General features: G+C 69.2%; 80 protein-coding genes, 1 tRNA gene and 4 pseudogenes. 31 read left to right on the top strand and 54 right to left on the bottom strand.

Annotation, left to right across the window (positions count from 1 at the left end; all coding sequences use genetic code 11):
- The 4 genes from PUT80_RS28725 to PUT80_RS28710 form a co-directional block, all read left to right on the top strand.
- The coding region (locus PUT80_RS28725) for an orotidine 5'-phosphate decarboxylase / HUMPS family protein (RefSeq protein ID WP_275294076.1) at window positions 1–458 on the top strand (458 nt) is incomplete at its 5' end.
- 35 nt (window positions 459–493) lie between these two features.
- Complete coding sequence (locus PUT80_RS28720) at window positions 494–763, top strand: hypothetical protein (protein ID WP_037818437.1); 270 nt, start codon at window positions 494–496, stop codon at window positions 761–763.
- A 40-nt stretch (window positions 764–803) separates the two neighbouring features.
- Entirely contained in the window at window positions 804–1,418 is a 615-nt protein-coding gene (locus PUT80_RS28715) for a GPR1/FUN34/YaaH family transporter (protein WP_037818438.1), read from the top strand.
- Between the two features lie 61 nt (window positions 1,419–1,479).
- Window positions 1,480–2,682: an FAD-dependent oxidoreductase gene (locus PUT80_RS28710; protein WP_275294075.1), complete on the top strand. Its 1,203-nt coding sequence runs from the start codon at window positions 1,480–1,482 to the stop codon at window positions 2,680–2,682.
- A gap of 46 nt (window positions 2,683–2,728) precedes the next feature.
- Here PUT80_RS28710 and PUT80_RS28705 read toward each other — a convergent pair whose 3' ends face one another.
- Both PUT80_RS28705 and PUT80_RS28700 read right to left on the bottom strand, forming a co-directional pair.
- Entirely contained in the window at window positions 2,729–3,358 is a 630-nt protein-coding gene (locus PUT80_RS28705) for an MBL fold metallo-hydrolase (protein WP_275294074.1), read from the bottom strand.
- The gene (locus tag PUT80_RS28700) at window positions 3,355–4,440 is read right to left on the bottom strand and encodes an S-(hydroxymethyl)mycothiol dehydrogenase (protein WP_037818441.1); all 1,086 of its coding nucleotides are present in this window, start codon (window positions 4,438–4,440) and stop codon (window positions 3,355–3,357) included. Before PUT80_RS28700 ends, PUT80_RS28705 begins: the two co-directional genes overlap by 4 nt.
- 148 nt (window positions 4,441–4,588) lie before the next feature.
- Here PUT80_RS28700 and PUT80_RS28695 point away from each other — a divergent pair, with 148 nt between their 5' ends.
- Window positions 4,589–5,842 (top strand): response regulator transcription factor, encoded by a 1,254-nt coding sequence (locus PUT80_RS28695; RefSeq protein ID WP_275294073.1) that lies wholly within the window; start codon window positions 4,589–4,591, stop codon window positions 5,840–5,842.
- A gap of 533 nt (window positions 5,843–6,375) precedes the next feature.
- On the opposite strand, the gene PUT80_RS28690 is transcribed toward PUT80_RS28695, so the two are convergent.
- Window positions 6,376–6,449, bottom strand: a tRNA-Ile gene (locus tag PUT80_RS28690).
- A gap of 156 nt (window positions 6,450–6,605) precedes the next feature.
- On the opposite strand from PUT80_RS28690, the gene PUT80_RS28685 reads away from it, so the two are divergent.
- Window positions 6,606–6,866: a hypothetical protein gene (locus PUT80_RS28685; RefSeq protein ID WP_275294072.1), complete on the top strand. Its 261-nt coding sequence runs from the start codon at window positions 6,606–6,608 to the stop codon at window positions 6,864–6,866.
- A gap of 17 nt (window positions 6,867–6,883) precedes the next feature.
- Here PUT80_RS28685 and PUT80_RS28680 read toward each other — a convergent pair whose 3' ends face one another.
- Window positions 6,884–7,474 (bottom strand): TetR/AcrR family transcriptional regulator, encoded by a 591-nt coding sequence (locus PUT80_RS28680; protein ID WP_275294071.1) that lies wholly within the window; start codon window positions 7,472–7,474, stop codon window positions 6,884–6,886.
- Between the two features lie 45 nt (window positions 7,475–7,519).
- On the opposite strand from PUT80_RS28680, the gene PUT80_RS28675 reads away from it, so the two are divergent.
- A complete protein-coding gene (locus tag PUT80_RS28675) occupies window positions 7,520–7,969 on the top strand; it encodes an SRPBCC family protein (RefSeq protein ID WP_275294070.1) in 450 nt (149 codons plus the stop codon).
- Between the two features lie 42 nt (window positions 7,970–8,011).
- Here PUT80_RS28675 and infA read toward each other — a convergent pair whose 3' ends face one another.
- The 3 genes from infA to PUT80_RS28660 form a co-directional block, all read right to left on the bottom strand.
- Entirely contained in the window at window positions 8,012–8,233 is a 222-nt protein-coding gene (infA, locus tag PUT80_RS28670) for a translation initiation factor IF-1 (RefSeq protein WP_037818449.1), read from the bottom strand.
- Entirely contained in the window at window positions 8,223–9,014 is a 792-nt protein-coding gene (locus PUT80_RS28665) for a GNAT family N-acetyltransferase (RefSeq protein WP_275294069.1), read from the bottom strand. Before PUT80_RS28665 ends, infA begins: the two co-directional genes overlap by 11 nt.
- Window positions 9,015–9,204: 190 nt before the next feature.
- Entirely contained in the window at window positions 9,205–9,339 is a 135-nt protein-coding gene (locus PUT80_RS28660; protein ID WP_275294068.1) for a hypothetical protein, read from the bottom strand.
- A gap of 36 nt (window positions 9,340–9,375) precedes the next feature.
- On the opposite strand from PUT80_RS28660, the gene soxR reads away from it, so the two are divergent.
- Complete coding sequence (soxR, locus tag PUT80_RS28655; protein WP_037818450.1) at window positions 9,376–9,837, top strand: redox-sensitive transcriptional activator SoxR; 462 nt, start codon at window positions 9,376–9,378, stop codon at window positions 9,835–9,837.
- 73 nt (window positions 9,838–9,910) lie between these two features.
- Here soxR and PUT80_RS28650 read toward each other — a convergent pair whose 3' ends face one another.
- Complete coding sequence (locus tag PUT80_RS28650; RefSeq protein WP_275294067.1) at window positions 9,911–12,163, bottom strand: ATP-binding cassette domain-containing protein; 2,253 nt, start codon at window positions 12,161–12,163, stop codon at window positions 9,911–9,913.
- A gap of 639 nt (window positions 12,164–12,802) precedes the next feature.
- Between PUT80_RS28650 and PUT80_RS28645 the strand changes: the two genes are divergently transcribed.
- Window positions 12,803–13,918 (top strand): aldo/keto reductase, encoded by a 1,116-nt coding sequence (locus tag PUT80_RS28645; RefSeq protein ID WP_275294066.1) that lies wholly within the window; start codon window positions 12,803–12,805, stop codon window positions 13,916–13,918.
- A 1,371-nt stretch (window positions 13,919–15,289) separates the two neighbouring features.
- A complete protein-coding gene (helR, locus tag PUT80_RS28640; RefSeq protein WP_275294065.1) occupies window positions 15,290–17,461 on the top strand; it encodes an RNA polymerase recycling motor ATPase HelR in 2,172 nt (723 codons plus the stop codon).
- A gap of 4 nt (window positions 17,462–17,465) precedes the next feature.
- Here the strand turns inward: helR and PUT80_RS28635 are convergent, their stop codons facing one another.
- Window positions 17,466–18,431 carry an Lrp/AsnC family transcriptional regulator gene (locus PUT80_RS28635; protein ID WP_043834206.1) on the bottom strand — a complete coding sequence of 322 codons (966 nt, stop codon included), beginning with the start codon at window positions 18,429–18,431 and terminating at the stop codon, window positions 17,466–17,468.
- A gap of 110 nt (window positions 18,432–18,541) precedes the next feature.
- On the opposite strand from PUT80_RS28635, the gene PUT80_RS28630 reads away from it, so the two are divergent.
- Window positions 18,542–19,954, top strand: a complete 1,413-nt coding sequence (locus PUT80_RS28630) for an amidase (protein ID WP_275294064.1) — start codon at window positions 18,542–18,544, stop codon at window positions 19,952–19,954.
- A 38-nt stretch (window positions 19,955–19,992) separates the two neighbouring features.
- Here the strand turns inward: PUT80_RS28630 and PUT80_RS28625 are convergent, their stop codons facing one another.
- Window positions 19,993–23,118 carry a BTAD domain-containing putative transcriptional regulator gene (locus PUT80_RS28625; RefSeq protein WP_275294063.1) on the bottom strand — a complete coding sequence of 1,042 codons (3,126 nt, stop codon included), beginning with the start codon at window positions 23,116–23,118 and terminating at the stop codon, window positions 19,993–19,995.
- Window positions 23,119–23,213: 95 nt separating this feature from the next.
- Here PUT80_RS28625 and PUT80_RS28620 point away from each other — a divergent pair, with 95 nt between their 5' ends.
- From PUT80_RS28620 to PUT80_RS28610, 3 genes are all read left to right on the top strand, one after another.
- A complete protein-coding gene (locus tag PUT80_RS28620) occupies window positions 23,214–24,080 on the top strand; it encodes an NAD(P)-binding domain-containing protein (protein ID WP_275294062.1) in 867 nt (288 codons plus the stop codon).
- A gap of 11 nt (window positions 24,081–24,091) precedes the next feature.
- Window positions 24,092–24,946, top strand: coding sequence for an NAD(P)-binding domain-containing protein (locus PUT80_RS28615; RefSeq protein WP_275294061.1), 855 nt, complete (start codon window positions 24,092–24,094; stop codon window positions 24,944–24,946).
- Window positions 24,947–25,259: 313 nt separating this feature from the next.
- A complete protein-coding gene (locus tag PUT80_RS28610) occupies window positions 25,260–27,416 on the top strand; it encodes a hypothetical protein (protein ID WP_275294060.1) in 2,157 nt (718 codons plus the stop codon).
- Here PUT80_RS28610 and PUT80_RS28605 read toward each other — a convergent pair.
- On the bottom strand, window positions 27,355–27,951 hold the full coding sequence (locus tag PUT80_RS28605; protein WP_275294059.1) for a gamma carbonic anhydrase family protein: 597 nt from the start codon (window positions 27,949–27,951) through the stop codon (window positions 27,355–27,357). The genes PUT80_RS28610 and PUT80_RS28605 overlap by 62 nt on opposite strands.
- A gap of 78 nt (window positions 27,952–28,029) precedes the next feature.
- Here PUT80_RS28605 and PUT80_RS28600 point away from each other — a divergent pair, with 78 nt between their 5' ends.
- Window positions 28,030–28,680, top strand: coding sequence for an alpha/beta fold hydrolase (locus tag PUT80_RS28600; RefSeq protein WP_037818460.1), 651 nt, complete (start codon window positions 28,030–28,032; stop codon window positions 28,678–28,680).
- A gap of 9 nt (window positions 28,681–28,689) precedes the next feature.
- Here the strand turns inward: PUT80_RS28600 and PUT80_RS28595 are convergent, their stop codons facing one another.
- The 14 genes from PUT80_RS28595 to PUT80_RS28530 all read right to left on the bottom strand — a co-directional run bounded on the left by PUT80_RS28595 (window position 28,690) and on the right by PUT80_RS28530 (window position 38,438).
- Entirely contained in the window at window positions 28,690–30,762 is a 2,073-nt protein-coding gene (locus tag PUT80_RS28595; protein ID WP_037818462.1) for a xanthine dehydrogenase family protein molybdopterin-binding subunit, read from the bottom strand.
- Entirely contained in the window at window positions 30,759–31,763 is a 1,005-nt protein-coding gene (locus PUT80_RS28590) for a xanthine dehydrogenase family protein subunit M (protein WP_275294058.1), read from the bottom strand. Before PUT80_RS28590 ends, PUT80_RS28595 begins: the two co-directional genes overlap by 4 nt.
- Window positions 31,760–32,311: a 2Fe-2S iron-sulfur cluster-binding protein gene (locus PUT80_RS28585; RefSeq protein ID WP_275294057.1), complete on the bottom strand. Its 552-nt coding sequence runs from the start codon at window positions 32,309–32,311 to the stop codon at window positions 31,760–31,762. The genes PUT80_RS28590 and PUT80_RS28585 overlap by 4 nt, the downstream gene beginning before the upstream one ends.
- A 100-nt stretch (window positions 32,312–32,411) precedes the next feature.
- Window positions 32,412–32,696 carry a gas vesicle protein K gene (locus PUT80_RS28580; RefSeq protein ID WP_037818464.1) on the bottom strand — a complete coding sequence of 95 codons (285 nt, stop codon included), beginning with the start codon at window positions 32,694–32,696 and terminating at the stop codon, window positions 32,412–32,414.
- 11 nt (window positions 32,697–32,707) lie between these two features.
- Window positions 32,708–32,920: a gas vesicle protein gene (locus tag PUT80_RS28575; RefSeq protein ID WP_051172506.1), complete on the bottom strand. Its 213-nt coding sequence runs from the start codon at window positions 32,918–32,920 to the stop codon at window positions 32,708–32,710.
- On the bottom strand, window positions 32,887–33,621 hold the full coding sequence (locus PUT80_RS28570) for a GvpL/GvpF family gas vesicle protein (protein ID WP_275294056.1): 735 nt from the start codon (window positions 33,619–33,621) through the stop codon (window positions 32,887–32,889). Before PUT80_RS28570 ends, PUT80_RS28575 begins: the two co-directional genes overlap by 34 nt.
- Entirely contained in the window at window positions 33,618–33,956 is a 339-nt protein-coding gene (locus PUT80_RS28565; protein WP_037818467.1) for a gas vesicle protein, read from the bottom strand. Before PUT80_RS28565 ends, PUT80_RS28570 begins: the two co-directional genes overlap by 4 nt.
- 14 nt (window positions 33,957–33,970) lie before the next feature.
- Window positions 33,971–34,990, bottom strand: a complete 1,020-nt coding sequence (locus PUT80_RS28560; protein WP_275294055.1) for an SRPBCC family protein — start codon at window positions 34,988–34,990, stop codon at window positions 33,971–33,973.
- Window positions 34,983–35,555 carry a hypothetical protein gene (locus tag PUT80_RS28555; protein WP_275294054.1) on the bottom strand — a complete coding sequence of 191 codons (573 nt, stop codon included), beginning with the start codon at window positions 35,553–35,555 and terminating at the stop codon, window positions 34,983–34,985. Before PUT80_RS28555 ends, PUT80_RS28560 begins: the two co-directional genes overlap by 8 nt.
- A gap of 13 nt (window positions 35,556–35,568) precedes the next feature.
- Entirely contained in the window at window positions 35,569–35,805 is a 237-nt protein-coding gene (locus PUT80_RS28550; RefSeq protein WP_275294053.1) for a gas vesicle protein GvpG, read from the bottom strand.
- Window positions 35,805–36,533 (bottom strand): GvpL/GvpF family gas vesicle protein, encoded by a 729-nt coding sequence (locus PUT80_RS28545; protein ID WP_275294052.1) that lies wholly within the window; start codon window positions 36,531–36,533, stop codon window positions 35,805–35,807. Before PUT80_RS28545 ends, PUT80_RS28550 begins: the two co-directional genes overlap by 1 nt.
- Complete coding sequence (locus tag PUT80_RS28540) at window positions 36,530–36,973, bottom strand: gas vesicle structural protein GvpA (protein ID WP_107051192.1); 444 nt, start codon at window positions 36,971–36,973, stop codon at window positions 36,530–36,532. Before PUT80_RS28540 ends, PUT80_RS28545 begins: the two co-directional genes overlap by 4 nt.
- A gap of 18 nt (window positions 36,974–36,991) precedes the next feature.
- Window positions 36,992–37,258 (bottom strand): gas vesicle protein, encoded by a 267-nt coding sequence (locus tag PUT80_RS28535; protein ID WP_037818560.1) that lies wholly within the window; start codon window positions 37,256–37,258, stop codon window positions 36,992–36,994.
- 265 nt (window positions 37,259–37,523) lie between these two features.
- Window positions 37,524–38,438: a hypothetical protein gene (locus PUT80_RS28530; RefSeq protein WP_037818474.1), complete on the bottom strand. Its 915-nt coding sequence runs from the start codon at window positions 38,436–38,438 to the stop codon at window positions 37,524–37,526.
- Window positions 38,439–38,625: 187 nt separating this feature from the next.
- Between PUT80_RS28530 and PUT80_RS28525 the strand changes: the two genes are divergently transcribed.
- Window positions 38,626–39,369, top strand: a complete 744-nt coding sequence (locus PUT80_RS28525; protein ID WP_134667925.1) for a trypsin-like serine protease — start codon at window positions 38,626–38,628, stop codon at window positions 39,367–39,369.
- A 102-nt stretch (window positions 39,370–39,471) separates the two neighbouring features.
- On the opposite strand, the gene ligD (PUT80_RS28520) is transcribed toward PUT80_RS28525, so the two are convergent.
- The 3 genes and pseudogenes from ligD (PUT80_RS28520) to PUT80_RS28510 form a co-directional block, all read right to left on the bottom strand.
- Complete coding sequence (gene ligD, locus PUT80_RS28520) at window positions 39,472–40,335, bottom strand: non-homologous end-joining DNA ligase (RefSeq protein ID WP_275294078.1); 864 nt, start codon at window positions 40,333–40,335, stop codon at window positions 39,472–39,474.
- Window positions 40,332–41,276: a non-homologous end-joining DNA ligase gene (gene ligD / locus PUT80_RS28515; protein ID WP_134734073.1), complete on the bottom strand. Its 945-nt coding sequence runs from the start codon at window positions 41,274–41,276 to the stop codon at window positions 40,332–40,334. The genes ligD (PUT80_RS28520) and ligD (PUT80_RS28515) overlap by 4 nt, the downstream gene beginning before the upstream one ends.
- Before the next feature lie 145 nt (window positions 41,277–41,421).
- Window positions 41,422–41,832 (bottom strand): annotated as a pseudogene (locus tag PUT80_RS28510) (DNA polymerase ligase N-terminal domain-containing protein); the annotation flags it as partial.
- A gap of 143 nt (window positions 41,833–41,975) precedes the next feature.
- Here PUT80_RS28510 and PUT80_RS28505 point away from each other — a divergent pair.
- The 3 genes from PUT80_RS28505 (at window position 41,976) to PUT80_RS28495 (ending at window position 46,636) form a co-directional block, all read left to right on the top strand.
- The gene (locus tag PUT80_RS28505; protein ID WP_134734072.1) at window positions 41,976–44,462 is read left to right on the top strand and encodes an ATP-dependent Clp protease ATP-binding subunit; all 2,487 of its coding nucleotides are present in this window, start codon (window positions 41,976–41,978) and stop codon (window positions 44,460–44,462) included.
- 1 nt (window position 44,463) lies between these two features.
- On the top strand, window positions 44,464–45,720 hold the full coding sequence (locus tag PUT80_RS28500; protein WP_037818480.1) for a cation:proton antiporter: 1,257 nt from the start codon (window positions 44,464–44,466) through the stop codon (window positions 45,718–45,720).
- 574 nt (window positions 45,721–46,294) lie between these two features.
- Window positions 46,295–46,636 carry a hypothetical protein gene (locus PUT80_RS28495; protein ID WP_037818481.1) on the top strand — a complete coding sequence of 114 codons (342 nt, stop codon included), beginning with the start codon at window positions 46,295–46,297 and terminating at the stop codon, window positions 46,634–46,636.
- A gap of 60 nt (window positions 46,637–46,696) precedes the next feature.
- On the opposite strand, the gene PUT80_RS28490 is transcribed toward PUT80_RS28495, so the two are convergent.
- The gene (locus PUT80_RS28490; protein ID WP_275294051.1) at window positions 46,697–47,638 is read right to left on the bottom strand and encodes a glycoside hydrolase family 43 protein; all 942 of its coding nucleotides are present in this window, start codon (window positions 47,636–47,638) and stop codon (window positions 46,697–46,699) included.
- A gap of 358 nt (window positions 47,639–47,996) precedes the next feature.
- Here PUT80_RS28490 and PUT80_RS28485 point away from each other — a divergent pair, with 358 nt between their 5' ends.
- The 3 genes from PUT80_RS28485 to PUT80_RS28475 all read left to right on the top strand — a co-directional run bounded on the left by PUT80_RS28485 (window position 47,997) and on the right by PUT80_RS28475 (window position 50,497).
- On the top strand, window positions 47,997–48,752 hold the full coding sequence (locus tag PUT80_RS28485) for a hypothetical protein (protein WP_275294050.1): 756 nt from the start codon (window positions 47,997–47,999) through the stop codon (window positions 48,750–48,752).
- Window positions 48,753–49,426: 674 nt separating this feature from the next.
- Window positions 49,427–49,771, top strand: coding sequence for a hypothetical protein (locus PUT80_RS28480; protein ID WP_037818484.1), 345 nt, complete (start codon window positions 49,427–49,429; stop codon window positions 49,769–49,771).
- A 369-nt stretch (window positions 49,772–50,140) separates the two neighbouring features.
- Window positions 50,141–50,497, top strand: a complete 357-nt coding sequence (locus PUT80_RS28475) for a hypothetical protein (protein ID WP_275294049.1) — start codon at window positions 50,141–50,143, stop codon at window positions 50,495–50,497.
- A 622-nt stretch (window positions 50,498–51,119) separates the two neighbouring features.
- On the opposite strand, the gene PUT80_RS28470 is transcribed toward PUT80_RS28475, so the two are convergent.
- From PUT80_RS28470 to PUT80_RS28460, 3 genes are all read right to left on the bottom strand, one after another.
- Window positions 51,120–51,452: a WGxxGxxG family protein gene (locus PUT80_RS28470; protein WP_275294048.1), complete on the bottom strand. Its 333-nt coding sequence runs from the start codon at window positions 51,450–51,452 to the stop codon at window positions 51,120–51,122.
- 1,114 nt (window positions 51,453–52,566) lie between these two features.
- Window positions 52,567–53,163 carry a bifunctional DNA primase/polymerase gene (locus PUT80_RS28465; RefSeq protein WP_275294047.1) on the bottom strand — a complete coding sequence of 199 codons (597 nt, stop codon included), beginning with the start codon at window positions 53,161–53,163 and terminating at the stop codon, window positions 52,567–52,569.
- Between the two features lie 290 nt (window positions 53,164–53,453).
- Window positions 53,454–54,803 carry a GGDEF domain-containing protein gene (locus PUT80_RS28460; RefSeq protein ID WP_275294046.1) on the bottom strand — a complete coding sequence of 450 codons (1,350 nt, stop codon included), beginning with the start codon at window positions 54,801–54,803 and terminating at the stop codon, window positions 53,454–53,456.
- A gap of 101 nt (window positions 54,804–54,904) precedes the next feature.
- Here PUT80_RS28460 and PUT80_RS28455 point away from each other — a divergent pair, with 101 nt between their 5' ends.
- On the top strand, window positions 54,905–55,033 hold the full coding sequence (locus PUT80_RS28455; protein WP_255443806.1) for a hypothetical protein: 129 nt from the start codon (window positions 54,905–54,907) through the stop codon (window positions 55,031–55,033).
- Between the two features lie 4 nt (window positions 55,034–55,037).
- On the opposite strand, the gene PUT80_RS28450 is transcribed toward PUT80_RS28455, so the two are convergent.
- On the bottom strand, window positions 55,038–56,246 hold the full coding sequence (locus PUT80_RS28450; protein ID WP_275294045.1) for an MFS transporter: 1,209 nt from the start codon (window positions 56,244–56,246) through the stop codon (window positions 55,038–55,040).
- 138 nt (window positions 56,247–56,384) lie between these two features.
- Here PUT80_RS28450 and PUT80_RS28445 point away from each other — a divergent pair, with 138 nt between their 5' ends.
- Complete coding sequence (locus PUT80_RS28445) at window positions 56,385–56,798, top strand: hypothetical protein (RefSeq protein ID WP_275294044.1); 414 nt, start codon at window positions 56,385–56,387, stop codon at window positions 56,796–56,798.
- Window positions 56,799–56,929: 131 nt separating this feature from the next.
- Here PUT80_RS28445 and murJ read toward each other — a convergent pair whose 3' ends face one another.
- The 3 genes and pseudogenes from murJ to PUT80_RS28430 all read right to left on the bottom strand — a co-directional run bounded on the left by murJ (window position 56,930) and on the right by PUT80_RS28430 (window position 60,357).
- The gene (gene murJ, locus PUT80_RS28440) at window positions 56,930–58,753 is read right to left on the bottom strand and encodes a murein biosynthesis integral membrane protein MurJ (RefSeq protein WP_275294077.1); all 1,824 of its coding nucleotides are present in this window, start codon (window positions 58,751–58,753) and stop codon (window positions 56,930–56,932) included.
- Between the two features lie 258 nt (window positions 58,754–59,011).
- A pseudogene (locus PUT80_RS28435) lies at window positions 59,012–59,440 on the bottom strand (LysR substrate-binding domain-containing protein); the annotation flags it as partial.
- Window positions 59,441–59,643: 203 nt separating this feature from the next.
- Window positions 59,644–60,357 carry a hypothetical protein gene (locus PUT80_RS28430; protein ID WP_275294043.1) on the bottom strand — a complete coding sequence of 238 codons (714 nt, stop codon included), beginning with the start codon at window positions 60,355–60,357 and terminating at the stop codon, window positions 59,644–59,646.
- Between the two features lie 249 nt (window positions 60,358–60,606).
- On the opposite strand from PUT80_RS28430, the gene PUT80_RS28425 reads away from it, so the two are divergent.
- Window positions 60,607–60,819, top strand: coding sequence for a hypothetical protein (locus tag PUT80_RS28425; protein WP_275294042.1), 213 nt, complete (start codon window positions 60,607–60,609; stop codon window positions 60,817–60,819).
- Window positions 60,820–60,882: 63 nt separating this feature from the next.
- Here the strand turns inward: PUT80_RS28425 and PUT80_RS28420 are convergent, their stop codons facing one another.
- From PUT80_RS28420 to PUT80_RS28405, 4 genes are all read right to left on the bottom strand, one after another.
- Window positions 60,883–61,173: a DUF4235 domain-containing protein gene (locus tag PUT80_RS28420; RefSeq protein WP_037818566.1), complete on the bottom strand. Its 291-nt coding sequence runs from the start codon at window positions 61,171–61,173 to the stop codon at window positions 60,883–60,885.
- A gap of 73 nt (window positions 61,174–61,246) precedes the next feature.
- On the bottom strand, window positions 61,247–61,720 hold the full coding sequence (locus tag PUT80_RS28415) for an NUDIX domain-containing protein (protein ID WP_275294041.1): 474 nt from the start codon (window positions 61,718–61,720) through the stop codon (window positions 61,247–61,249).
- Window positions 61,717–62,556: an alpha/beta hydrolase gene (locus PUT80_RS28410; RefSeq protein ID WP_275294040.1), complete on the bottom strand. Its 840-nt coding sequence runs from the start codon at window positions 62,554–62,556 to the stop codon at window positions 61,717–61,719. The genes PUT80_RS28415 and PUT80_RS28410 overlap by 4 nt, the downstream gene beginning before the upstream one ends.
- 23 nt (window positions 62,557–62,579) lie before the next feature.
- Window positions 62,580–63,062 carry a nuclear transport factor 2 family protein gene (locus PUT80_RS28405; protein WP_275294039.1) on the bottom strand — a complete coding sequence of 161 codons (483 nt, stop codon included), beginning with the start codon at window positions 63,060–63,062 and terminating at the stop codon, window positions 62,580–62,582.
- A 125-nt stretch (window positions 63,063–63,187) separates the two neighbouring features.
- Here PUT80_RS28405 and PUT80_RS28400 point away from each other — a divergent pair, with 125 nt between their 5' ends.
- Together PUT80_RS28400 and PUT80_RS28395 are read left to right on the top strand one after the other, a co-directional pair.
- A complete protein-coding gene (locus tag PUT80_RS28400) occupies window positions 63,188–63,820 on the top strand; it encodes a TetR/AcrR family transcriptional regulator (protein WP_275294038.1) in 633 nt (210 codons plus the stop codon).
- A 93-nt stretch (window positions 63,821–63,913) separates the two neighbouring features.
- On the top strand, window positions 63,914–64,783 hold the full coding sequence (locus tag PUT80_RS28395) for a class II glutamine amidotransferase (RefSeq protein WP_275294037.1): 870 nt from the start codon (window positions 63,914–63,916) through the stop codon (window positions 64,781–64,783).
- A 19-nt stretch (window positions 64,784–64,802) separates the two neighbouring features.
- On the opposite strand, the gene narI is transcribed toward PUT80_RS28395, so the two are convergent.
- The 6 genes and pseudogenes from narI to PUT80_RS28365 form a co-directional block, all read right to left on the bottom strand.
- Window positions 64,803–65,540 (bottom strand): respiratory nitrate reductase subunit gamma, encoded by a 738-nt coding sequence (gene narI, locus PUT80_RS28390; RefSeq protein ID WP_275294036.1) that lies wholly within the window; start codon window positions 65,538–65,540, stop codon window positions 64,803–64,805.
- A complete protein-coding gene (narJ, locus tag PUT80_RS28385; RefSeq protein WP_275294035.1) occupies window positions 65,537–66,085 on the bottom strand; it encodes a nitrate reductase molybdenum cofactor assembly chaperone in 549 nt (182 codons plus the stop codon). The genes narI and narJ overlap by 4 nt, the downstream gene beginning before the upstream one ends.
- Window positions 66,086–66,138: 53 nt before the next feature.
- Entirely contained in the window at window positions 66,139–67,713 is a 1,575-nt protein-coding gene (narH, locus tag PUT80_RS28380; protein WP_037818513.1) for a nitrate reductase subunit beta, read from the bottom strand.
- Entirely contained in the window at window positions 67,713–71,384 is a 3,672-nt protein-coding gene (locus tag PUT80_RS28375) for a nitrate reductase subunit alpha (RefSeq protein WP_275294034.1), read from the bottom strand. The genes narH and PUT80_RS28375 overlap by 1 nt, the downstream gene beginning before the upstream one ends.
- A gap of 425 nt (window positions 71,385–71,809) precedes the next feature.
- Window positions 71,810–72,304 (bottom strand): SRPBCC family protein, encoded by a 495-nt coding sequence (locus PUT80_RS28370; RefSeq protein WP_275294033.1) that lies wholly within the window; start codon window positions 72,302–72,304, stop codon window positions 71,810–71,812.
- Window positions 72,305–72,537: 233 nt separating this feature from the next.
- A pseudogene (locus PUT80_RS28365) lies at window positions 72,538–73,514 on the bottom strand (YafY family protein).
- 63 nt (window positions 73,515–73,577) lie between these two features.
- On the opposite strand from PUT80_RS28365, the gene PUT80_RS28360 reads away from it, so the two are divergent.
- The 4 genes from PUT80_RS28360 to PUT80_RS28345 all read left to right on the top strand — a co-directional run bounded on the left by PUT80_RS28360 (window position 73,578) and on the right by PUT80_RS28345 (window position 78,035).
- Entirely contained in the window at window positions 73,578–74,543 is a 966-nt protein-coding gene (locus tag PUT80_RS28360) for a hypothetical protein (protein WP_158714561.1), read from the top strand.
- Window positions 74,534–75,115, top strand: a complete 582-nt coding sequence (locus PUT80_RS28355) for a hypothetical protein (protein WP_158714562.1) — start codon at window positions 74,534–74,536, stop codon at window positions 75,113–75,115. Before PUT80_RS28360 ends, PUT80_RS28355 begins: the two co-directional genes overlap by 10 nt.
- A gap of 672 nt (window positions 75,116–75,787) precedes the next feature.
- Window positions 75,788–77,284 carry an alpha-L-fucosidase gene (locus PUT80_RS28350; RefSeq protein WP_051729576.1) on the top strand — a complete coding sequence of 499 codons (1,497 nt, stop codon included), beginning with the start codon at window positions 75,788–75,790 and terminating at the stop codon, window positions 77,282–77,284.
- A 133-nt stretch (window positions 77,285–77,417) separates the two neighbouring features.
- A complete protein-coding gene (locus PUT80_RS28345) occupies window positions 77,418–78,035 on the top strand; it encodes an isochorismatase family cysteine hydrolase (RefSeq protein WP_037818529.1) in 618 nt (205 codons plus the stop codon).
- Window positions 78,036–78,119: 84 nt separating this feature from the next.
- Here PUT80_RS28345 and PUT80_RS28340 read toward each other — a convergent pair whose 3' ends face one another.
- From PUT80_RS28340 to PUT80_RS28305, 8 genes and pseudogenes are all read right to left on the bottom strand, one after another.
- Window positions 78,120–78,839, bottom strand: a complete 720-nt coding sequence (locus PUT80_RS28340; RefSeq protein ID WP_037818531.1) for an MgtC/SapB family protein — start codon at window positions 78,837–78,839, stop codon at window positions 78,120–78,122.
- A 1,222-nt stretch (window positions 78,840–80,061) separates the two neighbouring features.
- Window positions 80,062–81,495 (bottom strand): annotated as a pseudogene (locus PUT80_RS28335) (M1 family metallopeptidase); the annotation flags it as partial.
- A gap of 90 nt (window positions 81,496–81,585) precedes the next feature.
- On the bottom strand, window positions 81,586–82,713 hold the full coding sequence (locus PUT80_RS28330) for a hypothetical protein (RefSeq protein WP_037818532.1): 1,128 nt from the start codon (window positions 82,711–82,713) through the stop codon (window positions 81,586–81,588).
- Between the two features lie 292 nt (window positions 82,714–83,005).
- Entirely contained in the window at window positions 83,006–83,995 is a 990-nt protein-coding gene (locus PUT80_RS28325; RefSeq protein ID WP_275294032.1) for a hypothetical protein, read from the bottom strand.
- A gap of 515 nt (window positions 83,996–84,510) precedes the next feature.
- Entirely contained in the window at window positions 84,511–87,435 is a 2,925-nt protein-coding gene (locus PUT80_RS28320; RefSeq protein ID WP_078870717.1) for a penicillin acylase family protein, read from the bottom strand.
- Window positions 87,436–87,760: 325 nt separating this feature from the next.
- Window positions 87,761–89,476 (bottom strand): hypothetical protein, encoded by a 1,716-nt coding sequence (locus PUT80_RS28315; RefSeq protein WP_275294031.1) that lies wholly within the window; start codon window positions 89,474–89,476, stop codon window positions 87,761–87,763.
- Window positions 89,477–89,906: 430 nt separating this feature from the next.
- Entirely contained in the window at window positions 89,907–90,275 is a 369-nt protein-coding gene (locus PUT80_RS28310; RefSeq protein ID WP_037818537.1) for a hypothetical protein, read from the bottom strand.
- 126 nt (window positions 90,276–90,401) lie between these two features.
- On the bottom strand, window positions 90,402–90,604 hold a 203-nt coding region (locus PUT80_RS28305), incomplete at its 5' end, for a D-arabinono-1,4-lactone oxidase (protein ID WP_275294030.1).

Here is a 90,604-nt window from a genome sequence, read left to right as displayed (position 1 = left end):
TCGCGGATTTGAAGACGGCGGACGCGGGGGAGCTGGAGGCGACGCTGGCGTTCGAGGCGGGGGCGGATCTGGTGACGGTGATGGGGGCGGCGGACGACGACACGGTGCGGGGTGCGGTGGCGGCGGGGCGCAAGTACGGGAAGGAGGTGGTGGCGGACATGATTTCGGTGACCGAGGGCCGGGTGGCGCGGATCCGGGAGGTGGCGAAGCTGGGGGTGTCGTTCGTGGAGATCCACGCGGGTTTGGACGAGCAGGCGCGTCCGGGGTATTCGATCGAGGCGTTGCTGGCCGACGGGCGGGAGGCGGGGGTGGCGTTCTCGATCGCGGGCGGGGTGAAGGCCGCGACGATCGGGTTGGTGAAGGAGGCGGGCGCGGCGGTGGCGGTGGTCGGGGGCGGGATCTACAACGCGCCCGATCCCGCCGCCGCGGCCCGCGAACTCCGCCGCCTCACCGCCTGACCACACCCGCCCGATCGGAACAGAAGGGAGTCGGCGTGGAAGTCCAGAACCCCGCCGCGGGCAGCACTTACGGCTCGTTGCTGCTGCAGGCCGCCGGAGTGCTGCGGCTGCGCTACGTGGAATGCCGTCGGGACACCAGCTTGTCCCCGGAGGCGGCGGTCGAACTCGCGACCGTCTTCGAGGCGCTCGCCCAAGGCGAGCCCGCGTTCGACCAGATCGACCCGAAAGAAGCGATCGCACTGGCGAACCGGCTGATCGACGACGACCATCCGGAGCTTTCCCGCCTGTGGCCCACGACCCGGTAACCCGTCCGCGGATCATTCGCAACTCAACGAGGAGTACACGATGACGACTGCCGAAGCCACCGAAGCGCCCGCACGCACCATTCCCGAGGGCGATCCCGCTCTGATCGGCGTGCCGACCTTCATCGTCGGCGCCACCGCGCTCGGCCTGGTGCTGACCGGCTACGTCCCGGCCGGCGCCGTCGGGGCCTCGATCGCGATCATCCTGCCCGCCACCGGCCTCGGCCAGCTTGTCGCCGCGGTATGGGCCGCCGCACAGGGCCAGAGCGCCGTAGCCTCCGTGTTCGGCATCTTCGCCGGATTCTGGCTCAGCTACGCGGTGCTGGTGCTCGGCCTGACCCACAACTGGTTCGGCATCCCCGCCGACGCCGCGGTGTCCACCCAGGGGCTGTTCCTGACCGCCTGGCTGGTCATGATCGTCCTGCTGACACTGGCCAGCCTGCGCCTGCCCGCCGCGTTCACCCTTCTCTTCGCGCTGATCGACCTCGCGCTCGCACTCGTGCTGTTCGGCACCGTGAACGGCTCCGCGAGCCTCACCGCCGTGGGCGGATATGTCGTCTTCGCGTTCACCGCGGTCGGGGTGTACCTCTTCCTCGGCGCGATGTCCGCGGCGACGGGCGGCCGTTCGCTGCCGCTGGGCCGGCCAGTACTGAGCTGACCTGGGACGGGGCGGCCGCCCGGCCGCCCCGTTTTCGCGTGTACCGCAAAGGAGTTGATCTGTGACCTCGCCGACCTTCGTCGTCATCGGAGCCGGACTGGCTGGGGCAAAAGGGGCGGAAGCGTTACGGGACAAGGGGTTCGACGGCCGGATAGTCCTGGTCGGAGACGAGGAGCACCTGCCCTACGAACGGCCGGCGCTGTCGAAAGACTATCTGGCGGGCAACGTCTCCCGCGACAGCCTGTACGTCCACGACGCGACCTGGTACGCCGAACAGCGCATCGAGCTGCGCCCCGGAGTCCGCGCGACCGGCATCGACCGGGCGGCGCACCAGGTGCGGCTTTCCGACGGCACCGGCCTCGACTACGCGAAACTGCTTCTGGCCACCGGTGCCAGCGCACGCACGCTCCCCGGCGCCAACGGGGTCCGCTACCTGCGCCGCCTCGAAGATTCCGATTGGCTCAAGGGTTTGTTCACGACCGCGAGCAGCCTGGTCGTGCTCGGCGCCGGCTGGATCGGGCTGGAGACCGCGGCCGCCGCCCGCCGCGCAGGGCTCGACGTGACCGTTGTGGAAGCGCTCCCCCAGCCGCTGCTGCTCGCGCTCGGCCCCGAAGTCGCCGCGGTCTTCGCCGAATCGCACCTGCGGCACGGGGTCGATCTGCACCTCGGCGTCCAGGTCGACCGGGTCGAGCGAGGCAAGCGCGTCAAGCTCGCCGACGGCACCGTCCTCGAGGCCGACGCGGTCGTCGCGGGGATCGGCGCTCAGCCCAACACCGGCATCGCGCGCGCCTGCGGGCTGCGAGCCGGCAACGGCGTGCTGGTGGACGCGAGCCTGCGCACCAGCGACCCGGACATCTTCGCCGCCGGGGACGTCGCCAACGCCTACCATCCGCACCTGGGCCGCCACGTGCGCGTCGAGCACTGGGCGAACGCGCTCAACCAGCCCGCGGTCGCCGCCGCGGGCATGCTCGGCAAGAACGACGTCTACGACGAACTGCCGTACTTCTACACCGACCAATACGACCTGGGCATGGAGTTCCTCGGCACGATCGACGGCTACGACCGCGTCGTGTTCCGCGGCGACGTGCCCGGCCGCGAGTTCATCGCTTTCTGGCTCAAGGACAACCGGGTCGTCGCCGGGATGAACGTCAACATCTGGGAAGTCACTGAGCCGGTCAAAGCGCTCATCCGCTCCCGCCGCCCGATCGACCCGGACCGCCTCGCCGACCCCGGGGCGCCGCTCGACCGCCTCGCGGCCCCCTGAGGACAGCGGAAGGCCGGGCCTTCACCGGCCCGGCCTTCCGCTGTCCTCAGTGCCCGCGGGCGATCCAGTCCGACAAGTGCGGCGCCTCGTCGCCGATCGTGGTGGCGTCGCCGTGTCCGGTGTGCACCTTCGTGGCGGCGGGAAGTTCGAGCAGCCTGTCCCGGATCGACGAGACGATCGTCGGGAAGTCCGAAAAGGACCGTCCGGTGGCCCCCGGACCGCCGGAGAACAAGGTGTCGCCCGAGAACAACGCGCCTGCCTCGGGCAAGTACAGGCACACCGAGCCGGGCGAATGCCCCGGAGTGTGGACGACCCGCAGCTCCGTGCCCGCGACCGCGATCCGTTCTCCGTCCCGCACCGGCCAGAACTTCTCGTCCGGGTGCGTCATCTCCCACAGCTCCTGGTCGCCGGGGTGCAGCAGCACCGGCGCGTGGAGGTTCGCGGCGAGCGCCGGTGCGACGGTGACGTGGTCGTTGTGCCCGTGCGTGCACACCACGGCGACGACGTTCCGGCCGTCGACCGCGTCGGTGATCGCCTTCTCGTCGTGAGCGGCGTCCACGATCACGACCTCTTCGTCGTCGCCGATCAGCCAGATGTTGTTGTCCACCTCCCAGCTTCCGCCGTCGAGCTCGAAAACCCCCGAGGTGACGACACGCTCGATGCGCGGCCCGCTCACCAGACCACCACCGAGCGCAGCACGTCGCCGGCGTGCATCGCGTGGAACGCCTTCTCGACGTCGGCGAGCCCGATGCGTTCGGAGACGAACTTCTCGAGCGGGAGCCGGCCCTGCCGGTGCAGATCGATCAGCATCGGGAAGTCCCGCTCCGGCAGGCAGTCGCCGTACCAGGACGACTTCAGCGCCCCGCCGCGGGAGAAGAAGTCGATCAGCGGCATCTCCAGCCGCAGGTCCGGCGTGGGCACGCCGACCAGCACGACCGTGCCGGCGAGGTCGCGGGCGTAGAACGCTTGCCGCCACGTCTCCGGGCGGCCGACCGCGTCGATGACGACGTCCGCGCCGAATCCGCCGGTGAGTTCCCGCACCGCCGCGACCGTGTCGGTTTCCGACGCGTTGACGACGTGCGTGGCGCCGAGGTCGCGGGCCCATTCGAGCTTCCGCTCGTCCCGGTCCACCGCGATGATCGTGGTCGCTCCCGCGAGCCGGGCCCCCGCGATCGCCGCGTCCCCGACTCCCCCGCAGCCGATCACCGCGACCGAGTCGCCGCGGCCGACCGCGCCGGTGTTCACCGCGGCGCCGAGGCCCGCCATCACGCCGCAGCCCAGCAGACCCGCCACCGCCGGGTCCGCCGACGAGTCGACCTTGGTGCACTGTCCGGCGTGCACGAGCGTCTTGTCGGCGAACGCGCCGATGCCCAGCGCGGGGGTCAGCTCGGTGCCGTCGGCGAGCGTCATCCGCTGGGCCGCGTTGAACGTGTCGAAGCAATACTGCGGGCGGCCGCGCTTGCAGGCCCGGCACTGACCGCAGACCGCGCGCCAGTTCAGGACGACGAAATCGCCCGGCCGCACGGAGTCGACCCCGGCGCCGACGCTTTCCACCGTGCCCGCCGCCTCGTGCCCGAGGAGGAACGGGAACTCGTCGTTGATCCCGCCTTCGCGATAGGTCAGGTCGGTATGGCAGACCCCGCAGGCCGCCACCGCGACGACGACCTCGCCCGGTCCCGGATCCGGGATCACGATGTCCGCCAGCTCCACCGGACTTCCCTGCGAACGGGCGATCACCCCGCGTACCTGCTGTGGCATTCTTTCTTCCTTCGTGCCGAGCGACAAGCCATGCGCCAGAGCGCATACCGCTCCGACGGTAGTGCCGCGCCGAGCCGCCGCGACCCCGTCGTCCGGCGAGGAATTCCTGGTCTTCCGGCCAGGCGCCCGGGAGGTTACCCTGAGCCGGATGCCCGCCGACTCCACCGCCGCCGACCTGCCGGGGCTGCGCGACGTCGTCGACGGCCCGCTGCACGACATCGCCGGGCGGTTCTCCCGCTACCTCGCCGAGACCTGGCCGCACCGCGCGCTCGTGATCTTCACCCGGGAGTGCACCGGCAGGCCCCGCAAAGTCGCCGGCGACCCGGAGACGACGGGCAAGATCACGATCCCCGAGCTCGAGGCGCTGAAGGCAGCCGTGCTGCCCGGCTCCGCGACGAGGACGACCGCGCAGCTCGGCGGCGCGGCGCGGCCGGTGTGGTCCGTGCACGACCCCGTCGGCACCCTGCTGGTGCTGATCCCCCGGACGGCGCGGAAGCCGGTGCCGCACCCGGTGCTGCTCGCCGAACTTTTCGGGATCGTCGCGACGTCCATCCGGCAGCAAGTCACGCAAGCGAGCCCGGATTACCTCACCGAGTCCCGTGCGGCGTCGAGCGAACGCGCGCGCACGATCGTCGAAATGGCTGCGACACAGGAAAGAACCCTCGTCACGGTCCTGAACGCGCTGCGGTCGGCCAAGCTGGACGCCGAGGGCGCCCGAGCCGCCGCCACCGACGCCGCCTCTGCCGCGCTGGTGGCCCTGCGGTCGGCCCACAAAACCGATCTCGCGCTGTCCGAAGAGCCAGTGCACACCGCCTTCGCCCGGCTGCGCCGGGAAGTACGGCAGGTTCTGCGCCACCACGACGCCGAACTGGAGTTCGTGGAGCCGCGGCCCGACACGCGTCCGCTGTGCGGAGAACTCGCACCCGCCGCACGAGCCATGACCTGCACAGCGGTCCTGGCGTTCACCGCCCAGCCGACGTTGACCCGACTGCGCGTCGCGTGGTCCTGCGACGACTCTTCGCTGCGGCTGGACATCCGCGACCACGAGTCCGGACGCCTCGACGTCGATGCGCTGCACCTCCAGCTCGACGGACGCGCGAAGGCACTCGGCGGCGCCGTCGAGGTCGACGCGGTGTCGGGCTGGGGAAGCCGGGTATCGATCGTCCTCCCCCGCTCCCTCACGCGGGACAGCACGGAAACCACCGGCCTCTCGCGACTCAACCGCCGCGAGCTGGAAGTCCTGCGGCACCTTGCACAAGGACTGCGGAACAAGGCAATCGCCGAACGGCTCGACATCACGGAGAGCACTGTGAAGTTCCACGTGGCGAATGTCTTGAAGAAGCTGGAGATCGGCTCGCGCGGGGAGGCCGCGGTTCTGGCGCTGAACGCCGGGATCGCGTGAACGCGTTCCTCGTTGCCGCAAGACCGTCAGCCACTCGTGAAAGTTCTGCGCCCCGGCCACACCACAGCCCTGCGCGCAGGCGGCTCCGCAAATCTATTCTTTTTTCGGTACCCGGCGGCGAATTCAGTTCAGAACCGCCCGACCGGCCAGCGGATTGCCCGGAACGTGCGGCACCTCCATTTCGCGGAACGGCGATACCAGACAATCTCTCCCACGTCGCCGGTGCGGCAATTCGGCGGTTGGCGGAGATGTCCGAAATACCAGTCCAGCTCCCGGCGCCCAATCTCGGGAGCCACCATTGCGATGTCTTCGTCGTCGAGGCAGTTGACCCGCATGGGCACGCTGTCGAGGTAGGCGTCAATCGCGGAGTCGGCGCCGTTCTTCGCCCTCAGATGCGTTCTCCAGTCCGGGACGAGCTCCCGGATGTCATCCGAGCACCCCGACGGGCGCCTCAACAGCGGTCAGGGAATCAGTCGTGCATTGGAGCTCGTTCCTGTTTCCGCAGGTCAAACCCTATATAAAGGGAGGCAGAGTGGGCCGGGTCGGGCTCGAACCGACGGCCAAGGGATTATGAGTCCCCTGCTCTAACCAACTGAGCTACCGGCCCCTGGGTTCGCTTCCGCAGGTCGATCCCCCCAGTTCACGTCAACTTAGCACAGGCCCCGCGCGGGCCGGGGGCGTAGGCCGATCGGGTCGAGACCGCTCGCGGGGGCCTCGGGGTCGCCTAGATTGCTGGGGGTCGGGTCCCGAGAGGAGAACCGCCATGCGCAACCTGGGACGGGTTCCGCTCGCGCTGCTCGACGCGCTCGCTGCCGGGCTCGGGCTGGGTTATCTCGCCCGCGACTATCGCGACGCGCTGATCTCGCACGGGCCGGTGGCGTCGATCGCCGCGGTCGTCGGGATTGCGGTAATCGTGGCGGCATTTCGGGGATACCGCGTGCTTCGCAGTGCGAACACGCGCCTGGAAGCGATAATCGCGGACGAGTTGTCCCGGCGTAAGCCGTCGCCTCGGCCGCGGCGATGATAGGCCGCGAGGGGAAATTACCTGCCCAGTTCGACAATGGCGGCGTACAGGCCGGGCGCGAGAGCGTCGGCTAGACCGCCGGGCGGGACTGTTTCGCGCAGAAGGTGCAGCCAGGCGAAAACCGAACCGAGCAGCATCGAGTGCACGACTGACATCTCAGGGTGCCGGGCCAGTTCGCCGCGGGCGATCGCGCGGTCGAGCACTTCGGTCAGGTAAGCCCGTTCTCGCACCAAAAACAACTCGCCCAGCCGGGCGGTGGGTGCGTCTTCGGCGCGGAGGTCGGCGAGCAGGCCAGGCAAGGCGTTGCGTACTTGCGGTCCGTCCAAAGCGGACTGAATGTCGGCGAGAACGCCTGCTACATCGCCGCGCAAGGTGCCGGTGTCGGGTGGTGCCGCGAGGGCGTCGTCGTGCACGACCGCGGCGAAGACGAGTTCCGCCTTGGACTTCCAGCGCCGGTAGAGCGCCGCCTTGCCGACGCCGGCGCGCGCGGCGATCGCGTCGACCGTGCATCGCTGGTAGCCGACTTCCTCCAGCAGCTCGTTGACCGCGGCTCGCACCGCCGCGTCGATCCCCTGCTCCCGCGGCCGTCCGCGCCGGTTGTGCGTCATGGAGCACAGTTTACGAGACTGCCAGTTCCGTATATGTTCGGGGGCATGACCTGGGACAAAACCTCCACCCGCACCCTCGCCGTCGACCCGGCCGCGCTGTGGGACGTCCTCGCCGACGTCGAGAACTGGCCGCGCTGGGACCCGGACGTCGCGCGCGTCGTCCTGCACGGGCCGGTCGCGACAGGATCGACCGGATTCCTTTACCCCAGCGGCGGATTCCGCGGCGGCGTGCACGCGAAAATCGCGAAGGACTTCACCTTCACGAGCTGGCGGCCCGGCCACGAGTACACGCTCTGCCAGCCGGTTCCGCTCGGGACGATGGACCTCCGGCTGAGCGTCGCGGCCGTCCCCGGCGGGGCCGAGCTGACCCAGCGCATCGTCCTGGACACGCCGCTGCGCGCGGTCATGGTGCGGATCATCGGTGCCGACATCGTGGCGAACTTCGGCCGGAAATGCGACGCGCTGACCCGGCTCGCCGCCGCGAAAACGGGCTGACCGCCCTTGCGGTCCCGGCGGGAACCGCAAGGGCGGACCGGACTAGTTCCGGTACCGGAACAGGATCCGGCCCCGGTCGAGGTCGTACGGACTCAGCTCCACCAAAACCCGGTCGAACGGGACGATCTTGATGAAGTTCTTCCTGATCTTGCCGCTGATGTGGGCCAGCACGTGGTGCCCGTTCGCCAGCTCGACGGTGAACCGGGCGTCGCGCAGGCACTCGACCACGGTTCCCTCGACTTCGATCCCGCCCTTACCGGCCATTGCGCATCAACTCCACCGTGCTGTTCGCCCGCCGCGCGCCGATACCCTCGAACAGCGCCGTCGCCGCTTCGTTGGCCTCATTCACTTCGGCGGAGGCCGTCGGGATTCCCGCTCGGTGCAGGACGCCGAGCGTGTTCAGCAGCAACCCGCGTGCGATGCCGCGGCGTTGCCGATCCGCGCGGACGGCGATAAGCCCGATCCGGGGCAGGCGCGTCAACTGAACCACCCGGAGCAGACCCACATACTCGCCGTCCTCGACAGCGACGGCGTACTTCGACGGATCCACAATCGTGTCGTCAGCCGGTCGAGGCAGCACCTCGGCCGGCATCTCCGACCAGCCCACGCTCGCCTCGACCTCGGCGCGGACGACGCGGTCGAGCTCGCGCAGCGGACCCTCGTCGGCGGATCCTGCGGGCACGACCGTGACGCCCGGCGGCAGCACGACCGGCCCGGTGACGTGCGGATCCGTGGGCACGACGTACTCCCACTCGCGCCGCCGGACCGTCAGCCCGGCCCGTTGCCAGCCGTCGAGCAGTTCGCGGTCGGTCTCGTCGACCACGGTGTGGAGCGGGTCCGGCAGCGCGGCCAGCATCTCGCGGGCCAGCTGGTCGAAAACTGAGCGATGCCAGGCGTCGACGCTGAGGAAGACCCGTCCGTCGGGCCGGGTGGTGGCTTCGGCGCGACCGGCCAGCCTGCCTTCGTCCAACGCCTGCCAGAGTCCCGGTTCGACCCGGGTGATGCTCACCGCGGGTTCGCCCGCGGTGAAACGCACAGTGTCCATGATGGTCACCTTTCGGATTGCCTTTGCTCAAGGCGCTCCTGGCAACCCCTACGTCAGTCGCCCGACCGTGACGACACGGGGAGCACCCACATCGAAACAGCGTTCATGGGGCTCACCTCCTGGCGTCGAGTCACGGTCGGGCGAACCATAACCGCGCGCTACGGACCTCGTCCACCGAATTAAATTCTCCTCAGCCGATCCGCAGCACCACCTTGCCGCGACCGTGTCCGGCGGCGCGGCCCATGCTCAGGGTCGCAATCGGCACAAAATTCCCTTCCCGCGCAATCGCCGCCTTCCGCCCGGCGGTGCTTACAGTGGACTTCATCAAGCGGACTTGAGGTCAAGCACGGAAAGGGCTGCCATGCCCCAGATCACGCGCGAGGTCGTCTGGCTGAAGCCGGGACAGATCGCCGAACGCGCCGGTGTGAGCGTCCCGACGCTGCACTACTACGAGAGCCGCGGACTCATCGCGAGCAGGCGCACGAGCGGCAACCGGCGCGAGTACCGGCGCGACACGCTGCGCATGATCGCCTTCATCCGGACCGCGCAGCGCGTCGGCGTGTCGCTGGAGGAGATCAAGGACGCGCTCGCCGAACTGCCGGACCGGCGCATCCCCACCAAACGCGACTGGGCGCGCATCTCCCGCCGCTGGCACGACCGCCTCACCGAGCGGATCGAGGAGCTCACCGCGCTGCGCGACCGGTTCTCCGACTGCATCGGCTGCGGGTGCCTGTCGCTGAAATCCTGTCCGTACTCGAATCCGGACGACGTTCTCGGGCAGGGCGGGACCGGGGCGCGCCGGTTCCCTGGCTTCGGGTCGTGAGGGCCACCCTGGGGGAATCTGATTCCCTCAGGGTGGCCCTCACGGACGGAACCGGAGGGCAGCGCGGGTCGGCTTAACCGCTGAGCGCGGCCCGGAAGTAGCGTCCGGTCGCGCCGTCGTGCTCGGCGAGCCCCTTCGGCGTGCCGGTGTAGAGCACCTGGCCGCCGTTCTCGCCCGCGCCGGGGCCGAGGTCGAGCACCCAGTCCGCCGCCGCGACGACGTGCAGCGAATGCTCGACCACGACGAGCGTCCGGCCCTCGTCGACGAGCCGGTCCAGCAGCGCCACCATCCGCGTGGTGTCGCTGGGATGCAGGCCCGCGGTGGGTTCGTCGACGAGCAGATCGTCGCTGGTCGAGTCGAGCTGGCGGGCGAGCTTCAGCCGTTGCCGCTCACCGCCGGAGAGCGTGTCGAGCGTGCGGCCGCTCGCGAGGTGCCCGAGGCCCAGTTCGCCGAGCAGCGCAGCCAGCCGGACCACGTCCGGATGCGGCACGTATCGCGCCAGCGCCGACACCGGCGTGCCCAGCACTTCGAGCACCGTTCGTCCGTCGAGCCGCGTTTCCAGTGCCTCGGCGCGGAATCCGGTCGCGTTGCACTCCTCGCACGGCGTGTCGACGTCCTCCAGGAACGCCAGATCGGTCCGCCGCACGCCGGTGCCGCGGCAGGCCGGGCACCCGCCCTGCGACCGCGGGTTGAACAGCTTCGGCGATTCGCCGCTCACCTCGGCGAACGCGCGCTGCACCGGATCGGCGAGCCCGAGCCAGGTGCCGACCGTCGACCGGCTCGTCGCGACGATCTGGCTCTGGTCGACGACCGTGAACCGCGGATGCCGCTCGGCGAGTTCGCCCGCCAGCGTCGACTTCCCGGACCCCGCCACCCCGGTGATCACCGTGAGCACGCCTGTCGGGACGTCGACGTCGATGTCGCGCAGGGTGTGCCGATTCAGCCCGCGCAACGGCAGCCAGCCGGCGGGTTCCCGCAGCGTGTCCTTGATCCGGACGCCGGTGCGCAACGCGCGCGCGGTTGTCGTGTCCGCCTTCCGCAGCTTCGCCGGCGGCCCGTGGAACACCACGCGTCCGCCCGCTTCCCCGGCTCCCGGGCCGAGGTCGATCACATGGTCCGCGGCGACCATCACCGCTTCGTGGTGGTCCACCACCAGCACTGTGTTGCCGTGATCACGCAGCCGCCGTAGTACGTCAACGAGGGACGCGACGTCGGCCGGATGCAGCCCGTCGGTCGGTTCGTCCAGGACGTAGGTGAGGTCGGTGAGGCTCGATCCCAAGTGCCGCACCAGTTTCAGCCGCTGCGATTCGCCGCCGGAGAGCGTCGGCGTCGCGCGGTAGCAGTGCAGATGCCCGAGGCCGAGCGTGATCATCGATTCCAGCCGCAGCCGCAACGCCGCCACCAGCGGCCGCGCCCACTCGTGGTCCAGTCCGGCGCAGAATTCCAGCAGCCCCGCCGCGTCGCGGTAGCCGAGGTCCACAATGGACACCCCGTTGATCAGGCTCTCCCGCGCGGCCGGAGCGAGCCTGCTGCCGTCGCACTCCGGACACGGCCGCTGCCGGGTCACGTCGGCGAGGGCCGCCCGCACCGCCGGACCCATCTTGGCCTCGCGTTCCACGAGCAGCCGCCGGATCCGCGGCACCATCGACTGGTACTTCGCGCTGGCCGGGAAGCGCGGCAACGGATTCGGCGGCTTCTGCGTCGGGCCGTGCAGCAGGAACTGCACCAGTTCCTCAGGCCATTCCCGCAACGGCAGATCGTTGTCGAAGAATCCCGAGTAGACATAGCGCTTCCAGATCCAGCTGCCGACCGCGAAACTCGGGAAGACCATCGCCCCGTCGTTGAGCGACCGGCCGCGGTCGATCATCCGCTCGCCGTCGATGTCGGTGACCGTGCCGAGCCCCGCGCAAGCCGGGCACATGCCGGACGGGTCGTTGAACGAGTAGGCGGGCGAGTACCCGGCGGACGGTTCGCCCAAGCGGGAGAACAACATCCGCAGCATGGTCCACACCTCGGTGGCGGTGCCGACCGTGGATCGCGAATTCGTCCCGAGCGGCCGCTGATCCACCACGACGACGGTCGTCAAGCCGCTCAGCGAACTGGCCTCGGGAGCCGGATCGTGCGGCAGTTTCGTGCGGACGAAAGCGGGCATCGTCGAGTACAACTGCCGCCGCGACTCGGCGGCCAGCGTCGCGAACGCGAGCGACGACTTGCCGGACCCGGAAACGCCGGTGACCGCGACCAGCTGGTGCTTGGGGATGTCCACGTCCACGTCGGCCAGGTTGTGAGTGCGCACACCGCGGAGGCTGATCATGTTCGACGGCATGTCTCGCAGCCTACGTCCTGGGGAGGGGTGCGGCGGGGCGGGTGGAGGTGGGGGTGCTTCGCTCAGGGAAGGGCTCGGCGATGTGGGGCCGGGCCATCGACAAACAGCATCGCGCGAGGCAGGTTGGGCGATGTTCGTTCGGAGCGCGCTCGACCGGGCGAAGCGAGCTGAGCCTTCGCACGGCGGATTTCCGCGGGCGGGGTGGGCGGTGCTCGTTTAGGGAAGCGCTTATCGAGGCGTGCCAGGCATTCGCCATCCGTGCGGGTGCTCGTTCGAGGAAATACCTGGCGGGCAAGAGAAGCGAGGTCTCGGGACTGGATTATTCGGGCCGGAACATTCGGTCTGGAGTTCGCGGTCGCCGGTGGTTCCTTCGCCGGTGCGGTGGTTCTGATGTGCGTCGCGATCAGCTCGGGACAGAGCACCGTCGCCGGTCGTGGCTCCAGGTCGAGTGGTCCGCGCAACTCCTCGACCACGATCACTCCCCCAACCGGCATCGGCTGGCGCCTGCGGGTCGCACCGCGCTTCCCCTGCGTCGGCCGTCCTGAAGCTTGGACTTGCTGGTCCATTTTTCCGAAGGCACCCTGGCCGAGCCAGGCGGGCACGGCCCGCGCGTGTTTCGGGAACGGAGTGAGGACCCCGATGTCTCTTGACCAGTATTACCTGCTCGGCCGGTCCGGATTGCGGGTCAGCAGGCTCGCGCTCGGCACGATGAACTTCGGCGTCGACGGGTTTCACGCCGCTTACGGGAAGTCCGAGGAGGAGGAGGCGCGGCCGATCTTCCGCAAGTACGTCGAGGAGGGCGGCAACTTCGTCGACACCGCGGACTTCTACACCGCGGGCGAGAGCGAGCGGCTGCTCGGCAAGTTCATCGCCGAGACGGGGAACCGGGATCGGCTCGTGCTGGCGTCGAAGTTCACCAACAGCGTCGACCCGGGCGATCCCAACGCGGGCGGCAACGGGCGCAAGCACATGATCCGGTCGGTGGAGGCGTCGCTGCGCCGGCTCGGCACCGACTATCTCGACCTGTTCCTGCTGCACACGTGGGATCGGATCACGCCGGTCGAGGAGGTGCTGCGCACGTTCGACGACCTGGTGCGGGCGGGGAAGATCCGGTACGCCGGGCTGTCGGACGTGCCTGCCTGGTACGCGAGCCGCGCGCAGACTCTCGCCGACGCGCATTCGCTGCCGCCGATGATCAGTCTGCAGCTGCAGTATTCGCTGGTCGAGCGGACGATCGAAACGGAACACGTCCCGGCGGGGCTGGAGCTGGGCTTGGGAATCACCGCGTGGAGCCCGCTCGGCAGCGGGTTCCTGAGCGGGAAGTACCGCAGCTCGTCGAACGGCCTGAGCGGCGAGGGCCGCTTGACCGGCGAGGGCGCCGTGGCGGCCGGGACCTGGACCGCGCAGCAGTGGGAACTGCTGAAGACGCTCGAGACAGTCGCGGACGAGCTGAACGTGACGATGGCGCAGGTCGCGATCAACTGGGTGGCGACGCAGCCCGGCATCGCGTCGGCGATTGTTGGGGCGAGCAGTGCGGAGCAGCTGGACGCGACGATGCACGCGCTCGACTTCACCCTGCCCGCCGACCTGCGCGACGCCCTGGACCGCGCGAGCGAGGTGCCGCCTGCCGGGCCGTACCGGATGTTCACGCCGGACTACCAGTCGTGGCTGATCAACCCCGGCGCGAAGGTGGGCGACAAACCGGAGGGGTATCGGCCGGTGGTACGGAACTGGGCCTCGCCGACGCAGGCGTGAACCGCGCGGGATTCCGCGCTGCAAGAAATGTTTCCCCCGCCCTTTTCAAGATATAGCGCACCCCGGGGCTTGCCGCAAGCCCCGGGGGATGCCGCAGAATCGCTGCTCGACCATGAGAATCCGGCTGTCGGGAGCGAGTGTGGGATCGGTGTGGGCACGATCGGGCTTTGAGACGTGCGGGGATGTCCTGCCGCCGAGAATCCGTCTGGCGCGGCTGCCGAGAGCGCATGCGCGCGACTCGGCGCGACCGCCGCCGTCCGGTCGGTTTCGGCTGGCTGATTGTGCTCGGCCGAACCGTTCGCCGTCGCCGAATCGGGCCGGTGCCGGGAACGGGGCCCTTGCTTTGCCGCCGCTGCAACGCCTGGGGCACGAAGGCGCGCGGAATTGGGTGCGCGCTCGCGCCTGGGTGCCCTCCACGGCACAGCTCGGGGATTCGGCTCAGCCTTCGACGCTCAACCTGCCGCCCTGTGACCGCCGCGTGCGAGGGCGCTCAGGGATGCCAACTGGCCACACGTGCGGCTGGAGCGCACGCCTCGGGCAGCGTCGTCGCGCCGAGCGAGACCGTCACCCACAGGTGGAATCGCCGCCTGGGCGAGGTCGTCGCGCCGGGCCGAATGGCCGCGGCAGGAGAACGCACGTCTTCGCGCTGAGCGAAGCCGTCACCGCAGGTGGAAACCGGCCCCTGGGCAAGGTCGCCACGCCGGGTCGACGTGCCGCGTCAAGCGAACGCGTGTCGTCGCGCCGAGCAAAGCCGTCACCGCAGGTGGAAACCGGCCCCTGGGCAAGGTCGCCACGCCGGGTCGACGTGCCGCGTCAAGCGAACGCGCGTCGTCGCGCCGAGCGAGACCGTCACCGCAGGTGAAACCGCTGCCTGGGCAAGGTCGCCACGCCGGAACCGAATGGCCGCGTCAGGCAAAGGCGCGGGTCGTTCGTGCGGATCGGGCTTCGAGCCGGGTCTAATCCCCGGGCTGCGGACCGAGGCCCCGGCTCTGGCTGGTGCGCCCGGCCCATCCGGCGAACCTGGCCGCCGAACTCGGATCGGGCAGCGCGGCTCCGCCAGCACAGGCCTACCGCCACGAGGCCGCTCACCCGCCAGCACAAGCCCGCCAGCACAAGCCCGCCAGCACAAGCCCGCCAGCACAAGCCCGCCAGCACAAGCCCGCCAGCACAAGCCCGCCAGCACAGACCCACCGATCCAACCCGCTCCACCCAGCCCGGACCGCTCAGCTCACCACGCGAGAAAACCGCGGCAAAACACCAGTCCGCCTGCCCACTTGACAGAAGGTGGACAATAAAAAATCGACGCGTCTTCACCAAGCAATCAGAAGTTCACGCCGAATGTAGATTCAGAATAACAGCAGCGAGGGGCACTTGTCAACTCAGGGGTACGAAGAAGAACTGCGGTCCGAACAGGACTACGTCGCCGGGCTGTATCGGCGGCTCGACGGGGAGCGCAGGAGGGCCAAGGAGCGCTACACCGCTGCCCTCAAACGAAACGACGAGGCGCCGGGCGAGCGGGATGTCGAAGTGCGCGCGCTCACTCGCGAAACGCGGCGGCTTTCGGTTGCCGACTCCGGGTTGTGTTTCGGGCGGCTCGACACCGTCGAAGGCGACCATTCTTACATCGGCCGGATCGGGCTTTTCGACGAGGACGACGAGTACAAACCCGTTCTTCTCGACTGGCGCGCGCCGGCGTCGAGCGCGTTTTACACCGCTACCGCCGCGACGCCCGAGGGCATGCGGCGACGGCGGCAATTCCACACGCGCGGGCGGCAGATCACCTCGTTCACCGACGAGGTCTTCGGCCGGCCCGGCAGCGGCGAGGAGAACGACGCCCTGCTCGCGGCGGTCAACGCGCCCCGTGGGGAAGGGATGCGGGACATCGTCGCGACGATCCAGGCCGAGCAGGACCGCATCATCCGGCTCGACCATCCCGGCGTCCTGGTCATCGAGGGAGGGCCGGGAACCGGGAAAACCGTCGTGGCGCTCCACCGCGTCGCGTATCTGCTGTACACGCAGCGCGAGCGGATGGAGCGCCACGGCGTCCTCGTCCTCGGGCCGAATCCCTCGTTCCTGAACCACATCGGGCGCGTGCTGCCGTCGCTCGGCGAGTCCGACGTGGTGTTCACCACCCCGGGCAGTCTCCTCCCGGGGCTGCACGCGCACGCCGAGGACGAGCCGGAAGTCGCACGGTTCAAGGGGTCTCTGCGGATGCTCGACGTCCTCCGCGCAGCGGTCGCGGACCGGCAGGAGCTGCCCGCCGAACCCGTGCTGATCGAGCTCCGCGACACCACCGTCCGGATCGACGCGGCGACCGCCGAGTGGGCTCGCGACGAGGCACGGCAGAGCGGGCGGCCGCACAACGAGGCGCGGGCGGTGTTCGTCGAGATCGTCACGTACGTGCTCACCGAACGCGCCATGTCGCGCATCGGGCGCGGTTGGCTCACCCGCGACGACAAGGAGGAATGGGAGGACCTCCGTTCCACGCTCGTCAACGAACTCCTCGCCGACCCCGCATTCGTCAAGGCGATCGACCGCCTCTGGCCGATTCTGACCCCGGAAAGCCTGCTGACCACGCTGTACTCCTCCCCCACCCGGCTCAAGGCGGCCGGTGCCGACCCGGCATTGCTGCGCGAGCCGGGCGAGCCCTGGACGGTGTCGGACGTCCCGCTCCTGGACGAGTTGATCGACCTCCTCGGCAAGGCTCCGGACCGCGCGAAACAGCAGGAGGACGCCGCCGAGCGCGAGGCGGAGGCCGAGTACGCGGCCGGCGTGCTCGACATCATGCGGCTCGACCGCGAGGAGATGGACGAGGACATCGGCCTGTCCGCGGAGCACCTGCTCTACGACACCGATCTGGCCGAGCGGTTCGTCGAGCACGACACCCGCGACCTCGCCGAACGCGCCGCGGCGGACCGGGACTGGACCTACCGGCACGTCGTGGTCGACGAGGCGCAGGAACTGTCCGAAATGGACTGGCGGGCGCTGATGCGGCGGTGCCCGAGCCGGTCGTTCACCGTCGTCGGCGACCTGGCGCAGCGGCGGTCGGCGGCGGGTGCGCTCGACTGGGGCACGATGCTGGATCCGTACGTCCCGGGCCGCTGGGCCTACCGTTCGCTCACCGTCAACTACCGCACCCCGGCGGAAATCATGGCCGTCGCGGCGGCGGTGCTGGCCGAGTTCGCGCCGGGGGCCGAGCCGCCGGAATCGGTGCGCGCGTGCGGGGTCCGGCCGTGGTCGAGGAAGGTCTCCGACGACGAATTGCCCGCCGCGGTCGAGGAATTCGTCCGCGCCGAGGCGGGCCGGGAAGGGACGAGCGTCGTGATCGGGCCGCCCGACGTGCCGGGCGCGGTGGCGGCGTCGGAGACGAAGGGGCTGGAGTACGACGCTGTGCTGCTCGTGGACCCGGACCGGATTCTCGAGGACGGACCGCGCGGCGCGGCTGAGCTGTACGTCGCGCTGACCCGGGCGACCCAGCGGCTCGGCGTGCTGCACCGCGGCGCGTTGCCGCCGGTGCTGAACGGACTGGAGGAACGGGGCTAACCGGTCAGGAGCGCAGTTCGGGCGCGAGGACGCTGCTGCGTTTCAACGCCTTCAGCACCACCCCGGTATGCACCGAATCCGCCTGCCGGGACCAGCCGGAACTGCCGACGAACTCGTGCAACGCGGCGATGTCGGGCAAGGTGACGTCAGCGAGCAGCTGATACTCGCCCGTCATCGCCGCCGCGTAGCGCACGTACGGCGAGCCCAGCAGGGCGCGGCCGATGTCGTCGACGTCGTGCGGGCGGCAGCGGATCCACAGCAGCGCCTCGACCGGCAGCCCGAGCACGGCCGGTTCCACCACCGCCCGGATGAACACCTTTTCCTCCCGCCGCAACGCTTCCAGCCGGCGGCGGACGGTCGATTCCGAGATCCCGGCGGCACGGGCGAGTTCCTCGTGCGTGCGCCGGCCGTCCTCGCGCAACGCGCGCACGATGGCGCGTTCGTCGCTGCTGAAGTCCACGCCGTCCGGCTGCCGGGGCTGCGGAGTCGGCTGCGGCAGCGACGAGATCGCCTCCGTCTCGGCCGGGCTCAGCAGCCCGGGCTGCCATTCGTGGATGGTGCGGTAGTACCGCGTGACGGTATCGGCCGTCAGATCGAGCAGGCCGGGGATTGCCGCCATCTCGTCGAACATGAAGGTCGGCAGCCGGTTGCGGTCGCAGAAGACCTCGGCGACCAGTTCGCCCTGTCCGGTGATCAGGTAGCAGAAGCTCGTCTCCGGCCGTCCCGCGAGCGCGGTGCCCGCGGGACGGCCGAGCCCGGCCCGGCAGCGGCCGCGCACCAGCAGCGGCACGCCGTGCGGCGAAACGGCGACAACCGTCACGACGCCGGTGCGCAGCAGGTGTGTCCCGCGCCGGGCCACCGTGCGCTCCGGCGCGTCCAGCACCTCGGCGATCCGCCGCCAGGACGCGCGGCCGTCGACTTGCAGCGCGCCGGCGATCCGGCGGTCGAGCGGGTCCAGCCGTGCGGTCATCAGCCAATACTGTGGCTGATTCCGTCATTTGTCGAGCAAGTCTTGTCCGACCCCAGCACCACGCGCGAAGCTGACGTCGCGAACGGACACCGGGGTCAGGAAGGAAACCAGTGAGCGCTGAGGAGATCTGCTACTTGCCCGCCCGCGAACTGGCCCGGCGGCTGCGCGTCCGCGAGCTGTCCGCCCGCGAGGTGCTGCAGGCCCATCTCGACCGGATCGAGCAGGTCAACCCGCAGATCAACGCCATCGTCACGCTCACCGCCGAGCGCGCGCTGAGCGAGGCCGCGGCCGCCGACGAACGTCTCGCACGCGGCGAGGAGGTCGGTCCGCTGCACGGGATTCCGGTGGCGCACAAGGACACGCACGACGTCGCCGGGGTCCGCACCACCTACGGTTCCCCCATTTTCGCCGACCACGTCCCCGACAGCGACACGCTCGTCGTCGAGCGGATCCGGAACGCGGGCGCGATCACGCTCGGCAAAACGAACGCGCCGGAGTTCGGGGCCGGTTCGCACACGATGAATCCGGTTTTCGGAGCCACGCGCAACCCGTACCGGCGCGAGCTGTCCGCGGGCGGCAGCAGCGGCGGGGCGGCGGCCGCACTGGCCGCGGGTCTGCACCCGCTCGCCGAGGGCAGCGACATGGGCGGTTCACTGCGCAATCCGGCGTCGTTCTGCAACGTCGTCGGCCTGCGTCCGTCGCCCGGCCGGGTGCCGACTTGGCCCGCGACGCTGCCCTGGGAGGCGCTGGGCGTGCAGGGGCCGATGGGCCGGACGGTCGCCGACGTCGCGCTGCTGCTGTCGGTGATCGCCGGGTACGACGAGCGCAACCCGATCGCGCTCGACCAGCCCGCCGCGCCGTTCGCCGGATCGCTCGACGCCGACCTCGCCGGGCTGCGCGTGGCGTGGTCGCCGGACCTGGGCGGGCTGCCGGTCGACCCGGCGGTCACCGCCGTGCTGGAACCGGCGGTGCGGGTGTTCGCCGAACTCGGCTGCCGCGTCGAACCGGCCTGCCCGGACCTCGCCGTGGCCGACGAGGTGTTCCGCACCCTGCGCGGCTGGCTCTTCCACACCGGGTTCAGCGGTCTGCTCGAAGAGCATCCGGACAAGATGAAGCAGACGCTCGCCGACAACATCGCTTTCGGCGCAACGCTTTCCGGTGCCGACATCGCCCGCGCGCAGACGCGGCAGCTGCAGCTCATCACCGGGATGCGCGAGTTCTTCACGCAGTACGACCTGCTCCTCGCGCCGGTGAGCCAGGTGCCGCCGTTCCCGGTGGAGTGGGAGTACCCGGAAGTCGTTGCCGGGCAACCGATGCACGACTATCTGGAGTGGATGCGCTCGGCGTACTCGATCTCGGCGACCGGGTGCCCGGCGCTGTCGGTGCCCGCGGGGTTCACCGAGGACGGACGTCCGGTGGGGCTGCAGATCATCGCGCCGCTGCGGGGCGAGCTAGGACTGTTGCGGGCCGCGCACGCTTTCGAGCAGGCGACCGGGCACGGGAACCGGCGGCCCGTCTTCTGAGCCGCGAGCCGAGGTCCGTGAAGGACTCCTTCCGGGAATCAGATTCCCTCAAGGAGTCCTTCACGGACCGCAGGCAGCGCTTCCCGTTCGCCGCCTGCGCGGAACTCGGCCGCGAATTCTGCCGCGCCGAGGACCTCGCTCGCGCGGGCGGTGATCCGGTCGACGTCAGTGCGCTCCGCGGCAGGCAGCGGTGCGCCGATCCCAGCGCGGGAAGCTGCGGCCGCGCCCAGCAAACGTGCGGCTTCGCGGGCTGCTCCGGTCAGTGCGTGTGCGCCCGCCAACCCTTCCAGCGCCAACGCGATCGCTCGCGGATCGCCGGTCCGGTGCGCGATCTCGTACCCTTCCTGCTGCCGTCGCAACGCCGTCTCCGCATCTCCGCGCAATTCGGCGACGAAACCGAGTTCCGCGAGAATCAACGTGTTCCCCGGCTCGAAATCGACCTGCTTGTTCCACTCGAGCAGCGTCCGCAAATGCTGTTCAGCGAGATCGAGGTCGCCCTCGCGCCGGGCGCCGAGGGCCAGTCCGGTCAGCGCATACATCTCCCCCGGCGTGAAGCCGTGCTCCGCGGCGACCGCGCGAGCCCGGTCATGCAGTTCGCGAGCGGCGACGTAGTCCTTGCGCAGCAGCGCAATCCGGCCTAGCCACGACAGCTGGTACGACGCTTCCGGCCACAAGCCCAGTTCCTCGGCGATCTGCAATCCTTCGATGTGGACCGCTTCAGCGCGCGCGTAATTCCCGGCAAGGGAACTGAGTGCACCGTGTGCGAAGTTCGCCTGCAGCTGACCCCATTTGTCGCCGATTTCGGCGAACAACTCCGCGCAGCGATCGGCGTAACGCCACGCTCCCGCGATATCGCCTCTCGACAGGGCCTGGCTCGCGTGGTCGCCGCTGGCCGCCGCGATCCCCCACCGGTCGCCGGTCGCTTCGAAGGCGGCGAGTGCCTCCAGGGTCAGCGGTTCCGCGCCGGGCAGATCGGCCACTGTGGACAGTGCGTAGCCGATGAACCACTTGGCCCGAGGGCTCGTCGGCAGATCGGCCACGGGACGCCAGTCCGGCCGGTCGCCAGCGAGGATGCCGAGTGCGGTGAGCGTCGCCTGTGCTTCCACGCGCAGGTCCTCGTCGCCGCCGGGCAAACCGAGGGCGGCGCGCAGGGAGCGCATCGCCTCGGCCATCCGGCCGCGCAGGAATCGGTACCACGCCAGCCGGTTCGCCAAGCGCAACGCGTCGTCGGCGCTCCCCCAACCGGCCAGATTCTCCGCTGCGGCACGGAGATTCGGCAGGTCCACGTCGAGGCGCTGCAGCCAGCGCCGTTGGTCGCGGGCGCGGAGACCGGCGTCCGCGGTACCGGCGAACTCGACGTAGTACTCCGCGTGCCGACGCCGCGTCTTCTCGACCTCACCGGCGTCGCGCAGCCGTTCCAGGCCGTACACTGCCACCGACTCAAGCAGCCGGTACCGCGCGTTCGCGGGCACGACGAGCGAGCGGTCGACAAGCTTCGCCAGCAGACCCAGCACCTCGCCTTCTTCGACGCCGTCGCCCGCGCAGACCGCCTCGGCCGCGTCCAGCGAGCAATCCTCGGTGTGCACCGACAACCGTTGCAGCACAAGGCGTTCCGGCTCGCTTAGGAGTTCCCAGCTCCAGTCGATCATCGCGCGCAGAGTCTGCTGCCGGGCGGGCACACCCCGGCGAGTGGTGTCCAGCAGACGGAACCGATCGTCCAGGCGGCGCAGCAACTCCGGTACACCCAACGCGCGCACACGGGTCGCGGCGAGTTCGAGCGCCAGCGGCAATCCGTCCAGTTTCCGGCAAATCTCGGCGACCGCCTCCGCGTCGGCACTGTCCACAGTGTACCCAGTGTCGGCGACCCGTGCGGTGAACAGCTGTGCGGCGCTGTCGTGATCCAGCGGGGGCACCGGGAACTGCGTCTCCCCGGCGAGCCCGAGCGGTTCCCGGCTGGTGGCGAGGATGCGCAGTCCGGGTGCGGCCGCCAGCAGCCGTGCAACGGTCGCGGCGACCGGCTCGATCAGCTGTTCGCAGTTGTCCAGGACGATCAGGGTTTCCTTGCCGCGCAAGGACTCGGCCAGCCGTTGCACCGGATCCGCCTGCACGGGCGCCGCCGCGTCCCGGATGCCCAGCGTCGCCGCGATCGCTTCCACTACCCACTCGATCGGCGGGCACTGGCTGAGCGCGCATTCGTGCCGGTCCATGCCAGTCAGCTCCACAAGCCACGCGCCCGCGGCGAAGTCGCCGCCGAGCCGGTGCGCGGTCTCCAAAGCGAGCCGGGTCTTGCCGACGCCGCCGGGTCCGGTGAGCGTCACCAGCCGGGATTCGCGGACGAGCGTGCTGACCGCCTTGGTCGCGGCGGTCCGGCCGACCAGTTCGGTGAGCGGCACCGGAAGCTGCGGGACGACGGCGGTCAGAATCGGGTCCTGCGCCAGGATCGACCGGTGCAGCGCGGTCAGTTCGGGGCCGGGATCGAGGCCTAGCTCGTCCGCGAGACGGCGGCGGAGTTCGTCGTAGGAGGCCAGCGCCTCGCTCTGCCGACCCGCCGCATACAGCGCGCGCATCTGGAGAGCACGCAGCCGTTCGCGCAACGGATGCTGCCGGACGAGGTCGGCAAGTTCCGCGGTCAGCGCGGTATGTTCGCCAAGCGCGAGCCGCGCGTCGGCGAGGTTTTCTTGCGCGACAAGGCGATCCTCTTCCAGCCGCTGGATGATCGGCTGCGCAAAGGCTTCGTCGGCGAACTCGGTGAGCGTCGGGCCTCGCCACAATGCCAGCGCTTCGGTGAGCAGCTCGGCCTTCGATCGCGGGTCTTCCGCCGTGTTCGCCGCTGCGGTCAACGCCCGGAAGCGTCCGACGTCCACGGCTTCCGGTTCGGTCCGCAGGACGTAACCGGGGGCCTGGAACACCAGCGCGCCGCCCGACCCCGGTTCGGCGCGTTCGAGCGCACGGCGCAGCTGCGAGACCTTCGTCTGCAGGGTGTTGACCGGCTTGCCGGGCAGCTGGTCGCGCCACAGGTCGTCGGCCAGCCGGTCCGCCGACACCGGAGCGCCCTCGTGCACGAGCAGGACCGCAAGCAGGGTCCGGACCTTGGCCTCGGGCACCCGCACCGGCCGGCCGTCGTCGCTGCTCACGGCCAAGGGCCCCAGGATGCCGAATCGCACGGATCCACCGTAACCGCATCCGTGCGCGGACCCCCAGCGAACCGTGCGCGGGCCTCGGCACCGTGGTCGGCAGATCAACGAACTGGAGGGACGACATGTCCGGGAATGCGACCTCGGCGACCGTGCTGGGGCTCGGTGCGATGGGCAGCGCGCTGGCCGGTGCGCTGCTCGAAGCGGGACGGCCGGTGACGGTCTGGAACCGCTCTGCGGACAAGACGAAGCCGCTGGTGGAGCGGGGTGCGGTGGCGGCGGGGTCGGCCGCCGAGGCGGTCGCGGCGAGCGAGCTGGTGATCGTCTGCCTGCTGGACGACGCGTCGGTGCGCGAGGTGCTCAAGACGGCCTCGCTGGCGGGCCGGACGGTGGTGAATCTGACCAACGGCACCCCTCGCCAGGCCCGTGAACTGGCCGAATGGGTCGAGGAGCAGGGTGGGATGTTCCTCGACGGCGGCATCATGGCGGTTCCGCCGATGATCGGGCGGTCGGGCGCGTTCGTGTTCTACAGCGGGCCCCAGGACGTGTTCGACACGCATCGCGCGGCGTTCGACGCGTTCGGCGGCAGCAACTACGTCGGCGAGGACCCGGGGCTGGCGGCGTTGCACGATCTCGCGCTGCTGTCGGGGATGTATGGCCAGTTCACTGGCGTCTTGCAGGCTTACGCGCTGATCCGCAGCGAAGGGCTTTCGGCGGTCGAATTCGCGCCATTGCTGAGCGGATGGCTGACCGCGATGGGCAGCTTCGTCCAGCACGCTGCGGTGGAGGTCGACAGCGGCGACTACACCCAGAACGTCGTCTCGAACCTGGGGATGCAGGCCGCCGCGTTCGAAAACCTGCCCATCGCCGCCGCTGACCAGGGCGTCAGCTCCGAACTGCTCGCGCCGCTGCACCAGCTGCTCCTGCGCCGGGCCGCCGACGGCCACGGCGCGGAAAACCTGACGAGCGTCATCGAACTGCTTAAGAAGTAAGGAGAACTCGGGTGAGTGTGACAGTGATCGGCCTCGGCCCGATGGGCCAGGCCATGGTGCGGTCCTACCTGGCAGCGGGCCACGAGGTGACGGTGTGGAACCGCACCGCGAGCCGCGCCGACGACGTGGTGGCCGCTGGCGCGAAGCGCGCGGGAACGGTCGCGGAGGCGCTGGCCGCGAACGAATTGGTAATCCTCAGTCTCACTGATTATCAGGCGATGTACGACATTCTCGCGCCGACCGAGGACGCGCTGCGCGGAAAGACCGTGGTGAACCTCAGCTCGGACACGCCGGAGCGCACCCGGGTAGCCGCGGAATGGCTGGCCGCGCGCGGCGCGGAGATGATCGCCGGCGGGATCATGGTGCCCGCGCAGGTCGTCGGCACCGAGGGTGCGTTCGTGTTCTACAGCGGCGCGCAGCCGACGTTCGAGCGGATCGAACCGGCCCTGCGCGTCATCGGACGGCCGGACTACCGGGGCGCGGATCCGGGCCTGGCGCAGCTGTACTACCAGTCGTTGCTGGATCTTTTCCTCACGACGCTGTCGGCGTTCCTGCACTCCGCCGCGCTCGTCGGCACCGCCGGGGTGTCGGCCGCGACGCTGGTGCCGTACGCGAACGAGCTGCTGACGTTGGTGCAGACGTCGCTGGACGAGGCGGCGAAGAACGTCGACAGCGGCAGCCACCCCGGTGACGAGGCGAACGCCAAGATGATGGGCGCGACGGCCGACCACATCCTCGCCGCGAGCCGGGACGCGGGCATCGACGTGGCCCTGCCCGCCGCGGTCAAGGAGCACTACGACCGCGCGATCGCCGCCGGGCACGGCCGGGACAGCTGGACCAGCCTGTTCGAGGTGATCCGCGGCTGAGCGCCCGCGGTCTGGGAAGCCGCCCGGGTCGAACGCGGGAGGACCGGCTGACCAGCCTGGTGAGGCGGACGCGGGCGCGGCTGCTGTGCGCATTGGCGGCGGAGTCCTCTGCTGCGGCGTTGGCCGCGCGGCTGGGAGTTTCCCCTGCTGCGGTGCAACATACGAAGACGTTGCGGACGGCGGGGTTGATCACGACTACCCGGGCGGGGTGGGGGTGCATCATTCGCTCACACCGTTGGGGAGGGCGTTTCTCGAGCCGCGGCAACTCCGGCGTGCCCAAAGGATTCTCCTGTTCGTAACAGGGAATGCGCCGATGTCGATCACACCCTCGGCCGGGCTGGGGTCCCGGCCCGGAACGGGGTGGACGGTGTTCTCTGGTCTCGACGAAATCGACTGGGCGGGAATGAAGCACGCGTACGGGCCGGCGACCGATGTCCCGGACCTGCTCCGGGGGCTTGTTTCGCCCGACCCGGTGGTGCGGGAGCGGGCGCTGGACGGCATGGAGGGCGCGGTCCACCACCAGCTCGACGTGTACGACTGCACGGTGGCCGCGCTGCCGTTCCTGCTGGAAGCCGCGGCGACGCCGGGGTTGCCCGGCCGCGCCGGGGTCCTGGGGCTGGTCGCCAGCATCGGCGGCGTGGGGTGGGAAGTGCCGAGCACCGGCCCCGCGGCGGAGGCGGCCCGGACGCTCACGGCGGCGGGTCCGGGTCTGCTGAGCTTGCTGGAGGACCCCGATCGCGAGGTGCGCCGGGCGGTCGCCGGGGCGCTGCCCGGCTGCCTCGACGATCTGGCGCTAGTGACCTCCGCGGTACTGGCCCGGCTGCCGGTCGAGTCCGACGCCGAGGTTCAGGTCGCGCTCGTCGAATCGGCGGGCATGCTGGGCACGGGCGGGGAGATCAGTGCCGCGTTGGAGTCGATGGCCGTCGGCGCGCAGTCAGCCCGGGTTCGGGTCGCTGCGCTGACCGAACGCGTCCGCATCGGGCCCGCGCAAGTGCCAGCGGGGGTCGTCACCGCACTCACCGCGGCGGTGGAGGCTGCCTATGCTGAGGAACCGCCGCCGCCGCGACCGGATCCGGTCAGCACCGAAACCTTGCGCGGCATGCTTCATCAGCGTGGGCTGAGCGACGGGAACAGCGAGCCGGCGCCGCATCTAGACCGCCTCGTCACGGACGTCAGCTGGGCGTTCGGCGACCGGGTTGCCGCGCGCTCCGCATTCATCGCGGCGCAGTTACGCGCCGCGAACTGGGCGCAGCGCTACCACGCTGTCTTTGCCGCCCAGACGCTGCTGTTCGGCTGGCGAGGCGACCACAGCGAACTGGTCTCCCTGATCGGCGACCAGCTGGACGACTCGCCGCCGAGGCTGCGCATGCAGGCCGCCACCACGTTGTCGATCATCGGCGAACTCGCCGCTCCGGCCGCGGACGCGCTCGTGGCCTGCATCGAATCGGCTCCCCGCACCGGTGAGTACACCCCGGCCGGTTCCCTGGCGTGGACAGTGCCGAACCCGTACAACGGCGGCGGCGACGTTGGCCCGCTCATCCGCGCGCTGTGCCACAGCGGCGACAGCCGGGCTTTGCCAGTGCTGAGGTGGCTGCTCGAACAGGATCCGGTGCCGAATCACCTCAATGGGCATATCGCCGGTCTGGGATCGCAGGCCGCGGAACTGGTTCCGCTGATCCGGCAGCGCCTGCGAGATCTCGGCGCCAACGACGACCAAGCCCGGGAAACCCTGTGCCGCTCCTTGGCAGAGATCGGGCCCGCCGCGGCCGAAGCAGCACCGGAGGTCCTGGCCGCGCTGGAATCCAATCCGGCACAGGCCGCCTCCATCCTGACCAGGATCGGCGCCGGCGCCGAGGCCGTTCCGCTGCTGCGACCACTGCTCAAGAACCCGGACAACGGAACCGCGGCCAGTGCCGCGACGGCGCTGTGGCAACTGGACAAGGACTCCGAGACCGCACTGCCAGTCATCCTTCGGGCGTTGCGCGAGGGCGACAACTCCACAGCCAGTGCGGCCGCGGTAGGCGTGCGGAACCTGGGCCCAGCCGCCGCAGCGACGATTCCGGCGTTGCGCGCGCTGCTCGATCGTGTCGACGAATACGGATGGCTGCACCAGAACGCCGCGACCGCGTTGTGGCGGATCACCGGCGATCCCGAGCCTGTGGTCGCCGTCCTGCAGTCGGTCTGGACGCGCAGCCGTCGCCGCTGGCCCGGTATCGCGCGAGACCTCACCGAACTCGGGTCTGCGGCTGCCCCTGCCGCGCCGTTGCTGCGAGAGGCGCTCGCGTCGCCGCGCCGCTATCTCGTCGAACGGGTCGCCAAATCCGATGACGGCTTGGCCAATGACATCGACATCGTTGGTGACGAAGCCTTTCAGCGCGATGCCCGCACGGTGCTGGCGTCGATCGACGTCATTCGTCGAGAAGACGATCGTCGTGATGGGAGCCGTAAAACTCGGCTTGGCGGCGCATGAGTTCGCGCATCGGAGTGCCTCTCGGCGTTCCGTAGACAGTGCCCGGGAAATCCAGGGTGCGCTGCAGTTCCCACAGCTCGTCGTGCCGGTCCGGGGAGAACAGTTCGGCCGGGTCCCCCGCGGCGATCCAGCCGATGGGAAGCACCGTGCCGGGTTCGAGACGGGAGTTGACGTGCAGCACGCTGTTGATCCGCAGCTCGGACCCGGCTCCGGCGACTGAACCCGGGAACAGCGAGGCACCGGTCGCGACGAACACCTCGTCCTCGATCACGGCTCCGTTGACGTGGGCGTGCGGCCCGATCAGCACCGCGTCCCCAAGCTTCGCGGGCTGCGCGGACCGGCCGCGGACCAGGGCGTTCTCCATGACCACTACGTCCGAACCGGTGCGGACCTCCCCGTCTTCCGCGGTCAGCACCGCGCCGTGCAGGATTCGGGCTCGTTCGCCGAGGACGACTGCGCCGCACAGCACCGCGGTCGGGGCGACGTACGCCGACTCCGGGACCACCGGGCGTTGTCCTCGATGTTCGATCAGCATCGGTCCACGCTAACCCGCCGTCCGTTTGGCCGTCGCCCTGCCGGGATATCCGGTTCCGGACGCTGGCAGGAGGAAGCCATGACGGAACCGTTCGCGGTCGGCGCCGGGACGTCGTCGGCCGAGGGTGAGTTGACTGTGCCCGCCGATGCTGCCGGGGTGGTGGTTTTCGCGCACGGCTCGGGCAGTTCGCGGCACAGCCCGCGCAACCAGGCGGTCGCCCGGACCCTGCAGGACCACCGGTACGCGACGCTGCTGTTCGACCTGCTCAGCCAGGAAGAGCACGACCGGCAGCGCTTCGACATCGGGCTGCTGCGGGACCGGTTGCTGCGCGCGCTGGACGAGCTCAGCCAGCATCCCGCGGCGGGCGGATTGCCGGTGGGGCTGTTCGGGGCCAGCACGGGAGCCGCCGCGGCGTTGAGCGCGGCGGCGAGCCGGCCGGACGTCGTGCGGGCGGTGGTTTCCCGCGGCGGCAGGCCGGATCTGGCCGAGGACGTCTTGGCGGAGGTGCGTTGCCCGGTGCTGCTGATCGTCGGGGGCAACGACGACACCGTGCGCAGGCTGAACAAGGCGGCTGCGGCCCAGTTGCCGGGCGACCGGGAGCTCGTGGTGGTGCCGGGGGCGGGGCACCTGTTCGAGGAGCCCGGCGCGTTGGAGCAGGTCGCCGACGCAGCCGCCGCGTGGTTCGACCGGCATCTTCCGGACGGCGGCGACCACGCCTTCGCCCTGTGACGCCGTTGCTCAGGGCAGTCCCGGCAGGAGCTTGTCGAGCGTGATCGGCAGGTCCCGCACCCGAACCCCCGTCGCGTGATGGACCGCGTTGGCGATCGCCGCCGCGGTCCCGACGATGCCGATTTCGCCAATTCCCTTGCTACCCATGGGATTGAGGTGCGGATCGGTTTCGTCGAGCCAGTCCGCGCGCAGGTCTTCCACGTCCGCGTTGGTCGCGATGTGGTACTCGGCGAGGTCGTGGTTGACGACATGCCCGAACCGCGGGTCGAGGACGCTGTTTTCGTGCAGCGCCATCGACAGGCCCATGACCATGCCGCCGAGCAGCTGCGAGCGCGCGGTGACCGGGTTGACGATCCGGCCGACCGCGAACGTGCCGTGCAGCCGCGACACCCGGACTTCGCCCGTGTCGGCGTCGACGCGCGCCTCGGCGAACTGTGCTCCGAACCCGTATGTCGAGTATTTCTTGTCGTCCGGGTTCTTCGGGGTGTCGGCCTGTGCCTCGTCGCCATCGCCGGGGTCCGAGCCGTATTTGTCGCGGAACGCCTCCGCGGCCGCGACCACTGCGGAACCCCACGACGCGGTTCCGGTCGACCCGCCGGCCACCGTGGCTTTGGGAAGATCGGTGTCGCCGATCCGGATGTCGACGGAATCGACGGGCACGTCCAGTGCGTCCGCCGCGATCTGCGGCAGGATCGTCCACGCGCCCGTCCCCAGGTCGGCCGCGCCGATTTCGACGGTATAGCGGCCATTCTCGTATCGGATCGTCGCGCTCGATCCGGGCATCCGCTTCGCGGGGTACACCGAAGCCGCGACGCCGCTGCCGACCAGCCATCGCCCGTCTCGGCGGCCACGCGTCCGGGAGTCCCAGCCGAAGCGTTCGGCTCCGGTGCGCAGGCATTCGACCAGGTGCCGGCTCGAGAAGGGGAGGCCGGTTTCGGGATCCTTCTCCGGTTCGTTGCGCACCCGCAGGTCGATCGGATCGACACCGAGCGCTTCGGCGAGTTCGTCCATCGCCACTTCCGGGCCGAACATGCCCGGGCACTCCCCCGGCGCGCGCATCCACGACGGCACCGGCACGTCGAGCCGCGCGAGCCGGTGACTGGTGGCCCGGTTCCGCGCGGCGTACATCATCCGCGCGGGGGCCGCGGTCTGCTCGGCGAACTCCTTGATCCGCGAGGTCTGCTCGACGACGGCCATGTCGAGCGACTCCAGCCGTCCGTCGCGGTCGGCGCCGAGCCGGACCCGCTGGATCGTCGGCGTGCGGTAGCCGGCCAGGCTGAACATCTGCTGCCGGGTCAGCGCGAGCTTCACCGGACGGCCCGGCACAGTCCGGGCGGCCAGCGCGGCGAGCACGACGTTGGCGTGCGGCATCCCCTTCGAGCCGAAACCGCCGCCGATGTAAGGGCAGATCACCCGGACGCGCTCGGCGGGCAGGCCGAAAGTCTTCGCCACAGTGGACCGTACCGAGTGGACGCTCTGGGTCGAGTCCCACAGCGTCAGCACGCCGTCGTCCCACAAGGCCGTCGTTGTGTGCGGTTCGAGCGGGTTGTTGTGGTACATCGCCGTGGTGTAGGTCTGGTCCACAGTCACGGCGGACGCGGTCTCGAGGTCGCCCTCGCTCGTGTCGGTCGCGAAGCTCGGGTTGACCTTGTCCGGCTGGTACAGGTCGGGATCGTCGGCCTTGAGCTCAGCGACGAAGGGATCGGTCTCGTATTCGACGTCGACGAGTTCCGCCGCGTGCCGTGCGGTTTCGGAAGACTCAGCCAAGACGAGCCCGATCACCCTGCCGCGAAACGGTATTTCGCAATCCTGCAGCACCGCGAGTTCCGCGTCGTCGGTGTCGGCGAGCCGCTCGGCGGTGAAGGGAGTGATCAACGCGCGGACACCGTCGAGGGCTTCCGCTTCGACGCCGCTGATCCGCAGGCAACGACCGCGGGCGATGGCCGCTTGAATCGGATGGCAGTACAGCGGTGCTTCGGCGGGGTGTTCGTAGGCATACGGCGCGGTTCCGGTGACCTTCGCCGGACCGTCGCGGCGGGTGAGCCCGCGTCCGATCGCCCGGGGTTCGAGCAGTCCGGTCATCGGTCGCGCTCCTCGGTGGTCAGGTCGCGCAGCACCGCGATCAGGGTGCGGGCGGCGAGCGGGATCTTGAACGCGTTCCCTCCGTCGAGGCCGTCCAACGCCGTGGCGTCCGCGAGCTCGGCATCGGCTGCCGCGCGGAAGACATCCGCACTGGGCCGGTTGCCGCGCAGGACTTCCTCTGCCCGCTCAGCGCGCCACGGTTTGTGCGCTACGCCGCCGAAAGCCAGCCGCACGTCTTCGATAACGCCGTCTGAAATGGACAGTCCAACTGCGACAGAGACGAGCGCGAAGGCGTAGGAGGCCCGGTCGCGCACCTTGCGGTAGGTCGAACGACGCGACCAGGAAGTGGCGGGCAGCGTGATGTCGGTGATCAGTTCGCCGTGTTCGAGGACGGTGTCGCGTTCCGGGTGCTCACCGGGGAGGCGGTGCAGGTCCGCGAAGGGCAGCGTCCGCTCTCCGGACGGGCCGAGCACGTGGACGCGCGCGTCGAGCATCGTCATCGCCACTGCCATGTCGGAGGGATGCGTCGCGACGCACTGTTCGGACGCGCCGAGGATCGCGTGATGGCGCGTGTAGCCGCCGAGGGCCGAGCAGCCGGAGCCGGGTGAACGCTTGTTGCACGGGGTCGTGACGTCCTGGAAGTAGACGCATCGGGTGCGCTGCAACGGGTTCCCGCCGACGGTGGCCATGTTCCGCAGCTGCGGCGACGCTCCGGACAGCAGCGCTTCGGCCAGCACTGGATACCGTTCCCGGACCCGCCGGTCGGCCGCGAGGTCGCTGTTGCGGACGCCCGCGCCGATCACCAGTTCGCCGTCGTTCTCGCGGATCTCGGTCGACATCAAGCCGGTCACGTCGACGATGCGCTCCGGGCGGGCCACCCCCAGTTTCAGGTGGTCGACGAGATTGGTGCCGCCGGCGAGGAACATCGCGGACGGTTCGGCCGCCACTGCCCGCACCGCCTCGGCCGTCGTCGCCGGTTTGCCGTACGCGAAGGGCTTCATCGCTGCTCTCCCGCCTCGCGGATCGCCGCGACGATCCCGGCGTAGGCACCGCAACGGCAGAGGTTTCCGCTCATCCGCTCGGAGATTTCCTCGTCAGTCCATTGCGGAGTGTCGGCCACCGACTTGGTGACGTAGCTCGGCGCGCCGTCGCCGAACTCGGCCAGCAACCCGGCCGCGGAACAGATCTGGCCGGGCGTGCAGTAGCCGCATTGGAACCCGTCATGGTCCACAAACGACTGTTGCAGCGAATGCAGCTCACCGTCCTCGGCCAGGCCAGCGGCGGTGGTCACCTCGGTGCCGTCGCAGGTGAGCGCGAGGGTCAGGCACGACAGGACTCGGCGGCCGTCGAGCAGAACCGTGCAGGCCCCGCATTGGCCGTGGTCGCAGCCCTTCTTGGCGCTGTAGTTGCCGATCTGCTCCCGCAGCAGATCCAGGAGGGTGCGGCGCGGGTCCACGGCGAGCCGGTGCTCGGTCCCGTCGACGCGCAGCGCGATCGTCCGGACCGCACTGGCGGTTTCCGGGATGGGTTCCGTCTCGGCCGGTCGCATACCGCCGCCATACCCGCTCACCCCGCGCCCAAACCTCTGCCTGGTCGAGGGCAGGTTGTCGGCTCCCTTGCCGCCGTGGACCGCGACCGCACGAACTCGCTCACAACAGCGTCCCCAACGGGCCGAGGTCGAGGTTCAAATCCGCGGCGGAAAGGTCGTACCGGTCCCGGAGTTCGGTCAGCCGTTCTTCCAGCAACATGAGGGTCAGGCCGAGGCGTTCCTCCTGCGCCTCGGTCAGCCCGCCCTCCTCGACGCGGCGCAGGGCCTGGCGTTCCATCAGCTGCCGGAGCAGTTCGATGATCGTCAGAACCAGCTTCATCAGGTCGCGTTCCACCGTGTCCGCGTCGGTTTCGAGGCGGGTGGCCAGCGCGTCGGCCTTGGGCATCGGCCCTCCTTTCACCAGGGCGCCGGGCAGTCTTCGCGGACCGAGGTGATCAGCGCGCGCAGGGAGATGTGCACCAGATCGACCTCGGCGACCGACAGCACCAGGTCGCCGGTGAGCACCACGCCCCCGGCGAGCAGCCGGTCCAGCAGGTCGACCAGGGCGAGCCGGTCGGTTTCCTCGACCGCGCCCGTCACGAGATCCCCGCGAAGGAGTACGGGGCCCACGGGCCGGTGACCTCGACCTCGACTCCGGCGACCTCCGATTGCCGCAGGTCCGCGAGCCGCTCCAGGAAGCGTTCGCGGCCGGCGTCGGGGACCAGGCAGGCCAGGTTGAGGATGTTGCGGTCGGCGCGGCCGGTGAGGGCGGGGTCCTGGGTGCGGTGCCGGTGGAGGTCCGCGGACAGCTCCGCGAGTTCCCGCTCGATTCGCTCGGCGACCGCGAGCGCCTCGTTCGTCCGGGTGTCCCGCGCTTGGCGTTGGCGGAGTCGTTGCCGCAAGTAGGACCGTCCGTCGGCGGGCGCTTCGGCAGCGGGCTCTTCGGCAGCGCGGAGCGAGGCGAAGACTTTCACGCCCCATTCGGCGTGGTCCCGGACCCGGCGCAACGCTTCCGAGAATTGCGCGGAATGCTCGGTGAGCATTTCCCGGACCCGGCCCTCGTCGCGGTAGATCGTCGCCATCCGCAGCGGCAGCACGCTCGTCCGACGGCTCGCCTCGTCCACGACGGCGTTGTGCGCTCGGGCGATTTCCTCCAGCCACGGAAGGTGCTGCAAGGACGCTTCGTCGAACCCTTCGTCCGGGGCCGGGCTGGCCAGCGCGGTCAGCCCGGCCTCGGAAAAGGCGGAAACCGGCTGCTCGCGGAGCCCGGTGATACCCTCCGCCGGGTTTTCCGCGGCGAATTCCGTGACTGCGTAGCAATACCAGCTCATTGTTCCGCTCGCTCTCCCCGCGCGAGTTCGAGTTGCGCGCGCAGTCGTTCGTTCTCCTCGAGCAGATCCTTGCGCTGCGAGCCCGAAGACAGGGACGGGTCGTGCTCCCACCAGTCGATGCCCATTTCCTTGGCCCGCTCGACCGACGCGACCAGCAACCGCACCTTGATGGTCAGCAGCTCGATGTCGAGCAGGTTGACCTGGATGTCCCCGGCGATCACGATGCCCTTGTCCAGCACCCGTTCCAGGATGTCGGCGAGGTTCGCGCCGCCGCCGGAACCGCCCGGGCGGGACACGGCGGCCGGTCTCCCGGCGGCCAGGCTGGACTCGCTCATCTGCTGCCTCCTCGTCACCGCGCCGCGACGGCGCGGCGGCCCCGAGGACGTTCGTCCTCGGGTTCGTCGTCTTCCTCTTCGTCTTCCTCGTCGAGGTCGTCCTCGTCTTCCTCGGGAAGGTCTTCGTCCTCGGGCTCGTCGTCGCGGTCCTCTTCCTCGCGCGGTTCGTCCTCGCCGCCGTCCTCGCCCTCGTCGTCCCGCACCTGCTCCGGGGAGCGCACGACCTCGCCGTCGCGGATCTCGCCGCGCCAGCCGTCGCCCGAGGCCTCCCCCGCCATCGTGATGAACCGGCGGAAGTGCTTGAGGTCCAGCCGCGCCCGGCGACCCTGCGCGCGCCAGATGTTGCCGGTCTTCTCGAACAGCCCGGCCGGGTAGTACTCGATGACCAGCAGGACCTTCGTCAGGCTCGGGGCGAGTTCGTGGAAGGTCACGACGCCCTTGATCGTGCCCTTGGCCCCGTCGGTGGTCCACGCGATCCGCTCGTCGGGGATCTGTTCGGTGATCGTGGCCTTCATCGACCGATTCGACCAGAAGATCTTGAACCGCCACTGCGACGTCGTGTCGTCGGTCTGCTCGGCGCTCGTGACGCCCTTGGCGAAACTGCTGAACTTCTGGAATTCGGTCCACTGGTCGTACGCCTCGCGGACCGGCACGCCGATGTCGATGTCCTCGATGATGTTGATGATCTTCTTGCCGCCGGACCCTTTGCCGCGCTTGCCGAACAGCCCCGACACCGAGTTCTTGAGAGCGGTGCCACCGGCCTCGACGGCCGCCCGCACCGGGGATCTCCCTTCGGCGATCTTCTCGCCCGCGCTGAACAATCCCTTCAGCGAGCCGCTGCCGCCCGCGTCGACCAGCCGCCGGGACGCCTCGCCCAGTTTGCTGCCCGCCGAGGACATCACCTGTTCGGCCTTCGCCTGCGCGTATTCCTCACCGGCATGCAGCAGTTGTTCCGTCGCAGGGTTGCGCGAGGCCAGTTCCCGAAGCTTCGCCAGGGGACCGAGTTCGTCGTTGTCAGAACGGGATTCAGCCACGGTTCACCCCCGAGGTGCCCGAGGAGCGCTTCTGCGTACGGCCGCCCGAGGACGTCCGTTTCCGCGAAGTCGAACTCGACGAACTGCCGGACGACTTGCGCGACCCTTGCGTCGCACGCGGTTTCGCCGGACGTTTGCGCGCACGGGGCCGGGTTTCGCTTTCTTCCGCACCGCCGTCCTCGTTGTCGTCGGCGTCTTCCGGCTCCTGATCGTCCGAGTCGTCGCGACCGCTGACCGCCGCCGGCAGACCAGCGGCCTTGTCCCGCAGGGTGTCGGTGTGCTCTTGCAGCGAACTGGCCAGCCGCCCCGCCTGGTGGGTCAGGATGTCCGCGGCCAGGGTCTTGCCCGCGCCCAGCACCTCGTCCCGCACCTGATCGCGGACCCCGGCCAGTTCGGGCGACGAAGCCAGCTCGCGCGTGACGTCCGACAGCAGCTTCTTCGGGTCCAGGTTCAGCTTCCGCCCGACGAGCCAGGCGCCCATGGTGATGGCCAGTTTGGCTTTCTTCCGTCTCCCGAGCACGTAACCGCCGACCACGGCGGCCGCGACCTTCATTCCCGGTGTCATCTGTTCGCTCCGTTCATCCGGCAACCCCCCGGTCGAATTCTTCGAGCAGATCGAGTATTTCGTCTTCTCTGCGGTCGAACTCCTCTTCGGTGATCCCGCCGTCCACCAGTTCCTTTTCCAGCGCAACGAGCTCCCGTTGCAGCTGTGCGATCTGCTCCTGCTCGGCGGCGTCGACGACCTGCCCGGTCACCCAGACCACGCCCCGCACCGGCGCCAGCGGAAGCAGGAGAATCTCGCCGAGCAGTCCCACTATTCGTCCTCGGTAAAGCTGTACGGAGGCAGCGGTCCTTGTGCGCGAACCTCCGCCACTTCCTCGACCAGGGTCGTCAACCGCTGCACCGCGTCCTGGAATTCCGCCAATTTCTGCTGCGGCACCAGGAACGAGCAGTTGAAAAAGCATCCGTCGACCCGCGGTCCCGGAGCATGCTCGGACGCCAGCGGAAGCAGGTAGCTCAGCACCGCGTTGGCGTCCTCGCCTTCGCGCTCCTCCAGCCGTCCGGCGACCAGTTCGCCGAACCGCACCTGCTCCGCCTGCCCGCGACCGGCGTCCTCCCGCAAGGTCGCGGCCAAGTTCCGGATTTCCTCGTCCCCGGCGAGAATCTGGCCGAGTACGGCCTCTTCCCGGTGCGAGACTTTGACGTTCATCTCCACGTGTCCGCGGACGCGTTGCAGCGCAGCCGTGTACACCTCGGCTTTCGCCGCGATCTCCTCCGCGACAGCGGTGTCGTCGTCCGCGACGACACCGAAGCGCATCGGCAGCGTCGGCCCCTTTTCGCACAATGCCTGCAAGATCTCTTGGTGGGCAAGAAGATCCCTGCGCTTCGCCCGCAGTTCACCCTCGACATCGCCGACCACCGCACGGAGTTCGTCTCCGGCCGCCAGCACCCGAGCGGGCGACGGCGACGGCCCGACGCCGCGCAGATCGCCCACCTCCGCGGGATGATCGGCGAACGTGATGCCGTACAGATAAGTGCTCATTCGCTCGACCTCGCACTGCTGCGCCGGCTGCGAGCGCGCGGGCGTTCTTCGGGCTCTTCGTCCTTCTCGTCCTTGTCGCTGGACTTCTGGAACTGCTCGGCGAACGTCTCGACCGCACCGGTCAACGCGCCTTTGGACTTCCCCTTGGCGCCTTTCTCGGTCACCTCGCCCAGCAAGTCGGGCAGCGTCGTGGCACTCGAAGCACGGGTGAGATCCAGCCGGTTGCACGCTTCGGCGAACCGCAGATAAGTGTCCACACTGGCCACGACGATCCGTGCGTCCACAGTGAGCAATTCGATGCCCACCAGCGAAACCCGCACGAACGCGTCGATCACGAGACCCTTGTCCAGGATCAGTTCGAGGATGTCGTAGAGGTTTCCGGTGCCCGGCCCGCGTTGCAGCTGGCCGTTCTGGCCCTGCCGTCCGGTCGCCATGGTCATGAAATCGCCTTCCCTTCTTCACGCGTCGATCTGGCCGCGCGCGTACTTCCGGACCTGCTCGTAGCCGAGGAAGCCGCCCTGTGCGTCGACCCGCACGCAGTACGTGGCCATCAGGCTGGTGGTGTCCGGAACCCGTTCCAGCTCAAGCACTTCGACCAGCAGCTTCCATCCGTCGCCGTCCCGGGTGAACGCCGACACGGATTCGATGTCCTTTTCGGTCAGCTCCTCGAACACCGCACGCGCGTCGCGCATGAGCCCGGCGGGCGACCGGCTGTTTTCAGCCATCACGCCTCCGGCCGTCGTCGCGTCCACTCTCGTCAGGCCGATGAAACATGTGGAGTCGGCTACCCCGGGTGCTCCGGCCAAAACTGCCTACTCGCCAGGAACATCGAAATTGCGCCGAACAGCGCAGCGCCGCCCACCAGTCAGCGCAGAATCGAACGCTCAGTAGCGGACCGCGCGCGAAGCGCTCTGTTCCCAACGGAAAGCACTGTCTGTCCAAGAAGGACAAACCGCGGCCGTCCGCAGTGGATCGCGGACGGTCACGAAATCACCACCGCCACCGCATTCCGTGAATTCCGGCCCCCTGCCCGGTCCGGATCACGTGCGCGGGCACGCCGGGCCGCAGCCGGACCTCCGCGGTCTCCTGCTCCGGCCCGGACGGCGAGTCCTGCCGGTAGGCCACGCATTCGGCGGGCAGCGCCGCGGGATCGAAATGCACTTCCAGCAGGTGTTCCGCGATCGGCAGCCGGAACCGCCGGTCGTAGCGCGAATCCGGTTCCTCGTCGCGGAACGCGAACCGGTACTCGACGATCCCCGTCTCGCCTGGCGCCAGCGGATGGTCGAGGACGAGTTCCGTCACCGAGAACGCCTGTTCCGGCGTCGTCCGCACGACGCCGGGCCGGCAGTACCGCGCAGACACCAGCGCCGGCGACTGCCCGGGTGTGAACCCGCGCAGCGCGACGATGCGCACGAACGCCGGTTCGTCCAGCGCCCGCAGCACTTCCCGCACGTGAAGACCGCGCATCCGTCCCACGGCGTCGACGTGCAGGGTTTCGTGCACGCTGACCGATTCCGGCGAAGAGTCCTCGAACGAGTTCAGCACCATCGGAAGCAGGCTGCGGTTCTCCCACAACCGGTCCCAGCGCGCCGCGCGCGGGGCCGGGGCGCCGGTGCGCGGCCGGTCCAGCAGCGCGCGCAGCGTCCCCGGCGGGACGTCCAGGACCGGCTCGAGCAAAGCCAGTGCCCGCAACGATTCCGGCCGTTCCGGACGGCTGCGCCCGGTGCGCCAGGAGCTGAGCGTGGTCGTGCTGACCGGTACGCCCGAGGCCGCGAGCCGTTCGCGCAGCCGCGCCAGCCCGAGGCCGCTGCGCTCGATCGCCAGCGTCAGGGCGCGTTCGAAGGGCCCCTCGGCCAGTGCCTTGGCCAGCCGCTCCCCGCCCGGAGCCGGGGCGAACAACCGCATTTCGCCTCTCCTGGAAAAAACGGACCGGTCGAGACGGATTCTCGGCATCCGTTCACCGGTTGGCAACCCGCCGAAAGTCGCGTCGCCGCCGCTTGCCCGCTACCGGCGGTTCGGCGGATTCCGCCGCCCGGCCGCGCTGCTTACGTTCGGAAGCGTCCCCCATCGGAAACTGTCCCCAAGGAGCGACATGCGCGCACTCACCCGGGCCCTCGCCGTGCTGACCGGTTCCTGCGCGGTGCTCGGCGCGTTCGCCGTGACCCCCGCGTCCGCGAGCCCCGCGGCGCCCGCCGCCCAGCCGTCGATCATCGGCGGCAGCACCGCGCAGAACCCCGGCTACATCACGCGCTTCAACGGCCACGCGAACGGCTACACCTTCTTCTGCACCAGCACCCTGATCGGCAGCCGCTGGGTCCTCACCGCGAAGCACTGCATGTACGACAACAACGGACAGCGCCTCACCGACATCGACCTGTACATCGGTTCCAACAGCGCCAGCGGCGGCGTGCACGCCAAGGCCGCCTCCACCTACGTCTACTCCGGCGGCGACCTGGCGCTGATCAAACTGAACACCGACGGCGGCAGCACGTACGCCCGCCTCGCCAGCAGCTCCGACGACGCGCAGGAAGGCGACAGCGCCACCGTGTACGGCTGGGGCGCGACGCAGAGCACCGACGAGGGCCACCACCAGTCGAGCGTGCTGAAGAAGGCCGAGGTGACGATCTCGAACACCCAGGACAGCGACAACTCCGGCGGACCGGCCATCACGGCGAGCACCCCGAACGGCGCGGTGGCGGGCGGCGACTCGGGCGGCCCGATGGTCGACGGCGGGATCCAGGTCGGGGTGTGCTCCACCAGCGACCGCTCCAGCGTCACCACCTACGGCAGCGTGGCCGCCGGGCGGGACTGGATTCAGCAGGTCTCCGGGGTCTGATCGCCGCGGGCCCTGGTGCACGTCGTCCGTGAAGGGCTCCTTGAAGGAATCTGATTCCCCCAAGGAGTCCTTCACGGACAGCCCGGTGGCGGGAAAGGCGGGTCAGCTGAGCTTTTCCAGCGCCTTCTCCGCTGATCCGGCGTCCTTCTCCATTCCGCGCCACGGGTCGTCCTTGCGCGCCAGCCGCCGGTGCAGTTTGTCCGGGCCCCAGCCGTTCGGCTCGGCCTTGCCGAGTTCCGTCCAGTCCAGCGGGGTCGCCGACGCCGCGCCGGGGCGGGCGCGCAGGGAGTACGGGGCCACGAACGTCTGGGCGTAGCCGTTGCGGTTCGCGTCCACGAAGACGCGGTCGCCGCGCCGGTCCTTGCGCTGGGCGGTGGTCAGGTGCTCCGGGTCGGCCGCGGCGATGCGGTCCGCCAAGGCTCGGGAGAGTTCCAGGACCACGTCCGTGGTCGCCGTGGCGTCGAGGGGCGCCACGACGTGGAAGCCGCGTCCGCCGGTGGCCTGGAGGTACGCGGCGAGACCGGCGTCGGCGTAGTGGTCGCGGATGCGGCGGGCTGCGGTGCGCAGGTCGGCGACGTCGGTGCCGTCCGGCGGGTCCAGATCGAGCACCAGCAGGTCCGGCCTCTCCGGAGCGTCCACAGTAGACAGCCAGACGTGGAACTCCACCGTGCCCTGGTCCGCCAGGTACAGCAGGGAATCCTCGTCGTCGCACACGACGTACTCGTCGGTCCCGCCGCCCCGGCGCGGCACGCGTTCGGTGCGCAGCCACGACGGGAAGTGCTCGCCCGGATGCTTCTGGAACCACCCCTCGGACTCGATGCCGTCCGGGTACCGCCGCAGCGTGAGGGGGCGGCCGCGCAGGTGCGGCAGCATCGCGGGCGCGACCGTGCGGTAATGCTCGACGACGTCGCCCTTGGTGAGACCGTCGGCGGGGTAGAAAACCTTGTCAGGATGGGAAATCTTCACGGGTGCTCCCGGATCACGTCGGACGGCTTCTTGTCCTCGCGCAGGCCGGTGAACCTCGGGTGCCGCAACCGGCCGTCGCGGGTCCACTCGGAGAACCCGATCTGGGCGACCAGCTCGGGCCGCACCCAGCGCGCACCCGGCTCTCGCACCGGATCGGCGAACGGCGAACCGTCCGTTTCGCGCCGGACCAGTTCGGCGTGCAGCGAGGTCAACAGCCGGTGGTCGAACCCGGTGCCGACTTTGCCCGCGTACCGCAGCCGCCCCTTCTCGTGGTAGCCCAGCAGCAGCGCGCCGAAACCGATGCGGCTGCCCTGCGGGGCGGTGAACCCGCCGATCACCATCTCCTGCCCCTGCTGGCACTTGAACTTCAGCCAGTCCGGCGAGCGGCCGTGGTGGTACGGCGCGTCGGCGCGTTTCGCGATCACGCCCTCCCAGCCGCGGCGGCACGCCTCCTCGAAGTACTTCTCGCCCTCGGTGTTGCGGTGCGAGGACAGGCGGAGCGGGTCTTTGAAGGTGAAGGCGTCGCGCAGGATCGACTTGCGCTCGCGCAGGGGAAGCGGCGTGGTGTCCTGCTCGTCGTAGTACAGGAGGTCGAAGAGGTAGTAGTACACGCGCACGCCGGTCGCGCGGGCGCGCTCCGGATCGGTCAGGTGGATGCGCGGCTGGAGCGCGGCGAAACTGGTCTGGTCCCCGTCGAACGCGACGATCTCCCCGTCCGCGACGAATCGCGGTCCGCCTTGCGCGGCAAGGGCTTCCACGATCTCGGGGTACGCGTTGTCCATCACCTTGCGGTTGCGGGAGTACAGCGTGGGCGTGCCGCCGTCGCGCACGCAGATCGCGCGTACGCCGTCGAGCTTGCGCTCGTAGATCCAGTCCTCGTCGGAAAAGCGGCGGTCGGTGAGGGTGGCGAGGGTCGGCTCGCGCCAGCCAGGACCAGTCATTCGAGGTCCCGGTTGGTGCGTCCGGTGAGCACGGATTCGAGCTGGGTCTTCGCGGGTTTGCGGCGGCGGTCGGCGCCCTCGTCGTCCTTTCGATCAGCAGCCACTGCTCCTGGCCGGAAGAGTCGCGGCGGATCAGGGAGAAGGCGCCCTTCAGCTTCTCGCCGTGCAGGCAGACCTTGAGATGGCCGTCTTCGAGGGCTTGGTCGGCCGGGTCGTCGGTGAGCACGTCGAACGGGCCGGTGTCCCACACGATCACGGTGCCGCCGCCATACTCCTCGGCGGGAATGGTGCCCTCGAACCGGGCGTAGTCGAGCGGGTGGTCCTCGGTGCGGATGGCGAGCCGCCGGTCCGAGGAATTCAGCGACGGACCCTTCGGCACCGACCACGAGACGAGAACGCCGCCGATCTCCAACCGGAAATCGAAGTGCAGGCTGCTCGCGTCGTGCCGCTGGACGACGAACACCGGTTCGGCGTTCCCGCGGCCCCCGCTCGGCTCCGGGGTCCGGCGCGGGTCGCGTTTGGCGCGGTACGCGGCCAGCCGGTCCTTCGAGGACATCCCACCACCTCCGACCGCCCGGGTGCCCGCACGCCGGGAGCGCGAAACGTGCGGCCTGGAGGCACGACCGGCGGCGCCCGTTTACCGGCGCGGGCAGCGGGTAAGCGGACTCCTGACCCCGATTCCGAGATGTGAGCGCTCCGATGACCGGATTTTTCCCGCCCGGCCAGGGCAACAGCCCCTTCGACCAGTTCCTGTCGCAGTTCTTCGGCCAGGCCGCGCCCGGCCGCCGCGGCTACTCGGTCGACGTGGCGCGCCTGCTCACCGACCAGGCTCGCGGGCTCGTCGCGGAGGCGGCGGACCGCGCGGGCGCGTGGGGCGGGCGGCACGTCGACACCCAGCACCTGCTGTGGGCCGCCACCCAGCTGCCCGCCACCGCGCGGGCGCTGACCCGCGCCGGGGTCGACCCGGCCAAGGTCGCCGGACGCGTCGAACGCGACCACGCAGCCAACGGCGAAACCACGGCGACCGCGCTGGCGCCCGGTGCGAAACGCACGCTGATCGACGCCCACCAGCTCGCCCGCGGGCTCGGCTCCCCGTTCATCGGCCCCGAGCACCTGCTGGCCGCGCTCGCCGCCAACGAGGAGTCCGAAGCGGGCCGCATCCTGCGGGAAGAGGGCGTGACCACCGACCGCCTCCGGCAGGATTCCGCCGCGGACAGCCCGACACCGCTGCAGGACACCCCGACGCTCGCCCAGTACGGCGAAGACCTCACCGCCCGCGCCCGCGACGGCCGGATCGACCCGGTGATCGGCCGCGACGACGAGATCGAGCAGACCGTCGAGGTGCTGTCCCGCCGAACCAAGAACAACCCGGTGCTGATCGGCGAGGCGGGCGTCGGCAAGACCGCGATCGTCGAAGGCCTCGCGCAGCGGCTCGCCGACGACGACGTGCCCGACATCCTCAGCGGCCGCCACGTCGTGCAGCTCGATCTCACCGCGATGGTCGCCGGCACGCGCTACCGCGGCGATTTCGAGGAGCGGATGTCCGCGCTGCTCAAGGAGATCCGCGAGCACGGCGACCAGCTGATCGTGTTCGTCGACGAGCTGCACACGATCGTCGGTGCCGGCGCGAGCGAGGGCAGCGGCGGCCAGGGCGCCGGGAACATGCTGAAACCGGCGCTCGCGCGCGGCGAGCTGCACATCGTCGGGGCGACCACGCTCGACGAGTACCGCACCGGCATCGAACGTGATCCGGCGCTGGAACGCCGGTTCCAGCCGATCCTGGTGCCCGAGCCGACTGTCGAGGACGCCGTGTCGATCCTGCACGGCCTCCGCGACCGCTACGAGGCCCACCACCAGGTCCATTACACCGACGACGCGCTGCGGGCGGCCGTCGACCTGTCCGACCGCTACCTGACCGAACGGTTCCTGCCGGACAAGGCGATCGACCTGATCGACCAGGCCGGTGCTCGCGTCCGGCTGCGCGCGCGGACCAAGCCCGACGGCCAGCGCGAGCTGCAGGCCAGGCTCGACCAATTGCAGTGCGAGAAGGACCAGGCCGTCGCCGAGGAGGATTTCGAACGCGCGTCCTCGCTCCGCGACGAGGCAGCTGACGTGCGGAAACGTCTCGAACAACCCGTCGAACGCCCAGGCGGACCGGTGGAGGTCACCGACGCGGACATCGCCGAGGTCGTCTCCCGGCTGACCGGCGTGCCCGCGACGCGGCTCACCGAGACCGAGCGGGAGCGCCTGCTCGGCCTGGAGGAGCACCTGCACGACCGCGTGATCGGCCAGGACGACGCCGTGCGCGCGGTCGCCGAGGCGGTGCGGCGGTCCCGCGCCGGGCTCGCGGAGCCCGACCGGCCGTTCGGCAGCTTCCTGTTCCTCGGCCCCACCGGCGTCGGCAAGACCGAACTCGCGCGGGCGCTGGCCGAGGCGCTGTTCGGCGACCAGGACAGCATGGTGCGCATCGACATGAGCGAGTACTCCGAGCGGCACACCGTCAGCAGGCTGATCGGGTCGCCGCCCGGGTACGTCGGGTACGAGGACGCCGGCCAGCTCACCGAGGCGGTGCGGCGCCGTCCGTACTCCGTGGTGCTGCTCGACGAGGTCGAGAAGGCGCATCCGGACCTGTTCAACGTGCTGCTGCAGGTCCTCGACGACGGCCGCCTCACCGACGGCCGGGGCCGCACGGTCAACTTCGCCAACACGGTCCTCATCATGACCAGCAACCTCGGCTCGGACCTCGTCGGCAGCTCGACCCACGGCGCGCTCGGCTTCGTCCAGCCCGCCGACGGCGACGGCGACCAGCTGCGCGAACGCCTCATGCGGCGGCTGCGCGAATCGTTCCGCCCGGAGTTCCTGAACCGGATCGACGAGATCGTCGTCTTCCGCCGCCTGGAAGCCGGCCAGCTCGACCGGATCACGGAACTGCTGCTGGAGCGCACGAAACGGCGGGCGCACGCGCAGGGTCTCACCGTCGAGTTCACGCCGGAGGCGGTGCGGCGGATCAGCGAACTGGGCTACGAACCGCAGTTCGGCGCGCGGCCGCTGCGGCGGGCGATCCAGCGGTACGTGGACAACCCGCTGTCGAGCCGGCTGCTGTCCGGCGACGTCGCGCCCGGCACCGCGGTGCGCGTGGACGCGGGCGACGAGGGACTTCGCTTCGACACCTCAGCGACCGCCTGAGGTGCCGCCGCTCCCGGTCCTGTTCGGCGTCGCCGGACTGCTCGCGCTCGCCGCGGCCGTGCTGCCGAAACTGGTCGCCGACCGCCCGTTCTCCACCCCGCTGGTGATGTTGCTCGCCGGGCTGCTGCTCGGCCTGCTGCCGCTGCCCTACCTCGGCGACTGGGCCTCGCCCGCCCAGCATGCGGACGTGGTGGAATCCTTCACCCAGCTCGGCATCGTGCTCGCGCTGGCGGGTGCGGGCCTGTCCGTGGACCGGCCGTTCGGGCTGCGAAGATGGATGTCGCCGTGGCGGCTGCTGTTCGTCGCGATGCCGCTTTCCATCGCCGCGGTCGCCCTGCTCGGCTGGTGGTGGCTCGGGCTCGCCCCCGCCGCCGCGCTGCTCCTGGGTTCGGCGCTCTCCCCCACCGACCCGGTGCTGGCCGGCGACGTCGGAGTCCCCGACCCCGGCGTGGAGCCGGATCTGGCGCGGGACAACGAGATCCGCTTCACCCTCACCACCGAAGCGGGCCTCAACGACGGTCTCGCGATGCCGTTCGTCCTGGTCGCGCTGCTGCTGGCGGGCACCCACGTGTCGATCGGCGCCGACGTGCTGCTTCCGCTGCCGATCGGGGTGCTGGTCGGTCTCGCCCTCGGCCGGCTCCTGGCGTGGGCGTTCTTCCGCATCCCCTCGTCGCGCTTCCGGCTGGCCGAATATTCCGACGGATTGGTGCTGCTGGCACTGGCCTTCCTGCCGTTCGCGGTGGCGGAACTGCTGCACGGCAACGGTTTCCTCGCCGTGTTCACCGCTGCCGTGTGCGTGCGGACCAGTGAGCGTTCGCACGGCTATCACGAGGTCCTGCACACCTTCGGCCGCCAGCTCGAACGGCTTTTCGTCGCCATCACGCTACTGGGTCTGGGCTTCGCCCTCGGCGACGGCCTGCTGCGCGGGACGACCCTGCTCGAAGTCCTCTTCGCGGCCGTCGCGGTGTTCGTTATCCGGCCGCTCACCGGAGTCGGTTCCCTGATCCGCTCCCCCGCCCGCGGACGCGCCGCGCTCGCGATCGCGTTCTTCGGCGTGCGCGGCATCGGAACGCTCTACTACCTCGCCTACGGACTCCACCAAGCCGACCTGCCGGGCGCCGACCAGCTGTGGCGGGTGGGCGCGCTGGCGGTGGCGCTTTCCGTGCTGATACACGGGATTCTGGCCGCGCCGGTGATGCGGCGGGTCGAAGAGCGGGGCGCGCACGTGCCGCGGCACCTTCCGGAGGAGACCGGGTAGTTCGCTTTCCCGGCCCGGAAAACCGCTTCCCCCATTGGGTTACGGAAATCCCGGTCAGGGAATCGCGACCCGACACGATGGTGGAACGAAGTGGAAGCTGCCCGCTTTGCGCCAGTAAGTTTCCCGACGCACCCAGGACCGGCACTTCGCCCGACGTGATCGCCCATCCCGCTAGGAGCGCTTCCCATGCTGAACAACCCCGGTTTCGCGCCGGGCACAGTCGCGTCCGCAACCCCCGGCTCGCGCGGAATTCAGCGCGAGCTCCGCACACAGCACCACTGATCCTTCGCACCCGGCCGGACGCGCAACCGGCCGCGGCGCGAAGTCCGGCAGTTCGCCTCCGCGTCGTCCGTGCCCGCTCGGGCCGGGACCTGCCCGACATTCCCGGGCCGGCCCCGGCGGGCCCGCGACGCGGAGCGACGCCGGCCGGGCGGGACCGGTGCAGCACTGCCCAGGGGCGCACCGGCCCCGTCCGGAGCACGAACCCCGCCTGTCCGGCCGAGGTCCCGGATTCGCGGCCCGTTTTCTTCCCGCCGAAACGCGGCGGGTTGTTGTTGGCAAGGAGTTTTCACCAGTGATCAAGCAGCTCGGTTTCGTCGCCACGGCGCTCGCCGCGGGCATGGCCGTCCTCGGCGGATCGGCTTCCGCGGCCGGGGGCACGGCGACGGGCGACCCGGTCGACCAGGTCGGTCTCGGCAACGTGCACAACCTGGACGCGGTGCACAACCTGAACCTCGTCGGCGGCGTGTGCGACAACAACGTCAACGTGCTCGGCGTGCAGGTCCCGGTGCGCGACGTCGCGCAGGGCATCAACGTTCCGGTGCTGTCGCCGGGCGAGAACGAGGCCGCGGGCAAGTCGCCGTACAACTGCGCCTCCGGAACGATCGTCGACGGCGGCTCGGCTCAGGGCCACTGACGCCGGCCTGACAGCGGCCGCCGCGGAGCATCTGCCCCGCGGCGGCCGTTTCCCCTGTGCTCAGCCGAGTTGCGGGACGTCGCCCGGGAAACTGATCGGCATCCGGTACAGGCCGCGCGCCTGCCGCCCGCCGTTGAGCCAGCCGTGGAAGTAGATGTTCCCGCCGACCACATCCGCGCCGCCCGGTCCGTCGACAGCACCGCCGAGCCGTTCAGTGGAGAGAAACGGTGCGTCCGCCTTGACAAAGGTGCCCGCGAGAGTCGGAGCGGTGGCGTAACCGGTGTGGTAGCCGGAACTCTGGAACGTGTCGGCGGAGTAGAAAAGCACGTACCGGGAAGGCGTCTTCACCATCGTCGGCGCTTCGACCACGTTCTTCTCCGAGCCGAGGTCCGCGCGCAGCAGTTCGGTGCGGGGACCGGACAGCGATCGTCCGTCCGGGCTCAGCGTCTGCGAAAAGATCGCGGCGGGCGGGCCCGAGGCGGAGCCATTCGCCTTGTACAGCAGGTACCGGGTGCCGTCGGCGTCGAGGAAGGTTTGCGGATCGATGTCGCCGCCGTCCTCGGGCACGCACACGAGCGGCGCGTCGCCGTCCGGCTGGTACGGGCCCGCGGGCTGCGCGGAAGTCGCCGTGCCGAGGCACATCGGCCCGTTCGGGAGGCGGGTCGCGGCGAAGTACAGCACGAAGGTGCCGTCCGCCGCCTCGGTGACGTCCGGGGCCCAGAATCCGCCCTCCGGCTTCGCCCACTTCGGCACGGCCGCGAGCGCGTCGCCGACGATCCGCCACGGGCCTTCCGGCGCGGGCGCGCTTGCCACCGGGACCTTGCCGGACCCGGTGGTCGTCGAGAAGGCGAAGTATCCCGAGCCGGTCTTGACGACGTCGGGGTCCGGGAAGTCCTGTCCCAGCAGGAGCTGCGGCGCGCTGGCTGCCGACGCGGCCGGACAGTGGGCGAAGCTGAGCAGAACGGCGGCGAGCGCGGCACCGGCCCGGCGTAAGGAACACATGCCCTCGATTGTCTTTGCCCGCTAACGACATCGCCCGCTCGTCGCGGGGTTGCCACTGGGAAGGGTGTACGCCGCGCCTCCCGATCCGGTGAACCGCGCGGAAACCTCCGTCACCCTGGCGTGAAAGGCGGTTTACCTTGCCGGGAAAGGACTTCCCCAGGTGAACTCCGGTTTTTCGCCGCTGCCGAACGAAAGCGCGGGCACCCGGGCGGGCGGATCGCTTTCCGGAGCCGGCAATTCGCGCGGGACCAGGGGTAACGTCAGTCCGGCCCGGCGCAACGCCGGTCGTCCCAGCGCTCGTTCGCGGCTCCACGTCTTTCATTTCGGGCGCTTTCCCTTGGAAAGGAAACGAACTGTCATGTCGATGAAACGGACGTTGCTGTCCGGCTTGATCCTCGCTCCGCTGTGCCTGGCCCTGCCCGGGACCGCCGCGGCCGCCGAGGGCCCCGGCGAAACACTGCCGCTCACCACGGACTGGTGGCCCAACCAGTCCAGCAGCGAGGAGGAGTCGGCCGTGTTCGCGGGGATCGGCGGTGCGGGCGTGCTGCACCACGAGTCCGGCGTCGACGAGTGGGGCAACCGGTGGAGCGAGCACGACGGCAGCCTCGCGGGCATCGGCGGCGCCGCTGTGCTGCACGGATCGCAGGAAACGAGCGGGGACGTCGTCCGTCCGCTCTGGCCCGCGCAGGACGCTGTGCACACCCAGGCCTCCGCCCCGGTTTCCTCCGCTGTCCGCTCGGCGACCCCGGGCAAGGAGCACGTCGTGACCCCGGTCAAGGCCGCCCCAGCATCGCGGGCCAAGAAAGCCGAGGCGCGGACTGCTGACGCTGCCCCGGTGCGCAAGATCCGCGAGGCATCCCGGGACTGGGGTTCCTCGTATCACGACGAAGCCACGTCAGCCGGTCCGGAAGGCGCCGCCTCGGCGCAGGTGAGCAGCCACGCCGGACGCGACCACGCCTGGTACAGCGCTTCGGAAGTCGCCGCGGGCCCGGACGGCGCCACTTCGGCCGGAGTCGCCCGGAGCAGCGGGATATCGGACCTGGGACGTCGGGGCCGGCCCGGCGGGTGCGTACAGCCACTCGACCGAAGCCGCGGCGGACGTCCGGGAGCCTGACCTCGACTGATCCGTCGAGCACGACCGGAATCACGGCGGAGGGCTGGTGCGAGCGCACCAGCCCTCCGCTGCGCATTACGCACAGTAGCTGCTGATCGGACAAACAGAACTCAGGACCCTCCGATCGTGAAGTTTCGCCCCCGAAGAGGCTGGGTAACCAGCGCAATTTCCTGACCCGCCGAAAAGACACTCTTCGGAATGCTTTCCCGGAAATTGTGTGCTTTCTCCCCGGACCGCCCGATATTGTCGAGACTGCCGGGAGCGAACCGACCCCGAACCGCTTCGCTCCCGGCACTGGGGATGCGGCATCGGCCGCGCCGGGCGGACATTCCGCCGGAACACACCGGACACAGAGGAGATCGTGGTTCAGAATTGCGGCGAGCTTTTCGCTCATTTCGCCGGATCCCGTGGCCACGGCAGTCCTTCTCAGCGTTTTCCGCAGCTATCGGAGGTCGTGCCGGACGGAGCCGCGCGGCCTCGCCCAGCGGCCGGTTTCCCTTGCTCCGGGCCGGTTTCCGCCGCGTCCGGCGCATCCGTACTATCGGCAGCGGTTCAGCCAAGAGCCGCGGAAGGACGCGCCTGCGAGGTGCCGTCGCCCTCGGCCGTCTTTCCCCGCTGATGCCCAGCTTTTTTCGCGCGGGCGGACGAACTCCGCCCGCGGACTCGGGGGAGGAATGGACAGTCACCTGATGATCGGCGCCCCGGGCGCCACCTACACCCCGCGCCTGGTCGCCATCGCCGGCGACCGCCTCATCCATCCGGCCGACCCGCGCAACGACCTCGCGCGGATCGTGCTGCGCTGGGAACGGGCGTGGGTCCCGGAAACGTGGGCCGCGCGGCAATACTTTGCGGCCCTAGGGATCGGCGACGACGAAGCGCCGCGCTACACCGACCAGGACGTCACCGGATGGCTGCTGCTCCAGCCGCGGCCGGGGACGCTCGCCGCGCAAGTGCGCTCGAGCGAACTCGACGTCGCCACAGCTCTCGCGGCGGAAGCGGAGGCCTGGCCCGCCCGGTAGCAACGGTTTCCGGAAGCTCTGTGCCGCCGTCCCCGGCGGCGCAGAGCCCTTTCGCGTGCGCGGAATATTCTGATCTCCGGGGAATGCGCATATTCCACCGGGCTCGATGTTTGAACGGCGAGGAAGAAGCGAATGTTGTTGGCCCCATTACAATAGCGCTCCCGGATAAACCCGAAAGAGACCTTGCAGCCCGGTCAGCGGATCGGCGGCCGACACGATGGTGGCGAGAGGTGGAAACGACTCCGGAATGCCAGTACGTTTTCCTTATCCGGCCGCGGAGCACACACCTTCATTGCCGCGACCGCTGACGCAATCGTCAGAGTCCGCGATCGGCATCGCCGGTCGCCGAAATTCCCAGAGGAGTTCTGAATGCTGAAGAAGATCGGTCTCGTGTCCGGCGCGTTGGCGGCAGGCGCGTTCCTGTTCGGCGGCATCGCGGCCGCCGACACCGCGGACGGCCACCACCACGGGCACCACCACGGCGGACCCGGCCAGGTCGGCTTGGTGAACCTGAACAACACCGACGTGGCGCACAACGTCAACGGCACGCTCGGCCTGTGCGGCAACGACGTGAACGTCCTCGGGGTCCAGGTCCCGGTCCGCAACTCGCTGAACGGCATCGGCGTGCCGATCCTGTCGCCGGGCGAGAACAGCGCCTCCGGCCAGTCCCCGTACAACTGCGCCTCGGGCGCCGTCGTCGACGGCGGCAGCGTCCAGGGCGGCTGAGCCTCCTGCCGAGGCCGCCCGCTGTGTGTGCGGAAAGCAGGCCGAGGCACGGAGTCCGACGGTTCGCGTCAGCGTCCTGAGGTGCGTCCGGAGCACGGAAAGAGCTGCACACTCCAGTTCCGCGCCCCGGACGGCCCCGACGCCCCGCGACGTCGGCACGGGTGGGACCGGTGACCCTGGCTGAGGCAATGCCGGTCCCACCCGGCGTGTTCGACACGGTAACCCACTTCCGCCGCCCCGGCGACTGCTGCCTCGGGGCGGCGCTTTCTCGTGCGGACACTGCTGCCCGGGGCGGCGCTTTTCGTGCGGACGCTGCTGCCCGGGACGGTGTTTCTCGTGCAGACACTGCTGCCCGGGACGGTGTTTCTCGTGCGGACGCTGCTGTCCGGGCGGTGTTTTTTCGTGCGGGCAACTCGTTTCCGGCGGCCGTCCCACACGCTGGCGGCCCGCATCGCTCCCAGCCGGCGCATTCACCGGGTACAAGCGCGGAATCACCGTGCCGGACAGCGGTTTCTTCGTGCGCAAGGGAACGGCCCGAGCAATCGAGCCGTTCCCGCACAGCAACTTTCGTCAACGAGACGGGAGGCCGCTGCGGCCCTCCCCGCCTAGCCGGAAGTCAACCTCACACACCCGGCGGCTCACGTCGCGGACCAGCGGGCGGATAGGTATTCGCGGGCGGAGCCTGCCGATCCGGCGCGGCCGGGTATCCCGCCATCGCTCCTGGTTTCGGACCGCGGCGCACCAGACCCGCGAGACCGAGCAGGCCCACTAACCCGAGCAGACCCCACAACCCGTTGTCGCCGTTGTCGTGGTCGTCATTAGCGGTGTCGCCGGTGTTCTGCGCTTGCGCGGTGCCAGGCGCCACGACGGCGGCCTCGGCGGTCCCGGCCCCAGCGAGCGGGATCGCGGACGCGGCAACGAGAGCGCAAATCTGACGACGTACTTGAGCGGTCATCGGGAATTCCCCTTTCGAATGATGCGGATGAACTGGCCTCGACGCTCCCGGACGGTCCGCACGGCCGAGACGGCCAACTGCCGAGCCGCCTCGCTCAGCCGCCTACCCGGACTCCTTTGCTCCGCTGCGGGCGACGGCTCTTCGGCACGTTCCGGAGCTGCCTGCGGCAATTCGCCAGCGAGAGTTCCGGATTTCCCGGGCTCGCCGTCCGGCCGCGAAGGAGCAGCGAACGGCTGCGTCGGAACGAGCCCCTCTGCGTCCCGTTCCTGCGCCACGAAAGACGAAGGCCGGGCAACTTGCCTGCGGGACAACGGTTCCCGAGCCGCAGACCGGCCACCCGACGATGACTTCGGCGCACCAGTCCGACGCAACCGCCCCGCCGACGGCGGCGCTTCCGGCCGAACCCCCGCAGTCGGCACCGGACGATCGTGGTCACTGGCCCTCGCCCGCGGCACCTTGCCCCCGGCAGACTCCACCTCGCCACCCGACAGACCCCCATCGCGACGCGGCGTCTCCGGCGTGCCCTGGGCAGACTCCGCCTCGCCACCCGCCGAACCCCCGTCGCGACGCAGCACTTCCGGCGCGCCCCGGGCAGACTCCGCCGCGCCACCATCGCGACGCATCACCTCCGGCATGTCCCCGGCAGACTTCGCTACGCCACTAGGTGGGCTCCCGTCGCGATGCGACATCTCCGGTGCAACCCGGCCAGACTCCGCCTCACCGCCCGGCAGACCCCCGTCGCGATGCAGCATCTCCGGCGTCACCCGGGGCGTCATCAACGGGGTGTGCGCCGCGTCGGCGTTCGGGACCGCGGGCTCGCGCGCCGTCGGATAGCGCGCCAGCGGGTCCCGTCTGGCCGACGCGCGGATCAGGCCGAAGATCCCGGGCAGTCCGGCCAAGCCCACCAGTCCCCACCAGGCAGTCATGGCGTTCCTCGCTTCCCTCGCGGCATTCGGTCCGCGCTCGGATAGCCGATCATCGCGAGGACAACCGCGAGACCACCTGGACGAGTGACCCAACTTGTGCCGGAGTTCAGCGCGCTCGCTCCCGCGCCCCGTCGACTTCGGCGATGGTGCGGGCACGAATCATCCAGTCGGCGTGCGGCGCGCGAGACCTATGCGGATTCGCCGGAAAGCTCGGCAAGTTTCCGCAAAATCCCGGCCCCGTCACCCAGCAAGTCGCGCTCCAACGGCGATATCCGCCACCACACCACCCCGGCGACGACCCGGCTCGGCGGAAGTACCACGAGGTCACCCGGAGAAAGAACCTCCACCCCGGACGCCAGTTCGGAGTCCCCGCAAGTCCCGGGCTCGACGAAGAAAAACGCCCCATGCGGCGACAACGCCATCGGGCCGAGCGGGTGCCCGCCGTCGAACGCGGCTAGGGCGCGCCAGCCTAGGTGTGTCGGCGCGCGCACGACGTCAAAATGCTCTCCTACCGGGGCGAGAATCGCCTGCCGATGCACGGCCCACCATTTCGAAACCACCCGGCGATCGACCGTGGCCTCAGCGGGGGACATCGTCGACTCCCGGCCGCCGAGCCGCTCGAAACTGACCGGATCCCAGGTCGTCAACCCGTCGCACACGGGGCCTGGCAGCACTGGCCAGCCCAGCGCGGCGTAGTTCTCGGCCGCCGCGCGCAGCGAGCGCAGCGCGACCCCGTGGTCCCCAGCCAAGCAACGTGAACGGCTACCGCGCGCGACAGCGGTCATCACAAGAGCCCCTTCCGAGTGACGAGACCCGTCCGCGCAGGTCAAGCCGCGACGGACGGTGCGGGAACCGGGGTACCGCCCGACCACCATGCGTCCGCGGCGAGGCGCACACCAGCCAGTGAACCGGGAGCAAACCGGCAGCGTGCGCCGTTCCAGATGGCGGCTAAAGCGAACCGAGTTCCTCGTACGGGGTGCTCATCTCGGATTCCCCCAGCAGGTCCAGGAACAGCTGGAATTGAACGAAATTGTCCCGGCCGAAGGAACCGTCAGGCGGCCATATCGCGTCGCATTCAGGGCATTTGACGAGAATGATCCGCAACCGCGTTGCCCTGATCTTCCCGAGATTTCCCTGACGGCATCTCGGACATTCCATGCATCCCCCGCACCGGCACCGCTCCTGCGACCCTGATCTGGTTGCGGCCGTTCTGTTTGGCCTGCAGCAACGCACCGTCCGCCGACATGAGCAGTTGCTCGACCGAAATGCCGTCGCCGGGATACGACGCCACCCCCATCGAGGTGCTCACCCCGGACAGCGTGCGAGGCTGACCGTCCGTAGTGGCGGTGAGCACGACCGGAGTACGCGCGAGCCGGGAGCGGATCCGCTCGGCGACAGCCAGCAACTGGCCCGGCTCGAGACCCGGCAGCAGGATCGCCAGTTCGTCCCCGCCGTAGCGGGCGACGAGATCCTGAGACCGGACCTCGGCGCGCACCAGGTCGGCGACCGCGCGGATGGCCTGGTCGCCCGCCGGGTGCCCGTAGGTGTCGTTGATGGCTTTGAACTTGTCGACGTCCAGGAAAAGCACTCCGAGGCCGGTCTGGCTGAGTTTCGCGCGGTCGAGGGCAGCGGTGACGACGTCGGCCCAGTACACCGGCGTCGCCAGGCCGGTTTTCTGGTCCGTGCGCGACGCCCGCAAGTACTGGGGCAGCAGGAGATCGCGGTGCACGCACAGCACGGCGATCATCGGAGCGGGCAGCGCCCACGGCTCGTGGACCAGCAGGACTGCCATGGTCGCGCCGAGCCCCAGCGCCGAGGCGACGACCAGCTGGTCGCCCGGATGCCCCAATGCCTGCCGAATCGGCAGTTTCTCGGGCGACGACCACCCGATCGCGACGACGACCAGGGCGTAGTTGACCAGCCACCACACCCCGGCCGCGGCGGCCACGCGCAGCAGCGACCACAAGTCGTGCGGCAGCAGCGGACCGTCCAGGACAGCGGAGGCGACGGCCGACGCGAGCACGAACGTGGCGGCCGAATAGAACTTCCGGAACAGGATCGTCGGCCCGTAAACCCGGTACCAGCAATACACATACGACACCGCGGTCAAGCCGATGACGAGCGGCAGCGGCAGCACCAGCAGCGCGGCGAACACCCACAGGCTCTTGAGATTCGTGTACGGCGCTTTCTTCGACGCCTGCTCGCGACGCCGCTCGATCGTGCGGACCGCCTCGAGATGCGCGACCGCGGCCGCGGTGAGGACGGCGAACCACAGCCACTGCGTCGGGGTGATCGCGGCGGGCAGGGACGAAACGACCGTGATCGCGACCGCCACCGCGTCGACAGTGAGCACCAGGCACAGCGCGGGACGTCGCAGGGACCACAATCCCCACGTCGTTATGCGTCTGCCACTCTTTCCCGTCACGCTGGTATCCGCCCCTGTCAACGAAGATTAATCACGGTAATCGCATTGTCACCGGCCGTCGATACGCCGGTCGGACCAACCACCGCGAGAAAGGCATCACTATGCGCAACGCACCCGGCAACGAATGGACCCGTTTCGCCCGCGGCAACGAGTGGACCCGCTGCCAGGGCAACGAATGGATCCGCCGAGGCAACGAATGGGGCCGCCGCGGAAACGAGTGGGCCCGCTGATCCGCTACCCCGGTTCGGCAGCGCGGCGGGCGCGGTTCCAAGCCGCTCCCGCCGCGATCGCCGTCAGCACGCCGAGCACCCCGGCGACGGCGAGGACCGTGCTCGGGCCGGCCGCGGTCGCCGCGAGCCCGGCCAGCGCGATCCCGGCGCCCTGGCTGGTCGTCAACGCGGTCGCGGCCAGTCCGTAAGCCTGGGCCCGCCGATGGTCGGGAACCGCCACCGTGAACGCCGCCGACGCCGGCAGATGGTAAGCGCTGGCCATGCCCGACAGCCCCCACAAGACCGCCGTCACGACGAGCCCCGGCTGAATCGCGCACACCACGAGCGGAACGCTGGCCGCCACCGCGAGCGGCCCGAGCAACCGCATCCGCACCGGCGACGGCAGCCGCGACACGATCAGCATCCCGAGCACCGTCCCCGCCGGACTCGCCGCGAGCAGCACCCCGACTGCCTGAGCGGACCCGCCGATCGACTCCGCGTACGGTGCCGCCAGCCCCTCGACCGTGACGTAAAACCCGGCCACACAAGCTAATCCCACCAGCGAACGCAACCGCGGCGTCCGCACGACGAGCACCGTCCCGGCCCGCAGATCGGCCCACCACCGCCCCAGCCGCGTCCCGTCGCCCACCACCCCTGGCGCCGGCCGCGCCCGGATGCCGAACCGCACCACCACCGCCGACACCACGAACGTCACCCCGTCCGCGACGAGCGCCTGCCCCGGACCGAGGAACGCGACCAGCGTCCCGCCCGTCGCGAACCCCGCCACCTGCGCCAGCTGGACCACCGTGTCCAGCACGCCTTTGCCCAGCAGGAACTCCTCCCCCGGCAGCACCGCCGCGGCCGTCGCCGCCCGAGCCGCGTTGCCCGGCGCACCGGCCGCTTGGACCACCACCAGCAACGCCGCGACCGCAGGCAACGGCAGCGCGGGAATCGCCATGACCGTGACGAGTCCCGCGCGCAGCAGATCCGCTGCCACCATGACCCGCCGCCGAGGCCACCGATCCGCCAGGCCCGACAGCAACGGACCGGCGAAAATCGACGGCACATACGTCAAGGCGTAGACCCCGGCGGTCCAGCCCGCCGACCGCGTCCGGTCGAAGACCAGCAACGACAACGCCACCCGCGCGAACTGATCGCCCGCGACCGAAACCACCATGCTCGCGAACAGCGCCCGGAACTCCGGTCTGCCGAACACCTGCCGATACGTCGCCACCAGCCCAGCTTGGCCGATCACGGGCGGGCGGGCACACCCCCGCAGGTACGGGATGCGAATGCACGTCTTGCCGGGAGATTCCTTTTCCCGTCCGAAATCAGGCGCGCCCTTCCCGGCTCCGGCCGTAGGATCCGCCAGGTGACCGAGGACGATCTTCTCGAGCGATACGGACTGCATCCCGCTGGCGGCCAGTTGGACGAGATCCGCGGCATCCTCGCGACAGAGCTGCAAGCCGGGTTCGACGCGAACACCGAACTGATGAAAATCTGTTGCGTACAGCTATTCCACTGCGGCTCGCTGAACGACGTGCTGCTTATCTGGGAGGCCAAAGAGTCCGGCTGGGACGCGCACTGCTCGATTGACGTGCAACTGTTGTGCGGGGCAGGATTGGACGAAACCAAGGCGTTTCTCCGCGCTCACCCGGCCACGCTGGCTCGGGAGGCCCTGGAGTACCTGACGGAGTGCGAGGAAGCCCGAGACTTCGACTCGTTCTCGGTCGAGCGCTGGTCAGAGGGATACCACAGCTACTACGGTGTGCCTCTCCCTGACTGACAATTGCTCAGGATCTGGTCAAGCGGAGCAGCGCATCCCTCGCGAGCGTGCGCACGAAAGCCAGCTCGTCCGCGGACGGACAGGTCCGCAGCTCCCGCAGATAAGCGACCTGCGCGGCGACTGAATCCGCACTACCCATCCGTCGATCGCTCCCCCCGCTTCACCAACCGCGCAAGCCTCTTCCGAGCAGGCGCGAGCTCTTCAATCCTCAACGCCGCCAGCGCCCCAAACGACACCCCCAGCCCAACCAGACCTTGCAGAATCAGCTTCACCCACGCAGTAGCCCGCCCCCCGAAGTCCGGCACGAGCCATCCGACGGCCAGCGCCGCGGCGGCACCGAGTGCGCTCGCGACCAGCGTGAACAGGATTACCCCGAGCGCCCGCTTGCTGCGCAGGTGGCCGAGGCTCACCCACAGCCAGACCTGGCCCAGGATCGCGCCGACCACGAACGTCAGCGAGTTCACCAGCATGGTGCCCAGCACGATGCTGTGCGCGTCCAGCAACACCGGGCACAGATACAGCAGCGGAACCTTCACCACGGTCATCACGACCATGATCAGCGTCGGCGTGCGCGCGTCCTTCATCGCGTAGAACACCCGCAGCTGCAACATGACCAGCGCGTAAGGCAGCAGCCCGAACGACGAGACCGCCAGTGCCTCGCCGAGCCGGCCCGCCTGGGCGACGGAGTTCGCGCCGCCGCTGAACAATGCGATGCCGATCGACTCGCCCACCACCGTCAGCACGGCGGCGATCGGCACCAGCATCACCGTCGAGATGCGCGACGCGTAGGAAAGATCGGCCACGACCTTGCGGACATCGCCGTCCGCGGCGTTGCGCGACAGCCGCGGCATGATCGCGGTCAGCAGGGACACCCCGATCACCCCGTAGGGCAGCTGGAAGAGCAGCCAGGCATTGGCGTAGATGGTCACCCCGCCCGGGTCGCCGCTGGTCAGCACCCGGGTGTTGACGGTGAGGCCGGCCAGGCTGATCGCGACGTAGCCGAGGATCCACAGCGCGAGGCCGCCGAACTCCTTCATCCGCTTGTCGATGCCCCAGCGCCACTTGAAGCGGAATCCCGTCCGCAGCAGCGGCGGCACCAGCAGCACCGCCTGCACGGCGATGCCCAGCGTGACGCCGATGCCGAGCACGAGCAGCTTCGGGTCGCCCATCCGCACCGGATCGGTCGAGATCTTGCCCGGCATGAGCATGAACAACGCCAGGGTCGCGATGACGACGACATTGTTCATCACCGGCGCCCACGCCGTCGGGCTGAAGATGTGCTTGGCGTTGAGGATCGCGGACACCAGCGCGAAAACGCCGTAGAAGAAGATCTCGGGCAGCAGCAGCCGGGCGAACGCGTTGGTCAGTTCGGAGTTGGCGTGCCCGCCCTGATCCAGGTACAGCGAGGTCAGCGCGGGTGCCGCCGCCACGGCGAGGACAGTGCCGACGCCCAGCACCGTCAGTCCCATCGTGAGCATGCGCTGCGTGTACGCCGCGCCGCCGTCGGGATCGTCCTGCGAACGCACGATCAGCGGCATCACGACACTGCTGAGCACGCCGCCGAGCAGCAGTTCGAAGACGCTGTTCGGCAACGTGTTGGCGATCGTGAACGAGTCGTTGACCACGCCGGTGCCGACCGCCCACACGAGCATGATCTTCCACAGGAATCCGGTGACCCGGCTGACCAGCGACGCGATGGCCATCTTCCCGCTCGACTTGGCGATCGACGGCGCCTTCGGCTCGACCCGCGGCGGGCGGCCGGGGCGCCCCGGCCTTTCGCCGGGCGGGGCGGCGGGCAGCCGCGGCAGCATCTGGGTGGCGAGCGAGTCGTAGGGGCGCAACGCATCCGGATCGACGACCGGCCACTTAGAACTCGCCGGCACCCCGCCGACGCGCGGGATGAACACCGTCGCGTCCGGATCGTCCGGTGCCAGCGGCGGCGCGCCGAACGGCATGCTGTTCTGCCCGCGCTCCTGCCGCCACGAGCGGACCGGCGGCCATCGCGGCGCGGACGGCGGCGGCTGCGGCAACTGCCCGCGATGACCGGCTTCCGACGGCGGGTGCTCAGGCGGCGGGCGCCGGGTGACCCGTTCGACGGGACGGTCGGGTGGCCACTCCGGGTCTCTCTCCAACACTGCCCCATCGTCAACGGTCGATTCGATCCCCCAGCGTAGTCACTTCGCGCACGGCAGCGGTCGAGCGCGGAGCCGCGCTCAGCCGTCCTTTTCCGGAGGCAGCTCCAGCATCTCGAGAAACGCGGTCGCCGCCGGGGTCAACCCCGTATCGGCCCAGATGAGGTATTCGACGCGCGTCGGAGCGTCCGTGATCTCGATCGTGGTCAGGTCGGACAGTTGGGGCACGTACATCGACGGAAGCATCGCGATTCCCAAGCCCTGCCGGACAAGCCGGGCCATCATGAAGTCGGCGGTGGTCACCTCGAACGCGACTTCGCGGCTCAGACCGGCGGCGGCGAACGCCTCGTCCGACTGGTTCCGGCCCGCGGTGTTGAGCGGCAAGTCGATAAATACCTCGGTCGCGAGCCGGCGAAGATCGACGGTGCGTTCCCCGGCGAGCGGGTGATCCGGGGCGACAACGGCAACGAGCCGGTCGCGGGCCAGCTCGCGTGCGTTGACTCCTTCGGGCCCCACGCCTGCAGCACGCGAACCGAGTGCGGCTCACGACTGGCGGATCGGCGCCAGTCGTCGTCATTGCCGCGGAACTGCGATGCTGGACCGGCAGGAGCCGGGAATCAGCCCGTGTGGACTCCGGTCGCCAAGAGCGGCATCACGCAGACGGAAGCTCCTGCGGGCGGCCGCAGAGATTCGGTACCCCTCTTTGGGTTCGCTTATCGGCGTCCGATGAAAGCGCTTTCGTAGTGCCACACCGCATGGTCGACTTCCCAGGGCGTGCAGCTCAACCGCTCCGCCAATCCGGCCAAGAGGTCGCGGGCCTTCTCGGTGCTCACCTGATGGCCCGGACCGAGATGGCGCTCGAGCCACCGGATCACCATGCGGTCAGGCTTGACCTGACTGTCGTCTCCGGCAAGCATCCACAGGTAGCTGAGCCGTGCGCCGCTCCCGTGCCCGGGGATCCGGGACAACAGGCGCTCCACCGGTGCGAGCACGCTGGCATCTGCCAATGCCGCGGTGACTTGGCCGATCCGTTCCAGACCAGCGTCGGCGAGCACCTGGGCGTATTGGACCGCGGCCTCGGCCTTGCGGATACCGCCGCGCGCGCTGGTGCGTGCACGGTTCCGGAAGACCTCGTTCGCAAGGCGTTCATCGCCGAGTTCCCGTCCGAGATCGGCCAGTTCGGCGACGGATCGTTCGCGATCGGTGCCGATCACGGTGTGCGCCACGGCGGTAGGCAACAGCGGATCCGGCAGCCCAGCATGGTCGGCGTATGCGCGGCACACTCGGACGACACCGCTGTAACGCGCGTTGATGGAGAACACCGCGTCCAGCACGCACAGCGACAAGTGGGTCCAACGCTGCGGCCGGGGCTCAATCTCTAACTCGCGCTGCGCAGCCGCCACCAGCACGCCGAATCCGTCGCTCATGCCTCATGGGTCGTGCCGCTCCACGGCAAAGTTACAGCCGCAACGCATCGCCGCGCCATTACCTTGCGGGCTCGCGACCACCGTGGGCCATCCGACGTCTTCAACCCTTGACCGGAGTCCGCCCATGGGACTGCACATGTCGGTCCCGCTGCCTGGACCGTTCCGTTGCAGCACCCGCATCGGCGGCCGACGGCGGCGACAACACGGCAACACCGGTGGCGGAGCTGAGCGTTTGCGAAGCTTTTCTTCGTGTATTCGCTGGTTTTGTGCGAGGTTGCGCTGGCCGTCGCCGCCTACGCCTGGCTCGCAATCGCTCCGGCACTGGCCTACCCGACGGCGAGGCGGCGGGAGATCTCCATGTCGGAGGCTGTGCGGCACAACCGTGCGCGCGTTACCGCAATGATCTCGCGGCTCACTGGAATGCTGACCCGCCGCACCAGCCCGGCACAGTCCGGCCTCTGATGTAGACAACGTAGCGTGCAGACGTCCTGGCAACCCCCGTTGCCAGGCAGGCATCTTCGGATCTCAAGCCTTGTCGTGCTTCTCAGTATCCCCGGGCCACTGGCCGGTAAGCTTGTCGTACCCCGTCGCGCCGCCACGATCGACAGCGGCCTTGACCACTCCGAAGATCGCACCCTGCACAGATGCGGCCAGCAGCACCTCTCCCCAGCCGCGTTCTTTCTGTGTTGGCTCCGGAGCCTTTTTGGTGCCGGAGATCAGCTTCCACACCTGCTCGAACACCGCGTTGGCGGCCAGCCCGCCCAGCACGCCGAACAGCAGGCCGAGCGGCCGGTACAGCAGCTTGTTGACGTTCATGTTCACTGTCCCCTCTCGCTCGCTCAAGCAGTACCCGCTCCTGCGGCGGGGTATGCGCGCAGCGGCTGATCCGTCAGTGCTGGATCAGCCCGCCGACCGCGACGGGTCCGACGTGGCCCGTCGGCGGTGTGGTCCTCGCCAGGGAAAGGCCCACGTCGACCAGGCCCGACCGGCGGAGCGAGGCGACGGCGGGCAGCGGCGTCCACACTGACTCGGCTGTCTCGCCGTTGGGCTCCGGCCGCAGCTCGCCGCCGACGATCCGGGCCTGGTAGAAGATCCCGACATTCTGATGCGGACCCGAATCCGGCACCAGGCGCTCGGCCGCCGGGATGATCCGGGAATCCACTCCCAGCAGGCGTTCGACCACCGCCTCGCACCCGGTTTCCTCGGAAACCTCGCGGATCACCGCGTCGAACGGATCCTCCCCGGGCTCGACGCCGCCGCCGGGAAGGGTCCAGTGGCTTCCGCCCTTCGGCGAAACGTAACGCGCGAGCAGTACCGATTCGTTTTCGATGCACACGGCATACGCCGCTAACCGGAAACTCATTTCTCCCAGGTTACCTGGCCACTCCCGACACCCAACAGCTCATGCAGGGCGGCAAGCACGGCGTCCGGGGCCTCTTCCATCACGAAATGCCCAGCCCCTTCAATCAACGTGAGCTCGGCCCCGGGGATCCGCGCGGCGAGTTCTTCAGCGATAGAAGTCCGGAGATACTCGTCCGCAGTTCCCCACACAATCGCCGCGGGGCACTGGATCTTGCCGAGGCCCTCAGCGAGTTCCCGGCGGGCAGGTACCCGATATTCGCTGAAAAAGTGCAGGAGCCAGCGTCGACCGTCCGAAGTGGACATCCAGCTCAGGTAGCTGTCCAGTATCGCGCGATCGACGACACCGGCGCGCAAAAGCCCGCGCAGGGCCCTCCGGTTGATCGTTTCCAGCGGGAGCGGCACGGCGGCGAACGGGCTGCGGCCCAGGATGCCGACGAGCGAGAACACGGCATACCACTTCGGCACGAAAGTGCGGTGCGCACGACTGTTGAGGATCGCGAGCCGCCGCACGCGGTCGGGATGGCGTTGGGCGAAGCCGAGGGACAGGAAGCCGCCGTAATCGTGGCCGAACAGGTTGCATTCGGCGATGCCGAGCGCGTCGAGCACCCGTCCGACGCGGTCCACCTCGGTGTCGTAGTCGAAGGACAGGTCCGTGCGGCGTTCCGACTCGCCCCAGCCGAGCCAGTCCAGCGCGAAGACGTGATGCTCCTCGGCTAGCCCGGGCAGCTGATGCCGCCAGGAGCGACGGTTGGCCGGATAGCCGTGCAGCAGCACGATCGGTTCGGCGGAAGGATCGCCGAGTTCGGTGAACGCGAGCCGCGCGCCGTCGACCGTCACCGAGCGGGCGGATCCGGCGTCGCTCATGCCCCGCCGCCGCGATTGCCTGGACCGCGTCCGGCACGGAACCTGCGCAGCCGATTGCCCAGGTAGGGCAGCCACGCGCGGGGGCGCCGCAACACGGCACCGATGATCACCAGCGGGTCGAAGTAGGCGGTCCGTTCGGCGATCAACCCGTCTTCGACCGTGATCCGGTCGACAAGCGGCCATTCGATCGACCTGCCGCCCAGCGTTCCGTACAGACGGCCCCAGATCAGCACCTGACCCGAGCCGCTCGCCCAGCCTTGGACGTCGTAGCGCAGATCCGGGACGAGGTGCATGGTCCGCGCCATGAAATCGCGCGCCTCGGCGACGCCTCGGGTGTTGCGCTCGAGCGGGTGGATCAACCGGACGCCGGGCTGGAACAGCGGGGTGAACGCGTCCGGGTCCATCCGGCTCCAGGCTTCGGCGAACCGTTCCACGAGCTCAGCGGCTTCCTGGTCGGCGCGTTCGCGGAGTTCGGACATCGGGTTTCCTCCTCCACCGCCGGAAGGGCGCGCAACTCTTGTAACGATTGCAAGAAGTCTCCGGAAGGTAGCACGCGCCGGGGAGTTCCTGCAATGGATGCAGAAACCGGCCGTACGATGGCGTGATGACGACCGGCGGCACGAAGGCGCGCGACCCCCGAAAGCAGCGGACGATCGACGCCTTGCTCAAGGCCGCCGAGACGGTCTTCGCGGGTCGTCCGTTCGAGGAAACGACGGTCGAGGAGATCGCCGAGCACGCCGGTGTCGCGGTGGGGTCGATCTACAACAACTTCGGGTCGAAGGCGGGGCTGCACGCCGCCGTCGTCGACCGGGCCCTCGATGTCGACCGCGAGTACATGGACCGCGCCTACACGCCCGACCGCTCCCCGATCGAACAGCTGGAGGCCGCGGCCGAGCAGTACCTGCGGTTCTACCTCGAACAGCCGGAGTTCTTCCGGATGCTCGCGTTCCCCGCCCCGCTCGGCAACTACCCCGCCGCGGCCGAAACGGCGGCCCGCCTGGCGCACCGTGTCGACGAGCAGAACGCGCGCATGATCGACGCGATCGAGCGCGGCATCGCCGAGGGCGCGATCCGCCCGCTCGACGCGCGCAAAGCGGCCACCGTGCTCTGGGCGAGCTGGAACGGCGTACTCAGCCTCGCCTGGCGTCCCGACGCGCTGCGCGAGGACGAAGCCGGTCTCGCCGAACTGCTCTCTCTCGCGACGGACATCGCGAGCTGGGGCTTGCGGATCTCCTGAAAAAACGCCGCCGCTGGACGCCCTCCGCCCGCGAGGGTTGAGGCCGAGTCCCCCGGGTAACCACGGACCGAACCGCGACGGGAAGGGATCGGCATGTGCCGTCTGTTTGGTCTGTCCGCTGCCCCGGAGCGCGTGCACGCCACGTTCTGGCTGCTCGAAGCGCCCGACAGCCTCGCCGCCCAGAGCCGGCGCGAACCGGACGGGACCGGGCTCGGCATCTTCGACGAGCAAGGCACGCCGCGGGTCTGGAAACAGCCATTCGCGGCCTACGAGGACAAACAGTTCGCCTGCGAGGCCAAGGAATGCACGTCGACGACCTTCCTCGCCCACATCCGCTACGCCTCGACCGGCGGCCTCGAACCGGCCAACACCCATCCGTTCGCCCAGCACGGCCGGTTGTTCGCCCACAACGGCGTCATCGGCGATCTCCCCCGGCTGGAAGCCCGGCTCGGCGAGTACCGGGAGCTCGTCAAGGGCGACACCGACTCCGAACGTTTCTTCGCTCTCGTCACCCAAGAAATCGACGCTCATGACGGCGACGTGAGCGCCGGGATCACCGCCGCCGCCCGCTGGGCCGCCCTGAATCTCCCGGTGTACGCGATCAACCTCGTTCTCACCACCGCGGACGGCTTGTGGGCCTTGCGCTACCCCGACACGCACGACCTCTACGTCCTGCAGCGTTGCGCAGGCGGCCCGCACGGCGACCGGCACCTCGAACACGCGAGCGCGGCGGGCCGGATCCGGGCCCGGTCCAGCGGTCTCGCCCGGCACCGCGCCGCCGTGGTCGCCAGCGAACGCATGGACGAAGACCCCGGCTGGCAGAACCTCCGGCCCGGCGAACTGCTGCACGTCGGCGCGGACCTGACCGCGACCCGCCGGATCGTGCTCGAACAGCCGCCGCGGCACCCATTGACCCTCGACGACCTCGGCGCGCACGCCGCCGCGTCCCAGCAAGGCCAGTGACCCGCCCGGCACACCTGGCTCAGCGCCGCACCGTCGGCTCCCATCCCCGCCGCGCGGCCCGGTTCCCGACCTGGCCTGGATCGCGCCGCCGGTACACCACGTACGGCCGCAGTAGGTAGTGCACCGGCGCGCTGAACGCGTGCACCAGCCGGGAAAACGGCCACAACGCGAACAGCACCATGCCGAGCGCGGTGTGGAGCTGGTAGTCCACCGGCACGTGGGCCATCAGCTCCGGGTGCGGATCCAGCGTGAGGACGCCCCGGAACCACGGCGCGATCGTCTCGCGGTAGTCGTAGCCGCCGCGAAAGCCGTTGTCGATGACGGTCGTGGCGGTTCCGGCCAGCAGAGCCAGCGCGAGCACCGGGTACATCGCGCGGTCGCTGCGGCTCGTGCCCGCCCGGACCGCGGGCGTGCGCAACCGCCTCCACACCAGCACTCCGAGACCGGTGAGCGCGGCCAGACCGGCGACCGTGCCCATGGCCAGCGACACCAGGTGGTAGTTGTCCTCGGTGACGCCGAGCAATGCGGTGAGGCTCTTCGGGACCAGCAGGCCGAGCACGTGCCCGCCGAGCACCATCAGCAGTCCGAAGTGGAACAGCGGGCTGCCGATCCGCAGCAGTTTCGATTCGTGCAGCTGCGAGGACCGGCTCGTCCAGCCGAATTTGTCGTAGCGGTACCGCCAGACGGTGCCGCCGATCAGCAACGCGACGGTGGCGTACGGGGCGGCTCCCCACAACAGCACGTCAAGGCTGGTCATCGAGCGCTCCCGGTCGGATAGGGGTCGAGTCCCACCAGTTCGCGCGGCGGTTGCGGAACAGGGGATGCGGTCGCCGCGGCGATCGTCGCGAGCACGGCGGCGATCGCGTCCTGGTACGGCGTGCCGAGCTTGATCAGGTTGCGGTGCAACAGTTCCAGCCCAGGGCGGAACCGGGCGAGCAGTTCGCCGGCGGTGCCCGGATCGGCGGCTGCGGCGAATTCCAGTACCACCGGCAGGAAATCGGGCAGTTCGTTCTCGGCTGGTTCGAAGCCGTGTTCGCGGTAGTACTGCCGCAGCTCGGCCAGCGAGCTGCCGCGGCGGCGGGTGTCGCCGTCGGTGTACCAGGTCAGGTGCAGCGTGCGCCGGGGTTTGCGGTCGAAGACCTCGACGTAGTGCTCGCCCGGCGCGGGGCCGTCGAGATGGTCGAGCACCCGGAGCAGCTCGGCCCGGCCGGGGACGTCGGCGATCTCGTTCAGCACGGCGCGCAACAACGCCGTCTTGCCCAGTACCGAATCGTCCGGGTATTGCAGGCACCAGCCAGCCACGGCGCGCAGGACACCGCGGTGCCGGTTTTCCTTGGTATGGCGGCGAAACAGCCTCACCGGTCACCGCCGCGCGACAGCGTCGGGAAGAGCGCGTCCGGCCGTTCTCCTTCGCGCCAGCTCAGCAGGTCGACCTGTCCCGGCTCCGGGCCGCCGCCCATCCCGGGTCCGCCGTCGGTGTCGAGACTGCACTGCGTGGCAATGCTTTCCAGTGCGTGCGCCTGTCCGATGCCCGCGGTCGGGATGACGTACCGCTCGTCGTACTTGGCCAGCGCCAGCAGCCGGTGCATAGCGAACATCCGCTCCCCGTCCAAGCCGACCGCGGCGGCCAGCTGGTCGTCCGGTTCCCGGCCGAGCGTCACCGACCGCATATAGGAGCGCATCGCGGCGAGCCGGCGCAGCGACGCGCGGACCGGCTCCGGGTCCCCGGCGGTGAACAGCTCGGCCAGGTATTCGACCGGGATGCGCAGCGCGTCGATCGCGCCGAACAGGTTGTGCCCGTCCTCGCCGTCGAATCCGCTGCCGGACACCGCGTCCGCCACCGGGGACAGCGGCGGGACGTACCAGACCATCGGCATGGTCCGGTACTCCGGATGCAGCGGCAGCGCGAGCCGGTAGTCGTGGATGAGCCGGTAGACCGGGGACCGCTGGGCCGCGCCGATCCAGTCGCGCGGGATCCCGGCCCGCTCGGCCTGCCGGACCACGTCCGGATCGTGCGGGTCGAGCAGCAGGTCCAGCTGCGCCGGGTACAGGTCGTGCTCGTCGGGCACCGCGGCCGCCTCGGCGACCCGGTCGGCGTCGTAGAGGAGCACGCCGAGGTAGCGCAGGCGGCCCACGCAGGTCTCCGAGCACACTGTCGGCTGACCGGCCTCCACCCGCGGATAGCAGAAGGTGCACTTCTCCGCTTTGCCGGTCTTGTGGTTGAAGTAGACCTTCTTGTAGGGGCAGCCGGTGACGCACATCCGCCAGCCGCGGCAGCGTTCCTGGTCGACGAGGACAATGCCGTCCTCCTCGCGCTTGTACATCGCGCCGGACGGGCAACTGGCCACGCACGCGGGGTTGAGGCAGTGCTCGCAGATCCGCGGCAGGTAGAACATGAAGCTCTGCTCGAACTCCATCTTCACTTTCGCGCCGACCTGGTCCCGCACGCGTTCCAGCACCGGGTCCGCGACGCCGTGTTCGGTCGAGCCGCCGAGGTCGTCGTCCCAGTTCGGTCCCCAGGAGGGCTGCATCGGCTGCCCGGTGACCGCGGAGACCGGCGCCGCGGTCGGCACGTCGTCGCCGAGCGGGGCGTCGAGGAGCGTGCGGTACTCGTAGGTCCAGGGTTCGTAGTAGTCGCCGATCTCCGGCAAGTCCGGATTGGCGAACACGGTGGCGAGCTTGCGCAACCGTCCGCCGGCACGCAGTTTCAGCTTGCCGCCGGGAGTGCGGACCCAGCCGCCCTTGCCGCTCTCCTGGTCCTCGTAACGGCGCGGATACCCTTGCCCCGGCCGGGTTTCCACGTTGTTGAACCACACGTACTCGGTGCCCGCCCGGTTGGTCCACGTCTGCTTGCAGGTGACCGAACAGGTGTGGCAGCCGATGCACTTGTCCAGGTTCATCACCATGGCCAGCTGCGCCATGATCCTCATCAGTACCGCACCTCCTGGTCCCGGCGGCGGAGCACGGTGACCTCGTCGCGCTGGTTTCCGGTCGGCCCCAGGTAGTTGAAGCCGAAAGTCAGCTGGGCGTAGCCGCCGATCAGATGAGTGGGTTTCATCAGCAGCCGGGTGAGCGAATTGCCGGTGCCGCCGCGTTTGCCGGTCGTCTCGGTGCGCGGCACGTTCACGGCGCGGTCCTGGGCGTGGTACATGAACACGGTGCCCGCGGGCATCCGGTGCGACACGATCGCGCGCGCCGCCACCACGCCGTTGCGGTTCACCGCCTCGACCCAGTCGTTGTCGCGCACGCCGATCGCCGCCGCGTCCGCCGGGCTGACCCAGATCGTCTGGCCGCCCCGCGACAGCGTCAGCATGTGCAGGTTGTCCTGGTAGGTGGAGTGGATGGACCATTTGCTGTGCGGGGTCAGGTACCGCACGGTCACCTCGCCGGGCGAATCGCCGGTGTCGCCGAAGATCCGGTTGAGGTCCAGCGGCGGGCGGTAGACCGGCAGCGCCTCGCCGAGTTCGTGCATCCAGTCGTGGTCGAGGAAGAAGTGCTGCCGCCCGGTCAGCGTGTGCCACGGTTTGAGGTGCTCGACGTTGATCACGAACGCCGAGTACCGCCGTCCCCCGCTTTCGCTGCCCGACCATTCCGGGCTGGTGATCACCGCGGCGGGGCGCGATCGCGTGTCGGCGAAGGTGATCCGCTTGCCCTCGTGCTCGGCGGCCAGGTGCGCCAGCTCCTGTCCGACCCGCCGCTCCAGCTGTTCGAACCCTTGCACCGCAAGACGTCCGTTCGTGGTGCCGGAGAGCGCGAGCACCGCGTCCGAGGCGCGGATGTCGGTGTCGATCAGCGGTCTTCCCTCGGCGGGACCGGAGCGGGCGAGGCCGTTTTTCTTGCCCAGCCAGGCCAGTTCCTCCCGGACGTCGTAGGAGACGCCCTTGGTGGCGGTGCCGAATTCGTCCAGCAGCGGTCCCAGCGTGGCCAGTTTCGCGGCCACCGCGGGGTAATCCCGTTCGACCACGGTCAACGCCGGGAAGGTGACGCCGGGAACGGGCTCGGTCTCGCCGTCGCGCCAGTCCCGGACGACGCCGCCGGGCTGCGCGGCCTCGCCCGCGGTGTCATGCAGCATCGGCGTGGCGACCAGGTCCTTGCGCACGCCGAGGTGGACGCGGGCCAGTTCGCTGAACCGGCGCGCGATGGTGTGGAAGGCGTCGAAGTCGGTCCGGGTCTGCCACGGCGGATCGACCGCGGCGTTGAACGAATGCACGAACGGGTGCATGTCGGTGGACGACAGGTCGTGCTTCTCGTACCAGGTCGCGGCGGGCAGCACGACGTCGGCGAACAAGGTGGTGCTGGTCATCCGGAAGTCCAGCGCCAGCATCAGGTCCAGCTTGCCCTCGGGCGTTTCTTCGCGCCAGGCAACGGTTTCCGGGCGCAGGTGCGGCGGCGTCTCTTCCGCGCGGACGTTCGCGTCCGTGCCGAGCAGATGGCGCAGGAAGTACTCGTGCCCCTTCGCCGAGGAGCCCAGCAGATTCGATCGCCACACGGTCAGCACGCGCGGCCAGTTCTCCGGCGCGTCCGGGTCCTCGCAGGCGAACCCCAGCTCGCCGCTGCGGACCCGCGCGACGACGTGCTCGACCGGGTCCTCCCCGGCCGCCTCGGCCTCGTCGACCAGGTCGAGCGGATTGCGGTCGAAGGTCGGGTACGACGGCATCCAGCCGAGCCGGGCCGAGGTCGCCAGCGTGTCGGCGGCCGACGTGCCGGCGAGTTTCCCGGTCGCCAGCGGGGAAAGCAGCGCGTCGTTGCGCATCCGGTCGTAGCGCCACTGGCCGGTGTGCAGGTACCAGTAGGCGGTGCCGATCATGTGCCGCGGCGGCCGGACCCAGTCCAGCGCGCCGGCCAGCGTCGCGTGCCCGGTCAGCGGGCGCACCTTCTCCTGGCCGACGTAATGCGCCCAGCCGCCGCCGTTGCGGCCCTGGCAGCCGGTCATGGTCAGCAGCGCGAGGAACGTGCGGTACACGGTGTCGGAGTGGAACCAGTGGTTGGTCCCGGCCCCCATCAGGATCATGCACCGGCCGCGGGATTCCTCGGCGGTGCGGGCGAATTCGCGCGCGATGCGGGTCACCCGGTCGGCCGGAACCGACGTGATCTCCTCCTGCCACGCCGGGGTGCCCGGCTGGCTCGGATCGGCGTACGACTCCGGCCAGCTGCCGGGAAGCCCCGCGCGGCGCACGCCGTACTGCGCGAGCAGCAGGTCGAACACGGTGGTGACCACGCGACCGCCGAGGCGCCGCACCGGCACGCCCCGGCGCAGCACCGCCCCGGAGCCGTCCGTCGCGTCGAACCTCGGCAGCAGGACCTCGGCCGTTTCCCCTTCGCCGAGCAGGGTCAGCCGCGGGACGACGTCGCCGAGGTCGAGGTTCCAGCGCCCCTCGTCCTCGTCGTTCCAGCGGAACCCCAGCGAGCCGCCGGGCACCACCGGTTCCCCGGTGCGGTCGTCCAGCAGGACCGTCTTCCACGCCGCCTCGGCGACGTCCTGGCCGAGGTTCGCGGCGGTGAGGAACTTCCCCGGCACCGTCGCGTCGTCCCGCTCCTCCAGCGTGACCAGGAAGGGCAGATCGGTGAAGCGGCGCGCGTAATCGGCGAAGTAATCGATTTCTTTCTCGACGAAGAACTCGGTGAGGATCACGTGCCCCATCGCCATCGCGAGCGCCGCGTCGGTGCCCGGATGCGGCGCGAGCCATTCGTCGGCGAACTTGGTGTTGTCCGCGTAGTCCGGCGACACCACCACGACCTTCTGGCCCCGGTAGCGGGCTTCGGTCATCCAGTGCGCGTCCGGAGTGCGGGTGACCGGGACGTTGGAGCCCCACATGACCAGGTAGGCCGCGTCCCACCAGTCCGCGGACTCGGGCACGTCGGTCTGGTCGCCGAACACCTGCGGCGAGGCGACCGGCAGGTCCGCGTACCAGTCGTAGAACGACAGCATCGGCGCGCCGAGCAAGGCCATGAACCGGGACCCGACCGCGTGCGAGACCAGCGACATCGCCGGAATCGGCGAAAACCCGGCCACCCGGTCCGGCCCGTACCGCGCGATCGCGTGCACATGCGCCGCCGCGGCGATCTCGGCGGCCTCGTCCCAGCTCACCCGCACCAGCCCGCCCTTCCCGCGGGCACGCTGGTAAGCCCGGCGCTTCACCGGATCGTCCACAATGGACTCCCAAGCACGCACCGGATCACCGTGCCCGGCCCGCGCGGCGCGGTACATCTCGACCAGCACGCCGCGGGCGTACGGGAACCGCACCCGGGTCGGAGAATAGGAATACCAGGAGAACGACGCACCGCGCGGGCAGCCTCGGGGTTCGTATTCCGGCAGATCCGGGCCCACCGAGGGATAGTCCGGATCCTGGCTCTCCCAGGTGATGATCCCGTCCTTGACGTAGACCTTCCACCGGCAGGACCCCGTGCAGTTGACGCCGTGCGTGGACGGGACGATCTTGTCGTGGCTCCAGCGGTCCCGGTAGAACACGTCGCCCTCGCGTCCGCCGGTGCGATACACCGCGCGCAGGTCCGGCGAGGTGCTCGACCGGGTCAAATACCGCCCCAGCCGCAACAACGCGTCCGACGCGGGCGTAGCGCTTGCCCGGGACTGGTCACCCATCGTTCGTCCGACCTCCGAATGGAAACAGCGCGACGCGTCCGAAGCGAAATGCGCGGGGCGCGGGAACGGCTTCACGTTAGCGGTGATCGCCCTAAAAATGCCGTATCCATCCAGCCGTGGTGATCTGTTTCACTGTGCAACAGTTCGTTTTTTATAGGGCGGGTAAAACTTTCCTCAACCAGTCGGAGTCGCCCATTCGAGTGGCGCAACCCGTTGTCCAGCAAGGACTTTGCTCGCTACCGTTGCCGGTGTCGGAATTGACCGATGAATGATGATCAACACTTTCGCCGGAGTTCTTTTCGCGATTAATCCGCACCGGCGAACAAGGAATCGACGCCGAAGGTCAATGGCCCCGACCGCTCGTCGCAGCCGGGGCCATCCATGTCGCGCGCGCCTTGCCGGAATCAGTCCCGGCAAGGACGTTGTCAGCTTCCCGCGGCATCCCGCTCCGTCGCGGCCCGGAACCGGTCGAGGTACAACGGCCAGCCCGAACCGGAGCCGAGACCCGCGAAGCTCTCCCAGCCTTCGCCGTGCCGGTCGAGATGCCGATGCTCGAGCACGACCCGGGTGCGCCCGGCACCCTCGGCGAGGAACCGGATCTCCACCTCGCTGGTACGACCGGGATCGGACTCCAACTGCCAGCGAGGGCTGATGTCCCAGCTGAGAACCAGCCGATCCGGCGGCTCGCAAGCAAGCACCCGCGCCCAGGTGCACCGGCTGCCGTCGGAACCGAGGTCGTACACGGTGCCACCGGCCTCAGGCTCCAGCACGGTCCGTTCGATCGGCACCGCGAGGAGGTTGTGCTCGCGAGGCTTGACCTCGTCGAACCGCTCGGTGAACACGCGGAAGGCCCGCTCGAGGGGAACGTCGACGAGGATGTCGAAGTGCAGGACGGTCGGATCTTGCGAGGTGGTGCTCATCGGGTGGTGTCCTTCCAGAAGGAGCCGAGTTCCCGGCGGGTGTCCGCCACGGCCGTGGGTGCGTTGACAAGAGGAAGACGAACGGATCGGCCGCGACTCGACAGGGCGTTCGGAGATTTTTGGCCAGATCGGTGACGTCGTGCATTGGCCCCGGACACGACGTTCGCGGCCCCTTCCCGTATTCGCGATCGACCGCAGGACACGGCCCGGGCGGCGAAGGTGGGTGCGAAGCCTCAGTCTCGACGGCTGAAGTTGTGCTCCGCGGCCCGGACCGCCCGACGCCCCATCTCCCCCAGGTAGTCCGCCAGCTCCGACGGTTCTTCGACTTCGAAGTCGCAACCCAGCAGGGCCATCCGGAACGCGATCCATTCCAGCGAGTCCGCCCTCGTCCGCAATCGGCAGCTGTGCTCGTCGACCGCTTCCAGATCCGCCCGGACCCCGCCCATGCGACGGCGCACCTCCTCGACCGGGGCGTGCAGGGTCACCACCGCCCGGTAAGTGGGCGACCGTTCGAACAGCTTGCTCGCGACGTAACTGGCGGCGTCTTTGGCCGGCAGTTCCCGCGGCGCCGCCCGGACGCCGGTCAGGAACGGTTTCCGCATCCGGTCCGCGCGGAAGATTCGCCAGTCCGCGCGCTCGTTGTCCCACGCCACCAGGTACCAGCGGCGCTTGGTCGACACGAGCCGATGCGGTTCCACCAGCCGCCGGGTCTCGCTCCCGTCGGCCGCTTGATAGTGGAAACGCAGCTTCTCGTGCTGGGCCGCCGCGACCGCCATCAGCGCCAGGTCTTCCGGGTCGACCTGCGGGCCGTCTCCCGGCAGAAGAGGTTCGGTGGCCGTGTTCAAGGCGTCGACCCGGTGCCGGAGGCGCGAAGGAAGCACCTGCAGCAACTTCGCGAAAGCCCGCACCGACGCTTCCTCGATGCCCTCCACCGCGTGCCCGGCCGCGGTGCGCAAGCCGACCGCGATGGCCACCGCTTCCTCATCGTCCAGCAGCAGTGGGGGCATCGCATGGCCGGCCACCAAGCGGTATCCGCCGATCGCCCCATCGTGGCCTCGACCGGGTAGCCCAGCTCGCGCAGCCGGTCGATGTCGCGGCGGATGGTCCGAGGGCTGACGCCGAGCCGCTCGGCCAGCTCGCTGCCCGGCCACTCGCGCGGGGTCTGCAGCAGCGAGAGCAAGGCCAGCAGCCGTGCGGGCGTGTCCGTCATGTCTTCGAGTATCCCGCCTTAGTAGGTCAAGATCTGGCCTACATGGGTTCTACCGTCGGGTTCATGACGACGAGGGAGAACGCCATGACCGCCCCGACCAGCGTTTCCGGCGTCCTGCCGGCGGCGCAGCCGTTCGATCTGCGCACCTCGATCCGGTTCCTCCGCGGATTCGGCGCCTGCCGCGGGGACCAGGTCATGACTGACGACACCCTGACCAAGGCGATCGCCCTCGACGGCCAGGCCGTCGTGTTCAAGGTCAGCCCCAGCGGCAGCGGCGTCCGGTACGAACTGCACTCGGACCGCCCGATCCAGGCCGATCTGCGGGACGCGGTGCTCTTCAAGATCGACGGCTACCTGAGCCTGTCCGACGACCTCACCGAGTTCTACGCCCAAGCGGCAGGCGACCACCCCGGCTACGCACGCATCGTGGAGGCGCTCCGCGGGCTCCACCAGGTGCGGTTCCTGACCGTGGCGGAAATCGGCGTCTGGGCGGTGCTTTCCCAGCGCACGCCGAAGAACGTCTCCACCGCACTCAAACGCCGGATCACCGAACGGTTCGGCCGCCCGATCCGCTACGACGGGCTGCAGTTCCAAGCCTTCCCCGAACTCACGGATCTGCGGCAGCTCGAAGTCGACGACTGGCTGGCGATCGTCAAGAACGCACGCAAAGCCGAATACCTCGCCAGCCTGGTCGAGGGTTTGCTCGACATCGGCGAGGCCTACCTCCGCACCGCTTCCTACCCGCAGGCGACCAAAGCGCTTCGCGGCATCAAAGGCGTCGGCGAGTTCTCCGCCGCCGCGATTCTCCTGCGGGGTTTGGGCCGGATGGATTTCGTTCCGCTGGACATGCCGAACTTCGCCGACGCGACAGCCAGGATCTACGGCCCCGGATACGACAACCAGCTCCTGCGCAACCGCTACCGCGACAACCTCGGTTACTGGGCCTACTACCTGCACACCGGTCTCGGCGCCCTGCGCGACGAGGCTCTGGAACCGGCCGCTCGGTCGCTGACGCCCGGATGCCGTTGACCCTGGTTCGAGGCATGCGGCTGCGCGGTCGGAGAGGCCCGTTCCGCGGGCTCGAGCCGAACTGGCCGGTGGTGATGTGGAACGTCGATCCGGACAAGGCGGGATCGCAGACGCTCGTCCGCACCGGGAGTTCCCGCAGAGCGCCAGCCAGGAAGGTTTCCTCGGGACGAGATCAGCACGATCGCCCCGCCGCGGCCATCGAGGATGTCGTCGAGCTGGCTGTCGGTCAGGTTGAGGTCGCCGTCGGGCAGGTTGGTCACCACTTTCGTGCCCGCGGTCAGAATGCCGGAATTTCGTACCGGCCACCCTTGATCCAGCCTGATTCGAACGGAAAGCCGATCGGCGCGAATCCCAGCGCCGAAATCGTGAGACTGGCCTTCACCTCGGACATGGCAGCCGCCAAACCCGTCGCCGGTCAACTCCAGCTCAAAGGGAGCCCCTCGACCGCGAACCGCCCGCTCCCCGGCACACTGGCACCGGAATCGAACGACTGCGCGGCGGCCGACAGGAAGTTCGGCCCGTCCTTCACCGAGGCACGAACGCTTCCCGTCGTCCCCGCGATGTACCCGTAAGCGCTCGGCGTGACCCGCGCTCCGGCCGACGAGGCCGCATCGGCCGGAGCCCATGCGGCCGAACTTCCGACCAGCCCCATCGCGGACAGCACGACGACCCACTTCCAACGCATCCGAATCAGCCCTAACGTCACTTAGCTGCACTTCACGCCCCACGGCGCGCGTAGATACTTCGCGGCGGTCTCAATTCATGCTGGCAAAAGAGAAGCGGGCTCGGCAAGTCGATTCCAGGACAACGATCCGCCGCCGACTGCGATCGCACCGTGAACCACGAATCACTGACCGAGGCACCAATTGTCCTGCTGTCAGGCGGAAATCACTGCGGAACCGCCCCTGGCGAGCACCTCGACGCAAGGTGGCCGAACCTGCCTTTCCAGCCATTCTCTACCGTCCAAATAATTCAATATTTCATCACCCGAAGTGAATGATTCCTGGATTCAACAGTGAATTATTCCGGCCTTTGCCGTTTGCCTGGCCGTACCGCGGAACCTCGATTATCCTGCTGATGCTCCGTCGCGGACTTCGCCTCCCAGCGGAGTTCAAGTTCCCCGATGGCAAGCGGTCTGGTCTGGGTGCGCTGCCGGAGGGTCCCGTTCGGGCAGGTACTGCGCCTCAGCCTGCCCGGCGGGGGACGCGAACGAAAGGCCGTGGATCACGATGACAGGTGACCCAATGGATCCGCGCACCGGCAGCGCGCTCGGCAGGGAGCGAGCAACGGACGGGCCGTACGAGCCGACGCGGCAGTCGCTGGCTCGCCACCCGCTGCCTGAGTGGTGGGACGACGGCAAGTTCGGCATTTTCGTGCATTGGGGCGCGTATTCGGTGCCCGCGTTCGGTTCCGCGTTGCTGCCGGGCACGGACCGGGTGCGTTCCCGGCTGCCGAAGACGCTCGGGGAGTACTGCGCGAGCGAATGGTATGCGCGCCTGCAGCAGATCCCGGGCACTTCGGCGTGGCTGCACCACCTTCGCCGCTACGGCACCGCCACGACCTACGACCGCTTCATCGAGCGATTCCGCGCGGAACGATTCGACCCCGACGACTGGGTCAGCCTCTTCGCCGAAGCCGGCGCACGCTATTTTGTGCTGACCGCCAAACACCACGACGGACTCGCCCTGTGGCCGACTGCCACCACCGGCCGCACCACGGCCGAGTTGGGGCCGCGACGCGACCTCGTCGGTGAACTGGTCGGCGCGGCCCGCGAACACGGCGGCGTCAAACCCGGGCTGTACTACTCCGTGCCGGAATGGTTCAATCCCGCACCCTACCGAGGCGGCAGGTCAAGCTGGGGCGAGAGCGCGACAGTCAACCGGCTGATGTTCCCCCAACAGCCGCCGCGCAATGCCTACACGCGCCGGCGCGTCCCGTATACCGGCCAGGGAATGGTCTACGACTACGCCGAGAGCATCGTCCGCCCCCAGTTGCGCGAACTCGTCGACCGGTACCGGCCCTCGATGATCTGGTGCGACATCGGCGGCGACGAGGATTACTTCCGCGGCAACGAAACCATCGCGTACTACTACAACCGGGCGGCCGCCGCGAATCCGGACGGCGTCCTGGTCAACGACCGATTCGGCGACGGTCGCACGCACCGCGACTACACCACCGTCGAGCAGGGCGCCGGCATGAACCAGCAGCCCACCGGCGAGCGCTCCGAAGTGTGCCGCACGATGGCGGAATCCTGGGGCTACGACACCCGCGAAACCGCGGACTCCCTGCGCGGCACCGGCGAACTGGTGCACCTGCTCGTCAATTCCGTCGCGGCCAACGCGAACCTGCTGCTCAACATCGGCCCGCGCGCTGACGGCACCATCCCCGAACCGATGCGCGAGCGGTTGCACGGCATCGGTGCGTGGTTGAAAATCAACGGCGAGGCGATCTATGGCACGCGACCGTGGACACAGCCGACGACGGGAAACCTTCGATGCACAGTCGGCAAGACCACTGGTGCGCTCTACCTGACCGCGCTGTCCTGGCCGGGCAGCGAACTTGTGGCCGACTTCGGCTTCCCGACCAGCGAGCGGACGCGGATCACGCTGCTCGGATCGGACGGACGGCCGCTGGCCTGGCGCCGCGACGGCCGCCGCCTCGTCATCACCACCCCGGGGGCCGACCCGGCCCGGGCGACCGCGAGCCAGCACGCCTACGTCTTCCGCGTCGACACCCAGTGAACAGATCCGCCGCTAGCACGGATATCGGCGCAATCCGCGTCGGCTCATGGCTTCCACCGGGGCCGGAATGATCAGCTCAGCACGGCTTCACCGCACGCATTGACCTGTGCCCGCCCAGAAAGGACCCTCCCCCATGCCCACTGTCGACCCGGCGCGCACCGCAGTGATCGCGATCCACCTGCAGCACGACATCGTCGGCCCCGATGGCGCCTTCGCACCGTTCTTCCGCGCCGAAGTCGAGCGCACCGGCGTGCTCGACACGTCCGCCCGGGTCTTGGCCGGCGCGCGCCGAGCCGGTGCGAAGATCGTCTACACCCGCGTCGCGTTCAAGCCCGGACATCCTGACCTCGTGGCGAACTCGCCTCTGCTGGGCATGGTCGCCGCGAACAACTGCCTCGTCGACGGAACGCCGGGCGCGGCACTCGTCGAATCGGCCGCCCCAGCCGGCACGGACACGATCGTGACCCACACGCGGATCACCGGTTTCCACGCCAGCGCACTGGATGTCGTCCTCCGCGCCGGCGGAATCGACACCGTCGCGTTCGCCGGTGTGGCCACCAACATTTCGGTCGAAGGCACCGCCCGAACCGCCTCGGAACTCGGCTACCGCACCATCGTCCTTTCCGATGCCTGCTCCGCCGGTTCCGAAGCCGCGCACCAGGCGTCGCTGGAGTCGCTCAGTCTTCTGGCCGAGGTCAGCATCGCCGACGACTTCCTCTCCGCGCTCACCAGCGAACCCGCGGCCGGATGAGCGTCCCGGCCGGTCGAACGGCTCTCGACGCCTCGTCCTCGGCCGAAGTCCGCCTGACCGCCGCGCAGCGGGCCAGGACGGACCTCACCCCTCGATCCGGCGGGTCCGCCCGGCCACCGCCCTGCGGACTCCGGGGATTTCGGAGAGCTCCGCAGTCAGCTCGAACAGAGAGCCCCGACCGTCGAGATGCAGCGCGACCTCAGTGGCTTTCCGTCCATCGTCGTACACCGTTTCCGGCTCGACCACGATTTCCCGCACTATCCAGCCCCGGCCCGTGCAGGCGGCGAGAGCGGCCCGCAGGACGCCTTGGCCGTCGTCGTAGCTCAGCTGCAGGATCGGCGGTTCGCGCCGATGTCTCGCGGCGAATACCGCGAGACGAGACAGTCCCCGGGTCGCGAGGAAGAACCCGGCCGTCCCCGCAGTGGCGAGCACAGGGAGCCCCGCGCCGCACGCCATTCCGATCGCCGCGGTGACCCAGACCGTCGCCGCCGTGGTCAGCCCCTGCACCGCGTTGCTCCGAATGAAGATCAAGCCGCCGCCGAGAAAGCCCACACCCGAAACGACCTGCGCGGCGACGCGCGAGGGGTCGAGCGAGACGTGCGGGTTGTTCAGGAAGTCGTCAAAGCCGTACTTGGACACCAGCATGAACACCGCTGATCCGACTCCGACCAGCGCGTGCGTCCGCAGACCCGCGGACTTCATGCTCAGTTCCCGTTCCAGTCCGATAAAAGTGCTCAGCACGAGCGCGACCAGCACCGGAGCCAGCAGCGACCACTGCTGGCCGGTAGACCACAACGGCCCCATCAAACCTCCCGCGAAAGCTGAGCACGCGGTGCCCGCACCGGGGCGACCCCGTCCACGACAGCACATCCAAAAACGGCGATCACGCGACCGCTGCTCCTTACCGGATAGCTCACCGCAGCAACCGAAAAAAGCACAATCGCATGACCGCGTGGACTGACCAAGTTAATTCAGGGGACGGCCTCCGCGCTACGGCAACCGGTCACCGCCTGGCAATGAATTCTTCACCAGCGCGTCGCGCACGCGGCATCGCAGACCACACCGGACCCATGTTTCCCCGACTGGAAAGCAGAATCCCCTCCGGCCGACGGAGTCCCTGAACCGCCGGCCGGAGGGGAAGAAGCCCCGCCATGGACCGCACTGGAAGGGAACAGCCCATCGCGAAGCACCGACAGCCTAACCCGAAACACCTTCGAACGCAGCATATCCGCGAATATTCCCGGCCAGGGAGCCAACATTTCCCAGGTGTCGCGTTATACGTGTCATAAACCGTTTACTCCTGCCGCACTGAACGATAGGGGATAAATTCATGTCGGGTCGCGGATTTCGTCCCGAGAGCTCAGGCAGCACGGATTGTTCCGGAAAGCGGAACGGCGGGTTGGGTGCCGATGGTGAACTGTCCGTCGGTGTGCGGACCGATGGCGCTCTGGTCCGCGGTGACGGTCATCTGCAGGGTGCGGTAGTCGGCGCCCGCAGGAGATCCGGGGAGGTTGAGCTGGATCGGGTCGAGCACGACGAGGGTTCGGCCGTCGTCCTCGACCCGGGTGCGGAGGTCGTGTCCAGGGCCACCGGTGTCGGCGACGTGGGTTGCCACGCCGGTGAACCGGAAGCCGGTCGGTGCGATGAACCGCTGTTCGGCCGTTGCGGACACGGGCATGCCCTTGGGAGCGGCGAACGAGACGGTCAGGACGGTGTTCGCGCCAGCTCGCGCCTCTGGGACGAAGGTCTGTGTGGCGTGCAGTGCCGACTCCCCTGCCGGGGTCAGAGTGAAGGGGACCGGCGCGGACTGACGCTTCTGTCCGGCGGCCGCGGCGGTCAGGGTGTGCTGCCCGGGTGCCAGGTTCACCGGCAGTGTCGTGCGCCAGACGCCGTCCTTCGACGCGTCCGTTTCGGCAACGGCGGCACCGTCAACGGTCACGCTCACCCGCTGGCCCGGCGCGGCTGTGCCGCTCACTTCGGCACCGGGCCGCACCGATGCGCCCTTCCCCGGCGAAGCGACCGCTGGAGCCGGTTTGAGATCGCCTGGATAGAGGTACTCCGGCGCCGGCTTGCCATTGCGGTAGATCCAGGCATCGAAAAAGCCCTGCAGATCCTTGTGCGACACCTCTTCGGCGTAGCGCTGGAACTCCTGCATGTTCACGTTTCCGTCGCGATGCAGGGCGGGCCAAGTCTTGAGCACGCGGTCGAACGCCTCCTGCCCCACGTACTTGCTCAGTGCGTGCAACATGACCGGGCCCTTGGAGTACACGTCGGTGAATTCGTTGCCAGGGCCCATGTCGTAGAGCTTGCCCGCCCAGAACTCTTCACCGTTCGCGGCGATTTCGTCGAAGTACCTGGCGTCGAGGTCCACGCCGTCCTTCGCCTGCTCCCACTGCCAGGTCGCGTAGGACGCGAAGCACTCGTTGAGGCAGATGTCCTTCCACTTGTCGACGGCCACCGAGTCGCCGTACCACTGGTGCGCGTTCTCGTGCACGATCGTGCCGATGTCGCCCGCGCCGCCGGAGTAGATCGGACGGCTCATGGTTTCGAGCGAGTAGGGGAGCTGCTCGTTCAGGTAGATGCCGCCCGCGGCACTGGCCGGGTACTTCCCGAACTTCGACTCCAGGAAGTCGAGGATCTCCGGCAGCCTCGCGTCGGCCTGCTTGGTGGTGTCCGGGATACCCGGGGCGTATGCGCTGACGATCGGGGTGCCGTCCGCGCGCTGGCGCTTGTTCAAGGTCCACTTGTCGATCGCGAGCGTGGTCATGTAGGGCGCGGCCGGAGTGTCCTCGGACCACACGTGCGTGGTGCCCCCGGCGGTCTTGAACGTGCCCGCCTCGCGGCCGTTGGAAACCGCCTTCCACTCGTCCGGAACCGTGACGGCCAACCGGAACCGGGCCTTGTCGCGGGGAGTCTCGTTGGCCGGGTACCAGGTCATGGCCGACTGCGGCTGGCCTGCCGCGAACGCTCCGCCGGACCTGGCGTACTGCCAGCCGTTGCTGTCCGAGCCGAACGCACCCGATATCGCCTCCGGGACGCCGTGGTAGGCGATCTCGGCGCTGAAGCGCAGCCCGCGCACGAGCGAGTTGCGCGGCGTGATCACGAGTTCGTGGTCGCCGGTGCGGCTGAATTGGGCGGGAAGGCCGTTGACCTTCACCGAGTCGACGGTGAGACCGCGCAGGTCGAGGTTGAACGAACTGAGCGATCGGGTCGCGCGTGCGTTGACTGTCTGCAGGCCGGTGAGCTGGCTGCTGGCCGGGACGTAGGCGACCTTGAGGTCGTAGTCGGAGACGTCGTATCCGCCGTTGCCGTCCTGCGGGTAGTAGCTGTCCCCGGCCCCGTCCGCACCCGGGGCCGGCTCGTCCTGGCCTGCCGAGGCGATGGTGGCGCCGAGCGTCAATGCGGTGAGGATGGCGGCGACGGTCGCTGCCGGACGACGCCAGCGTTGCGGTGCGCTCATGACACTCCTGATCGTGGTGAACGGATTCCGTGGGCCGTCTCGAGAGGACTGAGACGGCCCACGGTCAGGTCAGCGTGCGGCGACGAGCGCCTAGGACTGCGACTTCATCAGCTTCGGGTACTCCTTCTGGAACTTCTCGATCACCGTCGCGGACGGAACGATCTTGTTCGGGTTGTCCTGCTTGAGGGCTTGCTGCTCGCCCCACGTACCCGCCGCCTTGCGCTGGCCGGGAGTTCCGTGGCTGTGCTCGCAGTCGCCGATGGAAGCGCTCAGGTAGGCGAATTCCTGCTGCGCGCGGGCGTCCCACGCCGCGCCCTTCGCATGCGCGAGGAAATAGCCCGCGTACGCGTCCGGGCCCATTTCGCCGGACTCGTCACCCGGCGAGTTGTCGTGCGCGAAGTCGACCTGGTGCCCGTACTCGTGTCCCAAGATCCCTTCCACCGACACATCGCCGAAGCCGCCCCGGCCGACCAGCTCGAGCAGGCCGTCGCCGAGCAGGATGCGCTTGCCGCCCGGGCTGCCGGGCTGCTGCGCGAACGCGTTGCCCGACAGCAACGGGTTCCGTCCGCCCTGCAATGCCGGCACCTCGTGCACGACCTTGCTCGCCAGCGCGCCCGCCGCGGCGGCCCGCTCCGGGGCGAGGCCGCGCGCGAACGTCTCCCTCATCTTCTCCGGGCTGGCCGCGTCCGTACCCTTGAACGCCACCAGCTGAATGTTCCAGCTCTCGATGTCCCAGAACCCGCGCAGCTTGTCGATCGCGGCCGCGGCGCGGGGCGTGTACTGGCCGTCGGTACCGACGACCTGCGGGCTCTTGTCGTTCGCGACCACCGACGCGTACAGGTAGTTGAGGCTGCCGACCACGGACGCCGCTCGCTGTTCAACCTTCGTGAGCGGTGCTTTGAGCTTTTCGAACTCGGAAAGCAGCGTCCCGGGGGTGCAACCCGGAATGGCGTCCGGCTCGGCTTCGGCTTCGCGACCGGACCCGAGAATCGGTGACTCGACCAGCGGCTTGCTGTCGCGCAGCACACTCGCGAGTCCCGGAACCTTCACGAGATCCTGGAATTCCCGCTCCAACTGTGCGATGTCCTTCTCTGCCGACGAAGGCTTCGCCGGATTCGGCGCGGCTGCTGCCGCCGGGACCGCCGTACCGGCCGCAGCCGCTACGAGAACGCCGACGGCGACAAAGGTCCTGCCGAGAGTTCGGGGGCGTTGTGACACGAGGTACCTCTCCTCCGGTTCGTCTGTGCGGAGCTGCGAACGTAAGTCAATCTCCGCCGAGAGAACAGGTACGTGAACTAAAAACCCCAGTATCGAGGCAGAACTTTAGTAGTGAATCGGGCCGCCGGGTCCCCCTTTTCCGGAACGCGAGCGAATGGTCAAGCGTTCCCGCGAAAGTCATTCGAAAAATAATGTCCGCGCTTCGATTCTTGTGGGCCGGGACTGTCCACGACGAACAGAGCGCGGACCGGGAACGGCCGCGACAGCAGCGAAAGCGGCGGCCGGAGCGGGACTACCGCGGCTCGTGCCCCGAACCGCTGGCCGGAGAACTCGCGGAACTGGTCACCGACGTCTCACTACTAGGTCCGCATTCGCCGCTGAGTCCGTCGTCGGGGGACTGCTCTCCGCTGCGTCGGCTTTCTCGCGTCGACGGAACTTCGTCCGGGCTCGGCGTTTCGCACCTCGAGGGTGTCGCGCTGGCCGAGGTCGACGGGGTGCCGGTCGTGCTGGCCGGCGGCGTCGTCGGTTCCGGCTTCGTCGAGGTGGCCGGAAGCTCCCAGCTGGAGGGTGCTCCGCTGCTTGGCGAGTTCGCGGTCCCCGCGTTGTCCGGTGGAGCGGAGTTCGGTGCGGCGGGCGTTTGCGGGACCGGCATCGCACTCGGAGCGCTCTCGGCCGGTTTCCCGGGCGGTCCGCCGATGGGCGTCTCAGCGTCGGGCAGCTCCGCCGCACCGCCGCGGTAGCGGACCGCCCATGCCATTACCGTGTCCACATAGGATTGCGAGTTGTTGTACCGGCGCACGGCGATCCGCTGGCCGCCGTCCGCGGAAAGGTCGAGCCCGCCCGAGCAGAGGTAGCGGCCCGCGGCGAGAGTTTCGTCGTAAACGTTGTTCGGGTCGGAAGTCCCGTCGCCGTTGCCGTCGGAAGCGTACTGGCGCCAGGTGCCGGTGATGAATTGCATCGCGCCGACGGCGTGGTCCCACACCGGGTCTCCGGTGAACGCGCCGCCGTCGGCGGACCGGATCGCGGCGAATCCTCCCGTTCCGTCGAGCGCCGGGCCCAGGATCCGTTCGAGGGTGTTCCCCTTCTCGTCGACGTAGCCGCCGCGCGCGTGGTTCGACTCGATGCGGCCGACGCTGGCGAGCAGCGCCCAGTCGAGGCGGCAGCCCGGCTGTTGCTTGCCCATGAGGCCGGCCGCGTTCCGGTATGCCTTGAGCATGCTCGCGGGAATTCCCCGCGGGCCGGACGCTCCGGCCGAGCCGGAATCGGCGCGCGGCTCGGACATCTCAGGCGGCTCGGGCGCCTGCGGCAGACGTCCGTCGACCGGCATCGGCGGGACTTCCGCACGAGGGCCCGCCGGGGCGGGGAGCTGCTGAACTCCCGGCCTGGTGAGCGCGACCGGCGAACTCGGCCCGCTGGCGGTGACCGCCGGCAGGATCGCCAGGACGCCGCCGGCCAGGGCAGCGGCAGCCCGCCCCCGTGCCGAACGCGTTCCGCGCTTCCCACCAGGCCACATCGCCGCCACTCCCCCGCCATTCCAGTCAAACCCCGCCGAGCGTTAATTACGCATCCCCTCGCAGGCCCGCATAACGTCTTTCTCAATCCACGCTAACTCCGCCTGGTGCGGCTTTCGACAATGAAATAGCACTGACCTGCCGTGCAATTTTTCATGCGGGCAGCCTCACTTCCACGCGGGCACGCTTCAGCTCGGCGCACCGCGAACCGCCGTGGAGGAGAGGCTCGTCGGCCTCGCCTCCACGGCGGCTCATTCACCCCGGCCCCGGCACCGGATACTGCTGATCAGCGGTGTTGGGGGAACTCCACCAGCTGTTGATACGTCGGGCGGTTCTGCCATCCGATGCTGGGCGCCTCCACCGCGCCCATGGGCGTGAACCGGATCTTGTCGGCGCACCACGCGTCACCGGCCTTGCATTCCTCGTCGCCCGGGTAAACCTCCGAACCCGGCGTGTCGACGGCTTCCTTGAGCGTGCGCAGCAGGGTGCCGCGGCAGTCTTCCAGCGTTCCGCAGAATCCGGTCGGCATCGGACCGTTCACCTGCTGTCCCAGCGTGGACCGCAGATCCTTGTCCACATACGACCACCAGCCGTTTTCGAAGGCGGACCCTCGGTGGGGAGCTGTCTTCCCTCCCGGAAGGGGCGTCGACGGCGACTCGTCGATCTGAAGGTTCCGCTCCGTAGCGGCGTACAGCTCGTCGCCCATGCCCGGCCGGAACATCGCATCCACCAGCCGCGGCCACCACGCGTCCATGATCTTGACGGCGCGGTCGTCGATGTAGATCTTGGCCCCGGGCATCGTGTTCCGCTTGGCGCCGTGTTCCTTCCACCTTCGCAGGTCCTCCAGTCCCTTCTTGACCGCGGGATCGACGCCGCCCGAGCCGCTGTCGATCACCTGCAAGAGGTTCGGGAGGATCATCTCGCCCCGCAGGTCCGCGACCGCCGCGTCCTCCGCGGCCTTCGCGAGATCGGCCCGGTCGATCTTCTTCCCGTCCGCGATCAGGTCCTTCACCCGCCGGTCCAGCAGGTCCCCGCGATGCACGGATCCGCCGCCGAAACCTCCGTCCACCTGGCCTTCCGCGGACTTGTTGTTCCAGCTGACGTAGTAGTCCTGGTCGATCGAGGCCGGATGCTGCCCGCTCGGCATGCCCTGCACCCCGTTGGTCTTCGGGTCCCAGTTCCGCCATTCGGTCTCCGGCTTCGCCCAGATCGGGAGGTTCGGGTCGACGTTCGCCGCCCGCACCGGCTGGAGACCGGAGTTGTAGTACGCCGTGTGCTTCGAGTCCGCGTAGAACCAGTTGAAAGTGAATCCGATCTCCGAGGCCGCTTTCTGGAAGTCCGCAGGCCCCTTCATCTGCTCCGGGTCGTTGAACCTCATGAACCCGAACGCCGACTGCAGTTCGTTGCGGTAGGTGGACCGCAGCTCCGTGTAGGCGACCGGAACCCCTTCGACGGTGGCCCGCTGCCGCACGATGCCGTACTTCGTCCGCAGCACCCGCAACCCGTCCGCGCTCTCCACCGGCTCCAGCTTCTGGCACTTGCCGCCGTCCAGGTAGCCGTCGGACTCCTTGCCGGCCGGGCTGCCGTCGACATTGCAGAGCTTCACCGTGTACGTGTCGATGATGCTTTGATGCGCCGAGGTCGCGCTCCACGAGTAGTCCGGGCCACGACCGATCTGCACGTAAGGACCGGTCCCCGGGAACATCACCCCGTGCGCGCTGATCCCCGGCCCTTGGATGTCCTGGAGCATCAGGATCTCCGGGGCGAAATAGCCCGTCTGCGGGCCGAACATGGCGATCGGGCTCCCGCTCTTCGTATGCGCTCCCGAAACCACCAGCGCGTTCGACATTCCCTTCGCCCGGCCGAGATAGTTCCTCGGCAGCACCTCCGGGGACGAGGACGTTCCCCCGGTTCGCGCACCCGTGCTCGCCGAACCGCCCGAGCCGGTCTCCACCGGCTCCTCTTTCAGCGACCCCGGATCAGGCATCGCCACGTGCTGCGGGTCCTTCGGGCTGACCCCGTAGGGGACCTTCGCGGCGCCGTGCTGCGTCACGGTCGTTTCCGGATCGTTCGCCGACCGCAGCGAGTCCCACACCTTGCTGCCCTGCTCCTTGCCGTACTTCAGCTCCGCCGCCACCTTCGCGACCGCCGCCAGCGCCTGCCCGCCGCCCGCGGCGCCGAACTGCCCGCCCAGCAACGTGATCGCCCCGACCACGTCGTTCACCGTGAACGGCGTGATGTCCGGCGCGTTCACGACCTGGAGCAGTTGCGGAGCATTGGCGATCAGCTTGCCGAAGTCGATGGAAGAAAAGTCCCCCCGCACCAACTTCGAAAGCTCGCCCACGACCGCCGTGCCCGGCGCCACGAGCTTTCCCCAGTAGTCGACGGGAAGATCCAGCTTGAGAGAATCAATGATTTGCTTGGCCCCGGCAGGCAAGTATTTCGCAGTGGAAAGGTTCTTGTAGAATGAGCTGCTCCCGCTGGCGTCCTTGATATACCGGTTGATCCCGTCCACATAGTTTTGGAGGTCGCGCACGATCTTCGCACCGTCCGGCCCGCTGTTCCGAAGCCGGTCGATCTGCTGGTCCCGGTCTTTGCGGGTTTCCGCGATCCGCGGCCACAATTCTTTCTGGAAGTCCCCCGCGACGCTCCCGGCGAACTGCACCGCGGAACCGTTCACCATGTTGCGCAGCAGGTCCATCATGAAGAGGCGGTCCTGGCCTGCCGCGTAGCCGGAGCCGAACGCCGTGCCGTCCCGGGTCGTGCCCTTGATGTACGGAACTCCGCGAGCATCCCGGGAAATGGTCACGTCGTTCCGGCCGGGCACCGGCACCGGCCCGGTGCCGCCTTGCGGCACGGAGAACGACGAGGAGTTCATGAACTCGCCGATCTTCTCGTTCGTCAGGTTCTGATAGTTCGTCCGCAGCGAATCGTAGGCTTCCGCCTGATCGCGTCCGTGCGGCACCTGGAAGGAGAGCGACCCGGTCTGCCCGAACTGCCGAAGCGCTTCGGCCCTGGACAAATTGCTGCCCTGCCCGGGGGGCAGAATGTCATGGCACTGGTCCCCGCAGTAGTCGGCGTAGCCGCCTCGATCGGGGCCGGGAGCGCCTGGCGAGGCGCCCGCCACGCCGGGCAGGGCCACCGATGCCAAGACGACGACCAGAGCCTGACACGCAAGGCTCACTTTTCGAGCAACGCTGCTCTTTGACATGCGACACTCCTTGGTGCACGTCCGACGACGCGCGAACGGACTCGTTCTCCTCCGGAAAACGGCAAGGAATTCTCGAAGGAGAACAAATCCACATCCAGCATGGAATTGAATTACTGCACCCGCGTCCTTGCGGAAACCATCTTCAGCTGACTGACCGTCGTGCGATTGGCGAAGCGATGACGCCTTCCGGCGACCGGTCCCGGAGACCCGGCCGTCGAGAGCCGTCTCACCGGTCTTCGAAACGGCGGCCGCGGCATGCGCGACCCAGATGGAAGCCAGCGAAAGAACATCGCCCGCTGGCCGGTCGGCTGCCGCTTCCCGCTGTTCACGCCGTCACCCGCCCAGTGAACTGAGCGGTGCCGAAACCGTCGACGGTCACCTGCCCGCCGGTCTTCTCGCCCGCCGTCGCGTTCGTGTCGGCGGTGACGTGGAACGTCACCTGGAGCTGGTCCGGCGGGTAGTCGCCACCGGACAGCTTCTTGACGACGTCCTCGCGGCTCACCGGGTCCACGGCGGGGAAGACGAAGGTCATCGTCTTCCCGTCCGGGCTGACCGAAACGAGGTCGGCCAGCCACGTGCACTTGCCGTTGTTCCGGCCGTCCTTGTCACTGGCGTTCGCCGTGATGTTGAAGCGGCCGCGCACCGTGGATTTCTCGTCCGAGATCGGCTGGAACGTGAACCCGTCCGGAGCCTTGACGGTGATCTTCTTGCCCACCACCGACGAGAGGTCGCCGTTCTCCGGCTGGATCGCGAAGGTCGCCAGGTGGTCCTCGCCGGGCGCGGCCGACGGCGCCCAGAGCACGGAGATCCGCGAAGGCGCGCTGGCTTCAACCATCTTCAGGTCGGAGAACAGCGCATCCGAGACCGGGGTCGCCGCGTCCGTCGCCCGCATCCGGACGGCCGTTCCGAGCGGCACGTCCTTGTTCAGCGAAACCCGGGCCGTTCCGTTCTCGATCGTCGCCGGGGGCCCGAGCGGCTCGCCGTTCTTGTCGACCGGGGTGACCGTGGCGCCGTTGCTGCCGGAGACCGTCACCACCTGACCGGGCGATACCACGCCGCCTTCGGGATCGGTGATCACCGGCCGGGCCAGGGCCGGAAGCACCGTCAACCGGCGGCCCGCCGACTGGCCGGTGACCTTGCCGTCGCTTGTCTCGGACGTGACGAACACCTGGTGCGGCTTGCCGTCCGCGGGCACGGACGGCGGCACCCGCAGCGCCCACTTGCCGTCGTGGCCGACGTAGGCCGTGGGGACCGGAACTCGCGCGCCGTCGATGTTCCACCGGATCAGCGTGTCCCTGGGGCCGGTCCCGGTCAGGCCGCCGCCCTCGTGGACGACGAGGTGGTCCGGGCCGTCGACGGCCGGAGCATCCGGCGCCTTCGGGAGATCCACGGGAAGAACGGCCCGGCCCGCGAGGTCGGCCGCGTTGCCGCCGTCGGACTGGACGACGCCCGCCACCTCGATGTTCCGGACCAGGTCCGCCGGGACGCGGAATCGACAGGACGCGACGAGCGAATAAGAACGCAGCCTGGCGAGATCGGCGGCGGGATCGGCGCCCTTGCCCATATTCGCGATGATGCCCTGAACGAACGTCGCGAACGCGGCGCCGTCGACATCGCGGCCGTCCTGCTGGCCGTCGGTGACCCGCAGGGTTCCCATCGCGTCGTCGTAGTCCTCGCACCGGTACCCGTCGAGCTTGATCGTGGCGAGTTTCGACGACTCGAAATGCTGCAGGCCTTGCAGGAACTCGATCTGCCCGCCGGCGATCCCTCGCCGCGGCGCCATGACCGACATCCGCGCCAGCGTCAAGGACATCTTGACTGTCACGACACTGTCCGGCTTGGCCCCCGCCCGCGGCGCGTCCGTGGAGAACTGCATGCCGGGCGGCGTGCCCGCTTCCGCCGGAAGCTCCCGGAACTGTGCTGGGGCGCCGGCCGACGCGACACCGCCGCCGAACGCACCTCCCCCAGCGGCGGCAATCAGCGTCGCCACCGAAACCGCTCTGCGAGCAGTCGACGTGACGCGTCTCATCGCGTTTGCCATGAAGCGCCTTCTTTCGCCCTGAAGGCCGAGTAATTCAGCCTTGCCAAATACCGGCCCGCGCCGACGAGCTGCGCGTTATTTGCGAGAACTTTAAGCACGCGAGTCTTGTGTTGGCAATGTCACAACTCGCATTCGTTGGACTATCCTGCCGGGGGTATGCATTTTCATCCGTTGGAATCGTGATATTTTCCCGTGGAGCCTCGGAGATTGCGACGGACAGCCCTGAGCAGGAGGGCACCGCTTCCGGACGTGCCGTCGCACGGCAGGAGATATTCATTCGACGGCCGGGACCTCTGCGCGACTAGAAGACGCTGAGTCATACCTGCGCTGGGCAGGAAAGTGGCCGGTGACGGCAGAGTCGGTTATTCGATTCGGGTGGGGCAGGCCAGCGTAGGTTTCGCCGCCGTTTCAGTGCTTTGCGCTCGGGCGTCTAGTAGACCCCGCCGTCCGCCTTCGCCGCGACCGTCACCGACGCGGTGTCCTCCATGCCGTCGCAACTCGCGCTCATGGAGTAGGTACCGGGCTTGGCACCGGCGTCGATCGCGCCTACGCCGTAGACGACGTCCCTGGCCCCGCCGCGGTACTCAACGAGTTTGATCTCGCCAGTGACCGGTGAGACGACCTTTCCGCCGCCCGCCCCGCACGGCGTCGCGACCACGATAAACCGGTGCCCCGGCGCGACGGGGACGGGAAACGCAGGCCTCTCGGTCACCGGCCGCGCCGACGCTGCCGGAGCGAGCCCGATCGCGCACGCGGCCGCCGCCAGCGCCACGGTCCACCTCGTCCACTTTGCCGCCATCGCATTCTCCTCGCGTTTTCCGAAGGCAGCTGACCGCCTTCGTACCGGCAACACCCGGAACAGTTCTGCCCAGGCTCCTGAAATACCCCGAGTCGTGCGGTCCGCCGAATACCCCGCTCACACGCTTCACGACGCCCCACCGAGTACCCGGTCGAGGTAGGTGTTGGTGAACGTCCCGGCCGGGTCGCACTCCTTGCGGATGCGCAGGAAATCGTCGAAGTGCGGGTAGCGGGTGCGCAGCACGGACGCGTCGAGGTCGTGCATTTTGCCCCAGTGCGGCCGTCCGCCGACCTGGCCCACGACGTTCTCGAACGCGGTGAAGTACTCGC

The sequence above is a fragment of the Amycolatopsis sp. La24 genome (assembly GCF_029087445.1).
GTDB classification, from domain to species: Bacteria; Actinomycetota; Actinomycetes; order Mycobacteriales; family Pseudonocardiaceae; genus Amycolatopsis; species Amycolatopsis nivea.
The sequence above is the reverse complement of the archived record's forward strand: the minus strand, read 5'-3'. Positions and strand labels throughout refer to the sequence as shown.

Coding starts and splice junctions, on each gene's coding strand:
- PUT80_RS28525 (WP_134667925.1), top strand. CDS start 38,626: ATGCGCGCACTCACCCGGGCCCTCGCCGTGCTGACCGGTTCCTGCGCG.
- PUT80_RS28595 (WP_037818462.1), bottom strand. CDS start 30,762: ATGACCGGACTGCTCGAACCCCGGGCGATCGGACGCGGGCTCACCCGC.
- ligD (WP_134734073.1), bottom strand. CDS start 41,276: ATGACTGGTCCTGGCTGGCGCGAGCCGACCCTCGCCACCCTCACCGAC.
- PUT80_RS28325 (WP_275294032.1), bottom strand. CDS start 83,995: ATGTCCGAGCCGCGCGCCGATTCCGGCTCGGCCGGAGCGTCCGGCCCG.
- PUT80_RS28490 (WP_275294051.1), bottom strand. CDS start 47,638: ATGTGTTCCTTACGCCGGGCCGGTGCCGCGCTCGCCGCCGTTCTGCTC.
- PUT80_RS28535 (WP_037818560.1), bottom strand. CDS start 37,258: ATGGCTGAAAACAGCCGGTCGCCCGCCGGGCTCATGCGCGACGCGCGT.
- PUT80_RS28355 (WP_158714562.1), top strand. CDS start 74,534: ATGCCGTTGACCCTGGTTCGAGGCATGCGGCTGCGCGGTCGGAGAGGC.
- PUT80_RS28465 (WP_275294047.1), bottom strand. CDS start 53,163: ATGACCGCTGTCGCGCGCGGTAGCCGTTCACGTTGCTTGGCTGGGGAC.
- PUT80_RS28695 (WP_275294073.1), top strand. CDS start 4,589: ATGCCCGCCGACTCCACCGCCGCCGACCTGCCGGGGCTGCGCGACGTC.
- PUT80_RS28605 (WP_275294059.1), bottom strand. CDS start 27,951: ATGCTGATCGAACATCGAGGACAACGCCCGGTGGTCCCGGAGTCGGCG.
- PUT80_RS28585 (WP_275294057.1), bottom strand. CDS start 32,311: ATGCGACCGGCCGAGACGGAACCCATCCCGGAAACCGCCAGTGCGGTC.
- PUT80_RS28340 (WP_037818531.1), bottom strand. CDS start 78,839: ATGGGGCCGTTGTGGTCTACCGGCCAGCAGTGGTCGCTGCTGGCTCCG.
- soxR (WP_037818450.1), top strand. CDS start 9,376: ATGCCCCAGATCACGCGCGAGGTCGTCTGGCTGAAGCCGGGACAGATC.
- PUT80_RS28350 (WP_051729576.1), top strand. CDS start 75,788: ATGGATCCGCGCACCGGCAGCGCGCTCGGCAGGGAGCGAGCAACGGAC.
- PUT80_RS28310 (WP_037818537.1), bottom strand. CDS start 90,275: ATGGCGGCAAAGTGGACGAGGTGGACCGTGGCGCTGGCGGCGGCCGCG.
- PUT80_RS28580 (WP_037818464.1), bottom strand. CDS start 32,696: ATGCCCAAGGCCGACGCGCTGGCCACCCGCCTCGAAACCGACGCGGAC.
- PUT80_RS28480 (WP_037818484.1), top strand. CDS start 49,427: ATGGACAGTCACCTGATGATCGGCGCCCCGGGCGCCACCTACACCCCG.
- PUT80_RS28665 (WP_275294069.1), bottom strand. CDS start 9,014: ATGGACACTGTGCGTTTCACCGCGGGCGAACCCGCGGTGAGCATCACC.
- PUT80_RS28565 (WP_037818467.1), bottom strand. CDS start 33,956: ATGAGCGAGTCCAGCCTGGCCGCCGGGAGACCGGCCGCCGTGTCCCGC.
- PUT80_RS28620 (WP_275294062.1), top strand. CDS start 23,214: ATGTCCGGGAATGCGACCTCGGCGACCGTGCTGGGGCTCGGTGCGATG.
- narI (WP_275294036.1), bottom strand. CDS start 65,540: ATGACCAGCCTTGACGTGCTGTTGTGGGGAGCCGCCCCGTACGCCACC.
- PUT80_RS28555 (WP_275294054.1), bottom strand. CDS start 35,555: ATGACACCGGGAATGAAGGTCGCGGCCGCCGTGGTCGGCGGTTACGTG.
- PUT80_RS28675 (WP_275294070.1), top strand. CDS start 7,520: ATGACCTGGGACAAAACCTCCACCCGCACCCTCGCCGTCGACCCGGCC.
- PUT80_RS28320 (WP_078870717.1), bottom strand. CDS start 87,435: ATGTCAAAGAGCAGCGTTGCTCGAAAAGTGAGCCTTGCGTGTCAGGCT.
- PUT80_RS28680 (WP_275294071.1), bottom strand. CDS start 7,474: ATGACGCACAACCGGCGCGGACGGCCGCGGGAGCAGGGGATCGACGCG.
- PUT80_RS28715 (WP_037818438.1), top strand. CDS start 804: ATGACGACTGCCGAAGCCACCGAAGCGCCCGCACGCACCATTCCCGAG.
- PUT80_RS28540 (WP_107051192.1), bottom strand. CDS start 36,973: ATGACCATGGCGACCGGACGGCAGGGCCAGAACGGCCAGCTGCAACGC.
- PUT80_RS28590 (WP_275294058.1), bottom strand. CDS start 31,763: ATGAAGCCCTTCGCGTACGGCAAACCGGCGACGACGGCCGAGGCGGTG.
- PUT80_RS28685 (WP_275294072.1), top strand. CDS start 6,606: ATGCGCAACCTGGGACGGGTTCCGCTCGCGCTGCTCGACGCGCTCGCT.
- PUT80_RS28530 (WP_037818474.1), bottom strand. CDS start 38,438: ATGCGGTTGTTCGCCCCGGCTCCGGGCGGGGAGCGGCTGGCCAAGGCA.
- PUT80_RS28375 (WP_275294034.1), bottom strand. CDS start 71,384: ATGGGTGACCAGTCCCGGGCAAGCGCTACGCCCGCGTCGGACGCGTTG.
- PUT80_RS28430 (WP_275294043.1), bottom strand. CDS start 60,357: ATGAGCGACGGATTCGGCGTGCTGGTGGCGGCTGCGCAGCGCGAGTTA.
- PUT80_RS28505 (WP_134734072.1), top strand. CDS start 41,976: ATGACCGGATTTTTCCCGCCCGGCCAGGGCAACAGCCCCTTCGACCAG.
- PUT80_RS28485 (WP_275294050.1), top strand. CDS start 47,997: ATGTCGATGAAACGGACGTTGCTGTCCGGCTTGATCCTCGCTCCGCTG.
- PUT80_RS28455 (WP_255443806.1), top strand. CDS start 54,905: ATGCGCAACGCACCCGGCAACGAATGGACCCGTTTCGCCCGCGGCAAC.
- narH (WP_037818513.1), bottom strand. CDS start 67,713: ATGAGGATCATGGCGCAGCTGGCCATGGTGATGAACCTGGACAAGTGC.
- PUT80_RS28545 (WP_275294052.1), bottom strand. CDS start 36,533: ATGAGCACTTATCTGTACGGCATCACGTTCGCCGATCATCCCGCGGAG.
- PUT80_RS28415 (WP_275294041.1), bottom strand. CDS start 61,720: ATGAGTTTCCGGTTAGCGGCGTATGCCGTGTGCATCGAAAACGAATCG.
- PUT80_RS28645 (WP_275294066.1), top strand. CDS start 12,803: ATGTCTCTTGACCAGTATTACCTGCTCGGCCGGTCCGGATTGCGGGTC.
- PUT80_RS28700 (WP_037818441.1), bottom strand. CDS start 4,440: ATGCCACAGCAGGTACGCGGGGTGATCGCCCGTTCGCAGGGAAGTCCG.
- PUT80_RS28570 (WP_275294056.1), bottom strand. CDS start 33,621: ATGAGCTGGTATTGCTACGCAGTCACGGAATTCGCCGCGGAAAACCCG.
- PUT80_RS28345 (WP_037818529.1), top strand. CDS start 77,418: ATGCCCACTGTCGACCCGGCGCGCACCGCAGTGATCGCGATCCACCTG.
- PUT80_RS28405 (WP_275294039.1), bottom strand. CDS start 63,062: ATGTCCGAACTCCGCGAACGCGCCGACCAGGAAGCCGCTGAGCTCGTG.
- PUT80_RS28395 (WP_275294037.1), top strand. CDS start 63,914: ATGTGCCGTCTGTTTGGTCTGTCCGCTGCCCCGGAGCGCGTGCACGCC.
- PUT80_RS28370 (WP_275294033.1), bottom strand. CDS start 72,304: ATGAGCACCACCTCGCAAGATCCGACCGTCCTGCACTTCGACATCCTC.
- PUT80_RS28610 (WP_275294060.1), top strand. CDS start 25,260: ATGTCGATCACACCCTCGGCCGGGCTGGGGTCCCGGCCCGGAACGGGG.
- PUT80_RS28600 (WP_037818460.1), top strand. CDS start 28,030: ATGACGGAACCGTTCGCGGTCGGCGCCGGGACGTCGTCGGCCGAGGGT.
- PUT80_RS28475 (WP_275294049.1), top strand. CDS start 50,141: ATGCTGAAGAAGATCGGTCTCGTGTCCGGCGCGTTGGCGGCAGGCGCG.
- murJ (WP_275294077.1), bottom strand. CDS start 58,753: ATGCCGTTCGGCGCGCCGCCGCTGGCACCGGACGATCCGGACGCGACG.
- PUT80_RS28420 (WP_037818566.1), bottom strand. CDS start 61,173: ATGAACGTCAACAAGCTGCTGTACCGGCCGCTCGGCCTGCTGTTCGGC.
- PUT80_RS28635 (WP_043834206.1), bottom strand. CDS start 18,431: ATGACCGCACGGCTGGACCCGCTCGACCGCCGGATCGCCGGCGCGCTG.
- PUT80_RS28315 (WP_275294031.1), bottom strand. CDS start 89,476: ATGGCAAACGCGATGAGACGCGTCACGTCGACTGCTCGCAGAGCGGTT.
- PUT80_RS28400 (WP_275294038.1), top strand. CDS start 63,188: ATGACGACCGGCGGCACGAAGGCGCGCGACCCCCGAAAGCAGCGGACG.
- PUT80_RS28470 (WP_275294048.1), bottom strand. CDS start 51,452: ATGACCGCTCAAGTACGTCGTCAGATTTGCGCTCTCGTTGCCGCGTCC.
- PUT80_RS28660 (WP_275294068.1), bottom strand. CDS start 9,339: ATGAAGTCCACTGTAAGCACCGCCGGGCGGAAGGCGGCGATTGCGCGG.
- PUT80_RS28650 (WP_275294067.1), bottom strand. CDS start 12,163: ATGCCGTCGAACATGATCAGCCTCCGCGGTGTGCGCACTCACAACCTG.
- PUT80_RS28360 (WP_158714561.1), top strand. CDS start 73,578: ATGACGACGAGGGAGAACGCCATGACCGCCCCGACCAGCGTTTCCGGC.
- infA (WP_037818449.1), bottom strand. CDS start 8,233: ATGGCCGGTAAGGGCGGGATCGAAGTCGAGGGAACCGTGGTCGAGTGC.